This window comes from Azospirillum thiophilum (genome assembly GCF_001305595.1).
Lineage (GTDB): Bacteria > Pseudomonadota > Alphaproteobacteria > Azospirillales > Azospirillaceae > Azospirillum > Azospirillum thiophilum.
Genome location: NZ_CP012403.1, coordinates 194,120 through 309,462 on the forward strand (window position 1 = coordinate 194,120; position 115,343 = coordinate 309,462).

Consider the following 115,343-nt stretch of genomic DNA (forward strand, 5'->3'; position numbering starts at 1 on the left):
GTGGCGATGAAGGCCGCCACGACACGGCGCCCGCTCTTGCCGGCATGGGCAAGCGCGGTCCTGGAGAAATGCACCCGGCACCTTTGCCGTAAGCGGGTCGTAATCGCACCGGATCAGGAGTTGACGGCCGGCTTCCAATTCCACGGGAGCAGGTTGGCGACGCGGCTGGCGGGATATCCGTCCACCATGCGCTCCAGGATGTCGCGCAAGTAGGCGAAAGGCTCGACAGCGTTGAGCTTGCAGGTTTCCACCAGCGAGGCGATCACCGCCCAGCGGTGGTCGCCGCCTTCAGAGCCGGCGAACAGGCTGTTCTTCCGGCTCAAAGCCACAGGCCTGATGCAGCGCTCCACCGTGTTGGTATCCATCTCCACCCGGCCGCCTCCAGGTAGACGCACAACGCCTTCCAGCGGCCGAGCGCATAGCGGATCGCCTCGGCCAGCTTGGAGTGGCCCGGCAGGCGCGGGAGTTCCCGATCCAGCCACAGCTTCAGGTCGGCCACCTGCACAGCGGCCTCGGCTTGCCGGACCTGCCGACGCTCGTCGGCCGTGCGGCCGCGGATGCGCTTCTCGATCGCGTAGAGCCGGGCGATGCGACGCAGCGCCTCCGCCGCGATCGGCAAGCCGTTTTCAGCCAGATCGTAGAAGCGGCGACGGGCATGGCTCCGGCACGCCGCCAGAACGACCCGGTTGCCGGCGGCCAGCCGCTCGAACCCGGCATAGCCGTCCACCTGCAGCACCCCGTGGAAATCCCGGAGATGGCCGGCCGGGCGCTCGCCTTTGCGGTCGCTGGTGTAGGCGTAGACCACGGCCGGCGGGTCCTCTCCCTGCCAGGGCCGGTCGTCGCGGGCATAGGCCCAGAAGCGGCCGGTCTTCACCCGGCCCGTTCCCGGCGCCAGCGTCGGCATCGGCGTGTCGTCGGCGAACAGCTTGGTCGAGGCGAACACCGCCTTGGCGAGTTCCTCCTGCACCGTCTCCAGCCACCAGCACGCCTGGCCTGCCCACCCAGTCAGAACGGGGCGATCCACGGGAAAGCCGTTGCGGGCCAGGATCTGCGCCTGGCGGTAGAAGGGCAGATGATCGCAGTAGCGGCTGGTGATGATGTGGGCCAGCATCGCCGGCGTCACCATGCCCTTGGCGACCGGCTTGTCCGGTGCCGGCGCCTGGTGCAGCGTGCCGCAGCCGCGGCAGGCGTATTTGGGCCGGCGGATGCGCAGCACCCTGACCTGGGCCGGAACATAGTCCACCATCCGGGCGATGGTTCGCCGGCGGCGTGCAGGGCGCCGCCGCAGCAGGGGCAGACACCGGCCCCGGCGTCCACCCCTTGCGGTTCCACGATGACGTCGTGATGCGGCAGGTGATCGGGCCAGTCGCGGCCGCGCCCCTCCCGTCCTCAGCCGCGTCCGCCGGTTCCGGTGCCGTGTCCGGGCTGTCGGCGGCAAGCTTGGCATCGACCCGGGCGATGTCCGCCTCCAGGTCGTCCAGCCCAAGGTCGAGTTGATCGGGATCGAGCCGTTCGGAGCGCCGCCCGAAGATGGAGCGCTGCATCTGCCGGAGCTGCTGGCGCAGCGCCTCCAACGCCGCCAAATCAGCCTTCTGGCGCTCCACAACTTCGGCCAGATCGCGCACCAGCTGCTGGAGCAGGGCCGGATCAGCGGGTAGGTTGTCGAGGTCGAAGCGCATGGCCGATTGCACCTCGGATCACCGCTCCAGGCCAGTCAAACCCCCGGATTTCCTCACCTTTTCTCCCTCTCATCCCGCCACCGTCGGGCGCGAGGCCGGAATGGCGTGGCGCCACTCCAACCCCTCCAGGAGCAGGGAGAGTTCCGCCGGCGTCAGCACCACCGTGCCGCCCGGCGTCCGCGTCGTTGGCCAGACAAAGCGCCCCTAGAGGGGTGGCGGCTCGGCCGGGGCGAGCATCGTAAGCGGGGCGTGATCGCACCGGATCAGGCGTTGACAGCTGGGCTCCAGTTCCAGGGGAGGAGATCGGCGAGGTGGCTGGCAGGATAGCCGTTCACCATGCGCTCCAGGACGTCGCGCAGGTAGGCGAAGGGTTCGACGCCGTTGAGCTTACAGGTCTCAACCAGCGAGGCGATCACCGCCCAGCGATGGCCGCCGCCCTCCGAGCCGGCGAAGAGGCTATTCTTCCGGCCGAGGGCTACCGGTCTGATGCAGCGCTCCACCGTGTTGGTATCCATCTCCACCCGGCCGTCATCCAGGTAGACGCACAACGCCTTCCAGCGGCCAAGCGCATAGCGGATCGCCTCGGCCAGCTTGGAGCGGCCCGGCAGGCGGGGAAGTTCGTGCTCCAGCCACGCCTTCAGCTCCGCCACCTGGGAAGCGGCCTCGGCTTGCCGAAGCTGCCGGCGCTCGTCTGCCGTGCGGCCGCGGATGCGCTCTTCGATCGCGTAGAGCCGGGCGATGCGGCGCAGCGCCTCGGCGGCGATCGGCGAGCCGTTTTCGGCCAAGTCGTAGAAACGTCGACGCGCATGGCTCCAGCACGCCGCCAGCACGACCCGGTTGCCGGCAGCCAGCCGTTCGAACCCGGCATAACCGTCCACCTGCAGCACACCGCAGAACTCCCGCAGGTGGGCGGCTGGGCGTTCGCCTTTGCGATCGCTGGTGTAGGCGTAAATCACCGCCGGCGGGTCCAGCCCCTGCCAGGGCCGATCATCGCGGGCATAGGCCCAAAGCCGTCCGGTCTTCACCCGGCCGGTTCCCGGCGCCAGCGTCGGCATCGGCGTGTCGTCGGCGAACAGCTTGGCCGAGGCGAACAGGGCCTTGGCCAACTCCTCATGCAGCGCCTCCAGCCACCAACACGCCTGTCCCGCCCAGCCCGCCAGAACCGAGCGGTCGACGGGAAAGCCGTTGCGGGCCAGGATCTGCGCCTGGCGGTAGAAGGGCAGATGATCGCAGTAGCGACTGGTGATGACGTGCGCCAGCATCGCCGGCGTCGCCATGCCCTTGGCGATCGGCTTCTCCGGGGCCGGCGCCTGATGCAGCGTGCCGCACAGCCGCGGCAGGCGTATTTGGGCCGGCGGATGCGCAGCACCCGCACCTGGGCCGGCACGTAGTCGATCATCCGGGCCACCGTCTCGCCGGCCTCATGCAAAGCCCCGCCGCAGCAGGGGCAAACCCCGGCGCCGGACTCCAGCCCAGGCGGCTCGAGTGTGAGATCGTGATGCGGCAGATCATCGGGCAAGTCGCGGCCACGGCTGGGTGGTTCCGCAGGGGCTGACGGTTCCAGTTCAGGGGCTGCGAGTTTGGCCTCGACCCGGGCGATGTCCGCCTCCAGCTCCTCCAACCCGAGATCGAGCTGATCGGGATCGAGCCGTTCGGAGCGGCGCCCGAAGACGGTGCGCTGCATCTGTCGGAGCTGCTGACGCAGAGCCTCCAGCTCCGCCAGATCGGCTTTCTGGCGCTCAACGACCTCGGCCAAATCGCGCACCATCTGCTGCAGCAGGGCTGGATCAGCGGGCAGGTTGTCGAGGTCGAAGCGCATGGCCGATTGTACCTTGGATCACGGCCCCAAGCCAGCCAAGCCTGTGGTTTTCCTCACCTTTTCTCCCATTCATCCCGCTGCAGTCGGCCGCGACACCGGCACGGTGTGACGCCAGTCCAGCCCCTCCAGAAGCAGGGACAGTTCCACCGGCGTCAGTACCACTGTGCCGCCCGGCGTCCGCGTCGTTGGCCAAACGAAACGGCCACGTTCCAGCCTCTTGGCGAACAGGCACATGCCGTTCTGATCGGCGTAGAGAATTTTCACGCGTCCAGCACCTTTCCCTCGGAAGATGTAGAGGTGGCCGCAGAACGGATCCTTGCCCAGCGCCTGCTGCACCAGCAGGGCCAGTCCGTCGAAGCCGCGGCGCATGTCGCAGGGCTCCAGCGCCAGGTAAATGCGTACACCGGCCGGGATCGACAGCATCATGACCGCTCCAGCACGCTGATCACCCGGCGCAGTGCTTCGGCATCGACATCCCGACCGACCCGCAGCCGCCGTCCGCCGGCCAACTCGATTTCGATCATGCTGGCACCGCATGGAGTTGGCGGCGTGAGGGGAAGAGCGGACGTGGTGTCTGCCACCTCCACCGGCGCGAAGATGGGCGGCGGCTCGGCCGGAGTGAGCATCTGGCGGCGCCAGCGGAACAGCAGGCTGGGATCGACCCCGCGCCGCCGGGCGACCAGCGACACGCTCACGCCGGGCTCGCAGGTTTCCGCCACCAGCTGCTCTTTCTCCGCCTGCGACCAATACCGCCGGCGGGGTGCCGCCTCGACGATCTCCATCACCAAGGGAGCGCTCGCCGTCATAGGGACAGCACCAGGACTATCCCTATGACAGCGAGCGCTCACCCCCTTCGCAGCGGCAAAGCGGCGCGACCACCGTCCCAGAGCCCAGCGTCCAATTCCATGGGCTTCAGCATAGGCTTTCAGCGTCAGCCCGCTGCCCTTCCAGGCCTCGACATGACCGCGCCAATAGCTCTCCAGATCCTGACCCGACATCCCCTTACCCCGCTGAGCTGCGATCAGCGGAATATTTCATGAACCACGATCACGTCGGATGTGTCGTCACGCAACGCTTACCGAGCATCTGGCGGCGCCAGCGGAACAGCAGGCTGGGATCGCCCCCGCGCCGGCGAGCGACCAGCGACACGCTCATGCCCGGCTCGCAGGTCTCCGCCACCAGTTGCTCTTTCGCCGTCTGCGACCAGCGCCGGCGACGCGGAGCCACCTCGACGATCTCCATCACCAAGGGAGCGCTCGCCGTCATAGGGACAGCACCAGGACTATCCCTATGACCGGGAGCGCTCATCTCCTCCACAGCGGCAAAGCGGCGCGACCACCGCGCCAAGGCCCACCGTCCGATCCCATGGACCTCGGCATAGCCCTTCAACGTCAGCCCGCTGTCCTTCCAGGCATCAACTTGACCGTGCCAATAGCTCTCCAACTCCCGACCCGACATGCTCTTCCTCCGCCGATCTGCGACCAGCGGAATATTTCATGAACTGGAATCACGTCGGATGTGTCGTCACGCAACGCTTACGGTCACGGTAGCCGTTGCGCTGGACCAGCCGCTCGGACGAGCGTTCGCCACAGCCGGCGCCGGTCAGCCCTTGGACCTCCAACTCCATCAAGCGCTCGGCAGCAAAGCCGATCATCTCACGCAGAACATCGGCATCCGCGCCCTTCTCAAGCATCGCGCGAAGCGCCATCATCTCGTCGGTCATCGTGGTCACCTTCGGTGGAGGTTGTGTTGTGGTGACCAGACTTTACCGAAGAGCCACGATGACCGCCCGCTGTGGAAAACCGGCCCGCCTACGCCAGCCAGGAGAGGGCGCTGCGGCGGGCCGGTTCCCCACAGCTCCTACACCACCTCGTGAGACACGACCCGGCGCGCTCCAATCTGTATCCGCCTCCGGTACGGCGCACTCCGCCTCTTGCTTTCAAATTTCCGTAGGCTCATCCGTCCGTCTGCGCTGCTTCGCCTTGTTGACGGTGGCTTCTATGGAGTCCAGTACGCGCACGGCATTGGCGAGCCGCGCATCGGCATCGAACGCCTCAAGCGCTGCTGTCGCGCGGTCATCCTGCGCATGCAACAGACCCCTGGAACGTTTCGCCAGCGTCGCCGCCCGGGCAACGGCGCGATTGCCGCGCAGGGTGGCCGCCACGCCGGCGGGACCGCAGCCGAGCGACGCGATCCCGAGCGCCCGGCAACGGCAACGCAGCGCCGCAATGGCCAGCAGCCGCTGGACCGGGTCCGGCAGCGGACCGAAGCGGTCCTCCATCTCCTCGCGCAGGGCGTCCAACTCGCTGGCATCACCGGTGCGGGCGATACGGCGATGGAGGCCGATGCGCAACTCCTCCTCGGGGATATAGGCGGCGGGGATGAAGTGCGGCACGGCGACCGTTACCTCCGGGTCCCAGCGCTCGTCGGACCGGTGGCGGAGGATGCGGAGCGCGTCGGCCAGGATGCGCTGGTACAGTTCGGTCCCTACCGCGCGCAGATGACCGCTCTGGTCCTTGCCCAGCAGGTCGCCGGCCCCGCGCTGGTCCAGGTCCAGCATGCTCAGCACGAAGCCGCCCCCCAGGCTCTCGATAACCTCCAGCGAGCCGAGGCGGCGAGCCGCCCGCTCCTCCAGCGGCTGCTCGGGGTCGGTCAGCAGATAGGCGTAGCCCTGCACCGTGCTACGCCCGACCCGCCCACGCAGCTGGTGCAATTGACCCAACCCGAACAGGTGGGGGCGGAACAACAGCAGCGTATTGGCGCGCGGAATATCGATGCCGGATTCGATGATCGGCGTCGCCACCAAGATGTCGCTCTTACCGTCGACGAAGCCCATAACCGCATCGTCCAACGCCGCTGCCGCCATACGGCCATGCGCCACCGCGACGCGGGCATCCGGCACCAACCCGCGGACCCACTCTTCCAATTCACACAGATCGGCGATGCGCGGTGTGACGCAGAAGGCCTGCCCGCCGCGCCCCAGCTCGCGCAACAGCGCCGCGCGGACGGTCGCCGCGTCGCGAGGCGTGACAGCGGTGCGCACCGGCCGGCGCTGGGCCGGCGGCGTGTCGATAATACTAAGGCCGCGCAGGCCCGCCAGCGCGCCCTGAAGCGTCCGCGGGATCGGCGTGGCGCTGAGCGCCAAGCTGTGGGCGCCCCTGGTCCGCCGCTTCAAGGCCTGTTTCTGCTCGGCGCCGAAACGCTGCTCCTCGTCCACCACCATCAGGCCAAGCCGCTTAAACCGCAGACGTTTGGACAGCAGTGCGTGGGTTCCGACGACGACGTCAACCTCCCCGTCGGCCAACCCTGCCTGCACCTGTTCCACTTCCGCCTTCGGCATGGCGCCGATCAACGGCTCGACCCGGATGCCGAAGCCGGCGAAGCGGCGGCGAAACACCTCGAAATGCTGGCGGGCGAGAACGGTGGTCGGAGCCATCACCGCCACCTGATGCCCGGCGAAGGCCACCGCAGCTGTAGCCCGCAACGCCACCTCCGTCTTGCCGTAACCAACGTCGGCACAGACCAAATGGTCCATCGGATGGCCGCTGCGCATGGCCTCGAGAACGGCATGGATGGCTCTGCGCTGCCCCTCCGTCGGGTCGAACCCGAAGCGGGCGCCGAAACGGCGCATGCGGTCGGCCGGCGGGTCGATCACCGGCGCGGTCTCCCGCGCACTGCGACGGGCGGCGCGCAGGATGCCCCGGGCGGTCTCGACGATCTCCGCCTCTAGCACGGCACGGCGATCCAGCCAATGGGCATTCTTCAGGCTGTCGAGCCGCGCGCCGGTATCAGCCGAACCATGACGCCACAGTCGGTCGAAATCGGCGGTCGGCACCAGCAACCGGTCGTCATGGGCATATTCCAGCACTAGGAAATCGGCGGTCGACTCGTTCCGCTCGATAGTCTCCAGCCCGACCAGCCGGCCGATGCCGTAATCGAGATGGACCACGAAATCGCCGGTCGCAAGGTCCGAGGGTGCCAACGGCGTACGGGCCGGCGCACCCCTACCGCCTTCCTCCGCATGCCGCGGCGCCACCAGCACGGTCATCCCGTCGCAGTCGAAGCCGTCGGCCGCATGCAGGTTCAGAACGGCGCAGTCCCCTCCTTCCAACGGTGGGTCGGGCCAGCGACCGAGCCGGGTCACCGGGCGCCCCAGACCCGCCCCCAAAAAAGCCGACGCCCGTTCCGCCAGCCGTTCCGCCTCGCAGGAACCGGCGGCAGCCAGCAACACCGGCCTGCCTTCCCTTATCAGCGCACCGGCACGGCGCAACAGCATGCGCTCCGTCCCCACCGGCTCCATCGCGGGGCTGGGAATGAAGTCCACCTGAACAACCTCGCGGGCGGCCAGCATGCTCTCCAGCCCATCAACGCCGATCAGCCGGCGCTCTAGAGCCGGAACCGGCAGGATGCAGGCATCGTCACGGCGGATGCGACGGTCGAGGGCGACATCCGCCAGATCGTCGGCCCGTGCCTCGATTCGGTCGCGAGCGCCAGCATCCAGCACCAACATGGCCTCGGGCAGCAGATCGAGCAGAAGCGGGCAGTCGTCGAAGACATTTGGAAGCTGGAAGTCGAAGCCATAAGGCCGATGCCCCTGCTCCAACGCCTCGCGCAGACCCTCCGGCATCTCATAGCCCAGTCCGGCGAGGCTCGTCGTCAACCGATCGAGTGTCTCCGGCCCGAGGAACAGATCGGTGACGGGACAAAGCGTGATGCCGTCGATGGGGGCGATAGAGCGCTGGGAAGCCGGATCGAACAGGCGCAATTCACGCACCACCCCAGCGGCGATGTCGCAACGGACCGGACGTTCGCCATCGCCGGGAAACACCTCGACCACTGCGCCGCGGATCGCCGCCTCGCCGGGCTCGTCCACCCGCTCGTCCAGCACATAGCCGGCACGGACGAACCAGCCACGCCACGTCGGCTCATCATAGGCCATGCCGCGGGATAGAGGAAATCGCGTGCCCCGCCAAGCTTGCGGAGGTGGCAGTCTCTGCAGGGCGAGGTCGGCCGACGCCACGATCAGCCGTCCGCGGGCCGCGCCTGCCCCCTCGACCAGTTGCATCAGCCCTGCGGCCCGCCGGCCGAGCACGGCGCGCGAGGGAGCCGTACGGTAGCCCGCCGCCGTCTCCTCGATCGGCAGCAAAACGATATCCAGATCGGGAGCAAGATCGCCGGTCAGCCGGGCCAGCCGGTGGGCACGGCCATCGCTGCGAGCCAGCAGCAGGACATCGCCCTGCCTGTTACTGGCGCTTCCACCGACGAACCGGCGGGTGAGCGCCGCCAGCCGGACGGCCAGTTCGCCTTCGCTCCGTACGGTCAGGCTGCTCATCGCGGATCCCGGATCAGAGGACACCGGGGACGGATCGGCGATGGGGGCTCCGTCGAGCATGATGGGAAGCTCCGGTCGGTGGGGCAGTGCGGCCGATGGGGCCGATGGGCTTCAACACCGCAGGCTCCCTCCGGTTGCCTACCCTTCAGTCTAACGGAACCTTCCCCCTCAATGAAGCATCAGCCAACCGGCCAGAACCGCAAGGAAGGCGCCTGCCGTCGATCCCAGCACGGTCAGCAGCGGAAACGTCCCGCTGCCCCCGCCCTTTTCCGCCGATCCATTGTCCATCCCGCGCAGGGTCTGGTCCATCCGCATCAGAAACACTTCCAACCCGCCGACGCGCTCGGTCAGGTCGCGCAGCGCTTCGGCCAGTGCGTCAGTGCGTTCCCCCGATGCCGTCTCGGCCCGAGCGGCGTCAGTGCGCAGCGCCGCCACGCCATCGCCCGCATCGCGCAAAAGGCGGCCAACGGTCTGCTGGGCAGCCGCAATCTGTCGCTGGTCACGGCGCAGCGCGTCGATCCGCTCGTCGATCCGTCGCAGATGCGGCCCCAGCAGCCGGTCGAGACGCTGGTCCAGTCGCTGGTCCTCCGGGTTCGGCTGGACGAAGGTGGCAGTCTCGCCGGTGGCGGGCGCGCAGACCACCGCCACCACCCGCGACGGATCGCTCCCCTCCGGAAAGATCAGTTCCGCTTCGAAGGCGTGGGCGCCGTCGCCGATGCCGCCACCTGCCAGATCAGCCCGCATCCGGTCGGCCAGCACCCGCGCCAAGGTCTGCGGCGGCCCGCCGTCCCGCTCCAGCCGCAGTTCCACCTCCAGCCGGTCGGTCGGATGGTTGCCGTCCCAGGCCCAGCCGAAGATGCGGTCGCCCTGGACGGCATCGATATGGCCGACGATGGCGGCAGCTTGCAGCGCATCGGGTGGATCGGCTGCGGGCGAGGACTCACGAAGCTCGACGATCCTGGCAGTGGTGGACATATGCGCCGTCTCCAGTCGTTGGGGAGAGGGGGGCGAGGTGCTCACGCCGCCTTGCGGTCCACGGTCTTGCGGATGGCGTGGCTCGGCATGCGGTGGGGAACGTAGTTCTCGTCGAGGAACTCCCGCATGTCGCGGTAACGCTGGTAGTAGGTGCGGTTGAATTTCTCGAACAGGCCTTGATCCCAATATTCCTCGAGGACGAAGGGCTTGTCGGAATAGACGTTGTAGCAGGGGATCGCGAAGGTCTCCGCAAACTCCGCCGTGCGGCTGTCATAGCTGAAATAGACCGACGGCGTGGCGTTCGACAACGCCATCAGGTTGCCGTGCAAGCGGTATCCCAGCACCAGATCCTTCGAGCGCACAAGGGCCTCGTAGTCCGCGACAACGTCCGAATACCACAGGCGGTTGCGGTACAACGCATCCATCTCGTCGTCGAAGTACCACTGCTTCAGCCAGGCGCTGTCATGCAACTGACTCCATGCCTCGGCCTTCTGCTCATCGGTGCCCCACAGCAGCTTCTTCTCCTCCACCTCGCCCTGCATCATCAGGACGGTGTCGAAGCGGCAGGAGATGTCCTTTACGAAATCGCGGTGACGTTCCAGATACTTGCGCACGTCGGGCGAGTAATGCTTGGATACCTCTCGGCGCATGGTGATGCCGACCTTGCGCACGCTGTCCAGTGACGGCAGGTCGATGCGCAGTTCCGGGTCACGGTTGCGGAATGCAGTCGGACAGCCGACGATGCGGGTATTCTTGATGCCCAGATCCCACAGCACCTCTGCCGTGTAGGTGCCCCGCACGCCCAGCGTGGCCGACTTATCCGCGATCATCCGCCAGATGCGCTTGCTTTCCTCGGTCAGCGTCAGCTTGCCGGTGGCTGGTGCCTGGGCACCGACGCCGAATGCGATGACGGGAATGCGCAACTTGGCCAGGACCTGCAGGGTTGCCGCCGGCCACTCCATTGAATCATGGATGTAGTTGCTGCCGCGCAGGAAGACATAGTCGTATTCGGCGTTGATGCGGTCGACGGCATCCTGCCGGAACTCGCGGATTTCCAGCACATCCAGCTTGTCGTAGGTCAGCAGCTTCAGCGAGGAGTCGAAGACGAATGCGTCGCCGATATTGTGATAATGGCTGATGCTGCGCTGAATGTCCTGATAGCTGTACCAGCGCACGCAATCATGATCATAGACTTCGCCCGACGGAATCATGACGAGGATGTTGGCCACGGCGGTTCTCCCTGAGTGGTCTTCAGTAAAAAAATGGAATTGTTTCGGCATAAGACCGGTTGAAGTCGAATCGGCTCGCAGTCCGGGTTGCAAGGTGATGGCGGGCTTCGATCCAGCATTACCAAACGCATCGTGATAAAATGGAACCGAGTTCCCGGTGTCTTCCGAAGGCTACGGGTTGAAGCTCCAGACACACGATCATGGCCGCTGCGCCACCGCGCGTTCGGGCATGGACGGCGCGCTGCCGCCAGCAGCCAGCAAGGCGTCATAGAGCTCGGCGTGCTGGCGGGCGCATTCGGCACGATCGATGGGGCGGCGGATGCGCAGGCGCAGACGGTCCCACAATTCCGGTGTGATCAGAGCCTCCGTCATTCGGTCCACCAGATCTTCGACACTGCCGTTGCGGAAATGCAGACCGTCAACACCGTGCGTCACCTTTTCCGCCATGCCGCCGATGTTGCTGGCGATGATCGGGCGGCCGTGCAGGAAGGCTTCCTGGATCACGACGGGGGAATTCTCCCACCAGATCGACGGGATGATCATCCAGTCGACGTCCTTCATCAGCCCAGGCAGTTCTGCCGAGCGGTAGCTGCCATAGAAGCGCACCCGATTGCCGGCCTTTTCAACCGCATCGTTGAAGCGCTTCTGATAGGCTTCCGGCTGGCGTTCCAGGTTGCCTCCGAAGATCATCAGCGCGCCGTCCTCGCCCCACGCCTTTTCGGAGAGCCGGGACACTGCCTCAACCAGCAGATGCGCGCCCTTGAACTCGGTGAGTTGACCGAAGAAGGCGAAGCGGTTGCGCTTGCCGCCGCGGACTACCGGACGTGGCGGCGCGATACCTTCGATGGTCAGGCCGTTCTCGATCCTGCGGAACTTCTCGCGCGGCAGCCCCCAGTCGACATAGCGGTCGATCAAGAAATTCGACGGGCTGACGTAGAAATCCGCCTGCTCCAGGAAGGTCTTCAGGAACAATTCGCGCTTGAAGAATTCGGCCTCGCCGATATGGGGGAAGCAGCCGGCGCAATCGGCCGGACTAGCACGGTAGCACAGCGCGTTGCGGCTGGTCTTCACCATCTGGCCGTGATGGTGGCAGATCGACAGATACTCGTGCAGCGTCACCACGATGGGTACCCGCGGTAATGCCTGCCGTACCGCCTGGATCGTCTCGATCCCAAGCCCGAGGAAATGGTGGAAGTTCACCACATCCGGCTGAAGGTCGCGGACATAGCGCACGAAATCCTTCTCCAACCCCGGCAGATTGCGGTTCGACAATCGGAAATGGTCGTAGTCATTTGCGTAATACAGCACTTCCCGCTCCTTCTGGCGCAGTGCCATCAAGGCGGAGCCACGGTGTTGCGCAATGGGTGGCGCGACGCGGGCGAGATAATGGCTTTCCCAACCCGGGAGGTCGTGCAGACCGTTGTGCAGGTTGTAGGAGGCGACCTCACCCCCGCCCAACGAGAAAGAGGGATGGCCATGGCTGATGATCAGCGCGCGCTTGGTCTTGCTCATCGTGTGACCGCTCGTTCAATCCGAAGGGGGAGTTACTGACGGAAGCTCTTGAAGCGCTTGCCCCACCCCGACCCTCCTCCGCTCCCAGCGGACCTGCGGTCAGTTGGGAGCGGAGGAGGATCAGGTGGAAGCAGAGCGCTCTAGGCCGCAATCGACGCCTTCCAGCGCTCGGCGAAGCTCCACTGGTCGACCAGGGCGCTCATGCGCTCGAGCCGTGGGTCACTAACGGTGCGGGTCTGCTCATCCACGGCCACCAGCCGCAGCTTCGGCAGCCACAGGCAGGTGCCGCCCACCGCCCGCACCCGCAGGCACAGATCCAGCCCCTTCGGCTCCGACCCAAGATAGCGCCCCCCGTCGGCCATCGCCCGCACCAGCAGTTCGCGCGGTAGCATGGCGCAGTCGGCCGAGGCGGCATCCACCGCCGACGCCTCCTGCTCCTTCAGCCAGTCGCGCGGATATCCCGCAAAGCGGCGTTCATAGGTGACCGCGCCGCCCGGCCCCTCCACCGCAACGATGCCGGCGAAACGGATCGAATGGTCCTCGTACAGCAAGGTCGGGCTCGCCATCACGGGCGCCAGCGCTACGGAGCCCACTGCGTTCGGCTTGCGGATGGCGCGCTCCAGTGCCGACAGCCAGCCGCGCTCGGTCGGAAGCACCGACGGGGAAAGCAGCAGCACTCGATCGGCGTTGGCATGCGGCAGCGCCGCGGTGACCGCCTCGAACGGGTCGACGGCCCCCGGTGCCGCGACGAAGGCGACCGCCAGCCGGTAGAATCCAGCTGCCTGCCGCACCATGCCGGCCAGTCGCTCATGGGTTCCAGCCCCGGCCACCACCAGGATTTCTGCTTCCGCGAAGTCTGGGTCGTTGGCCATGCGGGCGAGGTTCAGATCGATATCCTCGCGCCCGTCGCATACCGGCAGCATCACCGACACGCGCGGGCATTTCAGCGCACGGCCCATCTGGTGCAGCACCGATTGCGGAGCGGCTCGGTCAGCCGCGGCGATGCGCAGCATCGGTCCCAGGTGGGCCTCGACGACGCGGTCAATGGCCGGACTGTCCGGATTGACTGCTCCAAGCATCCGGCGCAGCGACTCGGCCGAAGGCGGCTGGCAGGGCAGCGGCAGGAAGGCAACGCCGTCGGCCAGCGCAAGCTCCAGATGGAACTCGGCATCTCCGGCGACGCCGGCCGCCTCACGGGCGAAGGCGGTAAAGCCGTGGGCGTAGTCGCCAGGGGATAACCGGCCGACGAATAGTGGGTCGTGGGCGAAGGCGTCCGACACATCTTTGCGACCCAGCCGCGACCAGTCCTCATCCAGCCGTATCGCCATTCCGGCGCCCTTCAGCGTCACCGCCCGCACCGCCTGGGTGGGATCGAGCAGCCAGCCGCAGACGAACAGCCCGGCGCCCGGCACTCTCAATGCCATGTCCAACCCGATGCGGACCGGCAGGTCGAGCTGCGAAACCGTCTCGACCCCGTTGTAGCGGGCAGCAACGGCGGCTGCCACACCATGGTGGGCTGCATCGGGCTGCAACTGGCCCAGCATGTCGCGGGCATGGGCGGAGGCGACGCCGTCCGCCAGTACCTGCCGGTGCTCGAAGATCGCCAGATGGCGCCAGCCGTCTGCAGTACGGAAATGGATGCGACGTATGCTCTCCGGCATCGCCGCCGGCCCTTCCAGAATCGCCAGCAGACCGGCGGCATCGTCCGGCAGGTCGGGACGGTGGAATGGGGCCGCAACGGCATCATGCAGGCTCATGCCGACGGCCTCGACCAACACCCGATGGCCGCCGGACGGGAATCCGTGCGACCAGCCCTGCACCATCAGCGCGCCGTCGTGGAAGCGGCCCAGCACCTCGGCGAAGCCATCGGGGCGCGATACCGCCTGTGCAAGTCCCGTCAACAAACGCGTATGGCGGTCGGAATCCCCCTCCCCCTGCTGCCCGGCCAGCATCGCCACGGCGATGTCCAGCGCGCCGGTCAGCGCCTGCGGCTGCACCTCTCGCAATGCTGCGACCAGATGAGACGGATTGGTGCGGACGTTGGACAGGCGCGGCAGCAGCAGGCGCTTACCATTGGCATCCAGGATCTCGATGCGCGATGGGCGCATATGGGCCAATCCGGCAACCCGCATGGCGCCTAGAAACCAGCGCTCCCCCTCCGCGTCGATCCAGCAGTGACCATTGAAGCGGCCGTCGGCGGTGCCGTCCAGCAGGACCACGCCATCGGTCGGCAGCGGCAGGTCGATGGCGCCGAACAGGATCAGCGTGTCCTCATCCAGCAGGACGGCGGCGGTGATGTCGGCCTTGGTACTGCGGTCCTTCATCGGGTGCGGATCCCCTGGCTGGTCGTGGTGGATGCGGATGTCAGAAGCTCGCCATAGAGGGCGAGGTGAAGTGAAGTGGCTTCCTCGGTCGGGCGGACAGCGGGGATGCCAGCAGACAGCCGCTCCCACAGCCCGGGTTCGGTCATGGCGCGGATCATGACGCGGGCGAGATCGGCAGGGTCGTTGGGGCGGACATGCAGGCCGTCGACTCCGTCACGCACCGCCTCCGCCATGCCGCCGATGCCGCTGACGATCACCGGGCGGTGATGCTGGAAGGCCTCCTGGATCACCAGAGGCGCATTCTCCCACCAGATGGACGGCATCACCACCCAGTCGGCGGCGGCCATCAGTGCCGGCATCTCCTCGCGCCGGTAGGGACCGTGGGCGGTGGCGAGGCCGCGCGCCGCCTCGAAGCCTTCCGTCACCTGCCGACGGAATTCCGGCGCCTGATAGAGGCTGCCGCCATGTACGGCCAGCGAAGGCGTCAGCCCGCTGTGCGCCATGCGGGCGACGGCGTCGAGCGCGACAGTGACGCCCTTGAACGGATTCAGGTTGCCGAAATAGGCAAAGGCGTCACGCGCCACTCCAGGGCCGATGTCGCGTACGACGGCCGGCTCAACCGCCGGGCGGCTGTTCGCCATCACCTCGATATGCTCGGAATTCAGCCCCCAGTCGACATACCGGTCGCGGAGAAAACGGCTGGGCGCCAGAAAGCGGTCGACCAGACCGAACATCGCCTTGATGTGCTTCTCGCGCAGCAGGAACTGGTCCGCCGGCCGAGCGGGGAAACAGCGGTGACAGGCATCGGGCGAGGCCTGCATGCACAGCGAACGACCTCCGCCTTCGCCCTGCGGCGGCGTCACCATCTGCCCGTCGTTGGCGCAGATCGGGTAATAGTCATGCAGGGTATAGACGATCTTCGCATCCGGGCAGACGCGGCGGATCAGGAACAGCATCTCCACGCCAAGCAGCAGCGTGTGATGGACATGCACGATGTCCGGCCGGAAGGCACGCAACAGGTTCGACAAGTCGGGAACCAACCCGTGCAGGTCGATCTGGCTCTGGTGGAAATGGTCGAAATGCCCCGCCCACAGCAACACTTCGTCCGCACTGCGTCCCAGCGTCTGAAAACCAGTGCCGGGACGGGGCGCGCGGTGAGTGTCGTTGGTGCAGGCCAGGAACAGGCATTCCGCCCCCGCCGCCTTCAGGCCGCCGAACAGCTCGTACGCAAAGATCTCGGTGCCGCCCGGATGCAGGCTCGGGTGGTTGTGCGCGATCAGCAGCACCCGAGGTGGACGGACGGTCACCAGCGGACGGGCTGGGGGCCGCGCGGCGGGCCGGGACATGGTTTGGCCGGCGGGGACCAGCGGCAAGCGGCGGCGGCTCATCGCCCGATCCCCTTTTCTAGCACCAGCAGATCCTGGAAATTCTCCGCCTCGCGCTGGCCGCTCCAATGACCGTGCGCAATGGCGCGGGCGGGGCGTAGGCCGCGGGCTGCGAAGCGGTCGATCAGGAATGCCTCGTCATAGGCGATCGCGGCGTTCGGATGCTCGGGATCGGCCAGCAACTCCACCTCCGGCCCATCGCGAAAGGCGGGACGGGCAGTGCCCTTGGCGATGCCTGTCCGAGCCGTGGCGTCAGCCAGGAACAGGCTGAGGAAGCAACGCCCGCCCGGCTTAAGCACCCGAGCGATTTCAGCCGCATAGCGTTCGGTATCTGCGGTGCGCAGATGGGTGATGACCGAGGTCAGGATGACGAAGTCGTAGACCCCTGCCTTGAAGGGCAGCGTCGCTGTCTCCCCCTCGATCCGACCGTCGGGATTGTACAACCCGTTGGCGATGTCGAGATGGTGGAAGCGGAATTCCGGATAGGCCGGTGTGATGGTCGCCGCACACCAGCGGATGCCGTCGAGCACGATGTCGATGCCGTCGTAGGACGCTTCCAGATACTGGGTCAGCGGCATCGCCATGCGGCCAACGCCGCAGCCGATCTCCAGCACCCTGTGGTAGGGCCGCAGGCCGCCCAGCCGGACGAAATGGCGTAGGAATTCCGCCCCGATAGCACGGAAATCGCCGTCGCCGATGAAATGCAGTTCGGACGGCGGCACCGGCAGAAAGCAGTTGCGAGCGATCTGCGCACACAGCCATTCCAGCCGCGGATCGGTCTGGCGGCGCAGAACGGCAAGCTGCGGACTCGGCAGAAGCGCGTTCATCGTGTCACCTGTGCTGCTGTCTTGCCGGCCCGTTTGCGCGCCGGAGGAGGCGCCTCGTCGTGGGCGCACCAGTCGCGCGCCATCAGTTCGGCCATGCGGTCGGCCCAGCGGCGACCATGGAGCCAGCGGTTGTATTCGGAAGCGACTCCGCGGGTGTAACCCTGGTGCCGGCCGATGGAGCGGCGTTCCAGATGGTACAGTTCCACCGACGGCGCGTATCGGATGTCGAGCCCCTGGCCGCGCATGCGCAGGCAGAGGTCCGAATCCTCGAAATCGCCGATGACATAGTCCTCGCAGAAGCCGTTGGCCGCCGCGAAAACGGAGCGGGTGGTCAGCAAACAGGCGCCGGTGACGCCTGGTACGGACCGGGGCCGGCAAGCAGGCGCGAAGTCGCGCGGCAGCCCTTTGAAGTAATGATGATTATACCAAGCGCCTTGCAGATCTCGGTCGAAGTAGAGCCCGGCATGCTGGAGACTATCGTCGTCGAACAGCAGCTTCGGCCCGACCGCGCCGACGCCCGGACACTCCTCCAGCGCCGCGACCAGTTGCGGCAGCCAGCCGGCGCGGTCGGGCACCACGTCGGAATTCAGGAACAGCAGCCGGTTGCCACGCGCTACTGCAACGCCGGCATTGTTGGCGGCCGAATAGCCGTAATTGGCACTCTGCACCAGCAACACCATCGGCAGGCCGTAGAGCCCGTGGAAGCCGTGCAGCAGATGCACCACCTCGTCGCGTTGTTCCGGGCTGTCGAGCACGAAGACCAGTTCGACATCGGCCATCGCCGAGTCGGTGGCGAAGCTGGATATCTGGAAGCGCAGGAACTCAAGAGTGCGGTAGAGCGGAATGATCACCGACACCGGGGGCTTTGCCTTCCGCTCGCCATAAACGACCAGTTCCGGCTCACCGCGGGTGGCGAGGTGGGCCGCGTGAAGCGGGGCAACGGCCGGGAACATGACGTGCTCCAACAGGTCCGGCGTGGCGAAGCGTGGCGGCAGGCTACCCAGCACCGCGGCACGGGCATCGGCATGCGCGTGCGGGCGCGGCGGTGGCACAAGGCGCAGGGCACCGCCCGACGCCAACCGCAGTTCCGCAGTCACCTGGAGCGCCTCCGCCGGCTCCGGGGGGCCCGGCAAGTGCAGGACGAAGCCGCTGCGGTCGATGCCGGTGCTTCCGTACAGCGTCGCGACGTCCTCGCGCGGAAAGCGCTTCGCGAAGCGCTCCACCCGTCGCTCGCCGCCGAAGGGAGTACGCACCACCAGTTCGGCCGCCAACCTATGCGGATCGTGCAGCCAGCCGGCGAGGAACAGTCCACCATCGGGCGCCGGAATGGCGAGGTCGAGCGAGGCACCGATCGGGCGCTTGGCGTCGGCCACCTGCCGGCGCGGCAGCGGTGCCAGCGCCTGCAGTTCGCCGACAGCCGCCGCGGCGGAGGCGTCGCTGCGCCCCCGCTTGGCCAGGCAGACAAGCAGATAATGACGCAGTGTTGCCGCCGTGCCGGGACGGGCATTCAGTCGGTCGGTCAGGGTCGGCAGCGCGGCCGGCTCGTCGGGAAAGCGTCGGCAGGCGACGCCATTGGCACCCAGCACCACCAGCAGGTTGCCGGGTGCGCACAGGCCCCGGTCGACCAGCAGATCAAAGGCGATGCGACCCTTGCCCGTCGGGTCTGCGCCAATGCAGACATCGAAGGGCGCCCGCACCACCGCTCCTGGCGACAGAATCACCAGACCGCTTATGGCGCCGAACCGGCCCGACAGCGCCCCGGCACACAACAGCATGTCACCGCCTGCGATGGCTCGGATCGTCAATGCGGGCGGCTCCGCCGCGTAATCCAGCACCAGCCGGCGGCACAGTGCGACGAAAACCGCGTCGCGGCGCAGCAGTGGGGTGGAGCAGGCGAAATCGAAGAGGAAGCGCAACACCCGCAGCCGGGCCGCACCATCCAGACTGCCCAACAAGCCCGCGGTATCGATGTCGGCGCCGCCGGTTTCGGTTCGCAGTTCGGCAATGACCCGGTTGTTGGCGATGAAATGGATTGGCGCCCGCGGGTCGCGGGGCGCCGGCAGGATCGACAACATACGCCGGCCGCCCCAGCCGGTGTCGACGCTCAGCGTGGTGAAGGGCGGGCGTACCGCTTCGCCATTGACGCTCGGCGTGATCGGACCGGCCTGTTCGGCCGAACGCCCCATCGGACCGTCCATGGTCCAGGAAACCAGCAGAAAACTGCGGCCCAGCACCAGACGTTGGGCGGGAGCGATCGACACTGAATTCGGCAAAACGGCGATGACGGTCATGGATGGGTTTCCCGGCAGCGTCGAAAAATGGCGGAGTAGGACAGGTTTGGATGGAAGCGATCCGGACGGAATTCGGGCAAAGAGGGACCGGCGGCGACTTCGAAGCCACCGGTCCATCCTTTTCACGCCTCAAATCAGGACGCGTCGTTCAGTCAGTGGATGACGAAGAAGTCGTTCGGGTGGTTGTGGACTTCGTCGGCCGATACACCCTTCAGAGTGATGCTGTCGCCATGGCCGAGGTCGATCACGGCATCACCGTTGTGGTCGGTAACGCGAGCAGCCAGATCCACGGCGTCCGTCACCTTCAGGCCGTTAATGTTGCGGGAGATCTGCAGCATGTCTTCGCCCGCCTTGAAGTCCAGGACCACGTCCTGGCCACCGCCGCCGGAGAAGATGAAGACGTCGTGGCCAGCGCCCCCGGACAGCAGGTCATCTCCCTTGCCACCTTCAAGTCGGTCGTTGCCTTCGTCGCCGAACAGCGTGTCGTCACCGTCGCCACCGCTCAGCATGTCGTTGCCAGTACCGCCGCGCAGGATGTCGTCTCCCTTGCCGCCGTCCAATACGTCGTCGTGACCGCCGCCGAACAGGATGTCGTCGCCCTTGCCGCCAGTCAGGATGTCGGCGCCGTCGCCCCCCGACAACACATCGTCGCCATTGCCGCCGTCCAGCACGTCGCGGCCGGCACCACCGATCAGAACGTCGTCACCATTCCCCCCCAGGATGATGTCGTCGCCCGAACCACCGTCGATGATATCGTTGCCGTTACCCCCCAGCAACACATCCGCCGACGCCCCGCCATGCAGCACATCCTGTCCGTTCCCCCCGAACAGGGCATCGTGCCCATCGCCGCCGAGCAGGGTGTCGTTTCCGTTGCCCCCCAGCAACAGATCGTCGCCCTGCCCGCCGTCGAGCAGATCGGCATGATTGGTGCCGATCTTCACGTCGTCGTAGCTGCCCCCAGGAACCGTAGCCATCGTAGGTGTCTCCTTGCGATGTGATTGGATTTTTGGGCCGTCATTTGCGGCCTCGCTCGAAAGGGTGAGCTTGCCCGTTCGATGTAACCAAAACTATAGGGGGGATAGTGTGATAAAACGCGGACCATGGAAAGAGGAAGTTGAGTCAAAACAGCAGATTCTCACAGAAAAATACGTTACTATTATTTTAAAAAAGACAGTTATTATGATTTGCTTCGAATTTCTAAGCAGTTTAAATTTTAAATAATAATTGCCTCGCAAACGTTTTTCCTACAAATCCGCTGACATGGCTTGGACCTCAGGCTCTAGTTTTATTTATAAAAAAGAGAGTCTTGAAACCATCCCGCCGGAAAGGGCCTCGGGGGCCGTATGGCGCGCGCCTCCACTCCAAAACCCACGCGCCGGACAAGCGAAAGGGCCGACGTGGGGGCGCCGGCCCTTTCCCGGAGCCGCTGCGGAGAGTGGAAGACCGCAAGGACCCCGGCCCGCACCGGCCCAAACGGGAGAGGCCGGTGGGACGGGTGATTCCGCTACTTCTCTCGGAACGCTCTCTGGAGGCCGTCAGTCAATGGCGTCAGGAAATACTCGATGGCGCGGCGGGCATGGCCATGAATCATCACCTCCGCCGGCATGCCGGGATGCAGCTCGACTCCCGGAAGCGCCTTAAGCTCGGTGGCATCCATGCTGATCCGCACAGCAAAATAGAAGGTACCGGTGCGCTCGTCCTCCAACTGGTCGGCGGACAACGCCACCACTTGGCCAGCCACCGGCGGGACGGCACGCTGGCGGTAACCGGTCAGCTTCACCATCGCCTTGCTACCGACCTCGACATTCTGCACATCGTGGGGCGAGACGCGGGCCTCGACTATCATGGCGTCATCCTGCGGCACGATGTCGAGAATACCGGCGCCGGCCGGAACGACGCCGCCCGGCGTGAAGAACTTCAGGCCGGTGATCCGCCCCGCCTGCGGTGCGGTGACCGCTTGACGCAGCAGCACGTCGTCGGCACTGCGCAGCCGTTCCGACAGGTCGGAAACGGCTGCCTGGGCGGTTTGGAGATCGGTCGACACCCCCGACCGCCGCGTGTTGCCAATGTTGATCATCTCCAGCTCGGCGGCGGCGATTGCCTGTTCCGCCTTGGACTTGTTCGCCATCAGTTCCCCCAGCCGGCCTTGCGAATCCGCGACGTTGCGCTGGAGTTCCAGCAGGCGCGGCCGGCGCTCGTATCCCTTGGCCAGCAGGCCCTGAACCACCCGCTGCTCGTCCTCGGTGTAACGCAACCGGTCGGCCGTGGCGACGCGCTGCGCTTCCAGCGCCACGATCTGGTCGCGCAGTTGCGAAATCTGCCGGCGCTGAATGCCCAACTGCGCCTCGTAGCTGTCGCGGCGAGACCTGAACAGCCGCTCTTCGACCGCCAGTGCCTCGGCCGCCACAGGGTTGTCGTGCGCCGCCTTGACGAGATCGGCGGCGAACAGCGGGGCCGGCGAGTCGGACTGCTCTGCCCGCAGGCGGCCGAGCCGGGCCAGCGCAGTCCAGTGCTGCCCCTGCAACTGAGCCACCACCGCCTGGCTCTGCGTCGAATCCATCCGCAGCAATACCTGTCCCGCCTGCACGAGGTCGCCGTCCTTGACCAGCAAGTCGCGCAGGATGCCGCCTTCGAGATGCGAGATGGTCTTGCGATGGCTTTCCACCATCACCGTCCCAGCAGCCAGTGCTGCGCTGTCCAAATCGGCGGTGCAGGCCCAGCCCAGGAAACCACCGAAGCCGACCAGCACGGCCAACGCTCCGGCAAGAGCGGTGTTGCGCAGCGACGGCTCGGCCGGCATCACATCTATCGTTGCCGTCCAAATGGCAGGGCTATCACTCATCTCTGCTCTCCACTGCGGACCAGGCGGGCGACACCAGTGGGCGTGCCCCCCGGCTGCACCAGTTTCAGGACATCCCCGCGCGCGCCGAAATGCTCGACGGCACCGTCCTTCATCACCACGAGCTTGTCGGCCACCGCAACGATGGATGGGCGGTGGGCGATCATGACCACCGTCGTACCCTCCGCCTTCACCTTATGGACGGCGGCCAGCAGGGCTTGTTCGCCCTCGTGGTCGAGGTTGGAATTCGGCTCGTCCAACACCAGCAGGCGCGGCCGGCCGAACAGGGCGCGGGCCAACGCGATGCGCTGCCGCTGCCCACCCGACAGCGAAAAGGCGCTCTCGCCGACGGGCGTATCGTAGCCGAAGGGCAGCCGGCCGATCATCTCATGCACCCCGGCCAGGCGGGCGGCGCGCACGATCTCGGCCGGGTCGGCATTGGCCATGCGGGCGATGTTCTCGCCTATGGTGCCGTCCAGCAGCGCCACCGATTGCGGCACATAACCGACATATTTCCCGAAGCTCTCGCGCTCCCACAGATAGGTGCTGGCGCCGTCCAGATAGATGCCGCCGGCCGTCGGTTGCCAGACGCCGACCAAAAGGCGGGCCAACGTCGACTTCCCAGCACCGGACGGACCGATGATTCCCAGCACTTCACCCGCTTCCGCCGCGAAGGACACGTTGCGCAACACCGGGCGGCTCAACCCGGCCGGCACATGGCTGACACGGTCGACCGCCAGCGTCCCGTGCGGTGCCGGCAGGGGCATGGTTGAGCGGGCGGACGCGCCGTTGTTCAGCAGGTCGCGGATGCGGCGATGGGCCTCCAGCGCCTTCACCCACTGTCGCCAGCCGTCCACCATCTGCTCGAACGGGTGCAGCAGCCGCCCGGTGATGAGGCCGGCTGCCATCATGCTGCCGGGCGTCACCAGATTGTCGATCACCAGGGTGGCGCCAGCGGCGATCACCCCGACCTGCAGCATCAGCCGCAGCGAACGCGAGGCTGCGGCCAGCCCGCGCGACATGGTGGCGCCGCGGTCGATCATCCCAGCCGACCCGCTCTGCGCCGATTGCCAGCGCCGGGCCAGCGCCGGCAGCATACCCATCGCCTCGATGGCCTCGGCATGGCGAACTGTGCCGGCAATGTCGGCGAAGACACGGGCCGACGCTTCGTTGGCCTGGGCCATCGGCCGTCTGGTCAGCGCGTCGGTCAGCACGCCCATCACCAGCAGGATCAGGGCGGAGCCGATGGCGAGAAAGCCGTAGACCGGGTGCAGCAGGAACAGGATAGCCAGAAAGATCGGCGCCCAGGCCAGTTCCAGCGGAGCGGTCACCGCGCTGCTGGTCATGAAGCCGCGCAGGTCGTTCAAGTCGCGCATGGTCTGCGCCGCATTGCGCGGCCCCCCCGACAGCGCGTCGACGATGGAGGCCTCCAGGGCCGGCACGTTGAAGCGGTGCGCGATCACCGCGCTGGTCACCAGGAAGGCGCGGGCCCGGATGAAGTCCAGGACGCCGTACAGCGCCAGTGCCCCGACCGCGATGATCGCAAGCATCGTCAACGTTTCCAAGCTGCGGCTGCTCATCACCCGGTCATAGACCTGCATCGTGAACAGCGGCACCACCAGCATCAGGATGTTCACGAACAGGCTGAGGATGCCGGCCAACAACAGGCCCTGTCCGATCTTCCGGTAAGCTTGGGTCAGCAGAGGCCGATCCACGGAACTCATCATCGATCCTTCCTGATGGAGGACAGGCCGCTTCGATACGGCGCGGGAAAGCGGGGAGATTGGGAAGAAACGCCAAAAGCTGCCGGCGGCGACGGTGCGCAGGACAGGAAGCCGGCTGGGGGGCATGCCGGGCACGACCGTTTCACGAAGAATGGTCGCCTATGGGGACGGGTCCTGGCGCGGGGGGAGCGCCGACGGACTGCGTATGCTTAAGCTTTACTCCGGAGACATTTTAGAGACGTGTGACAAGTTTTGGCTGATACCCCTTTCCAGTTTTCGAAAAAGGGGTGACGAGGCACTGATAAGCCACTGTTTCGCTGCGATAAAACTGCAATTCACCGAAGGATCTATGCCATTGGGGGCGGTTATAGAGGCCATCTGGTCAGACGCCGCGCCGATCGTGCATGCTGCGTCGCGATGAATTTGCGCAAGGACACCGTACTCCCCCCCGTCCGGTCCCTGCCCCGCCCCAACCCCCCGCTCTCCTTTCCTTCCACCATGCCGGTCGCCCGATTCCGGCTGCGGCCAGAAAACCGGTTCAAGGAAGCCCTTTCATGACGATCCCGAAGACCATCCTCGTCACCGGAGGCGCCGGCTATGTCGGCAGCCATTGCGTGGCGGAACTTCTCGACCACGGCAACCGCGTCGTCGTGTTCGACAATCTGCGCCAGGGTCATGCCGCCGCCGTCCCGCCCGAGGCCGCCTTTGTGCAGGCCGACCTCGCGGACGAGGCGGCGCTGGCCCGTGTGTTCTCGCAATGGCGCTTCGACGCGGTGTTCCACTTCGCAGCCCTGTCGGTGGTCGGCGAATCGATGCGCGACCCCCATGCCTACCTGCACGGCAACAGCGTCACCTCGCTGAACCTGATCCGCGCCGCGGTGAAGGCCGGGGTGATGAAGCTGGTCTTCTCGTCGACAGCCAACCTGTTCGGATCGCCGAAGCGGATACCCATCGACGAGGACGAGGCGGTCGATCCCGGCAGCCCCTATGGCGAATCGAAGTACATGATCGAGCGCGCCCTGCATTGGGCCGACCGCTGCCATGGGCTGCGTTCCGCATGCCTGCGCTACTTCAACGCGGCCGGCGCACACCCCAGCGGCCGGCTCGGCGAGGATCACAGCCCGGAAACACACCTGATCCCGCTGGTGATGGACGCCGCCACCGGCACGCGTCCGCACATCGAAATCTTCGGCGACGACTATGAAACCCGCGACGGCACCTGCATCCGCGACTACATCCATGTCTGCGATCTGGCCGATGCCCATCTGCGGGTGCTGGACGTGCTGGACGAGCGGTCGGTCCGCTACAATCTCGGTAATGGCACCGGCTACAGCGTCCGCGAGGTGATAGGATCGGTGGAGCGCATCACCGGCAGGACCGTGCCAGTCAAGATCGGCCCGCGCCGCCCCGGCGACCTGCCGGTGCTGATCGCCTCGTCGGAGCGCATCCGCCGCGACCTCGGCTGGCAGCCGCGCTTCCCCGATCTGGACAGCATCGTCGGCAGCGCCTGGGCATGGCGCAACGCCAATCCTCAGGGCTTCCGCGGCATCGCCGCCGCCGCGGAGTGAGCATGGCCAAGGAAATGGGCAAGGGAATGTCAGCAATCGCAGCGCCGGGATCAAGGACGCGATGAGCAACCTGAACTGGGACGACGACACGCCGGAACCGGCTCCCGGGGAGAAGGCTTCCGCCCAAGCGTCGGGCAAGCCCGCCGATGTGCTCGACCTCGCCGACTTCCACGGCATGGCCCGGCTGATCGAGCGCATGCACCGCCGTTACCTCGATGTCGTGCGCGTCGGTCTGTCCAGGCAGGGCGTCGAGGACATCGGCCCGGTGCAGGCACTGATGGTCATGCTGATCGGCGAGGACGAGCTGTCGGTCCGCGACCTGATGGAGCGCGGTTACTATCTCGGTTCCAACGCGTCCTACAGCCTGAAGATCCTGGTCGATGCCGGCTACATCAACCGGGCGGCCAACCAGCGCGACCGCCGGACCGCCCGCCTGCAGCTGACCGACAAGGGCCGCGAGCTGTGGGAGTGCCTGCGGCGGATGGAGCAGGCGCAGGCCGAGGCGCTGGTGCGCAACGAGACCGAAGTCCGCGACCTGAAGGCCAGCTATCGCACGCTCCGCCGGCTCGACCGGCTGTGGGGCGACATGATCCGTTATTCGTGCCTCGATTTCGACTGACTGGATTTCGACCGATGCCGCAGCCGGATGCCCCCATGCCAGACGCTCCCATACCCGACGCCCTCCCTCCCAATTCCCTGTCGTCGAAGGATGTCGAACGGCTGCTCGCCTCGCCCACCGCGCAGACTCGGATCGAGACGATGAGCAAGCTGTTCCAAGACCTGGAGGCCGGCACCCTCAGCCCGGCCGAACGGTCGCTGGCGATCGAGGTGGTCCATTGCTTCGCCGGGGATGCCCAAGTCGCGGTGCGCGAGGCGGTCGCCTGGCAGCTTCGCAACAGCCCGCTGCTGACCGGGGATCTGGCCGAACGGCTGGTCCGCGACGTCGGCCGGGTGGCCTTTCCCATCCTGCGCGACGCGGCGGGGCTGACCGACGACCTGCTGCTCGACGTGCTGTCCGATCCCGATTCAGGCAAGCATGTCGCGGTGGCCAGCCGGTCCAGGGTCTCCGCCCGCGTCTCCGGCGCGATCGCCGAGCGCGGCAACGTCGTCGCCGTGACCGCGCTCCTGCGCAACGACGGCGCCGAACTGCCGGACAGCGCGATGAGCCGCGCGCTCGACCGCTTCGGCCGCGTCCGCATGGTCAGCGAGGCGGCGGCGACCCGTCCCGGCCTGTCGCTGGCGATGGTGGAGCGGGTGGTCGCCTTCGTCTCCGACAGCATGCGCACCACCCTGATGCAGGCGCACGGCCTGTCGCGCGAGCTGGTCGAGCGGCTGGTCGAGCGCGGGCGGGAGGCGGCGACCATGCGCCTGCTGCGCCCGGTGCTGCGCGGCGCCGAGGATATCGAGGCCGTGATCCAGTGGCTGCATGCCAACCGCCGCCTGACGCCGGTCCTGCTGTTCCGCGCGCTGTGCGCCGGCGACGTGTCGCTGTTCGTCTCCGGCATGGCGCTGCGCGCTGCCATCCCGCCGGACAATGCCCGCCGGCTCGCCTGGGACGACGGCGAGCTCGGCATGGCGGCGCTGCTGAAGAAGGCAGTCGTCGCCCCCGGCCTGCTCCAGCCCTTCCAGGTCGCGGTCGGCGTCGCCAAGCGGCTGGGCTATGAGGGCGCCGAGGCGTCGCGCGAGGATTTCCAGGCCGAGGTGATCAGCGAGCTGTTCACCGCCTGCACCCCGACCAACGACTGGATGGTCGACGACCTGCTGCTGCAGCTGTTCGACCAGAAATCCGACGAGGTGATCGACCGCGCGCTCGACCAGGCTGGCCTGCCCTTCTCGCCGCTGCGGACGATGCAATAGCAGCTGGAGTCAGCCCTCGTCCGGCCGCTCCAGCAGGGTCATGAAGCGTTCGAGCACGAGGTTCGGCGGCACCCCCTTCTTGGTCACCGCGCTGAAGCCCACCCGGTAATGGTGGCTGTCCGGCAGCAGCGCCCGCATGGTGCCGCGCTCCACCCATTGGGCGGCGTAATGCACCGGCAGGAAGCCGATGTAGCAGCCGGTCAGCAGCAGGAAGGCCACGCCCTCGCGGTCGGTGGCGGTCGCGGTGGCGGTCAGCGCGTGGGGCGGCTGGGCCTGGGTCGGGGCGACGGCATCGGCCGCCTCCACCGCCTCGCGGGTGACGGTCCCGGTGGGCGCGTCGAACAGCGGATGGCCCCGGCCGCAGTAGAGCCGCGACTCCTCCTCGTAGAGCGTCACCCGCTCCAGACCGGGCAGGGCGCGGCGGTCGGGCACCACGCCGACATGCAGCCGGCCGTCCAGCACGCCGCGCTCGATCTCGTTGGGCGGGATCATGCGGATGTTGACCCGCACCTCCGGCGCCTCGCGCTTCAGGCCGCGCAGAGCGTTGGTCACCCGCATGCGCGGCATGGTGACGAGGTTGTCGGTGATGCCGATGTTGAGTTCGCCGCGCAGCCGCCCATGCGCCGCGTTGATCTCGCTGCGGAAGCTCTCCAGCCCGGCCAGCAGGCGCAGCGCGGCCTCGTGGGCCAACTGCCCTTCCTCGGTCAGCCGGAAGCCGCCCCGGCCGCGCCGGCACAGCGTCAGCCCGAGCCGGCGCTCCAGGTCGGCCATGTGCTGGCTGATGGCGGCGCGGCTGATGTTCAGCTCGACCTCCGCCGCGGAGAAGCCGCCGCACTCGACCACGGTCAGGAAGACGCGCAGCAGGCGGATGTCGGCATCGGCGACGGCGGGCAGCGTGTGGCTCGGCTTGCTCATGTCCGGTCTCTGTCAGGTAAGCCGGCGCTTACGTGAGGTTCGCATGGTTTGGATTTAACCACAGCGACCGCCCCGGCACACTCCTGCACACCACCCCATCAGCAGGAGACCGGCGGCATGGCCCCCCTGGACAACGACTTCGAGCACGGCAATCCCGGCTTCGGCACCGACCGGGCGGCCGGCGTGACCCGCGAGGAACTCGACGCCCACTGGATGCCCTTCACCGCCAACCGCGAGTTCAAGAAGAACCCGCGGATGATGATGAAGGCCGAAGGCGCCTGGTACTGGGACGCGCAGGGCCGCAAGATCTATGACAGCCTGTCCGGCCTGTGGTGCAGCGGTGCCGGCCATTGCCGCAGCGAGATCGCCGAGGCGGTTGCCCGCCAGATCGGCACGCTCGACTACAGCCCGGCCTTCCAGTACGGCCACCCCGCCGCCTTCAAGCTGGCGCACAAGCTGGCCTCGATGACGCCGGCCGGGCTCGACCATGTCTTCTTCGTCAATTCCGGCTCGGAGGCCGCCGACACCTCGCTGAAGCTGGCGCGGGCCTATTGGCGGATGAAGGGGCAGCCGGCCAAGACCAAGCTGATCGGCCGGGTCAAGGGCTATCACGGCGTCAATTTCGGCGGCACCAGCCTGGGCGGCATCGTCGGCAACCGCAAGCTGTTCGGCACCGGCGTCGATGCCGACCACCTGCCCCACACCCTGCTGCCGCAGAACGTCTTCACCAAGGGCATGCCGGACGAGGGTGCCCACCTCGCCGACGCGCTGGAGGATCTTGTCGCCCTGCATGACGCCTCCAACATCGCCGCGGTGGTGGTGGAGCCGATGGCCGGATCGGCCGGCGTGCTGCCGCCGCCCAAGGGCTATCTCCAGCGCCTGCGCGAGATCTGCACCAAGCACGGCATCCTGCTGATCTTCGATGAGGTCATCACCGGCTTCGGCCGTATGGGCACCGCCTTCGGCGCCGATTACTTCGGCGTCGTGCCGGACATCATGAACGTCGCCAAGGGCCTGACCAACGGCGCCGTGCCGATGGGCGCGGTGGTCGCCAGCCACGAGATCTACCAGACCTTCATGGACAATGGCGGACCCGAGTATCTGGTCGAGTTCCCGCACGGCTACACCTACTCCGCCCACCCCGTCGCCTGCGCCGCCGGCCTCGCCGCACTGGAGCTGTTCGAGCGCGAGAAGCTGGCCGACAAGGCCGCGGCGCTGATGCCGCATTTCGAAGACCTGATCCACGGGCTGAAGGGCCTGAAGAACGTCGCCGACATCCGCAACTGCGGCCTTGCCGGCGCGGTGCAGATCGCCCCCCTGCCCGGCGAGCCGGCCCGGCGCCCCTACGAGATCGCCATGAAGTGTTGGGACGCCGGCTATTACGTGCGCTACGGCGGCGACACCCTGCAGTTTGGCCCGCACTTCATCAGCGAGCGCGAGGATCTCGACCGGCTGTTCAACGTCGTCGCCGACGCCATCCAGGCGACCGCGTAAGGGCACTCGCTCCGCACTCCCCCCACCCCGACCCTCCCCCGCTGGGCGGGGGAGGGAGAAAGTCCATAGCATCCCCAATTCCCTCCCCTGCGCAGCGGGGGAGGGTCAGGGTGGGGGCAAAACCTCGCACACCGAACACCCCTCCAGGAACCGTCCCATGCCCATCGTCCCGCACCTGATCGGCGGCAAGACCGATGCCCCCGCCGGCAGCCGCACCGCCGACATCGTCAACCCGGCAACCGGCGAGGTGACCGGTCAGGTCGCACTCGCCGGCCGCAAGACGGTCGAGGAGGCGATCGCCGCCGCCGAGGCCGCCTTTCCGGGCTGGCGCGCCACGCCGCCGGCCAAGCGCGCCCGCGTCATGTTCCGCTTCAAGCAGCTGCTGGAGGAGAATGCCGAGCGCGTCTGCGCGCTGATCACCCAGGAACATGGCAAGGTGCTGGACGATGCCCTCGGCGAGCTGACCCGCGGCATCGAGAATGTCGAATATGCCTGCGGCGTCCCGGAGCTGCTGAAAGGCGAGTTCTCCAAGAATGTCGGCCCGGCCATCGACAGCTGGTCGGAGTTCCAACCGCTGGGAGTCGTTGCAGGGATCACGCCCTTCAACTTCCCGGCGATGGTGCCGCTGTGGATGTATCCCATCGCCATCGCCTGCGGCAACACTTTCATTCTAAAACCGTCGGAGCGCGACCCGAGCGCCGCCCTCCTCGTCGCCCAGCTGGCCGAGCAGGCCGGGCTGCCGCCGGGGGTGCTGAACGTCGTCAACGGCGACAAGGAGGCGGTCGACACGCTGCTGACCGACCCGCGGGTGCAGGGCGTCAGCTTCGTCGGATCCACCCCGATCGCCGAATATGTCTATGCCACCGCCAGCGCCCACGGCAAACGGGTGCAGGCGCTGGGCGGGGCCAAGAACCACGCCATCGTCATGCCCGACGCCGACCTCGACAACGCGGTCAGCGCGCTGATGGGGGCGGCCTACGGCTCCTGCGGCGAGCGCTGCATGGCGATCTCCGTCGTCGTCGCGGTGGGCGACGAGGTCGCCGACCGGCTGGTGGAGAAGCTGTCCGTCGCACTCCGCGCCCTGAAGGTCGGCGCCGGCACCTCGGCCGGCTGCGAGATGGGGCCGCTGGTCACCCGCGCCCACCATGACAAGGTCAGGGCCTATGTCGACCAGGGCGTCTCCGAGGGGGCCGAGCTGGTGGTGGACGGCCGCGGGCTGGTGGTGCCGGGCCACGAGAACGGCAACTTCCTGGGCGGCTGCCTGTTCGACCGCGTCACCCCGGAGATGACCATCTACCGGGAGGAGATCTTCGGCCCGGTCCTCTGCCTCGTCCGGGTGAAGACGATGCAGGAGGGCATGGACCTGATCGACGGCCACGAATACGGCAACGGCACCTGCCTGTTCACCCGCGACGGCGAGGCCGCCCGCTATTTCAGCGACATGATCAAGGTCGGCATGGTCGGCATCAACGTGCCGCTGCCGGTCCCGGTCGCCTATCACAGCTTCGGCGGCTGGAAGCGGTCACTGTTCGGCGACCTGTCGGCCTATGGTCCGGACGGGGTGCGCTTCTACACCCGGCGCAAGACCATCACCCAGCGCTGGCCGACCGGCGGCCTGCGCGAGGGCGCCCAATTCGCCTTCCCCTCGATGAAGTAGAGCCGGTTCCGGCAGCCCCTCTCCTCCGGCGGGAGAGGGGCTGCCGCGGTTCAGCCTCCCCCCGTGGTCACGCCGCGCAGGATGTCCGACATGCTGAGGATCGCCTCGGCCACCTCGATGATGCGCTTGTTCTGGTTCATCGCGGTCTTGCGGATCAGCTTGTAGGCCTCCTCCTCCGACAGGTTGCGGGTCGACATCAGCAGGCCCTTGGCGCGGTCGATCACCTTGCGCTCGTTCAGGGCCGCCTTCGCCGTCTCCAGCTCCAGGCTGACGTCGCGCAGCCGCTGTGACTGCGCCTGCACCACGTCGAGGACCGAGCGCATCAGCCTGGGCGGCAGCCCGTCCGGCGCGAACAGCCCGGCGTCCTCCTGCCCCGGCAGCGACGGCCCTCCAGGCAGCGGCGAACCGGCATCGACCAGCATCATGGCGACCGGCATCGCGGCATCGGGACTATGCAGGGCGGCCTGCTCCAGGTCGGTCTGCTCCAGGTCGGCGCGCGCCTGGGCCAGCTTCGCCTCGCACAGCAGGCGCAGATCCCCGGTCAGCCGGTCCTCGACCGTCTTCATCCGGTCCATCCGGCGGGTGGCCTGCTCGAACCAGGCTTCCGGCGCGATGCCGGACAGCTCGCCATGGCGGGCGCCGTCGGCGAGCGCAACCGCCCGCATCCGCTCCACCTCCGTCACCGCCGGGTCGGACAGGGCGGCGCGGAAGGCGGCAGTGTGGGCCGGGTCGGCAAACTCGGAGAAGATGCGGAAGGCACGGTTCTGCGCGTCGATCAGCTGAATGAGCCGGGCATGGTCCGCCCCGTCGAACCGCCCGCGCGAGAAGCCGGCGCCGGCCGTCGCCCGCTCCTGCCCGGCGAACTCCTTGCCCTGGACGATGTTGAACAGCGCGACCAGCGCCCGCGAGATCGCCGGATCGGCGGCGATGTCCGCCGCCTCGACCAGCACGGCCAGCAGATGGCCGATCACGTCGGTGAAGGCCTTGACCGAATCCTGCGGCACCAGCGCCAGCGAGGCCACCTGATCCCGCAGCGCCGGCAGCCGGTCCAGCGCCTGCAGTGCGCCGGCGACCCGGCCGTAGAAGCGGGCGCCCGAGCTCATGCGGTCGAGCTGCTCGTCGAGATGGTCCAGCCGGTCGCGCAGCACCGCCTCCAGCGCCAGCGCCTCGGCGACCCGGCCGGCGCGGTCGGTGGCGAAGCGCTTGCCGCAGGATCCGAGATAGATCGAGGAGGCGCCGCGTTCGGCCTGCAGCACGTGGATCAGGCCGCCGATGTCGCGGACCAGCGCGCCGACCGCCAGCAGCCGCTCGACGTCGCGGATGCGGCACAGCCGGGCGACACGCAGGAAGCGCAAGGCCATGGCGCCCGTCCCGCCGTCGCCGGTCCCGCGCTCATTCTCCATATGCCCCGCCCCCGCCGTCACGCTGCCCGTCCGGCAGTCAAGCAACCGACATGCCAGCAAAGGCCCCGCCCGGCCGACGGTCATGGCGGCGGGGAAGGCCGTCGGAAAGAGCGGCACTTGCTTAAAAAGCCGGCTGCCCTGCCGAAAAACCGGGCGATGCGGACATGGCCTTTTGTGCAGTGCGACATTCGCGGCCCGGCGCTGTTGGTCCCGCATCACCCTCAACTCCGGAGTCGCCCTGTGATGACCAAGAACCCCTTCATGAGCGCGTGGCTGTCCTGGGCAAACCGCGCCACCAGCCACGCCACCGGCATGTGGACCGCGGCGGCCGTCTCGGCGGCGAAGCGCAACCAGTCGGCGGCGCTGAAGGCCATGATGACGCCGCCCAACTCCGCCAGCACCGGAGGCGGTGCGAAGAACGGCGCCAAGCCCAAGCGCAGGAGCGGTCCGGCGCGCTGACCGGCCCGGACAGCCAGCCAAACGGCGCGCAAATCGTCGCCTGCGCCGCGGGCATGCTTGACGATGTGCGGAGGGGATGGCCAAATCCTACCCCCTTCCGTTTCATGCGCAACCGTCGAGACACGTCCCATGACCTCCGTTCGCATGCCCTCCGCGCGGCCGCCGTCGCGCTGGGCGACCCTGTTCACCGACCGGCCCGTCACCTGCATCGAGGATCTGCGGCAGCTGGCGGAATGGCGCGTGCCGCGGATGTTCTACGATTACGCGGATTCCGGCTCCTACACCGAGCAGACCTACCGCGCCAACGAGTCCGACTTCGCCCGGATCAAGCTGCGCCAGCGCGTGGCGGTGGACATGACCAACCGGACGCTGGCCAGCACGATGGCCGGCCAGCCGGTGGCGATGCCGGTGGCGCTGGCGCCGACCGGGCTGACCGGGATGCAGCATGCCGACGGCGAGATCCTGGCCGCCCGCGCCGCAGCCAAGGCCGGCGTCCCCTTCACCCTGTCGACCATGAGCATCTGCTCGATCGAGGACGTGGCCGAGAACACCGACAAGCCCTTCTGGTTCCAGCTCTACGTCATGCGCGACCGCGCCTTCATCGACAAGCTGATCGACCGCGCCAAGGCGGCCGGCTGCTCGGCCCTGGTGCTGACGCTGGACCTCCAGATCCTCGGCCAGCGCCACAAGGACATCAGGAACGGCCTGTCCACCCCGCCGAAGCTGACGCCGCGCAACATCCTCAACATGGCGACCAAGCCGCGCTGGTGCCTGAACATGCTGCGCACCGAGCGCCGCACCTTCCGCAACATCGTCGGCCACGCCTCCGGCGTCAGCAACCTGTCCTCGCTGTCCTCCTGGACGGCGGAGCAGTTCGACCCGGCGCTGAACTGGGACGACGTGCGCCGCATCCGCGACCGCTGGGGCGGCAAGCTGATCCTCAAGGGCATCCTCGATCCGGAAGACGCGGTGATGGCGGCGGAGACCGGGGCCGACGCGCTGATCGTCTCCAACCATGGCGGGCGCCAGCTCGACGGCGCGATCTCCTCCATCGCCGCATTGCCGGCCATCGTCGAGGCGGTCGGCGACCGCATCGAGGTGCTGATGGACGGCGGCATCCGCTCCGGCCAGGACGTGGTCAAGGCGCTGGCGCTGGGGGCCAAGGGCACCTTCATCGGCCGCGCCTTCCTCTACGGGCTGGGGGCCGGCGGCGAGGCCGGCGTGTCCCAGTGCCTGGAGATCATCCGCAAGGAGATGGACGTCACCATGGCGATGTGCGGCCTGCGCGACATCAGGACCGTCACCGGCAACATCCTGGCCGGCAAGCCCGATTTCGCGGGCTGAGCGGTCCGGCGGCGGCGGGGGGCCAGGGCGGCGACCTGGAACGGCGTGGAACGGTTTTCCGCCGGTGTTCCATCCTTCTGCCGGCCTTACAGGCGGCGGGAGAAGGCCGCGCCCCGGCGGCTCCCCCGGCGCGCCTCGGGCACCGGCGCGAGATTCGGGAAGGGCTCGTCCGGGTTGAGGGTCCAGGGATAGACGCCCTTCGGCCCCTCGGCCTCCGGACAGGCGAGGATGGCGGCGATGGTCGCCGCATCGGGCGGCAGGCGTTCGCGCAGTTCCCCGGGCAGATCGTCGTCGAGTTCCGGAACCGTGACGGCGAACGGGGTGGGGCCGAACGGATCGGGGGCGGGTGAATTGCCGGCGGGCGGCGCGGCGGAGGCTGCCGCGGCCGGTGCCGGAGAATGGGGACGGTCGGCGCCGGCCATGGCGTCGAGGCCGGTGAACAGGCCGAGCCGCTCGGCCAGCCAGCGCACCGTCGAGGGGTCGCCGGACGTGACCAGCCGTTCGATCTGCTCGGCCACCAGGGCGCGCAGCGAGGAGAGCCGCAACTCGGCCTCCCGGCTCAGCGCCTGCCGCTCCCACCACACCCGGACGCGGAAATCCTTGGAGCCGTAATAGGCCCGCCACAGGGTGGTGCGGCTGCATCCCATGGCACGGGCGACCTGCTGGAAGCTGTTGCCGCGCGCCAGCATGCCGGCGGCCATGATCCATTGCTCTTCATGGAACTGGGATCCGGGGACCAGCGACCCGTCGGGCGGAACCGGCGGCTCGGCGGCCCAGCAGGGAAGGCTGTCCTGATTGAGGGTGCGGGCGTCGATCGGCATGGCTGTCCTCCACGGGTGAAGATTGGAACCTGCCTATTATAGGAATATTTTCTGAGAGTTGGGGGAACTTTTATCGACGCGCGCGTGACGCCACCCTGGATGCAGGCCGGGTGGATGCAGGCCGGGTGCCGCAGCTTCTAGTTCACCCGGCCTCCATCCAGGAGCAGCACGCGATCGGCCATGCGCAGGGTCGCCGGCCGGTGCGCCACCATCAGCACGGTCGTCCCGCGCTCGGCACGGATGCGGGCGATGGCATCGCGCAGAGCCATTTCGCCGATGGCGTCCAGATTGGCGGTCGCCTCGTCCAGCAGCAGGATGGGAGCCTCCATGAGCAGGGCGCGGGCCAGGGCGAGGCGCTGCCGCTGGCCGCCCGACAGCCGGGTTCCCTGCTTGCCGCAACGGGCGTCGTAGCCGCCCGGCAGGGTGGCGATCGCATCATGGATGCCGGCCAGCCGGGCCGCCCGTTCGATCATGTCCCGGCCGGCGTCGGGGCGGCCCAGCGCGATGTTGTCGGCAACACTGGCGTCGAACAGATGGATGTCCTGGAGGACCGGCGCGATCAGGCGCCGCAGGTCGGCCTCGCGCAGCAGGCGGATGTCCCGCCCGCCGATCAGGATCCGCCCCCCCTGCGCCTCGCGCAGGCGAAGGAGAAGGTCGAGGCAGGTGCTCTTGCCACCGCCGGACGGGCCGGACAGCGCGACGAACCCGCCCTGCCCGACGGTGAAGCTGACGTCCAGCAGGCAGGGCGGCCGTCCGGGATGGGCGAAGGTGACGGCGTCGAAGCGGATGTCGTGCCGCTCCGGCGGCTTCGCGCCTCCTGCATCGGGTATAGCGGGCGGCAGACGCAGGATGGCCAGGATGCGCGTCGCCGCCGGACCGAGTTCGCCGAGCCGGCGGGTGGCCTGCGCGATCTCCGCCAGCGGTGCCGGCAGGGCGGCGGCCAGCGCGAGCAGCAGCGGCAGCGACGTCGCCTCCAGCCGTCCGGCCGCGACCAGACCGGCGCCCGACGCGACGGCGAGGAGGCCCGCCAGGGCCGGCAGCGCCTCGGTTGCCGTCGTTTCCAGCCCCGACCAGCGGCCCTGCCGCCGCCGCGCCGCGGCGACGGCGACGGTCAGCCGGGCGACGCGGCGGCGCCAGCGCTCCCCGGCGCCGAGGCCGACCAGATCGGCGAGCCCCCGCACGCCTTCGACGGTCACGGCGTTCAGCAGCCCCACCCAGTCGCGCAAGGCCAGCCCGGCCCCGCCGCCCCGGCGGGCGAGCCAGACCGGGAGCAGCAGCAGGACCGGCAGGACCGGCGCCACCGTGAGCGCCACCGCCGGGCCGATCCAGGCGAGCGCCGCCAGCGCTGCCAGCGGAACCAGCAGGGCGCCGACACTGTCGCCCAGCAGATGGGCGAAGGCCCATTCCATCAGTTCGGCATCGGCGGTCGCCGTGGCGGCGACATCCCCGCCCCGCCGCCCATCGGGTGCCGAACGCTCCAACCCGTCGTAGAGATCCAGTTGCAGGGTCTCGATCAGCGAAAAGGCGAGGTCGTGCGAGGCATGGCCCTGCCACCAGCGTCCGAGCGCCGTGGCCGGCACCAGCAGCCCGAGCAGGGCGATGCCGGGTTCCAGCATCTCCGGCCCGGCCCCGCCCAGCGCCCGCCCAGCCAGCCACGCCCCGGCGGCGGGCGTCGCCACCGCCGCAAGCTGGGCGACGGCACCGGCGAGGAGGGCGAGGGCGAAGCCGCGCGGGCGGCGGGCGACCATCGGCAGCAGAGCCGCCAAATCATGCCAGGACGGGTCGGACCAGAACGGATTGCACCGGAACAGGCTGCGCCGGGTCGCTCTCATCGGATCGTCTCCTGCGCCGCGACGAGCCGGGCGTAGAGCCCACCGGCTGCCATCAGCGTCTCATGGGTGCCCTGCTCGACGATCAGCCCGGCCTCCTGAACCAGGATGCGATCGGCGCGACGGACGGTGGACAGGCGGTGGGCGATGACCAGGACGGTCCGGCCGCGCCCGAAGGTGGCGAGGGCGTCGCGGATCGCCGCCTCCGCCGCCGGATCGACGGCGGAGGTCGCCTCGTCCAGCAGGAGGACCGGCGCATCCCGCAGCACCGCGCGCGCGATGGCGAGGCGTTGCCGCTGCCCGCCCGACAGCCCCGCGCCATGGTCGCCCAGCATCGTGCCGTAGCCCTGCGGCAGGGCGAGAATCTCGGCGTCGAGCTGCGCGACCCGCGCCGCCGCCCGCAGCGCCGCGACGCCGGCACCGGGCCGGGCGAGACGCAGGTTGGCGGCGATGGTGCCGGGGAACAGCACGGGATCCTGCGGAACCACGGCGATCAGCCGGCGCAGCGCCTCCGGCGCCAGGGCGGCGATGTCGGTGCCGCCAATCCGGATGCATCCGCGGTCCGGCGCGCGGAACCGGGTCAGGAGTTGGGCGATGGTGGATTTGCCCGCCCCGGACGGCCCCACGACCGCCACCATCGCACCCTGGGGCACGGCGAAGGTGACGTCGAACAGCGCGGGGTCCGCCTGACCGGGGTAGCGGTGGCCGACCCCCTCGAACCGGATGTCGAACCGCGTGGGCGCGGCGGCCACCATCGCCGGACGCGGCTCCGCTGCGGTGTCGAGGAATTCGCCGACCGGCCCGCCGGCCTCGGCCCAGCCCCAGGCGGCGTGGAACGCACGCTCCAGCCGCTCGATCGGCCGGAAGAGGTCGCGCGCCAGCAGCAGGCATAGAAGCAGCTCCAGCGGCGCCATCTCCCCCTGTGCCAGCCGCAGGCTGCCCCAGGCGGCGATGGCGGCGGTGCCGCCGAGGCTCAGCGCCCCGTTCAGGCCGCCGCGCAGCAGCGTGACGCGCAGCGTCCGCATCGACCCGGTCCGCAGGGCGGAGGCCAGCAGCGCCAGCTCCCGCCGCCGCCGGCCGGAGGCGCCGAACGCCTTCAGGGTCGGCAGGCCGCGCAGGCTGTCGAGCAGGAGGGCGGAAAAACCGGCCATCGCCGCGAAGACCCCGGCGGTGCGCGGCCGTTGCCAGCGCAGCCAGACCGGGTCGACCAGTACCGCCGCCGCGGCGACGCCGGCGAGCAGCAGCGCCGACCGTCCGTCCACCCAGGCGATGCCGGCGAGAAGCAGGGGGCAGCCGATCAAGACGGTGCCGAGCGCCGGCAGGTAACGGCCGGCGGCGGCCGCCGCCGCCTCGGCTCCGCCGGACAGCAGATGTGCCAGCGCGCCGTCCGGATGGTCGGCGGCATAGGCGGGGCCGAGCGCCAGCAGATGCCCGGCCAGCCAGTCGTGCAAGGCGGCGGCGGCCCGGCCGCCCAACCGCAGGGCAATGGCCTCGCCGCCCCAGGACAGCGATGCGCGCGCCACCAGCAGCAGGCCGGCGGCAGCAAGAGGCGGCATCGGATCGCCGCCCGCCAGGACGGCGGCGAGGGCGATCGCCAGCAGGACGCTCTGCGCGGCCTGCACCGCCAGCACCCCGAGCCCGGCCGCCGTCGCCAGCAGGGCAAGGCGCCAGTCCGGCCGCAGCAGCGCGAGGAGCCGCCTATCCATGGCGGGCGGCCTCCACCGCCGCCCGGCGGGTTCGGCCGGCCCGGCGGTTTCGCCGGCCGCGCAGCCAGACCCACAATCCTGTCACGTAGAACAGCGGCAGCGCCAGCCCGGCGGTGAACACCAGGGCCTGCCCGGCGGTCCCCAGCATCAGGTCGGCGTGCAGACCGCCGAGCAGACGGCGCATCGCCTGCGTCGGCGGTCCGTCCGCTGCCGTGGCGGCCCGCGCCATGCCGCAACGGCGGTCCACCAGGACCAGCCCGTCCACGAAGGCGATGAGGAAGGGGGCGTCCGGTCCAGGCCCGGCACCGGCGCTGCGGAACACCCGGCCGGGGTGGGCGGCGACGGCGGTCCGGATGGCCTGGGGCAAATCCGGCGGCCCGGCGCAGACGGACGGCTCCGGAGCCGTCGGTCCCGGGGTGGCGGCGGGGGCGGCGGGTTTTGAGACGGCGCGCAGCGGGAGCCAGTCCGGCCGCGCGAGCAGCGTTCCCGACAGGGCGAGGACGGCCAGCGGAGCCAGCAGCCACAGCCCGGCAGCACCGTGCAGGGCGCGCAGCCTCCCGGCCGGCGAGGGTCGCCGGGACGGCAGCAGCGCCTGCCGCCAGCCGGTTCTCCCTCCAGATCTCCCCGGGCCGCCGCGCGGCCACCACAGCAGGAGGCCGCTGCCGAGCGACAGGGCCAGCAGCAGGCCGCAGAGGGCGACCGCCGTTCCTCCGGGCGGCCCCGCCAGAAGCGAGCGGTGGAAGCCGAGCAGCAGGCTGAACCATGTGTCCTCGAAGATCACGGCGCCCAGCACCCGTGGCCGGTCGGGGCCGCCGCCGGGATCGACGGCGATCATCGGATGGCGCACCCCGCCTCCCGGCACCGGTTCGGAAAGGAACAGCAGGGCGCTGGCTGCCGGGATCGGCCCGGCATGGGGAGCCGTCACCGACATCACGGTTCCCGGCCCGCGATGGGCGGCAAGGGCGGCCGTCACCCAGGCGTCGGGCGGCGAGCGCCCGCCGGTCTCCGGCGCCTCCAGCATCGTCCCCAGTTCCCAGCGCAGCAGGGGGCCCTTGAGCACCAGCGCGGCGCCGGACAGCCCGAGCAGGGCCGCGAGCAGCCCGGCCGACAGCCCCAGCCAGCGGTGCAGCCACCCCCAAAGCCGGCGCAGGTTCATCCGGCGCGGGGCGATCCGGCGGCTCATGCGCGCAACTCCTCGCCGGCGCTGCGCAGAGGGGCGGTCCGGTGGGCGGCGGCGACGGCGGCGAGCGCCAGCAGCGCCGCGGCCCCCATGCCCGCGAAGGCGGTGCCGTAGCCGAGCCCCGCCGCCAGCCCGGTGACGGCGGCCGAGGTGCCGATCTCGCCGAGGTCGCGCGTGCTCTGGACCGCGGTCATGTCGGTGCCGGCCTGCCCGGCACGGGCGGCGAAGCCCATCGCCAGCGCCATCGCCGCCACCGACGCGGCCCCGGTTCCGGCCGCCCCCAGCCCGGCCGCCAGCCCGGCGACCCAGGTGGCGGAAGCCATGCCCAGGGCCTGCGCGCCCCAGCCGGCGGCGGCCGACAGGGAGGCCGCCAGCCCGAGCGCCAGCACCGGCCAGGCCCCCAGCCGCCCGACCAGCCAGGCGCCGCCGCCGCATCCCAGCGCCACCGTCACCGCGCCGCTGGCCAGCCCGAGACGCCCGACCTCCGCCAGCGACCAGCCGGAATCGAGCAGGAACAGCTTCCACAGCCCGAAACCGGCACTGGCCGTCACCGCCGACAGCAGCGCGACGGCCAGCAGCCGCAGGGAGCCCGGCCGGCGCAGGAAGCCGCCCAGGCTGGCGCCGCCGCGCGGGGCGGCTGCCGCCGCCGGTTCCCGCCACAGCAGGGCGAGCAGCAGCCCGGCCGCGACCACCGAGGCCACCGACAGCAGCGCCGCCCGAGTGCCGAACAGCCCGGCGATGGTCAGGCAGCCCGACCCGCCGAAGAAGAAGCCGGTCATCGTGCCCGCGACCTGGAGGCCGTTGGCCCGCGCCAGATCCGGGCCGGCGAAGCGTTCGGCGGCAAGGCCGTCCGTCGCGGTGTCCTGGGTGGCGCTGGCGAGGGAGGCGACGGCGAAGAGCGCGACGGCCATCCCGGCGGTATCAGCGGACAGGCCGAGCGCCGCTGCGGCCAGCAGGCAGAGCAGCACCAGCCCCTGCATCGGCAGCACCCAGCTCCGCCGCCGGCCGAGCCGCGGCGACCAGCGGTCGTCGACCAGCGGCGCCCACAGGAATTTCAGCACCCAGGGCAGCCCGACCAGGGGCAGGAAGGCCAGCCGGTCGAGCGGCGCGCCCTGCTGGCGCAGCAGGCCGGGCAGCGCCTCCATCGCCAGCCCGAGCGGGATTCCTTGCGTGAAATAGAGCGCGCCGATCAGCGCGAAGGCGAAAGCGCGGGTCTTCATGGCGGTCACCAGGAGTAACGCAGGCCGGCGGTGACGGTGCGCCCGTAGCCGATGCTGCAGTTGGCGAGCGACGAGCAGCTGGCGACGTAATAGCGGTCGAACAGGTTGCTGGCGTTCAGCGAGGCCCGCCATTTGCCGAAATCATAGCGGATGGCGGCATCGACCAGCGTCACCGACGGTACGGTCAGGCTGTTGTCGGCGCTGCCGGCGGTGGCGCCGACATGGCGCAGCCCGGCGCCGCCGCCCAGCCCGGCCAGCGGGCCGTCCGGCACCGTGTAGTCGGCCCAGCCCGACGCGATCCGGCGCGGCACCCCGGTCGGCCGCATGCCGCGGTCGATGCCGTTGCTCCTGGTGATTTCCGGATCCTGCCATGTATAGGCGCCGATCAGGCTGAGGCCGTCGCCGAGGCTGGCGACCGCCTGCAGTTCGATGCCGGTGGTCCGCACCTCGCCGGTCTGCACCTGGAAGCCGGTGTGGGCGGTGTCGGTGGTCTGCACGTTGGTCTGGGTCAGGTCGAACCACGCGGCGGTGAAGAAGCTGCTCATGCCGGCCGGCTGGAGCTTCACGCCGGCCTCGACCTGCCGCGCCTCCGACGGGCTGAAGGCGCGTCCGGCGAAATCGGTGCCGCTGACCGGGGCGAAGGAGGTGGCGTAGCTGGCGTAAGGGGTCAGGCCGCTGTCGAACAGCCAGGCGGCACCCGCCCGCCAGGTGAAGGCACCGTCGGACTGGGTCGTGGTCAGGCCGGTGCGGTTGTTGGTGCTGCGGTTGCGTGCCCAGTCCTGCCGGCCGCCGAGCGTCAGGACCAGCCGGTCGGCAACCTTCGCCTGCTGCTGGGTGTAGAGGCCGATCTGGTGGATCCGCGTCACGCTGTCCGCCGACAGGACGGACGGGTTGGCGACGGCCTGCCCGTAGACCGGCTGATAGAGATTCAGCGGCGGGGCGCTGCCGCTGTACTGGTAGAAGCTCTCACGGTTGTAGCGGTAGTCGACGCCGAACAGCGAGGTGACGGTCACCGGCCCGGCGCGCCAGTCGGCCTGGACCTGGCTGTCGCTGCCCAGCAGGTCGGCGTTCACGCCGAACCGGTAGGCCATGCGGTTGACCGTGGTTCCCGTCGCGGTCAGCGGCGTGTAGGCGTAGAGGTTGGACTGGTCGAACTCCAGCCGGTCGTAGCGCGTGGTCTGGCGCAGGCGCCAGACATCGTCGAGGCGCTGCTCGAACAGCCAGCCGGCGGAATATTGCTTGCGCTCGAAGCTGTCCAGCGCCGGGTCGCCGGAGAAACGGTTCATCGGGATGCGGCCGTTGGCGTTGGGCAGGATCGTGCCGACGGCGGGAAGCGGGCTCGGCGTCCCGCCCTCGTCCTTCTGGTAGCTGGCGAGCAGCGTCAGGCTGGTGGAGTCGGTCGGCCGCCAGGTCAGGGCCGGAGCGATGTAGACGCGGTCGTCCTTGGTGTGATCGACCTGGGCGTCGCTGTCGCGGACGAGGCCGGTCAGCCGGTAGAGCAGGGTGCCGTCCCCGCCGGCCACCGGTCCGCCGAGGTCGAAGGCCCCCTGGAAGCGGTCGTGGCTGCCGGCCTGGAGGTCCAGGACGTGCAGCGGCTGGTCGGTCGGCCGCTTGGTGATGGCGTTGACCAGCCCGCCCGGCGCACCCTGGCCGTAGAGAACCGAGGCCGGCCCGCGCAGCACCTCGACCCGCTCCAGCCCGAAGGGTTCGATCCGCGTCGTCATCTGGTTCGACATCTGGCGCAGCCCGTCGCGGAACAGCCCCAGCGTGGTGGCGTTGAAGCCGCGCAGCGTGATCTGGTCGTAGCGGTTGTCGGAATTGCCGAGCCCGGCGACGACGCCGGGGGTGTAGCGCAGCGCCTCCGACACCGACAGGGCGCCCTGGGCGTCCATCTGCTCGCGGGTGACGACCGACACCGATTGCGGGTTCTCGCGCAGCGGCGTGTCGGTCTTGGTGCCGGTGGCGCTGCTGGTGGCGACCAGCCCGTCCGCCGCGCCGCCGCCCGTTCCGGTCACCTGGAGTTCCGGCAGCAGGATGGCGGCCGGCGGCGGTCCGGCGGCCGGGCTTTCCGCCGTCTGGGCGTGCGGCGCAGCCGGCATCAGGACGGCGAGAAGGACGGTGGAGCCGAGCAGGCGGGATCGGATGGGATGCGGCATGAGTGGCCTCGCAGGTTGTTGCGAACCAATCGCATCTTGTCCGGCGCGGCGGAATGGCGGCGGCCTACGGCGGCCGGCCTCATGCCTATGATTTCCGGGCCAGCAATTTGCCGGCCGGGATTTACACGGCGGGAATCCCGGTGCCCACCCCGTCAGCGCAGCCGGCTGGGCGGCATGCCGAAGCGCTTGCGGAAGGCGCTGGTGAAATGGTTTGGGGTGTAGCCGACGCGGTAGGCAGCCTCCGCCACCCCGACCTCGCCGGATGAGAGCATCCGGAACGCCTCCTGCAGGCGATGCTCCGCGATGAAGTCGGCGACGCTGCAGCCGAAGCAGCGGCGGAAGCCGTCGGTCAGCTTGCGAACGTTCAGCCCGACCTGACGGGCCAGTGCCGCCAGGGACGGCGCCTGCCCCGGCGCCTGGAGGATGATCCGCCGGGCGTCGTGCAGCCTCTCCAGGTCCGCGCCGGCGAGCCGCCGGGCGCGGTCTTCGCCGCCGGCCAGCAGCCCGCCGGTGACGGTCGCGACCAGTTCCAGGGCCTTGGCCGCCAGATAGGTCTGCCGGACGCCACCCTTGAACGGACAGGCGCTGATCTGCATGCCCAGCGCGCAGACGGCGCGGTCGGCCCGTCCGACATGCACCCGCGCTCCGGTCCCGCCGGCACCCGCGCTCAGGCGTTCGGCGTCCTCCCCCAGCAGCCCGTGCAGCGTCGCGCTGTCGAGCGCCACGGTGACGTAGCGCAGGGCCTCCCCGGTGGGGAAATCATGGTGGGCGACGAAGGGCCGGTCCCCCAGCAACAGACACAGGGACGGGCCGGCGAGGGCGACCTCGTCCCGGCAATCGACGCGCAGGCCGAAACGGCCGCTGATCACCAGCCCGAGCTTCAGGCCGGGGGCAACCGTCTCGTCCAGCGCGGCCCCGGCGCCGACCTGCATCAGGCCGGCGGAAACCGCGATGTTGATCGAGGCTGTCGTCATGAAGCTCGCTACCCGACAAGGAGTCCGATGCCGGCGCACCGGCCGGCGGACCATAGCACCCATTGATAATGATTCGCAAACACCGCCCGGCCCTGGCTGCCCCGACCACCTGAACACGCCCAGCCGCTGGTATGGGCCGCAGCCCGACTGTCGGATCACGCGCCCGCGCAAGCGGCCATGACAATTTTGTTAACCAGAGCTGCGCCGATTTCCGGTGGGCGCCCGTTGCCGGCGCGGCGATGCGGGACTATGTGAGCGCTCCGCGGCGCCCACGCCGGTAAGGCATTGGAAATCAATACAATCCGTCACGCGGATCATTTTTCCGGCGCCTCCGGCGATGCCGAGGGAAGAAAAGTCCGGGCCCCGGCGTCGATAGCGCAGGGAACCGGCGAATAAAGGTCCGGCCGCCCCGATCGGGTGGCCGAATGAGGTTAGGGAAAGGGTCAGTCACCATGCTTTGCAACATCGTCACCGTGGCCTCGCTGGGCGTTCTCCTGCTGACGGGCATCGGCTTCAGCGTCACGAAGCCGCCGAAGCAGGATCGCGAACAGCGCGCGGACATGCCACGCCGCATCCTGGACGAGAACATCATGGGGTAAGCGGTTGCGGGGGCGGGGGCCACATGCCGCCGCCCCCGCCTTCCGCCGCCCCCTGCCCCCTGCCCCCTGCCCTTGGATAGCGGCGCAACGTCAGCCGGCAGAGCCGTCCTGACGAGGGTCGTCAGGTGGCTTCATCCGAAACGAGAGTGAAGCCTTCGTCCAGCCAGCCGGTCACACCCCCGGCCATGAGCTTGACCGGCCGCCCCAACCTGGCAAGTCGCAACGCACCACGCGCCGCACCATTGCAATGGGGACCGGCGCAGTAGGTCACGAAGATCGTATCTTCCGGCCAATCAGCCATCCTGGACCCCACGATCTTGCCGTGGGGGAGATTGATGGCTCCAGGAATGTGGCCCTTGGCGAACAGGGCGGGGCTGCGCACGTCCAGCAGGACGAAATCAGCCCCCTTTTCGAGGGCTTCGTGCGTGTCCCAGCAGTCAGTTTCAAATGTGAATTCGGCCGCGAAGTGCTCACAGGCCTCGGCGCTTGGAGCCGGCGGAACGGCGGTGACGGACGTTGCCATGTTCGATCTCCTTTCGCCGTCACTCTGTCCGAAGCGCCACCAGGCTTGCAATTGGCGGAAATGACAATATACGTGAACATCATGCCAAACCTCACCGGCCCCCTCGTCGTCGCCCTGCTTTACGATGGTCTTTGCACCTTCGAGTTCGGGATCGCGGCCGAAATCTTCGGCCTCTCCCGCCCGGAGATGGGGCCGGGGTGGTATCGCTTCGCAAGCTGCGCGGTGGATGAAGGGCCGATGCGTGCGCATGGCGGCTTCGTCATGATGGCCGACCATGGCCCGGAGCTGTTGCAACAGGCCGACATCGTGGTCGTTCCCGGCTGGAAGGGGGCCGACAGTCCCGTTGCCGATGCGCTTTGCCGGCAGCTTCGAGCCGCCCACGAACGGGGGGCGCGGCTCGTGTCCATCTGTTCGGGAGCTTTTGTCCTGGCGGCGACGGGGCTGCTTTCGGGCGGAGCTGTGACGACACACTGGCGATATGCGGACAAACTCCGTGCGCGCTATCCCGAGATCGCGGTTGACGACGCCTCGCTCTATCGCGAACACAATCGAATCTACACCTCGGCCGGAAGTGCTGCCGGCATCGACCTCATGATAGAGATCGTCCGGCAGGACTTCGGTGCGACGGCCGCAAATTCCGTGGCCAGGCGCCTGGTGATCCCCGCACATCGCACGGGAGGCCAAGCCCAGTTCCTCGAGCGCCCGGTCGCGCATCGGGAAGGCCTGGAGATCACCCCGCTTCTGGAGAATGTCCGCGCCAATCTGACGATGAACTGGAGTGTCGAACGCATGGCCGGGGAGTGTCGTATGAGCGTCCGCACGTTTCTGCGCCGGTTCTCCGAGGCCACCGGACAGACACCGGGGGATTGGCTCGTGGCCGAACGTGTCAGTGAAGCGCAACGGCTGTTGTGTCAGGGGAAGGCGAACATGGAGGACGTGGCGCTGGCGTCGGGATTTGGCAGTCCCCATACGCTGCGGCACCATTTTCGCAAAAGGCTCGGCATCAGTCCGAGCGAATATCGAACGCGCTTCATCAGGGAGCAACCTGGCGTGTCGTGCGTTTCATATTAAACGCACGACACGCCAGAATGGGCCTATGTCGGTTTCCTGTCCAATTGCTCCCGGAACCCAAATCCATGAAGCTCTCCGGTTCCTGTCGCTGCGGCGCGGTCCGCTTCACCCTGAACTCGCCGACGCCCGTCCCCTACATGCGCTGCTATTGCAGCATCTGCCGCAAGAGCGCCGGGGGCGGCGGCTATGCCATCAATCTGGGCGGCGACGCCGACACGCTGGAGGTCGAAGGGCGCGAGGCGGTGGCGACCTGGCGCGCCCCCATCGACGATCCCGGCCATCCCGGCCATACCCATCTTGGCCCGTCACGCCGCCATTTCTGCACGCATTGCGGCACGGCGCTGTGGGCGGAGGATCCGGCCTGGCCGGAGCTGGTCCATCCCTTCGCCTCCGCCATCGACACGCCGCTGCCGACGCCGCCGGAACGGGTGCATATCATGCTGGAATTCAAGGCACCCTGGGTCGAGGTGCCGGACGGCCCGAACGATGTGCAATTCACCGGCTATCCCGAGGAATCGCTGGAGGACTGGCATCGCCGCCACGGGCTGCTGGACCGCTGATGCCCGATAGACGGCCGGTACGGCGACCGGCAGCCCGACCGGCAGCCGCGGATGGCTAGGCTGCTGCGATGGCTGGCGCTTGTCCTCCTGCTGGCGGCGGCCGGGGCGGCGGCGGCGGTGTGGGGCGGGCTGGTCGCGGTGCCGGCGACATACGATCCATGGGCGCCGCTCGACCTGCGGGCGGAACCGGACTGGCTGACCGGCTTCAAGCTGGCGCGGCTGGAGCGTGATCCGGAGCAGTGCCGCGCCGCGCTGGGAGATACCGGCCTGCGCTTCACCGCCCTGCCCGATCGCGGGTCGCCCGATCGCGGGTCGGACGAGGACTGCGCGCTCCGCGGGGTGGTCCGGGTGTCGCGGTCGGAGGTCGCCTTCAGCAGCGGCTTCATCGCCACCTGCGGGCTCGCCGCCGCCTGGACCCTGTTCGAGACGCATGCGATGCAGCCGGCGGCCGAGCGGCATTTCGGCAGCAGGGTGGCCAGGGTCGAGCATCTCGGCACCTATGCCTGCCGCAACGTCTATGGCCGCGCCGAGGGCCGGCGCAGCGAGCATGCCAGCGCCAACGCCATCGACCTCGCCGCCTTCGTGCTGGCCGACGGCACCCGGATCGGCGTTCTGAACGATTGGGGCGCCGCCGGGGCCGGCGCGAAGGCCGCCTTCCTGCGCGACCTGCGCGACGGCGCCTGCCGATTCTTCGACGTGGTGCTGGGACCGGAGTACAACGACGCCCACCGCAACCATTTCCACCTGGACATGGGGGCGTTCCGCAGCTGCCGCTGAGGGGCATAGCCAAGGGAATCCCCAGAGGGGCATAGCCAAGGGAACCGCCGCGCCGCCGTCCTGTTGCTGGGCAAGAAGACGACAGACGCGGTACGGAGACAAAGCCCATGGCACGCACGGCAGCCGACATCCTGGTGGACGTCCTGGTCGATTGGGGGGTCGACACCATCTTCGGCATCCCCGGGGACGGCATCAACGGACTGGTCGAGGCCCTGCGCAAGCGCAAGGACGAGATCCGCTTCATCCAGGTCCGGCACGAGGAGGCGGCGGCGCTGGCCGCCTGCGGCTACGCCAAATTCACCGGCAGGCTCGGCGTCTGCCTCGCCACCTCCGGCCCCGGCGGCATCCATCTGCTGAACGGCCTCTACGACGCCAAGCTCGACCACCAGCCGGTGCTGGCGATCACCGGCCTGCAATATCACGACCTCGTCGGCACCCACACCCAGCAGGATGTCGAGCTGGACAAGGTTTTCCAGGACGTGTCGGTCTTCAACCAGCGCATCATGGGCGCGGCCCATGTCCGCAACATCGCGACGCTGGCCTGCCGCACCGCGCTGGCCCATCGCGGCGTCGCCCACGTCACCATCCCGGTCGACCTCCAGGACCAGGCGGCCGGCGACGACCTGCGGGCGCCGCGCAACGTCGCCGGCCACAACACCGCCCTGTTCGCGCCGGAACTGCCGGTCCCGTCGGAGGCGGAGATGCGGCGTGCGGTCGAGATCCTGGATGCCGGCAAGCGCATCGTCATCATGGCCGGACAGGGCGCGCTCCACGCCACCGACGAGCTGGAGCGGCTGGCGGAGAAGACCGGCGCGGTGATCGTCAAGGCGCTGCTGGGCAAGGCGGCGGTGCCGGACGACAGCCCCTATACCACCGGATCGGTCGGGCTGCTGGGAACCGAGCCGTCGCAGACGGCGCTGGAGGGCTGCGACACCCTGCTGATCGCCGGATCGACCTTTCCCTACATCGAATATTATCCGAAGCCCGACCAGGCCCGCGGCATCCAGATCGACATCGACGCCGCGCGCATCGGCCTGCGCTATCCGGTGGAGGCCGGGCTGGTCGGCGATTGCCGGCTGGCGCTCGACATCCTGACCGGGCGGATCAAGCGGCACGAGGACAGGTCCTTCCTGGAGGAGGCGCAGGCCGGCAAGGCGGAGTGGATGCGGCTGATGGAGGAGCGCGGCACCCGCCGGGACCTGCCGATGAAGCCGCAGGTCGCCGCCTGGGAGCTGGGCAAGCGCCTCTCCGACACCGCCATCGTCGCCTGCGACAGCGGCACCATCGCGACATGGTGGGCGCGGCAGATCCCGGTGAAGCGCGGGCAGATGCATTCGCTGTCCGGCAACCTCGCCACCATGGCGCCCGGCCTGCCCTATGCCATCGCGGCGCAGCTGGCCTTTCCCGACCGGCAGGTGGTCGCCTATGTCGGCGACGGCGGCTTCTCGATGCTGATGGCGGAGTTCGCGACGGCGGTGAAGTACAAGCTGCCGATCAAGGTGATCATCAACAACAACAGCTCGCTCGGACAGATCAAGTGGGAGCAGATCGCCATGCTCGGCAATCCCGAATATGTCTGCGACCTGCAGCCGATCGACTTCGCCAAGGTGGCGGAGGCCTGCGGCGGCACGGGCTTCACCATCCGCGACCCCAAGGAGTGCGGCGCCATCCTGGACGCCGCGCTGGCCCATCCCGGCCCGGTGGTGGTCGATTGTCTCGTCGACGGCAACGAACCGCCGATGCCGGCCAAGGTGAAGGCCGGGCAGGCCGCCCATTTCGTCGAGGCGCTGGCCAAGGGCACCCCGGATGCGCTGAAGATCGCCGCGACGGTGTTCAAGGACCGCGCCCGCGAGATCATCTGACGGGCCGCCGGCGGGCGCCGATGATGGGCGTTCGCCGCCAAACCCGATCGCCCCGACGGGAGGATGAATTGACCGCTTGACGGGACGAGGCGTGCTCGTGCCATCGTCGCCCCTCGCCCGGCCGCGGTGGCCGGGTGCCGAGGAGATCCCCTGTCCGATGAACGCCTTGCGGCGTCTGTCCGCCCCTTGCGCCGTCCTCGCCCTTCTCGCCGGGCTGGCGGCGGCCAAGCCCTGGCTGCATGCCCATCTGGAGCCCATCGCCGGTTCGTCGCTGAGCGGCGGGTTCGACATCGCCGTCGCGGCGGCGGCCTGGCTGGCCGCGGCCTGGGGCGGGGCACGGCTGATCGACCTGCTGGCGGCGGGCAACGGAAGCGGCGGGGCGAACGGGCAGCGGCCACCCCGCATCCCGCGGCTGCTCGCCGACCTGCTGCGCTTCTTCGTCTATGGCGTCGCGGTGCTGGCCATCCTGGCCTTCGTGCTGGAACAGCCGGTCACCGGCCTGCTGGCAACCTCGGGCGTCGCCATCGCCGTGCTTGGCTTCGCGCTGCGCAACATGATCGCCGACATCTTCGCCGGCATCGCGCTGAACATCGAGCATCCCTACCGGCTCGGCGACTGGCTGGAGCTGTCGCCCGGCGTGGCCGGCCGGGTCGACGAGATCAACTGGCGGGCCACCCGGCTGATCTCGTCGGACGGCACCGCCATCATCGTACCGAACGGCATCGTCGCCGGCAGCCGCTTCACCAACTACAGCCGCCCGGCCTCCGCCTTCCGCGCCACGGTGCCGATCCTGCTCGACCAGGAGGTGCCGGTCGAGCGCGCCAAGCGCATCCTGATGTCCGCCCTGCTGTGCGCCGACGGCGTGCTGCCCACCCCGCGGCCCGACGTGATCGTCGACGGCGTGACCCCCAACGGCGTCTCCTATCTGGCGCGCTTCTGGGCCGACGACGGCGCCCGCCTGTCGCTGGTGCGCGACGCCGTGCTGACCGCGGCGCTCGCCAACCTCGCCCGCGCCGGGATCGAGCCCGCCCGCCCGAAGCAGGAGATGCACCGCCGCCGCCCCGCCCCGCCCGACGGCGACGGCCTGCGGCACGGCCTGTTGCGGCGGCTCGACCTGTTCGACGCCTTCGACGACGAGGAAGTCGAGGCGCTGGCCCGGGCGATGCGCCCGCATCACCTCCCCGCCGGCGCCGCCGCCGTCCGCCAGGGCGACGCGGGGGAATCGCTGTTCGTCATCGCCGAAGGGGTGCTCGACGTCCAGGTCACAGCGCCCGCAAACGCCTCTCCGGCAGACGCGGAGGGCGGCCGGGGTCCCGGACCGCTCCACCTCATCCGCCTGCGGCCGGGCGACCTGTTCGGCGAGATGTCGCTGCTGACCGGCCAGCCGCGCAGCGCCTCGGTGGTCGCCTGCACCGACGCCCTGGTGTTCGAGCTGGAGCGCAGCCATCTCGACCCGCTGCTGCGCCGCCGCCCGGAACTGGCCGAACGGCTGGCCGAACTGATGGCCGAACGCCAGAGCCGGAACAGCGCCGAACGCGACCGCCGCCACGGCGCCGCCCCCTCGCCGCCGGTGGAATCGCAGGCGCTGCTGGCGCGGCTGCGCGGCTTCTTCAAGCTCTGATCCGCACCGCGACCGGCGACCGCCAAGCCTGACCCCGGCCATTTTGCCACCTTGGGTTGGTGGACGTTCCCGGACTCCATCCCTATCTAAACGGTCCCGATCGCAGAGCGGTCGGTTTGGAGCGACGGACTGCACGCCCGATGGAACGGCGGCAGCTCCATCATCGTGGAACCCCGGCCCGCCCGGGCCGTTATGCGGTGCGGGCGCAGGGTGCCCCCACCGGTGTTTCACGAGCGCTCGCGACGGGTGGCGGCCGCATTCCGCAGCCGGTGCCCCCGGTGTTTGGCCCTTCTTGCGGGTCGAGCGCCCCTTCGTCCTGAACCAACGAGGAGGCTCGACAGCCGATGTGCGGATTGAGCGGTGAAATCAGATTCAAGGCGGGAACCGCGGCGAGCAGCGCGGCGGTCCAGGCCATGTGCGACCGGATGGCGGCGCGCGGGCCGGACGGGCACGGCCTGTTCGCCCATGGGCGCGTCGCGCTCGGCCACCGCAGGCTGAAGATCATCGATCTCAGCGAAGCCTCGCAACAACCGATGGTGGACGCGGCGCTCGGCCTCGCCATCGTCTTCAACGGCTGCATCTACAACCACCGCGACCTGCGCGACGAGCTTGTCGGGCTCGGCTACCGCTTCTTCTCGGGCGGCGACACCGAAGTCCTGATCAAGGCCTATCACGCCTGGGGACCGGATTTCGTCAAGCGCCTCAACGGCATGTTCGCCTTCGCCATCCATGAGCGCGACAGCGGCCGGGTCGTGATGGGGCGCGACCGGCTGGGCATCAAGCCGCTCTACCTCGCCGACATTCCGGGCGGCCTGCGCTTCGCCTCCTCGCTGCCGGCCCTGGTGGCGTCTGGCGGCATCGACACCGACGTCGATCCGGTGGCGCTGCACCATTACATGAGCTTCCACGCCGTCGTCCCGGCGCCGCGCACCATCCTGAAGGGCGTGCGCAAGCTCCCCCCCGCCACCGTGCTGGTGGTGGAGCCGGACGGCACCCAGCGGGAGACCACCTATTGGTCGCTGACCTTCGGCCCGCAGCCGGGCGACGAGGGGCGCGGCTTCGAGGATTGGCGCGAGCTGGTGCTGGAGACGCTGACCCGCGCCGTGCGCCGCCGGCTGGTGGCGGACGTGCCGGTCGGCGTGCTGCTGTCGGGCGGGCTGGACAGCTCGCTGATCACCGCGCTGCTGGCAGAGAACGGCCAGAGCGGGCTGAAGACCTTCTCCATCGGCTTCGAGACGGTGGGCGACGAGCGCGGCGACGAGTTCCAGTATTCCGACATCGTCGCCAAGCATTTCGGCACCGACCACCGGCGCATCTTCGTCGACAGCGCCCGCGCCCTGCCCGAGCTGCGCGACTGCGTGCGCGCCATGTCGGAGCCGATGGTCAGCCACGACAACATCGGTTTCTTCCTGCTGTCGCAGGAGGTGGCCAAGCAGGTGAAGGTGGTGCAGTCCGGCCAGGGCGCCGACGAGGTGTTCGGCGGCTATCACTGGTATCCGCCGCTGCTGGAGAGCCGCGACGCGGTGGGCGATTATGCCCGCGTCTTCTTCGACCGCGACCAGGCCGGAATGGCCGAGGCGCTCGACCCGCGCTTCGTCGGCGAGGACCATTCCCGCCGCTGGCTGGAGGAGCGCTTCGCCATGCCCGGCGCCGAACGGCCGGTGGACAAGGCGCTGCGGCTCGACACCACGGTCATGCTGGTGGACGACCCGGTCAAGCGCGTCGACAACATGACGATGGCCGCCGGGCTGGAGGCGCGCGTGCCCTTCCTCGACCATGAGCTGGTCGAGCTGGCCGCCCGCATCCCGGCGGAGATGAAGCTGGCCGAGGGCGGCAAATACGTGCTGAAGGAGGCGGCGCGGCGCGTCGTCCCGGAGGCGGTGATCGACCGGCCGAAGGGCTATTTCCCGGTGCCGGCGCTGAAATACCTGCGCGGCCCCTTCCTGGAGCTGGTGCGCGACGTGCTGGACGCCCCGGCCGCGCGCGAACGCGGGCTGTTCCGCCGCGACTATCTCGACCGGCTGCTGGCCGATCCGGAACGCCACATCACGCCGCTGCGCGGGTCGAAGCTGTGGCAGGTGGCGCTGCTGGAATTCTGGTTCCAGGAACAGGGCTTCTGACCGGACGCCATTCGGCCGGACGCCGCAGGAAAACCAGAGCCGAACATCAGGGGGGGATCCCATGAGCTACGCCCGCGTGAAACCGCACAGGCTGGAACGCGCCGCCAGCGCCACCCTGCGCCACACCCGGCGCTATACCGGCCGCCCTCCGACCGAGGGCGAGGGGGAAGCCGAGGCGCCGCGCGCCGACGTGACGGTCGATTGCGGCTGGGGCCGGCTGATCTTCGCCCACACCTTCGACGATCAGGGCCGCATGATCGACACCCTGCGGCAGGAGGCGCCCGGCACCCGCGACATCGTGTTCTACCTGCAGGATCCGCATGTCGCCCTGTCGCGCGCCCCGCAGGAGCTGTTCCTCGACCCCTCCCACAGCTTCCGCCTGTGGCTGAGCGACTATCGCCCGTCCCGCCGCCGGCCCAAGGGCTATAGCGTCCGCCGCCTGCGCACGCGCGAGGATGCCGAGGGCGTGCAGCGCATCTATGCCCGGCGGCGGATGGTCCCGGTCTCCTCCTCCTTCCTGGTGGCGTCGCGCAACAGCCGGGTGCTGACCCATTTCGTCGCCTGCGACGACGCCACCGGCGAGGTGATCGGCGCGGTGACGGCGGTGGACCACGCCCACGCCTTCGGCGATCCGGAGAACGGCAGCTCGCTGTGGTGCCTGGCGGTCGACCCGCAGGCCGCCTTCCCCGGCATCGGCGAGACGCTGGTCCGCACCGTGGCCGAGCATGTGCAGGCGCGCGGCCGCGCCTTCCTCGACCTGTCGGTGCTGCACGACAACGGGAACGCCATCGCACTCTATGAGAAGCTGAACTTCCGCCGCATTCCGGTCTTCGCGCTGAAGACGAAGAACCCGATCAACGAGCGGCTGTTCACCGGCCCGCAGCCCGGCGAGGCGCTGAACCCCTACGCCACCATCATCGTCACCGAGGCGCGGCGGCGCGGCATCGGGGTGGATGTGCTGGACGCCGAGGCCGGCTATTTCTGCCTGAGCTGGGGCGGGCGCAGCGTGGTCTGCCGGGAGTCGCTCAGCGAGCTGACCACCGCCGTCGCCATGAGCCGCTGCGACGACAAGGCGGTGACCCGCCGCGTGCTGGAGCGCGCCGGGCTGGCCGTGCCCGCCCAGATGGTTGCCGGAGACGCGGAGGAGACTGCGCGTTTCCTGGCGGAGCATGGCCGCATCGTCGTCAAGCCGGCGCGCGGCGAGCAGGGGCGCGGCATCACGGTGGACGTCCGCGACGCCGCGACCATGGAGAGCGCCATCGCCGCGGCCCGCCAGCATTGCGACACGGTGCTGCTGGAGCAGTTCTGCGAGGGGCAGGATCTGCGGATCGTCGTCATCGACAAGAAGGTCGTGGCCGCCGCGGTGCGCCGTCCGGCCGAAGTGACCGGCGACGGCCATCACAGCGTGCGCGAGCTGATCGAGGCGCAGAGCCGCCGCCGCGCCGCCGCCACCGGCGGGGAAAGCCATATCCCGCTGGATGCGGAGACCGAGCGCTGCCTCGCCGCCGCCGGCCGGACGCTGGACGACGTGCTGCCGGCCGGCGAGCCGCTGCCGGTGCGCAAGACCGCCAACCTGCACACCGGCGGCACCATCCACGACGTGACCGACTGCCTGCATCCCGAACTGGTGGAGGTGGCGACGGTGGCCGCCCGCGCGCTCGACATCCCGGTGGTTGGGTTCGACCTGCTGGTCGAGGCGCCCGACCGGCCGGGCTATGTCTTCATCGAGGCGAACGAGCGGCCCGGCCTCGCCAACCACGAACCGCAGCCGACGGCGGAACGCTTCGTCGACCTGCTGTTCCCCCAGACGCGGGGGGTGTTCTGAGGGGGAGCTGTCGCGACGGTGCCCCCTCCCCATCCCTCCCCCGCCCTCGGCCGGCCGAAGGCCGGTCCGATCGCGGGAGAGGGGGTAGGAGACCTGGTGGCGCGACGTACCTGTCGAAGCGGCGGCAGTCCCCTCTCCCACCGCAGGTGGGGGAGGGTCAGGGAGGGGGCCGGCACCGCCGCATATTTTCCCCCAGCAGGAGGACAATCCGACCATGGCCGTGCCGCTGCCCGTCGATATGGGCTATGTCACCGACATTCTCTACCGGCTGCTGACCACGCCGAGCCCGACCGGGCACACCGGCGACGTGGTGCGGCTGTGCTGCGCCGAGCTGGAGCGGATGGGAATCCGCTACGAGCTGACCCGGCGCGGCGCCATCCGCGCCGACCTGAAGGGCGTGCGGGCCAGCCCGGACCGCGCGCTGGTCGCCCATGTCGACACGCTGGGCGCCCAGGTGAAGATGCTGAAGGACAATGGCCGGATGGAGCTGGTGCCCATCGGCCACTGGTCGTCGCGCTTCGCAGAGGGGGCGCGCTGCACCGTGCTGACCGACCGCGGCCCGTGGCGCGGCACCATCCTGCCGCTGAAGGCGTCGGGCCACACCTTCAACAAGGAGGTCGACAGCCAGCCGGTCAGCTGGCAGCAGGTGGAACTGCGCGTCGACGCCCCCTGCCGCAACCGGCGGGAGCTGGAGGAGCACGGCTTCAACATCGGCGACCTGATCGCCATCGATCCGCAGCCGGAGTTCCTGGAGAACGGCTTCATCGTCTCGCGCCACCTCGACGACAAGGCCGGCGTGGCGGTGATGCTGGGGGCGGCCAAGGCGGTGGTCGATGCCGGGGCATCCCTGCCGGTGGACTGCCACCTGCTGTTCACCATCTCGGAGGAGGTCGGGTCGGGCGCCTCGTCGATCCTGCACCAGGACGTGGCGGAGATGGTGACGATCGACAACGGCACCACCGCCCCCGGCCAGAACAGCAGCGAATACGGCGTCACCATCGCCATGGCCGACAGCACCGGCCCGTTCGACATGGCGCTGACCCATGCGCTGCTGGCGCTGTGCAAGGCGCAGAACATCCCGCACCAGCGCGACGTCTTCCGCTATTACCGCTGCGACAGCGCGTCGGCGATCGAGGCCGGCAACGACATCCGCACCGCGCTGGTCTGCTTCGGCATCGACGCCTCGCACGGCTACGAGCGCATCCACGCCAACGCGCTGGAAAGCCTGGTGCGGCTGCTGGTGCTGTACATGCAGAGCCCGCCCAGGGATTAGATCGGATCGCGTAAAATCGGCATCGATTTGAAGCGTGAATCCGATCGCCAAACATAAGGCTAGAGTTTCGTGCGTTTCATATTAAACGCACGAAACTCTAGCAGGCCGTCTTCCCGTTGCGCCGCACCTCCTCCAGCACCCGGCGCAGTTCGTCGGGATGGAGGGGCTTGTGCAGGAAGGCGCAGCCGCGGCGCTGGCCTTCCAGCAGGCTCTCGGGCGCGGTCTCGCCGGTCAGCACCACCGCCGGGATGTCGGCCCTGAACAGCTTGCGCACCCGGTCGATCACGTCGAAGCCGGACACCTTCCCCGGAAGGCGCAGGTCGGTCAGGATGGCGTCGGGCGGCCCCTCCAGCCCGTCGACCGCGGCGAACACCTCCCGCATGTTGGCGGCCGGGACGAAGGCGCAGCCCCAGCTCTCCAGCGCCAGTTGCAGGCCGGACAGCACCATGCTGTCGTCGTCGACCACCAGGATGCGCATGCCGTCCAGCGGAACGCCGGTTGCACCGCCGCCGTCGACCGGCGCCGCCGGGGCCAGGGCGTCGGCCGGGGCGTCGGCCAACCCCTCGCCGTCCGCCAGCGGCTCCACCGTCACCGCGAAGACCGAGCCGCGGCCGGAGCGCGACTGCACGTCGATGGGGGCGTTCAGCAGCACCGACAGCCGCCGGACGATCGCCAGCCCGAGCCCCAACCCCCGCGTCGGGTCGCGGCTGGGGTTGGTCAGCTGATGGAACTCGTCGAAGATGACGTCCTGCTTGTCCGGCGGGATGCCGAATCCGGTGTCCCACACCTCGATCCGCCAGCGGCCGTCGCGCTTGCGCAGGCCGAGCAGGATGCCGCCGCGCTGGGTGTAGCGGATGGCGTTGGCCAGCAGGTTGCGCACGATGCGGCCAAGCAGCACCGGGTCGCTGCGGGTGAAGGCCCGGCCGGCGGCATCGGCGGGGACATGGACTCGCAGCCGCAACCCCTTTTCCTCCGCCTGCGGCCGGAACTCCTCGGCCAGAGACTGCAGCAGCGCATCGAGCGACACCGTCTGCAGATCGGCCTCGACCGTTCCGGCATCCAGGGTCGATATGTCGAGCAGCGCGTTCAGCAGCCGCTCGCCCGCCGTCATCGCGTTGGCCAGCATGCCGGCGGTGCGCGTCGCCCGCGCATTGCCGTCCACCTGGGTCGTCAGCGCGTCGAGGAACAGCCGCATCGCCTGGAAGGGCTGGCGCAGATCGTGGCTGGCCGAGGCGAGGAAGCGCGAGCGCGCCGCGCTGGTGCGCTCCACCTCCGCCCGCATGGTCTCGGCCATCCGGGCAATGGCGTCGTCCAGCGTCGCCGTCGCCAGCACCCCGACGACCCGCCCACCGGCCAGCAGCGGCGCGGCGCGCAGGGTCACCGGCGGCTCGGTCGGCAGCCGCAGCAGCGCGACCTCCGGACGGGCGGGCGCGGCGGCCTCCCCCTTCGCATCTCCCTTCCCTTTTGTCTCCCCTTTTGTCCCATCGACATAGAGCGGGCGCAGCGCCTCGGCCACCGCGGGCCAGCCGCCCGGCAGCAGGCCGTGCCCGCTTTCGTCGCGGGTCGCGGCGTGCGGCCGGTTCAACAGGGCGGCCAGCGCCCCGTTGCAGCGCACGGCGGCGATGTCCGGCCCGCCGATGACGAGCATGGTCGGGACCGTGCCGGCCGCGCAGACCCGGCGTGCATTGTCGAGGCACTCGCGGTGGCGCTGATCGGTCGGTGGCAGCGGGGTGGCCGAAGATCGGGGCATCGCGTCGGCGTCTCTTGGGATCGGGGTCTCGAGGATGGGCTGGAGGCTGATCGCCATGGGCACCGGATCGACCATACGGTAGGTTTCGGAATGTCCACAGACAATAAACGGACCCGCCGACTTGCGAAATCACACGATGGCTCTACTCCCTCCTATGCGGAAGGTGTAGTTCGCGGAAGCCGCAACAGGTGGTCCTCGACGAAGTATTTACGGCGCAAAAGTGCCATCAGCCGGATCTTGAGGACATCCATCGTCTGCGACTTGCCGACGAAATCATCGGCCCCGGCGTTCAGGCTGATCATCAGCTGCTCCTCGTCGTCCTGGCTGGTCAGGATGACGATCTGGAAGAACAGGCCGCGCCGGCGCCGGAAGCGGTCGAAGCGCTGGCAGAGCTGGGTGCCGCTGGTGCCGGGCATCACCAGATCGAGGATGACGCAATCCAGCCCGCCGCCGGCCAGCGCCGCCACCGCCTCGTCGGCATTGCGGGCCGCGGTGACGCTGCAGCCCTCCTGTTCCAGCTCGCCGCGCAGGAATTCGCGGTAGGTGGCGCTGTCGTCGACGATCAGGATGCGGGCGCGGCGGAAGATCTCCGGCGCCGTCGGGGGTGCGCTGCGCCGCTCGATCGTCCGCCACGCCTCGGCCACCAGCGCCTGCGGGTCGGAGACATCGTACTCCCCCTCGCCGCGGCCGAGCACCATGACCGACGCGTCGCTGCGCGCGCGCAGTTCGGCCAGCCCGGCCGGACCGGCAAGCTCGCCCTCGACGATCAGCAGGTCGTGGGGGGCGCGCGCGAGTTCGGCCAGCGCCGGCTCGACGCCCTCGACGCAGACCGCCTCCACGCCGCGCTCCTCCAGCAGCAGTTTCAGCAGAAGCCCCTGCGTCTGGGAGCCCATGACAACGAGGGTGCGCAGTCCGTTCATGAGGCCATCTTATCGTCGGAGGTCAGTTGCAGCAGCCGTGCGGCCACCCGGTCGAGAGGCAGTTCCTCCACGGCGCCGCCCAGCCGGACGGCGGTGCCCGGCATGCTGTGGATGACGGCGGTGGAGGCGTGCTCGGCGATGGTGTAGGCGCCGGTCCGGTGCATCTCCGCCAGCCCGCGCGCGCCGTCCTCCCCCATGCCGGTCAGCAGCACGCCGATGCCGGTGGCGCCGTAGCCGCGCGCCATCGACTGGAACAGCACCTCGCCCGACGGGCGCTGCCCGCACACCATCGGGGCATCGGACAGGCGGATGGTGGCGTTCTCCACCTGCATGTGGCGGTCGCCGGGCGCCACATAGACGGTGCCGGGGCGCGGGGTCGTCCCCTGCTCGCCCAGCCGGACCGGCAGCGCGGAAACGGTGCCGAGCCAATTGGCGAAACCGGCCATGAAGGGCGCCCCCATATGCTGGACCACGAAGACCGGCAGCGGGAAGCCGGCCGGCAGCTCCCTCAGGATCCGCGACAGCGCCGCCGGCCCGCCGGTGGAGGCGACGAGGCCGAGCGCGCGGAAACGCCGGAGCTGCCCGTCCGCCGTCACCGCCTCGGCCGGCAGGGAGGGAGCCGGGGAGGAGCCGGCCGGAGAGGCGTTGGCCGGCCGCGCGGGGCGGGCGGTGATGCGGTGCCGGATCACCTTCACCTGGCTCATGATGACCAGCTGGGTGCAGAGATGGTGCGCCACCGTCTGGTAGTCGGCGCGCGCCATGCTGCCCGGCTTCTCCACCACCGCCAGCGCGCCGGCCTGCAGCGCCCGCATGGGGATGTCGAGGTCGCGCACGTCGGACGCCACCACCACGATCGGCAGCGGGGTCTGGCGCATGATGCGGCTGGTCACCTCGAAACCGTCGATGCCCGGCAGCCGGATGTCGAGCGACACGACGTCCGGCGCCTCCCGCTCGATCATGCGCAGCGCCTGTTCGCCGCTCGACGCGATGCCGGCCACCTCCAGCCGCGGATCGGAGCCGATGACGTGGCTGAGGAGCTGCTGGATGACCGGGCTGTCCTCGACCACCAGCACGCGGATGCGGCGGGGCGCGCCCTGCGCCCCCGCGGACGGCGCGGCCCCGTTCACAGCAGCCGCCGGATGCCGGCCAGAAGCTCGTTCTGGTCGAAGCGCGTCTTGACGATGTAGGCGTCGGCACCCAGCCGCAGGCCGCGCTCGCGGTCCTCGTCGCTGGCGCGCGAGGTGACCAGGATCACCGGGATCTCCGCCAGCCGCCTGTCCGCCTTGACCGCCTGCAACAGGGCGAAACCGTCCATCCGGGGCATCTCGACGTCGCTGATGATCAGGCCAACCTCCATCCCTTCGGACAGGCGCTCCAGGGCCTCGCGCCCGTCCACGCACAGCGTCACCCGATAACCATGGGCTTCGAGGATGCTCTTTTCCAGCGTGCGGGTGGTGATGCTGTCATCGACGACCAGGATATGCGCCCGGACGGGGGGCGCCTCCTCCGCGGGCCGGGCCGGCGGGGGCAGGATGCTGCCGGGCAGCGGCATCAGGCCGGAAATGTTCAGCACCAGCGCCGGACCGCCGTCGTCCATCAGCACGGTGCCGAGATAGCGGCCGGACTCGAGCCCGGTCTCGTCCGCCGCGGTCACCACCGTCTCGCGCGTTGCGACGAAGCGGTCGACCGCCAGGGCGAGCCGGCGGTCCGCCGCGCGCACCACCACCAGGGCCAGCGCCCGCTCGGCGGCGGGCACCACCGGCGCTTCCATGCCGAGCAGCGCCGCCAGCGAGGTGACGGGGATCTCCTCGTCGCCGATCCGGATCATCGGCGTGCCGACACCGGAGAACAGCGCCTCGGCCGGGGTGGTGCGCAGCCGGACCACGTCGGCCGACGGGATCGCCAGGATCTGGTCCTGCACGGCGACGAAGACCAGCCGCTGGCTCAGCAGGCTGAGCGGCACCTCGATGGTGACGGCGGTGCCGCCGCCCGGCCGGTCGGCGATGGTCAGGTTGCCCTGCAGCCGCTCCACCTCCCGCCGCGCGATGGCCAGCCCCATGCCGCGCCCGGCCAGCTCGGTGGTGTGGACGGCGGTGGAGAAGCCGGGATGGAACAGGAATTCGGTCAGCCGCTCCAGCGGCACCTCCTCCGCCTCGCCGGCCCCGTCGGAGGAGGTGGGGTCGAGAAGCCCGCGCTCCTCCGCCCGGCGCCGGATCGCCGCGCGGTCGAGCCCGCGCCCGTCATCCTCGATGCGCAGCCGCAGCCGCGCCCCCTCGACCGACGCGGCGATGGTGACGCGGGCGGCCGGCCGCTTGCCCAGCGCCAGCCGCTCGGCCGGCGTCTCGATGCCGTGGCTGATGGAATTGCGGGCGATGTGCAGGATGGGATCCTTCAGCCGCTGCAGGACGGCGCGGTCGGCCTCGACCTCCAGCCCGCGGACGTCGACCTCGACCTCCTTGCCCTCGGCCCGGCTGATGTCGCGGACCATGCGGCCGAGCCCGCTCAGCTGGTTCTCGGCCGGCAGCATGCGCAGGCGGCGCATGTCCTGCTGGAAGCCGCCGCCCCAGCGCCGCATCGACCACAGGAGCCGGTCATGGCTGCGGTGCGCGCTGTCGAGCGCGCCGCCGAGCGCGCGGAAGCGCCGCTCGAATGCCATCAGCGCCGGCAGCGCCCCGCGCCCGTCGGCCGCATCGGCCGGCACCCCGCGCCCGACCTGCACCCGCAGATGCCGCCAGGCCCGGTCCAGCGCGCGGAATTCCTGGCGCATCTGGCGCAGCTGCTCGCCGAGCCCGGCCTGCGCCTCCACCTCCGGCAGCAGGGCCGACGCCGTCTCCGACAGGCGCTCCAGCCCCTGGGAGGCGATGCGGACCAGCGCCGCGCTGTCGGCATCGGCCGTCCGCTCGCGCGCCGGCCCCTGCGCGGCCCCCCGCCCCCGGTGGCCCGCAGGTGCGGCGGAGGAGGAGACGGTCCCGCCGGACCCGCCGCCGGCCAGCCGGTCGAGATCGGCCAGCACCCCGGCCGTCTCCACCGCCTCGCCGCCCTGGAGCGACCAGGCGACCAGATCCTCGATGGCGTCGAGCGCCCGGCGCACCACGGCGGCGCTGGCGGCGTCCAGCGCCGTCTCGCCCTTCTGCACCGCGATGAAGGCGGCCTCCAGCCGGTGGGAGATCGCCTCCACCTCCGGCAGGTCGACGGCACGGGCGGCGCCCTTCAGGCTGTGGGCGCGGCGGTGGATGTCGACGAGGTCAGGCTCCTCCCCGGTGGCCTCGGCCTCGCGGAGCGCGCTGCGGATCGCCGACAGATGGTCCTTGTGCTCGATGTCGAAGGCGGCGAGCAGGCGCTGGCGGATGTCCATCAGGTGCCTCGGCAAAGCATCGTCACACCCGGTAGTTCCGCACCGCCTCGACCAGGCCCTGGCCGAGGTTGTTCAGGTTGGCGGCGGCGCCCTCCAGCTGGCGGGTGCCGGCGGCGGTCTGGCTGCTGGCCTCGCGGATGTTCTGCAATGCCTGGATCACCTGTTCCAGGCCGATCTGCTGCTGGTTGGTGCCGGCGACGATCTGCTGGAAGGCGAGCACGCTCTCCTGGATGTTCTCCGCCATGGTGCGGATGGTCGATTGGGTGGCGTCGGTCTGCCGCTTGCCGGCGGCGACGCGCTTGACCGCCTCCTCCGTCAGCATGACCGAGGCGTTGATGCCGTGCTGGATCTCCGACAGGTTGGAGCGGACCTGCGCGGTCGCCTCCTTCGACTGGTCGGCGAGGCTCTTGATCTCGCCGGCGACGATGGAGAAGGTCCGGCCATGCTCGCCGGCCGCCGCCGCCTCGATGGCGGCGTTCAGCGCCAGCAGGTGGCAGCGCTCGGCGATGTCGTTCACCGTCACGATGATCTCGCCGATCGCCTGGGTGCGCTCGGACAGCATGACGATGTTCTCGGCCACCGCCTCGGCCTGCTCGCGGATCGCGTCCATCGCCTGGATGGTGTCGTCCACCGCCTTCATGCCGGAATGGCTGGAGGCCGCCACCGTCTGGGCGCCGTGGGAAACATCCTGGGCGCGGCGGTTGATCTGCGCGCCCGATTCGGTGATCTCCGACAGGGTCGCGGTGGTCTGCTCCACCGCCGCCAGCTGCTCGGCGACGCTGGCCGACTGCTGCTGGGTGGAGGCGCGGATCTGCGCGGTGGCGGCGTGGACGCTCTCCGCGGTTTCGCGCGTCGTCCGCGCCATCGACTTCAGCCGGCCGGCCATCTCGTTCAGATGGTCGCCCAGGATGGCCAGCTCGTCCTTGCCGGATATCGCGATCTCCTGCGTCAGGTCGCCATGGCCGACCTTGGTGACGAAGTCGATGGCGCGGCCGAGCCGCCGCGTGATCGAGCTGCCGATCAGATAGGCGACGGCGACGGCGGTCAGGAAGACGACGACGAGGGCGATGACCGACGACTGGATCGCGGAGTCGTAGATCGCCCGGATGTCGTCACGCCCCGAGGAGGTCAGATGGTCGATGGCGGTCTGGGCAGCCGCGATGCGCTGCTCCATGGCCCTGCGCAGCTCGTCCACCCTCTGGCGGCGCTGGAGCGCCTCGGCGACCTGGTTGCGCTCCAGCATCGTGTAGATGGTGCGCGCCTCGTCGCCGACCGCCATGACGGCCCGGCCCATCTCGTTGACCGCGGTGTCCAGCTCGACCCAGCCGCGGCGGCGGTTGTCGGTCACGCTGTTGAGCGAGCGTTGCGCCACCATCGCGCGCAGGCTGCCCAGATCCTGGCGCAGCTTGGCTCCGACCTCGTCATAGTGGCGGCGCAGCGGCGCCAGGATCGCCGGGATTTCCGCCGCCCGCCCCTCGGCATTGGCGATGGATACGGCGTTCAGCGCCGTCTCGCGCGTGCTGCGCAGCTCCGCCTGGAGGTTGCCGACCGTCGTCACCAAGTCGGCCGCCTCGGTGTCGTAGCTGGACACCGCCATGATCACGCCCAGCGCATCGGAAAAGCGCGACATCTGGTACAGCGCCAGCAGCGCGGTCAGGATGCACACCGCGCCGAATCCCAGGACCAGCTTGTGCGCGACTTTGATGTTCATTCTTGGACTCCAGCCCCTGACGGCTTCTGCGAGTGGATCGGACGGGTCTCAGCTCTTCACGACGTCGAACAGCGCCGCCATGTCGAGGATCGCCATGCGGTCGGCGGCGATGGCCTTGACCAGCGGCCCGGCCTCCGCCGGGGCGGTGCGCTGGGGGGCGACGCTGGCCACCCGCTCCACCGCATGCAGGCGCAGCGCCGCCGGCCTGCCGGTGCCGGTGCGCAGCACCAGGGCATAGCCGGGCTCCGCCGCGCCGCCCGCCGCGCCGCCGTCCCCAGCCGGCAGGGCGGCGGGCCCGCCGCACAGCCGGTCGAGATCGAACAGCCGCATCACCCGGCCGCCGACGGCGATCACCCCGAGCATCGCCGGCGGCGCCCCCGGCACACGGGCCAGCCGCGGCATCGGCACGATATGGCCGAGATGACGCAGCTCCAGCCCGTACAGCGTCGCCGCCCCGCGCGCGACCAGCATCGGGATGCCGGTGTCCTCGCCGTCGAGGGCGGGCGGCGGTTCGGCCAGATGTTCGGTGCGGCGGTCCAGCAGGGCATCGGCCCAGGGGCCGCGGCCGGCAAAGGTCTCCTCCAGGATCGCCCTGCGCTGCGCCAGCCCCTCGCGCACATCCTCCCAGTCGATGGCGGAGCGGCGTGGAGCCGGGCGGGGCCGGGGATCGAGAGGGGAGTGGGGATCGGGCCGGAAATCGGGATCGGTCTCGTCCATCAGCCCTCCTCGCCCGACAGCCAGAGCGCGAGCATGCCGCGCAGTTCCTGCACGGTCAGTCCGCCGCCTTCCGTCACCGCCTCGTCGTCGGGACGGCTCTCCAGCGCCTCCCGCGCGTTGCGGAAGTGGCGCTGCGCCGGCACCAGCCGGCCGCGGCGCCAATAGGCCAGCGCCAGATGATAGTCGGCCAGCACGAAGCGCGGGTCGAGATAGAGCGCCCGCTTGAAGGCGGCGACCGGATCGCCGACGCCCAGCTCCTCCTCCACCAGCCCGAGCTGGTAATGGGCGCCCGGATCCATTCGGTTGGCCTCGATGCGGGCGATGCAGCCCTCCAGCACCGTGGAGCGGTCGTTGGCGTCGGCCGCAGGGGGCGGGCCGGGGACGGCGGGCGGCGCCGCACCGGACATGGGGGCAGGCGGTAGGGGGGCAGGCGCCGCCGGCCGGGCGGCAGGGGGGCGCCGCGGCTTGACCGGAGGAGCGGGCGGCGCAGCGGCGGGCGGCGGAACGGTTGGCGGAACGGATGGCGCAGCCGGGCGGTCGACCTGCTTGCGGTAGAGCGTGGCGCCGGGCACCGACACCGGGATGAACAGCTCGTTCAACTGCGGCCCGGCCTCGGCATGGCCTACCACCAGCCAGCCGCCGTCCGCCAGCGCCCTGTGCAGGTTCCCCAGCAGCCGGTGCCGGGTCGCCTCGTCGAAATAGATCATGACGTTGCGGCACAGGATGATGTCGAAATGCCCGATGCCGTGGGGATATGAGGGGATCGCCCCCTCCACCAGGTTGAAGGGCATGAAGCTGGTCCATTGCCGGTATTTCGGCTTGACCGACCACAGCCGGTCCTGCCGGTCGAAGCAGGCCTCCAGCGTGTCCGGCGACAGGCCGCGCACCGCCCAATCGCCATAGGCGCCGCGGCGGGCCTGGTCCAGGAAGGCGCCGTTGATGTCGGTGCCGACGATGTGGACCTGCCAGCCCTCCAGCTGCTCGGCGAAATGCTGCTTCAGCAGGATTTCCATCGTGTAGGCCTCCGGCCCGATGGAACAGCCGGCGCTCCAGATCCGCAGCAGCCGGCTGGTCTGGTTGCGGCGGATGCATTCCGGGATGGCGACGGCGCGCAGGGCGTCGAACTGTTCGATGTAGCGGAAGAAGAAGGTCTCCCCCACCGCCAGCTCGTTGATCAGCCCCTGATACTCGGCGCCGTTCGGCCCCTCCGCCTCCAGCGCGGCGAGATATCCGGACAGCGTCGCGATGCCGCCGAACGGCAGGCGGCGGTTGATGCGCTCGGCGAAGGCGGCGTCCTTGTCGGCGTAATAGGCCAGCCCGGTGGCGTCGATCACCATCGCCTTCAGGCGCGGGAAATGCGGGTCGCGGCGGATCGCCTCGATCGCGGCGGATGCGGCGGTGACGATCACGGCGCGTCCCCCCCGCCATCTTCCCATTGGGCGAGCCGGCGTTCCTCCGCCGCGCGGAAGGCGTCGAGCAGCCGCCCCTCGGCCTCGCTCAGCAGCCGGGCGGGATCCAGCAGCGTCACCGCGCCGCCGCGCCCGGTCACCCGGTCGGCGAAGGCGGCGGCGGCGCAGCCGTTGAAGGACAGGGACGGGTCGGAGGCCACGCGGTCCTCCGGCTCCACCGCCACGTCGCCATGCACCCGGTCGACCAGCAGCGCGGTCGGGCGTCCCCGCCATGTGATCAGGATCAGCGGCGCATACAGCCCGCCCGGCTCCGACCCGGCGCCGAGATCCAGAAGCGCGTCCAGGCGCAGGACCGGCACGATCTCCCCCTGGTAGCGGAACACGCCTTCGACCGGCCGCGGCGCCGTCGGCAGGCGGTCCAGCCGCGGCAACGGCAGAAAGCGCCGCACGGCTTCCACCGGCAGCGCCAGCGCTTGACCGGCAACCGAGAACACGACGCAGCGGGACGGCGATGGCGGGGAGAAGGTGTGCGCAGGGTTGGGTGACATCCGTCCGTCGATGGTCTGGAATCCGACCGGGAACATGCCTGATCGAGGGCGGAATGCGAATTACGCCAAAGGTTTACGCCATATGGCCTATGCCTTTGCGGCATGCCGGCCCTTTGGTGGCGTCCACCGGCTCAGGAACGCCTTCGCCATCCCGCTGCGGCGGGCTACTCTGCCGGGGCGATCAGGAAACCACCGGGGAGAGAAGGGACGATGCGAGGCCGCCATTTCGAGGATTTCCACATCGGCGACGTGATCCTGTCGGAAGGGGCGACCCTGACGGAGAGCCAGATCATCGATTTCGGCCTGCGGTTCGACCCGCAGCCCTTCCACATCGATGTGGCCGCCGCCGCGGACGGCCCGTTCCAGGGGCTGATCGCCAGCGGCTTCCACACCCTGTCGCTGACCTTCCGGCTGTTGCGCGACACCGGGATCGTCACCGGCACCAGCCTGGGCGGCTCCGGCATGGACGAACTGCGCTGGCTGAAGCCGGTCCGCCCCGGCGACAGCATCCGCGTCCGGGTGGAGGTGGTGGAGACCAGGGCGTCCCGCCGCGGCGACCGCGGCACGGTGCGGATGGCCTACACCACGCTGAACCAGCATGGCGAGCCGGTGATGACCTGCACCATGGCCCACATCGTGGCGACACGCACCGTTCCGGTCTGACCCGGCGAAGCTGGCCCGGGAGGGAGGCCGGCGGCGTCAGAACGGGTTGATGGTGCTGCCCAGCGTCGGCTTCTTGGCGCTGTTGAATGCGAAGCCGGCACCGGCCAGCCACAGGAACTGATAGGTGGTCGCGGTCTGGTGCTTGGCGAGGCCGACCACCTTCGCGAGGCCCGTCGGGTACTGGATCCAGAAGACCGTCGCCGTCTTCTCGGTGCCGGGCTTGCCGGCCGAATGGTGGAACACCTCGCAGGTCTTGCCGCCGGCCTGGACCGTCAGCGCGGTGACGCCCGATCCGCCGCCCACCGAGGTTCCGTCATGGCCCTCGACGTCGTTCAAGCATTGGCCGGCATTGGTTTCGGTACAATTGAGCACATCGACGATCCAGGAAACCATTTCCTTGCGCTTCCCCTGATACTCCGTCGAGATCACTTCGCCATGAAACAGCTTCATCATTTCCTCCGACCGTAATTCGAAGGAATACTTCACAGGCAATCGGGCCGATACAAGCGTCAAGTTGCCGGCGGCGGCGTCATGCCCGCACTGCGAGCGTCCGGATCGCCAGCGCCGCGGCCGAGGCGCGGTTCTCCACGCCCAGCTTGGTGAAGACCTGTTCCAGATGCTTGTTCACCGTGCGCGGGCTGATGCCCAGGATCTCGCCGATGTCGCGGTTCGGCTTGCCGTTGGCGATCCACAGCAGCACCTCCGCCTCGCGCGCGGTCAGGCCCAGCACGTCGCGCAGGATCGCCTCCTGCCGGCCGGCGGTCGGCTCGCTCAGGCGGAACAGATATTCGTCCGAGCCGGCCGGGCTGAGATAGGAGAAGTCCAACCGCCTTGCCGCGTCCCCGTCCGGCACCTCCAGCGCGAAGCTCTCGGTCGCTCCGGGGGGCGCCCGGCGCAGGCGGGTCAGCCCCTCCGCCAGGGTGGCGGCGACAGCCGGGCGCGACCCGTCCGGGCCGGGCATCAGGCAGCCGAGCAGCCGTTCGGCCTGCGGCGTACACCACAGCAGCCGCCCCTCGCCGTCGGCGGCCAGCAGGAATCGGCCGGTGGCGTCCAGCGCGGCACGGGCACCGTAGGCGACGCGGGCATTGGTCAGGTGGACCCGGATGCGGGCGATCAGCTGGTCGACCACGATCGGCTTGGTGACGTAATCGACGCCGCCGGCCTCCAGCCCCTTGACCACATGCTCGGTGTCGCTGAGGCCGGTCATGAAGATGACGGGGAGGTGCGACAGGTGGGGGATCTGCTTCAGCCGCCGGCAGGTCTCGAAGCCGTCGAGCCCCGGCATGATCGCGTCCATCAGGATCAGGTCCGGCGTGATCTGGCCGAGCAGCTCCAGCGCGCTTTCGCCGTCGATGGCGACCAGCACGGTCAGGTCGGCCTGTTCGATGGCCTCCGTCAGGAATCCCAGCGTGTCGGGGGTGTCGTCCACCACCAGGATCATGTCGCGGCGCTTCATCCCGTCACGGCCCCGTCCCCAACCCCATCGCGAATCCCATTCCCATCGCCATCCCCGTTTCCGCCACCATCTCCAGCAGCCGCCGGTTGGCGCGCCGCCGCGGCCGTCTCCACCGCATGCCTGTATCCTTTCAGGTCGAAGGCCCGCAACAGCGCACGCAGCCGCTCGACGAAGGCCGAGGCGCCGGCATCCTCCGCCTCGATCTCGCCCAGCTTGGCCTCGATCCCCCGAATGTAGCCGATCCGGCCGAGCCGGCGCAGGTCGTCGAGATGACGCAGAACCGATTCCGGCGGTTTTTCCGCAGGCTGGACGCTTTCCGCAGGCTGGACGGCGGACGGCATGGCGGCGGGGACCGGGGCTGGCTCCGGGGCAAGGGCGGAGACGGGGGCGGAGACGGGGGCGGAGACGGGGGCGGCTGGCTCCGCCGCATGGATCCATTCCAGCCCGGTCAGCGCCTGGACCCGGTCGAGCAGGGCGTGGATCTCGATCGGCTTGGCGACGAAGGCGTCGTGTGGCGCCCGGCCGTCGCCCGGCCCCTGCGCCTCGTAGGCGTTGGCCGAGACCATCAGGATGCGGATGCGGTCGCCGAACTGCCGCCGCAAGCCCTCGGCCACGTCCCAGCCGCTTTCCCCCGGCATCGAGATGTCGAGCATGGCGAGGTCGGGCTTGCATTGCGCCGCCAACTCCAGGCAGCCGGCGGCGTCCGACGCGGTGAACAGCACGAAGCCCAGCGGCCGCAGGATGTCGGTCATCAGCGCCAGATGGTCGCGGTCGTCGTCGGCCAGCAGGATGGTGATCGGCGGCCCGGCATAGCCGGAGACCGCCCGGCGCTCCGCCAGCTCGCCCGGCCGCTGCGCCGCCTCCGACAGCAGCAGCCGCACGGTGAAGACGCTGCCCTGCCCCGGCGTGCTGCGCACCGCGATGTCGCCGCCCATGATCCGGGTCAGCACCCGGGTGATGGTCAGCCCCAGGCCGGTCCCCGCCACCGCCCGCACCGCGGCGCCGCGCCCGCGCTCGAACGGTTCGAAGACGCGGTCGAGATCCTCCGCCCGGATGCCGATGCCGGTATCGACGATCTCGAACTCGGCGACCTGGCTGCGGTAGCGGACACTCAGGGCGACATGCCCGGCCTCGGTGTATTTGACCGCGTTGGACAGCAGGTTGATCAGGATCTGGCGCAGGATCTTGCTGTCGGTGTGGACCCAGGCCGGCAGGTGCGGCACCCGGCCATAGCGGAATTCCAGCCCCTTGGCCGAGGCCTGGATGCGGAACATGTCGGCCAGCTGGTCGAGGAAGTCGATCAGCTGCACCTTGTCGCGGCTGAGCCGGCGCAGCCCCGATTCGATCTTGGAGATGTCCAGCAGCCCGTCGATCAGGTTCGACAGATGCTCGGCGCTGCGGCGGATGACGCGGACGGCGTCCTGCGGGCGCTGGGTGCTGTTGCTCTCCAGCAGTTGGGCATAGCCGGAGATCGCGTTCAGCGGCGCCCGGATCTCGTGGCTGACGCCGATGATGTAGCGGCTCTTGGCGGCGTTGGCGGCCTCCGCCACCTCCTTGGCCTTCTGCAGCGCGGCGTCGGTGCGCTCATGCGCGGCGATCTCGTCCATCAGCATGGCGGTCTGGCGCCCGCTCTCCTCCTCCGCCTTGCGGCGGCTCTCATGGGCCAGCACCAGCAGCCAGGCGGCGACGCCGGACAGGATGAACAGGCAGACGAACACCGCGACCAGCGCGGTGTGGATCGCCGCCCGCTCCGCCGCGTCGGCATTGGCGTATTGGAAGTCGATGACGACCAGCACCCCGCCCAGCACCAGCGAGAACAGCGTCATCACCCCGATGAAATGGCCGGTCCGGGTGTGCACCCCGGCGGCGATCCGCCGGGGCAGCACCCGTTGCAGGCTGTGGGCGATCTGGTCGGCGAAGCGGCTGTCGGTCTTGCACAGATCGTGGCAGCGCGCCTCCAGCGTGCAGCAGAGCGAGCAGATCGGCGCGTCGTAGGCCGGGCAGAAGGCCATGTCCTGCCGCTCGAACCGGTTCTCGCAGATCGAGCAGCGCAGCTCCGCCTCGCCCGCCGGCAGCTCGGGCGAGCGGCGGGCGATGTAGTAGCGGCCCCCGGTCCGCCAGGCGATCAGCGGCGCCGCGGCGAAGGCGACCACCAGCCCGATGAAGGGCGCCAGCGCCTGCGCCACCGGCCCCAGCAGCCCGAAGAAGGCGGTGGTGGAGCACAGCACCGACAGCGCCATCGCCCCCGTCCCCACCGGGTTGATGTCGTAGAGATGGGCGCGCTTGAACTCGATCCCCGGCGGGCTGAAGCCCAGCGGCTTGTTGACGGCGAGGTCGGCGGCGACCGCCCCCAGCCATCCCACCGCGACGTTGGCGTAGAGGCCGAGGATGCTCTCGATCACGCCGAGGATGCCGATCTCCATCAGCAGCAGCGCCAGCAGCACGTTGAACACCAGCCAGACGACGCGGCCGGGGTGGCTGCGGGTCAGGCGGGAGAAGAAGTTGGACCAGGCGATGGAGCCGGCATAGGCGTTGGTGACGTTGATCTTCATCTGGCAGACCACGACGAAGATGCCGGTCAGCGCCAGCGCCGCGGCGGGCGAGCCGAAGACGTCGAGGAAGGCGACGTGGTACATGATGTTGGGCTGCACCGCGTCCGCCGCCGGCAGCCCGTGCCGGATGGCGAGGAAGGCCAGCAGCGAGCCCGCCGCCAGCTTCAGGCTGCCGATCAGCACCCAGCCCGGCCCGCCGGCCAGCATCGCCGCCCACCAGCGCAGCCGGCCGATGCGGGCCTGCGAGGGGAGGAAGCGCAGATAGTCGACCTGCTCGCCGATCTGCGGCAGCAGCGACAGCAGCACCGACGCCGCCATGCCGAAGGGCAGCAGCGCCAGCCCGCCGTCCGGCCCGTAGATGCCCGGCAGCGACATCCATTCCGCCAGCGTCTCGCGGTCGAGCAGGAAGAAATAGGCCAGCGGCACGCATTGCAGCAGGATCCACACCGGCTGCGTCAGCCATTGCATGCGGCTGATGACGCGGATGCCGTAGATGGCAATGGGAATCACCGCCAGCGAGCTGATGACATGGGCGACCGACGCCGGGATGCCGAGCACCATGGTCAGCCCGGCCGACATGATGCTGGCCTCGATCGAGAACAGCAGGAAGGTGAAGGAGGCGTAGACCAGCGAGGTGATGGTGGATCCGAGATAGCCGAAGCCGGCCCCGCGGGCCAGCAGGTCGATGTCCACCCCGGCCTTGGCCGCATGGTAGGTGATCGGCAGCCCGACCAGGATGCTGAGCAGGGCCACCGCCAGGATCGCCGCCATGGCGTTCTCGAAGCCGTAGGTCAGCGTCACCGCCGCCCCGATCGCCTCGCAGGCGAGGAAGGAGATGGCGCCGAGCGCGGTGTTGGCGACGCGCCAGGCGCTCCAGCGCCGCGCCCGCTCCGCGGTGTAGCGGAGCGCGTAATCCTCCATCGTCTGGTCGGCGGCGAGCTGGTTGTATTGCCGGCGCTCACGGACGATGCGTTGCCGCGCGGTCATGCCCGTCTGTTCCCGGCAATGCCGTTGGTGACGCCGCCGCTCCCGTCCATCCCCGCTCCCCGTCTTCCGCCCGGTCTGCCGCCATTCCCCGGCCGACCGCATCGTCGGGAGTTTGGCGGCCGTTGGCAAGCCGCAAGCGGCTGACCGGCAGAGCCGCAAGCGGCCGGTTGACAGCCCGCCGCCCCGCCTCTAGCTCTGCATGGCCCGGCTTGCCGGGAATCTGCCGCGCCTCCCGGCCCGCCTCATCGTTGCGAAAGCGAAATCATGACCGTCGAGCTTGTCGTCTGTGAGACCTGCCGCCGCCCCGACGACCCGCCCGAGGCGGTGCGGCCGGGGGCCGAGCTGCTGGCGCTGATGGAACGGGCGCTGGCCGGCGCTCCCGATCTCGCGGCGCAGGTCCGGCTGCGGCCGCTGCGCTGCCTGATGAGCTGCCGCCGGCCCTGCGCCGTCGCCGTGCGCTCGGCCAGCCGGATGAGCTATGTGCTGGGCGACATGGCCGCCGACGAGGAGGCGGTGGAAACGCTGACCGCCTATCTGCGCGCCTATGCCGCCACCCCGGACGGACTCGTTCCGTTCAAGCAATGGCCGCAGGGGGTCAAGGGCCGTTTCGTCGCCCGCCTGCCGCCGCTGGAGGATTGAACGGAGCGACAGGTGAAGTCTGACGGCACTTAGGTCTTCCCCTCACTGGCCAAGGATGCATTTGACAGACCAAGGTGGCATTCCGATTATTGTTGGCAAGACCAACGAATCTCGCCCTGCGGGCGGGGAGGAGCGCCCGATGAAGGTCGACCCCGAGGTTCTGAACTGCGCAACCGGTCTGTTGCAGATGGTCCGCGAGGCGGAGCGCGCCAACGGCTGGGAGGCCGGCGTCCTGATGCGCACCACCCTGCACCTGCTGGTGGTGGCCGGCGCCGACGGCCATGGCTGGAACGCGGACGACCTGACCGAAGAGGTGCGCGATCTGGTCGAGGCGGTGCGGAGGACGAATACCGGCGAGGCCGCGGCGTTCGGAGCGGCCGGCGCGGCGCGGGCGGCGTTGCATTGAGGGGAGCCGTTCGTATCTCCTCCCCGACGCTCCCTCAACCGATGCCCCCTCAACCGATGCCCCCTCCCTAACCCTCCCCCTCTTCGAGGGAGAGGGGACTGCCACCGCTTTGCGGAAGGCACCCTCTCCCTCGAAGAGGGGGAGAGCCGGGGAGGGGGCAATGGGCATTCGGGACCGGCTAACCCTCGGAAACCTCCGGGTTCAGCTGGATCAGCACCTTGTCGATGCGGCGGCCGTCCATGTCGACCACCTCGAAGCGGATGCCGTTCCAATGGAAATGTTCGGCCGGCGCCGGGATGTGGCCGAAATGGTCGAGCAGGAAGCCGGCGATGGTGTGGAAATCGCCCTCGCCCTTCAGGTTCTTGACGCCGACCAGCGCCTCGACCTCCTCCACCGGGGTCATGCCGTCGACCAGCCAGCTGCCGTCCTCGCGCTGGACGGCGCCGGCCTCGTTCTCGTGGCTGCTGTCGGGCATCTCGCCGGCGATGGCCTCCAGGATGTCGGTCATGGTGACCAGCCCCTCGACGCTGCCATATTCGTCGACCACGATCGCCATGTGGACGCTGGCCTGCTTGAACAGCTCCAGCAGGCGGAAGACCGGCGTGCCGTCATGGACGACCAGCGGCTGGACCATGGCGGTCCGCAGATCGAAGGCGATGCCCTTCAGCGACTGGTCGAGCAGCGCCTTGGCCGCCACGACGCCCTGAAGCTCGTCGACGTCGCCGCGGCAGACCGGGAAGCGGGAATAGCCGCTCTCGCGGATCTCGAGGCCGACCGTCTCCGGGCTGTCGTCGATGTCCAGCCAGATCAGGTCCGGGCGCGGGGTCATGATCGAGCGCACCGTCCGGTCGGACAGATGCATCACGCCCTCGATCATCTGGCGCTCGGCCGGCTCGAAGACGCCGCTCTGGGTGCCTTCGGCGATCAGGGTCTTGACCTCCTCCTCCGTCACCGTCTGCTCGCGCGAGGTCGGCAGCCGCAGCAGCTTCAGCACCGCGTCGCTCGACACGCCGAGCACCCAGACCACCGGGGCCGACAGGCGCGACACCGTGCGCATCGGCGCGGCGACCAGCACCGCGATCCGCTCCGATGAGATCAGCGCCACGCGCTTGGGCACCAGCTCGCCGATGATCAGCGAGAAATAGGTGATGGCGGCGACCACCAGCGCGAAGGCGACGGTGTGGCCGTAGGGGGCGATCCACGCGGCCTGCTCGTTCAGCACGCCGCCCAGCCGTTCCGCCAGGGTGGAGCCGCCATAGGCGCCGGCGATGATGCCGGTCAGGCTGATGCCGACCTGCACGGTCGACAGGAAGCGGCTCGGATTCTCCGTCAGCTCCAGCGCGATGCGGGCGCCGATCCCCCCCCTCTCCTCGGCCATCTGTTGCAGCCGGGCCCGGCGGGCCGACACCAGCGCCATCTCCGACATCGCGAAGAAGGCGTTGAGCAGGATCAGCAGGACGATGACCAAAAGTTCCCAGATCATGGCGGTATGCCCAAAGGGCGCTCCCTCAACCGATCAATTGTTGCGCCACCGCGACCGCAGCCTGCCCGATACCGAGCAGGATTGCGGCGATGATGGCGATGGACAGAAGGCCGGCGATAAGGCCGGCCGACACGAAGACGCCGTCGGATTCCATCAGCCCCAGCGCGATCAGGGCGATCGCCAGGGCCGGCGGCTGGTTTCCGAACATGATGGGAAGGGCCAGGATCCCGGCCAGCAGCATCACCGCCAGCCCGAGCAGCCGCTCGGCGGCGGGGCCGCTCAACGCCGGCAGGCGGGGGCGCAGGCGCCGCTCCAGCCGTTCGGCCCAGGGCCTGGCCCGGCGGATGACGCCGAGGAAGGCCTTGCGGTCGAGGGTGACCGCCAGCATGCGGCGCGGCAGCCAGGGCGCATGCCGCCCTGCCGCCATCTGCGCGCCGATCAGGATCATCGGAACGCCGGTCGCGGTCGACAGGCCGGGAACCGGCAGGATGTTGGGAATGGACAGGATCAGCAGCAGCGCGGCGAAGGCGCGCTCGCCCAGCGTGTCCATCACCTCGCCCAGGGAGACGCGGTCCGCCGATACGCCGGCGGCGGCGGTTCCTGCCACGGCGGCGTCGCCGCTTGCCAGGAACCCGTCCAGCAGGTCCGAAACGCGCGCGTCGGAAGGGCCGGAAGCAGGAGTGCCTGAAGGATCGCCGGATGCGCCGTCCGGGCCGCGAGCATAGGGAGGGGACGCACCGGGGGGACGGGCGTCGTACGACCTGGGGGACGACCCGGGAGGTCGGTCTTTGCTCACGGCTCTCCCCGATGCCGGAAACGGGATCGGAGCGGGCCGGGCGAAGGATGGCAGGAAACCATGGACCTTTCGCGTCGCGGCGGCATCGATCTCCCTTCTACAGCAAGGACCGGCCAAGCGCCAGCGCGGGTTGGGGCAGGACGGCGGGAGCACACGTCCGCCTTCCCCGTCCGTCCGCAAGGCCCGGTCGCCGATGCCTATTGCCGTTTCTGCATGGCGAAGGTCAGGCGCTTCATCAGGTCGGCCTTCGACACCGGCTTCACCAGATATCCGGAGATGCCGTACGCGATGGCGCGCTTGACCACATCGGCCTCGCGGTGGCCGGTGAGCACCAGCACCGGAAGGTCGGCGAGCGGATTGCCGGTGGCGGTGCGCAGCGCGTGCAGCAGGTCGAGCCCGCCCATGCGCGGCATTTCCAGGTCGCAGATCGCCAGGTCGACGTCCTCGCCGCTCTTGCGCAGGATGTCGAGCGCCTGCACACCGTCCGCCGCCTCGAACACGACGCGGACCCTGATGTCGTGCAGCAGGCGGGAGATCAGCTTCCGGGTGAAGTCGTCATCCTCGACCAACAGCACACCCAGGTCGTGAATCGTCCGGATCCGGCGGGTGCCGCCGCCTGTCTCCACCACCATGAGGCTCTCCGTTCCGTCCGGCTTCCCCCAGCCCATCCCGGGGACACCGGCCAATACAGTTTCTTTAACGCACCATTGAGCAGTCGTTAACGGTTTTCCGTATCCGCCCCTTCGGGGTGTCGCCGATCGTGCCGGGGAGGAATGGCATTCGGTTGGACAACGCCCTATCCTGCTTTCAAGTCCAACCATCCCCCGACCAGGATCGCCCGCAACCGTGTCCCCGCCGCCGCCCGCCGACCAAAGCCCGCCCCCCTTCGGCAGCCTGCCCCCCTTCGGCAGCCTGCCGGAGACGGCGATGCTCGCCGCCGTGGTCGAGGCCAGCGACGCCGGGATCGCGGTGATGGACGTGACCCGCCCCGGCTACCCCATCGTCTATTGCAACGCCGCCTTCCTGGGGATGGTGGGCTATGCGGCCGACGAGGTGATCGGCCGCAACAGCGCCTTCCTGCAAGGGCCGGAGACCGACCCCGGCACCGCGACCGCGATCCGGGCGGCGCTGGAGGAGGTGCGGCCGTTGTCGGTGGAGGTGCTGAACCACCGCAAGGACGGCAGCACCTTCTGGAACGCCCTGTCGCTGCGGCCGGTGCCGGGACCGGACGGGCGGGTCCGCTGGATCGCCGGCACCTGCGCCGACGTCACCCGCAGCCGCAAATCGGAGCAGGAGCTGCGCGCCGCCGAGGACAAGCTGACCCGGCTGGCGGCGGAGACCTTCGCGCTCGCCGAGGATCTCGACCGCGCGCGGGAGGAGGCGGACGCCGCCCGCGTCGCCGCGGAGAATGCCAGCAGCGCCAAGTCCCGCTTCCTGGCGATGATGAGCCACGAGCTGCGCACGCCGATGACCGCGGTGATCGGCATGGGCGACCTGCTGATGGGCACCGGGCTGAACGAGCAGCAGAAGGCCTTCGTGAAGACCCTGCGCTCGTCGGCCGGCACGCTGATGACCATCCTGAACGACGTGCTCGACTTCTCGAAGATCGAGGCGGGGCAGTTGACGCTGGAGGAGATCGACTTCTCGCTGCCCCGGCTGGTCGAGGATGTCGTGCAGTTGTTCCTGGTGCGCGCCGCGGCCAAGGGGCTGACCCTGTCCGCCTCGATCGCCGACGACACGCCGCGCCACATCCGCGGAGACCCGACACGGCTGCGGCAGGTGCTGTTCAACCTGGTGTCGAACGCCATCAAGTTCACCGACCGCGGCGCCATCGAGATCGCGGTGTGGTCGCCCGATCCGCCCGCCGCCTGGAGTCCGGAGGCTCCCGGCCCGCAGCCCATCACCCTGCGCTTCGAGGTGGAGGACAGCGGCATCGGCATGACGGCGGAGCAGCGGTCCCGCCTGTTCGACGCCTTCGTCCAGGCCGACGTCTCGACCAACCGCAAATATGGCGGCACCGGGCTGGGGCTGGCGATCTGCAAGCGGCTGGTCGAGGTGATGGGCGGCGAGATCGCAGTGTCCAGCGCGCCCGGCCGCGGCTCCGTCTTCCGGTTCTCGATCCGGACGCGCATGGCCGAGGCGCCGCCGATCGGGGAACTGGGCAACCGTCCCGCCTTGTCGCCGGTACAGGACGGGGATGGACGGAGCCCCGTCGCCCTGCGGCTGCTGCTGGCCGAGGACAACGACATCAACCGCATGCTGATCGTCGCGATGATGACCCGCCTGGGGCACCGGATCGACGCGGTGAGCGACGGGCGCGCGGCCCTGGATGCGATACAGGGGGACGCGGTCCAGGGGGACGGCTACGACGCGCTGATCCTCGACATGGAAATGCCGGTGCTGGACGGCCGCTCCACCGCCCGGGCGATCCGGCGGTTTGATGGGCCGGCCGCGCACATCCCCATCGTCGGCCTGTCCGCCGACGCGCTGCCCGAACACCGCGACGGCCACATGGCCGCCGGGCTGGACGCCTATCTGACCAAGCCCATCGACTGGGACCAGCTGAATGCGGTTCTCGTCGAACTGGCGACCCGTCCGCGCGAGGGGCGGACGGTGCCGGTCCCCAGCCCCCCGGAGGCCGACGGCAACCGCTTCTCCGCCCTGCCGCTGATCGACCGGGTGAAGCAGACGGAGCTTCGGCTGGCGCTGGGCGGCGAGGCGCTGGACGGCATGCTGGAGCTGCTTCCCGAAACCGCGCTGCGCGAACTGCACGCCATCCGCTCCGCGCTCCAGGCCGGACGCCCGCGAGAGTTGAAGCAGGCCGCCCATACGCTGGCGGGACTGGCGGCCAATTTCGGCACGCCGCGCATGGCCGCCATCGCCCGCGCCATCAACGACACCCCGTCCGACACCGACAAGGTGGCCGCCCTGCTGCCCCTGCTGGAGACCACCGTCACGGCGACCAGCCGCCTGGTGCAGGACCTCGCCGGCGGGGACGGCGGGGGATGACCGGCCGGCGGGCAATCCCCGCCGTCCCGATGCCCCCGCCCCCGCTCCGGCTTTGGATTTGGATAAGGTGACCGAAATGCAGCAGTTGGACCTGCTCAAGCGACCGAGCGGCCGGACCGCCATGCTGATGGCGTCGGGATTCACGTTCGATCTCGAACATCCCTGTGCCGACGGCATGCCGATCGCCGACGTGGCGCGGTCGCTGGCCTATCAGCCGCGATGGGCAGGCGCCACCCGCGAATTCTATTCGGTCGCCGAGCACAGCGTCATGGTTTCACGTCTGGTCCCGCCGGCCTTCGCGCTCGACGGCCTGTGCCACGACCTCGACGAGGCGATCAGCGGGGACATCGCCTCATGCGTCAAGCTGCTGATCGGGCGGGAGCATCTGAAGAAGAAGCTCGACCCGATCAAGCGGGCGCTCGCCCGGCGCTTCGGCTTCCGCCTCGACGGCGCCGACGTCAAGCACGCCGACCTCGTCTGCATGGCGACCGAGTTGCGCGACCTGCTGCCGCCGGCCTGGATGGATTTCGGCCACCTGCCGCCTCCCCATCCCGACAGGATCGTGCCGGTCGGTCCCGAGCGGGCATTCACCCTGTTCCTCGAACGCTACGAGGAGCTGAAGCATCTGGCCGCGCCGGCCGGCGACGGCCAGCGCAAGCGCAGGACGCCGGGCTGAGCCGTCGGAAGCAGTGGCCGGAAGCAGTGGCCGGAAGCAGTGGCCGGAAGCAGTGGCCGGAAGCAGTGGCCGGAAGCAGTGGTCAGGCGTGTCCGCCCTGCTCCGCCCGGCGGCCGCGGCCGCGCCGGACCTCCGCCGCCCCGGTCCCTGCCCCGGTCCCGGTCCCGGCATCCGACTGTTCGGCGCAGCGTTCGGCCAGTTCGCGGATGGCGGCACGCACCTGCGGATCGCGGATGCTCTGGAAATAGCGCGCCAGCATCAGCGCCTCGCGCGATTGCAGGGTGTTGTCCGGCTCCTCCCTGCCGGCGGCCGGCACCTCGCCCTCCGGCACCGCCTGACGGTTCTCCAGCCCTTCGAAGAAGACGGAGACCGGGACGCGGAAGAACTGGCCGAGCTTGAACAGCCGGCTGGAGGACACGCGGTTGAAGCCGCGCTCGTACTTCTGAAGCTGCTGGAAGGTCAGCCCCAGCGCCGAGGCGACGTCGCTCTGGCTGAGGCCGGCCAGCATGCGCAGTTCGCGCAGGCGTTGGCCGACAAACACGTCGACCTCGTTCAGGCCTTCCTTCTTCTCGCGGCCACGCCGTTTCATGGCTCTTTCCCTTCGATACTGTACTGGCCCCCGATGCCCGGTCCGCCCGCCATCGCCAGGGATGCCCGGAACCCCGTCGCTCCGGAAAACGCCGCCAGCGGCGCCGGTGCAGGGAAGGACGTCACCGGGACGGACGAATCGGCCGGATGCGGGTGTGGAATGCAACTCAGCTATGACCGCCATGGGTCGATGTCAACCGCCGCTCGACCGAATACCTCCTTTGGACAAGTCTTGCCTGACCCGACTCATCCGACGCTTCATACCGGCATACCCGTTTCGCGCATCGCGCGCCATGACCCCGCCCGCGGTCGCGTTCGGCGCACCGTTGCGCTCAAGCCGGGGGAATGCTGCGTCACTGTGACCCAGGGTTGCGCGCATGGCCTTTGCAGGGCTGCAATATTTGCGGGGCACTAGGCATATTTTGCCGGGCACTGGGCAAATTCTGCCGCCGATTAACCCTCTGTTCATCAAGACCACGCAGCATGCCCCAGAGTAGGCAAAGCCCGGCGCGGAACTTGCACAAACCGTCTCGCATTCGCGAAACAGGCCGTGTGGAGAGCATGCCGGACAGACTTCCGATCGGGGATCGCGCGTGAACAACCTGCTGCAGACCTTGCGCAATCTCGGACCCGCGCGCCTCGCCGCGATCGGCGGGGTCGGGCTGCTGCTGATCGGATTCTTCGTCTACCTGACCACCCGGCTGTCCACGCCGGAGATGGAGCTGCTCTACGCCGAACTCCAGCAGACGGAGGCGGCGGCCATCGCCAAGAAGCTGGACGAGGCGAAGGTTCCCTACAGCGTCGACAAGACGGGCACCAAGATCATGGTGCCGGCCGACCAGGTCGGGCCGATGCGCATGCGCATGGCGGCGCAGGGACTCCCCTCCGGCGGCTCGGTCGGCTACGAGCTGTTCGACAAGGGAGAAGGCTTCGGCGCCACCAGCTTCATGCAGAACATCAACCACCTGCGCGCGCTGGAAGGCGAGATGGCGCGCACGGTGCAGACGCTGAACGGCGTCCAGCAGGCCCGTGTCCATCTGGTGCTGCCCAAGCGCGAGCTGTTCGCCCGCCAGCAGAACCCGGCGACCGCCAGCGTCTTCCTGAAGCTGCGCCCCGGCGCCCAGCTGAGCCGCGAGAACATCCAGGCGATCCAGCAGCTGATCGCCGCCTCGGTGCCCAACCTCGACCCCAACCGCATCTCCATCGTCGACGACAAGGGCAAGCTGCTGGCGCGCGGCACCGGCAGCGACACGGCGGAAGCCATGATGGCGAGCGCCGAGGAGAAGAAGCAGGCCTACGAGGGCCGGCTGGCCCGCACCATCGAGGATCTGCTGGGCCGGACGCTCGGCTACGGCAAGGTGCGGGCGGAGGTGTCGGCCGACCTCGATTTCGACCGCATCACCACCCAGTCGGAAATCTTCGATCCGGAAAGCCAGGTCGTCCGCTCGACCCAGACGGTCGCCGAGTCGAACGAGAGCAGCGACCGCGACCCGCTGGCCCCGGTGACGGTGGACCAGAATCTGCCGACCTCCCAGGCCAGCAGCAGCGCCAGCCCGCTGTCCTCGAACAAGTCGAACCGCAACGAAGAGACGATCAACTACGAGATCACCAAGACCACCAAGTCGCATGTGCGCGAGAGCGGTCAGGTCCGCCGCCTGTCGGTCGCGGTGCTGGTCGACGGCACCTACCAGCTGTCCAAGGACGCGCCGCCGGCCTACCAGCCGCGCAGCGAGCAGGAAGTCGAGAGCATCAAGGCGCTGGTGCGCTCCGCCGTCGGGATGGACGCCGTGCGCGGCGACACGCTGGAGGTGGTCAACATGCGCTTCTGGTCGCCGGAAGACGACATCCAGAAGCCGGAAGAGCTGTTCATGGGCATGACCAAGGACGACCTGTTCCGCATCGCGGAGATGGTCGTCCTGGGCATCGTCGCCGTCCTGATCATCCTGCTGGTCATCCGCCCGCTGATCTCCCGCGCCTTCGAGAAGGCCGAGATGCAGGAGGAGGACGAGATGGACCGGCTGCTGACCGACCAGGCCGGCATGCCGGCGGCGCTGTCCGCCCCCACCGGCGCGCTGGCCCAGGATCTGGCGCTGGAAGCGGCCCAGGCCGACGAGGAGCTGGAGCAGATGATCGACATCAACCGGGTCGAGGGCCGCGTCCGCGCATCCTCCCTGCGCAAGGTCGGCGAGATCGTCGACAAGCATCCGGAAGAGGCGGTCTCGATCCTGCGCAACTGGCTGTATCAGGAGAGCTGAGCGATGCCGGCCTCCGCCATTCCCGCATTCGGCACCCATAAGGGAGCGCACCGGCCATGAGCGTGCGCAAATTCCTCTTCGACGAGTCCTTCGACGTGGACGCCGTGCCCCGCATGACCCATGTCGAGGAGGACGACCTGCTGCCGGAGGACGAGCCGCCGCAACCGGAGGAGCCGCCGCCCCCGCCGGCGCCGATCTTCGGCGAGGAGGAGCTGGCCGCCGCCCGTGCCCAGGGCTATGACGAGGGCCTCGCCGCCGGCAAGTCGGAGGGGACGGCCGCCGGCTACGGCAAGGGCTTCACCGATGGCATGGGCGCCGGCCAGAACACCGGCTACGAACGCGGCAAGGCGGAGATCGAGGCGACGGTGAACAACCGCATCGCCGGCGCGCTGTCGCAGATCGCCGACGGGGTCGCCCGCCTGCTGGCCGAGCACGAGGCGGGCAGCGCGGCGCGCTCCGAACAGCCGGTCCATCTGGCGCTGGCCATCGTCCGCAAGCTGATGCCCGAATGGGCGCGGCGCGGCGGCATGGTCGAGGTGGAGGGGATGGTCCGCGCCTGCCTGACCGACCTGATCGACGAGCCGCGGCTGGTCATCCGGGTGGCCGACGATACGATGGATCTGGTGCGCGAGCATCTGGACCGGACGGTCGGGTCGCGCGGCTTCGGCGCCAAGCTGATGGTGGTCGGCGATCCGTCGATCGCGCCCGGCGGCTGCCGCATCGAATGGGCCGAAGGCGGCATGGAGCGCGACACCGCCCAGCTGCTGGCCGAGATCGAGCGCCGCGCCGCGCACATGCTGGAGGCTCCGGCCCCCGTCTGAGGGGTGTCCGGAATGAAGGAGGTTCGAGACCGTCATGCCGAGCGACAATTTCTCGCTGAACGACCTGAACAGCAGCGGCGACGACTACGCCAGCCCCGGGATCGCCAAGGATCTGGAGGCGGTGTACGACATCCCGGTCCAGATCTCGGCCGTGCTGGGCAAATCGACCATGCAGGTGGCGCAGCTGCTGAAGCTCGGCCGCGGCGCCGTGGTCGAACTCGACCGCAAGGTCGGCGAGGCCATCGACATCTACGTGAACAACCGCCTGGTCGCCCGCGGCGAGGTGGTGGTGGTGGAGGACCGGCTGGGCGTGACCATGACGGAAATCATCAAGTCGGACCGGGGCTGATGGCGATCTCCTCCGACCCGGCCACTCCCCGCGCCAAGGCGGTAGTCCCCGGCGGTGCCCCCGGCGGCGCTGCCGGCGGCGCCCGTCAGGCGGCGGCGGCCGAGCCGCCGGCCTCGGCCGGGCGCGGCGTGCGGCTGCGCGGCGGGCTGGACGTGGCGACGCTGGTCGGGCTGGCCGCGGCGGCGGGGGTGATCCTGCTGGCGATCACCACCGGCGGCTCGGCCCGCGCCTTCCTCGACCCGCCGTCGCTGCTGATCGTGCTGGGCGGCACGCTGGCGGTCACCACCGCGTCCTTCTCGCTGGGCGACGTGGCGATCGCCTGGAGGAGTGCCGCGGCGGTGCTGGTCCACCAGACGCTCGACCCCAAGGGCGTGGCGCGGCAGGTGCTGCTGCTGGCCGAGGCGGCGCGGCGGGCCGGGCCGGAGACGCTGCGCAACGTCCTGCCGGAACTGCGCGCCGAGCCCTTCCTCCACCGCAGCGTCACCCTGATCACCGAAGGGCTGCCGCCCGACGCCATCGAGCGGATGCTGGTCGGCGAGGTCGAGGCCACCGCCGGCGGCCACGGCAAGAGCGCCGGCGTGCTGCGCCGCGCGTCGGAGGTGGCGCCGGCCATGGGGCTGATCGGCACGCTGGTCGGCCTGGTGCAGATGCTGGGCAGCCTGAGCGACCCGTCGGCCATCGGCCCGGCGATGGCGCTGGCGCTGCTGACGACCTTCTACGGGGCCGTGCTCGGCAACGTCGTCCTCGCCCCGCTCGCCGCCAAGGTCGAGCGGGCGGCGGAGGAGGACGCGCTGGTCAAGACCCTCTACACCATCGGCGCCGTATCCATCGCGCGCCAGGAGAATCCGCGGCGTCTGGAGATGCTCCTGAACGCCGTCCTGCCGCCTGGAAAGCGGATCCAGTATTTCGACCGGGAAGCCCCGAGAGTGGGAGCGTAAGGCTATGCGTCTGCTGATCGTTGGAACGTTGGAAGGCTACATCACCGCCGCCGGCAAGATCGCCATGAAGCGCGGGGCCAAGGTGTCGCACACCGACAGCATCGAAGGGGCGCTGAACGCGTTGCGTGCCGCCGCCGGCGCCGATCTGGTGATGATCGACGTCAAGCTGGACATCGCGACCTTCATCGACAGCCTGAAGGCGGAGCGGATCACCATCCCGGTGGTGGCCTGCGGCATCGGCACCGACGCGGCCGCCGCGGTGCGCGCCATCCGCGCCGGCGCCAAGGAGTATCTGCCGCTGCCCCCCAACGCCGAGCTGATCGCCGCGGTGCTGGAGGCGGTGGCGGAGGAGAGCCACTCCATCGTCTGCAGCGACCCGGCGATGCTGGCGACGCTGCGGCTGGCCGAGCAGGTGGCGCCGAGCGACGCCTCGGTGATGATCACCGGCGAGAGCGGCACCGGCAAGGAGCTGATGGCCCGCTTCATCCACCGCAAGAGCCGGCGGTCCAACGAGTCCTTCGTCGCGGTGAACTGCGCCGCCATCCCGGAGAATTTGCTGGAATCGGAGCTGTTCGGCCACGAGAAGGGCGCCTTCACCGGCGCCGTCGCCCGCCGGCTCGGCAAGTTCGAGGAGGCCAACAACGGCACCCTGCTGCTGGACGAGCTGTCGGAGATGCATCCCAGGCTGCAGGCCAAGCTGCTGCGCGCCATCCAGGAGAAGGAGATCGACCGCATCGGCTCCAGCCAGCCGGTGAAGATCAATGTCCGCCTGATCGCCACCTCCAACCGCAACCTGGAGGCGGAGGTCAGCGCCGGCAACTTCCGCGAGGATCTGTATTTCCGCCTGAACGTGTTCGCCGTGGCGATCCCGGCGCTGCGCGAGCGCCCGGCCGACATCCCGATGATCGCCGAGCATTTCCTGAGGAAATACGCGGAGGCCAACGGGCTGGGCGACAAGCGCCTGACCGACGACGCCATGCAGATGCTGCAGGCCCACCATTGGCGCGGCAACGTGCGCGAGCTGGAAAACACCATGCACCGCGCCGTCCTGCTGTCGCGCGGCGAGGAGGTCGGGCCGGAGGCGATCATGCTGACCAGCAAGATGCTGGCGCCGGAAGGCGGCGTCCAGGCCTCGATCCCCGCCAACTCACCGGTCGCCAACCCGTTCGCCGGCCCCGGCGGCACCGTCCCGGCCGCCCAGCCCCACTCTTCGGGCCAGCATCCCTCCGCTCCGATGTCCATGCAGCCGACGGGCCCGCTGCCGACCAGCTACGGCCCGCCCAAGGGCGGCAAGGCCGGACCCTACGGCATGGCGGCCAACAGCGGCGCCGCGGCGGCGGCCAATGCCGGCACGTCCGGCGCCGGGCTGGCGGCGCTGATCGGCCGCACGGTGGCCGATGTCGAGCGCGACCTGATCCTGGAGACGCTGACCCATTGCCTGGGCAACCGCACCCATGCCGCCAACATCCTGGGCATCTCGATCCGCACGCTGCGCAACAAGCTCAAGCAGTATGGCGACGAGGGCCGCAGCGTGACCGCCCCGGGCAACGAAGAACGGGCGACCGCCTGACGGCTTCGTCCGGGACCGGGCCCCTAAGCGGCGGGAGCAGACATGGCGCTGACCGAGCATAATGCGGGTGGAGGCGGGGGCGGCGGTCCCGGCAACATGGCCGCCTTCGGCGAGATGTGGGCGGTCGTCAAGGCGTCGCTGAAGCGCGGCGACGTGGCGATGGCGATTGGCATCCTGATCGTCGTGGTCGGGCTGATCATGCCGCTGCCCAGCGTCATGCTCGACATGATGCTGGGGCTGAGCATCACCGTCTCCATCCTGATCCTGATGGTGGTGCTGTTCATCGAGAAGCCGCTGGAGCTGTCCTCCTACCCGACGATCCTGCTGATCACCACGCTGCTGCGCCTGTCGCTGAACATGGCCTCGACCCGCCTGATCCTGACCCAGGGGCACGAGGGAACGTCGGCCGCCGGCCATGTCATCGAGGCCTTCGCCAATCTGGTGATGGGCGGCGACTTCGTCATCGGCGTGATCATCTACGCCATCCTGACCATCGTGAACTTCAAGGTCATCACCGCCGGTTCGGGCCGCATCGCCGAAGTGGCGGCGCGCTTCACGCTGGACGCCATGCCCGGCAAGCAGATGGCGATCGACGCCGACCTGTCGGCCGGCATGATCGACGAGGGCACCGCGCGGGCCCGGCGCAAGGAGCTGGAGGACGAAAGCGCCTTCTTCGGCTCGATGGACGGTGCGTCGAAGTTCGTGAAGGGCGACGCGGTCGCCGGCCTGATGATCATGTTCATCAACATCATCGGCGGCGTCACCATCGCGGTGCTGCGCCACGACATGCCGGTGATGCAGGCGCTCGACACCTTCACCAAGCTGACCATCGGCGACGGTCTGGTGTCGCAGATCCCGGCACTGGTGATCTCGATCTCCGCCGGCTTCCTGGTGTCCAAGGCCGGCATGGGCGGCTCGACCGACAAGGCGGTCGTCGGCCAGCTGACCGGCCACAGCCAGGCGCTGGCCCTGTCGGCCGGCGCCATCGGCGTGCTGGCCCTGCTGCCGGGCATGCCGATCCTGACGCTGGCCCCGGTCATCGCCATCGTCGGCGCCGCCGCCTGGTACATGCCTCGCCTGCGTGCCAAGAAGGATGCCGAGGAGGCCGCAGCCGCCGAGGAGGCCGCCGCGACCGGCGGCCCCGGCGGCATGCCCGGCGGCGGCCCGGCCCCGGACGAGCCGATCTCCACCGCGCTGTCCATCGACCTGATCCGGCTGGAGCTGGGCTACGGCCTCTTGTCGCTGATCAACCAGCCGCAGGCCGGCAGCCACCGGCTGACCGACCAGATCAAGGGGCTGCGCCGGCAGATCGCCGGCGAGGTCGGATTCGTCATGCCGGCGGTGCGCATCCAGGACAACCTGCAGCTTCCGCCCAACACCTACATCATCCGCGTCAAGGAGATCGAGGCCGGGCGCGGCGACATCCGGCCCAACATGCTGCTGGTGATGGACCCGCGCGGCGACGCCATGAGCCTGCCCGGCGAGCAGACGGTGGAGCCGACCTTCGGCCTGCCCGCCATCTGGATCGAGCCCGGCTATCGCGAGGAGGCGCTGTTCAAGGGCTACACCGTGGTCGACCCGTCGACCGTGGTGACCACCCACCTGACCGAGCTGATCAAGGACAACATGCCCGAGCTGCTGTCCTTCACCGAGACGCAGAAGCTGCTGGACGAGACCGACAAGGAACACCAGAAGCTGATCGCCGACGTGGTGCCCGGACAGATCACTGTGGGCGGTTTGCAACGGGTGTTGCAGAATCTCCTTGCCGAACGCGTCTCGATCCGGGATCTTCCCACGATATTGGAAGGGGTATCCGAAGCGACCAGCCAGACCCGCAGCATCACCCAGATCACCGAACATGTGCGCTCGCGCCTTGCCCGGCAGATTTGCGACGCGAACACCAACGAGATGGGCTTCATCCCGCTCGTCACCCTGTCGCCCGAATGGGAACAGGGGTTCGCCGAATCGCTGGTGGGCGACGGGGACGACCGGCAGCTGACGATGGCGCCCTCCCGTCTGCAGCAGTTCATCACCTCCGTCCGCCAAACCTTCGAGCGTCATGCCATGATGGGCGAGAGCCCCGTTCTGTTGACCAGCCCGCTGATCCGGCCCTTCGTCCGCTCCATCGTCGAGCGGTTCCGGCCGGCGACCGTGGTCATGTCGCAGAACGAGATCCACCCGAAGGCGCGCATCAAGACCCTGGGGCAGATCTGATGACGCGCGCCGTCCCTCCTCCTCCGGCTGACGGAAGGCTCCGCCGATGCGGCTGAAGTCCTTCCACGCCCGGACCATGTCCGACGCCATGCGGATGGTGCGCCAGTCGCTGGGCGACGACGCCATCATCGTCGCCACGCGCGAGGAGGAAGGCGGCGGCGTGCGCGTCACGGCGGCGGTGGAAGAGGATGATCTGCCGGCGGCCTCCGCCTCCGGCGACCGGGGCGGCGGCCGCGGCGGCCGGGCCAAGGCGCCGCCGCAGCCGGTCGAGCCCGAGATCGACGTCGGCGAGGTGGTGGCCGACGCGCTGCAGCGCCATGGCGTCCCCGCCGCGTTGGCCGAACAGCTGATCGACGCGGCATCCGGCCTCGACACCGAGGATCCGCGGCTGGCGCTGGGCTCGGCGCTCGATTCCATCTTCGCCTTCAAGCCGCTGCCGGACGGCCGCAGCCAGGTGAGGCCGCTGGTGCTGGTCGGCCCGCCGGGATCCGGCAAGACGCTGATCGCCGCCAAGCTGGCGGCCCGGGCCGTGTTCCGGAAATGCTCGGTCGGCGTCATCACCACCGACACCGTGCGGGCCGGCGGCATCGACCAGCTCGCCGCCTTCACCCGGCTGATGAAGCTGAAGCTGGCGACGGTGGAGGATCCCGACGCGCTGGCCGGCGCCTACGAGGTCCATCGCCGGACCGATCTGGTGCTGGTCGACACCGCCGGCCGCAACCCCTACGACAACCGGGACATGCAGGATCTCCGCGGCCTGCTGAGCGTCGGCGAGGTGGAGCCGGTGCTGGTGCTGCCCGCCGGGCTCGACGCGCTGGAGGCCGCCGACATGGCGCTGGCCTTCAAGGCGGTCGGCGTGCGGCGGATGCTGGTCACCCGGCTGGACATGGCCCGCCGGCTGGGCAGCCTGCTGGCGGTCGCCGCCCGCGCCCGGCTGTCCTTCTGCGACGCCAGCGTCTCGTCCAAGGTGGCGGAGGGGCTGACCGCGCTGAACCCGCTGGCGCTCGCCCGCATGATGATCCCGCCCGAGGAGAAGGCACCCGCCGTGAAGCAGCCCGCCACGCGCAGCGCGCCCAGGCGCGCCGCCTGGGACGAGGAACATGGCGGGGCTCATGACGAGGACCATCAGCAGGATCATGACGGCGGGCATGACGATCGTCATGACGACGATTACGGTCATGGCCGCCGTCAGGGCCGCCGTCATGGTCACGATCCGGAGATGGAGCCCGAGGAACTGGCGCCACCATCTCCGCCACCACCACCGCCACGCCGGGCCGCCGCAGCGGCCAAACCCGCAAAACCCGCAACCAAGGCCAAAAAAGCCGCCAGTTCCCCCTCGTCGAGGACCCTGCCATGACCGATCCGGTGTTCCCGGCCGCCCTCAAGAACGTTCGCCCGCTGCGCGGCGCCAACGTCATCGCCGTGGCCAGCGGAAAGGGCGGCGTCGGCAAGACGTGGTTCTCGATCACGCTCAGCCACGCCCTGACCAAGGCGGGGCTCAACACCCTGCTGTTCGACGGCGACCTCGGCCTCGCCAACGTCGACATCCAACTCGGATTCTCGCCCAGGAACGATTTGGGCGCCGTCATCAACGGCGAGGTGACGCTGGCCAAGGCGGCGCAGCGCTTCCCCGACACCGGATTCGACATCATCGCCGGCCGGTCGGGGTCGGGCACGCTGGCCCAGTTGCCGAGCCAGCGGCTGTCGTCTTTGCGCAACGACCTGCTGGAGCTGGCCCGGAGCTATGACCGGGTGGTGATGGACATGGGGGCCGGCGTCGACCGCACCGTGCGCACTTTGTCGGGACCGGCCGGGACGACGCTGGTGGTGACGACGGACGAGCCGACCTCGCTGACCGACGCCTACGCCTTCATCAAGCTGACCCACGCCACCAACCCGTCCGCCGACCTGCGGATCGTGGTCAACATGGCGCAGAGCGTGAAGGACGGCGAGCGGACCTACGGCACCATCCTGAAAGCCTGCCAGAATTTCCTGAAATACAAGCCGGCGCTGGCCGGCATCATCCGCCGCGACCTGAAGGTGCGCGACGCCATCCGCAACCAGACCCCGCTGCTGACCCGCTCGCCCTCCAGCGACGCGGCCCGCGACGTCGAGGCGATCGTGCAGCGGCTGCTGGCCAACGCCAAGTAACGGGGCACCGATGGGCGGGTCGATCCCACCGTCGGTCAGCCCCGCCGCCGCCACCGCCGCGGCGGCCCCGGCCGCGCCTGCCCCGGTGACGGCCGAGGCGACGGTCGTGCAGCTGCCCGACCGGCTGCCGGAGGTCACCCGCCCGGTGGTGCTGACCGGCACCGTCGCCGGCCAGACGCCCGAGGGGCTGACCCGCATCCGGACATCCGCCGGGGAACTGCTGCTCGACAGCGCGGCGGAGCTGCCGGCCGACAAGCCGGTGACGGTGCAGCTCACCCCCGCCACCTCCACCTCCCCCGCCGCCGGTCAGGCCAAGCCGCTGGCGCTGATCCTGCTCCAGGCACTGGCGACCCCGGCCGGCGCCGGCAGTGGTGCGGCGAGCGGGGCAACGCCCGGAGCGGCGCCCGGAGCGGCGACCGGGCCGACGCCTCCTGCCGTCCTGCTGCCGGCCGTCCCCCCCTCGCCCACGCCGTCCAGCCTGCCGCCGCTGCTGCCGGGGACGGTGGTGCCGGCGCTGGTGCTGGCCAGCGGATCGGGCGCCAAACCGCCGGCACCGATGCCGGCAGGAACACCCGCCGCCGGCAGCCAGGCCCAGCCGCCGACCGCGCCCTCTCCTGCCGGCACGGCTCCCGCCGGGGGCGCCCGGCCTGAGGCGCCGGCCGCAGCTCCGGCTGGTCCAATGGCCGGGGCGATGCCGGGACCGGGCAGCGCGACCTTCGGCACGCCGGTCGAGCTGGGCGGCGATGCGGCCCACCCCGGCGCCGAGACCCCGACCCGGCCCTCCGGCGAGCCGGCGGAACCGCCCGACCTGCCGCGCGGCGCCACGGTGGCGCTGAAGATCCTGACCGTGACCCTGCCGCCGCAACAGCCCCGTCCGCCCGGCGATCCGCAGGAAGCCGGCCGCGGCGGCCAGGGCGGCAACCAGACAGGCGGCGGCCAGCCGCCGGCCGCGGACGGGTCCGCTGCCCAACCCGATGCGGCGCCCGATGCGCCACCCGACGCGCGGGTGCTGCGCGGCACGGTGGCCGGCAGCACGCCGCAGGGCCAGCCCATTCTCGCGACCAAACAGGGCATGCTGGCGCTGAACGTGGCGGCCAGCCTGCCGCAGGGCGCCACCGTCACCGCGGCGCTGACCGACCGGGCGCAAGCAGCGACCCAGGCGGCGGCGACCACCTCGCCCGGCCCGCCGGGGCCGCTGGGCGAGCGCGACTGGCCGGCGATGCGGCAGCTGATGGCGACGCTGGCGGCGGCCGACCCGGCGCTGGCCAAATCGATGCAGGCGACCATGCCGCAGCCCAACCGCAAGCTGACGGCGGCGCTGGGCTTCTTCCTGGCGGCGATGCGCGGCGGCGATGCCCAGGGCTGGCTGGGCGACGAGGCGTCCTCGGCGCTGGACAAGGCGGGGCGGCGCGACCTGCTGGAGCGGCTGGAGAAGGATTTCGGCGAGCTGCGCCGCGAGGCCGCCGAGCCGCTGCCGGGCGACTGGCGCTCCTACACCATCCCGCTGATGGACGCCAACGGGCCGAGGCCGATCAAGCTGCACGTCCACCCGCTGAAGGAGGACGAGGAGAGCGGCGGCGGTGAGCGGTCGAAGCCGGGCAGCCGCTTCGTCATCGACCTGGATCTCAGCCGGTTCGGCCCGATGCAGCTGGACGGGCTGGTCCGCCCCAACCATTTCGACCTGATCCTGCGCAGCCACGCCGCCCTGCCGCCGGAGCTGCGGGTGGAGCTGATCCAGGTCTTCGCCGACAGCGTGCGCGCCGTCGGCTACACCGGCGGCCTGTCCTTCCAGTCCGGCGCCCGCAGCTGGGTGAAGCTGACCCGCGCCGGCAAGGCGGGGCTCGGGGTGTCGGCATGAGGCGCGAGCTGCTGGGCACCCTGCCGTCGCCCGACGCCCGCCATGACTATCTGGTGGAGCTGCGCGGCGAGCCGATGCCGGGCACCCGGCTGACCCTGCGGCTGGTGCCCGACCGGCTGGTGCTGGAGCCTGCGTCCTTCGCCGCCTATCTGGCTGGGTTCGCCGGCTTCGACGGCGGGCCGGAGGCGCTGGCGCTGGCCCTGCTGGACGACCTCAACAACGAGCTGGTGCCGCGCTGGGTCGAGCTGTCGGTGGAGCGGGACAGCCCGCTGCCGCACCGCGTGGTGATCGAGGACCGTCAACCGACCTGGGACAACCCGCAACTGCTGGGCCGGCTGCGGCGGGTTTGAGGGGAGATGGTCGGGTTTTGAGTGTCCTCGGTGCGGACCGGCCATCGAGGCCGGTCCTGGCGCCCCGCGTTGCGGCGGATGCGCTGACGGAGAGGATCAGGCGGCGACGGCCACCGCCCTCGTCCGCACGCCTCCCAGCACGACCATCGCCGCCAGCAGCAGCACGACGCCGCTGACGCCGAAGACCCCGCTGGCGCCGGTGATCCCGAAGATGGCGCCCCCCGCTGCCGCGCCGGTGGCAATGGCGAGCTGCACCGCCGCGACGAAGAGGCCGCCGGCGCTTTCCGCCTCGTCCGGTACGGTCCGGGTGATCCAGGTCGACCACGCCACGGGCACGGCGCCGAAGGCGACGCCCCACAGCGCGATCAGCGCCGACGCAACGACCGGCGAGCCGCCGAGCGCAGCCAGCCCGAGCCCGAGGAGCCCCATGGTCAGCGGCATGACGGCCAGGGTCAGCCGCATGCTGCGCTCCAGCAGCGCGCCGCCGAGATAGGTGCCGGCGAAGTTAGCCACGCCAAAACCCAACAGGATGCCCGACACGCCGCTGATGCCGACGCCGGTCACCGTCTCCAGGAAAGGCCGGACATAGGTGAAGAGTGCGAAATGCCCGGTGAAGACGAGGATGATCGACAGCATGCCGAATCCGACGCCCGGCCGCGCCAGCACCTCGCCCAGCGTCCGAAGGCTGGTGTGGCCGTTCGGCGCCATGCGCGGCAGCGTCAGGAACTGCGCCACCAGCGCCACGAACCCCAAACCGCCGGCCATCAGGAACACCGCGCGCCAGCCGAGCAGGTCGCCCAGATAGCTTCCGACCGGCGCCGCGAAGACCGTGGCCGCCGACACGCCGCTGAAGATCATCGACAATGCCCGCGGGATCATCGCCTCCGGCACCAACCGCATGGCGATCGCGGCCGACATGGCCCAGAAGCCACCGAGCGCCACCCCCAGCAGCACCCGCCCGACCAGCAGGGACAGCAGGTCGGGAGCAAAGGCTACCATCAGGTTGGACACCAGGAGCAACACTGAAAAGGCGAGCAGCACATGGCGCCGGTCGATCCGGCGGGTCGCGGCGGAGATGAGCAGGCTGGCGACCAGCGCCACCATGGCGGTCGCGGTGACGGCCTGGCCTGCCATCGCCTCGGTCATGTGCAGGTCGGCCGCCATCGGCGTCAGCAGGCTGGCCGGCAGAAACTCCGCCGTCACCAGCCCGAACACGCCGAGCGTCAGGGAGAAGACGGCGCCCCAGGCGGGCTCCATCGGCGCGGCACCGGCCGGCCTCGCAGATCCCATCATGTCTGTCCTCGTTGGAAGGTTATGCTGCGATGCAGAATAGGGTGGAGCGCCCGGACGAACCATGTCATAACGTCCGTATCTTTTGATCTTTCGTCCGGATATGCCTGACCCGACCCGCCACCATTCCGGCACCGACCTCGTCAGCGAGCTTCTGCTCGGGATGCGGCTCACCGGCGTGCAATACCGCCGCATGCAGGTCGCCCCGCCCTTCGGCATCGGCTTCGGCACGGTGGAGGGGCGGGCGCAATTCCATTTCATCGCCCGTGGACCGGTCATTCTGCGGATTCCGGCCAGCGGCACCTTTATGCTGAGCACCGGCGATGCGGTGCTGTTGCCACGCGGCGGCACCCACGAACTGCTGTCGGCGCCGGAGCTGCCGGCCCGCGATGTCTCCAGCTTCGCGACGGCGCCTCTGTGCGGCAACGTCAGCGCGCTCGAATCCTGCCCGGCCGAAAGCTGCCGCACGAAGGACGCGGTCATCTTCACCGGTTGCATGGAGTTCGATCTCGGCGCCATGCAGCCGCTGGTCGGCCTGATGCCCGAGGTGATGCAGGTCGGCACCCTGCTCGACCGCTACCCCGAGATGCTGCCGATGCTGGAGGCGATGGAGCGCGAGGCGCGGGCCGAACGCGCCGGCTACGCCGGTATCCTGGCCCGGCTGGCCGACGTGGTGTCCGCCTCCATCGTGCGCGGCTGGGTGGAGTGCGGCTGCGGTGATGCGCGCGGCTGGATCGACGCGCTGCGCGACCCGCGGCTCGGCCGCGTCATCTCCGCGCTGCATCGGAACCCTGGCCGCAACTGGACCGTGGCGGAACTGGCCGCGGAGATGGGCGCCTCGCGTTCCGTTTTCGCAGAGCGCTTCCTGGCGGTGACCGGCGTGACCCCGGTCCGCTATGTGACGGAACTCCGCATGCGGCTGGCCGCCCAGTGGATCGGGCAGGAACGGTTGACGATCGAAGCCGCCGCGCATCGGCTCGGCTACGGCTCTCAAGCCGCCTTCAGCCGCGCCTTCAAGCGGATCATGGGCCACTCGCCCGGTGCATCGCGCGACGCGGCATCATAACACCGGCATGAGCGGGACCGGGTGGCGGACCGCCACGTCGTCGCGGGCAATCGAGGGCAACCTGACCGACCGTCACCGCGCGGACTCCGGCAACGCTCTCGCCGACCAACGCGAGATCGCTTTGCGAGGCGCCGGACGCCCGGCTTCGGGTCGAAAGCGGTCGCGTGGAAGCGTGGTAGAAAGCAAGGGCCGGCTCCCCGGCCTTCGCCGCGAAAGGGACATCCGATGCCCAGCCACCCCCTCATCCCCGACCTCTCCACCGACAGGCTGCTCCTGCGCGGCGTCACCGAGGCGGATGTCGAGGCCTACGAGCGGCACTTCATCGACTATGAGGTCGTCCGGCACCTGGCGGCCGCCGTCCCCTGGCCCTATCCGGCGGGCGGCGTCCGTGCGTTCATCCGCGATCAGGTGATTCCAACCCAGGGGCGGGACCGCTGGGTGTGGGGGCTGCATCGCAAGGACGCGGGCGGGCTGATCGGCGCCATCGACCTCTGGCGGGAGGGGCGGCCGGAGAATCGGGGTTTCTGGCTCGGGCGGGACTTCTGGGGGCGCGGCTACATGACCGAAGCCGTCATCCGCGTCACCGATTTCGCCTTCCAGGACCTGGGCTTCGACCAGCTGATCTTCACCAACGCCGTCGGCAACCGGCGCTCACACGACATCAAGGCGCGCACCGGCGCGACCCTGGTCGGCGTGGCCCCGGCCTCCTTCGTCGATCCCGCCTACGACGAGCACGAGATCTGGCGGCTGACCAGGGAGGACTGGGCGCACTGGCGCGGCCGGGCCGGGCAACATTCGTCCGGACAATCCGAAACTGAAGCGTAACGGCGAGGCGGAGGCCGGCGCGCGGCGCGCGCCGCCAAGGGGCATACTGCCCCTTCGCCATCCCCTGGCACGGGCGTTCCGCCCGCGCTACCCCCCTCACCCAACCCTCTCCCCGGGGGGAGAGGGCTTGCAGCCGGTCTTGTCAACCTGACGTCGTTGCCCTGAGGAAGCCGGTCAGCGCATCGACCACCGCGCGCATCTCGGCCTCGGTGCCGATGGTCACGCGCAGGCAGCTCGGCAGGCCGTAGGAGGGCATCTGCCGCACCAGGATGCCGCGCGCCTTCAGGAACAGGCGGGCGGCCTCGGCGTCGTCCTTGCCGGCCGGCTGGCCCTTGAAGTCGATCAGCACGAAGTTGGTCACGCTGGGATGCACGGTCAGGCCGAGACCCTGGACCGCCTCGCAGAACCAGCCGCGCCACTGCTCGTTGTGGCGGCGCGAGCGGTCGAGGAACTCGGCATCCTCCACTGCGGCGATCCCGGCGACATGGGCGGCGGTCGACACGTTGAAGGGGCCGCGCACCCGGTTCAGCACGTCGACGATCCCGGCCGGGCCGTAGCACCAGCCGATGCGCAGCGAGCCCAGCGCGAAGATCTTCGAGAAGGTGCGGGTCATCACCACGTTGGGGAAGCGCTCCACCAGCTCCTCGCCGGCGGTGTAGTCGTCCTTGTTCATGTACTCGGCATAGGCCGCGTCGATGACCAGCACGACGTCCGGCGGCAGGCCGGCATGCAGCCGCGCCACCTCCGACGCCGGCAGATAGGTGCCGGTCGGGTTGTTCGGGTTGGCGAGGAAGACCAGGCGGGTGCGCGGGGTGACGCGGGCCAGCAGCTGGTCGACGCTGGCGGTCAAGCCGTCCTCCGGCGCGGTCACCGGGGTGGCACCGACCGACTTGGCGCCGATCGGATACATCAGGAAGCCGTGCTGCGAATACAGCACCTCGTCGCCCGGCCCGGCATAGGAGCGGATCAGCAGGCTGATGATCTCGTCCGACCCGGCGCCGCAGACGATGCGGTCGGCGTCCAGGTTGAAGCGCTTGGCGATCGCCCCGCGCAGGGCGGCCGAGCCGCCGTCCGGATAGCGGTGCAGGGTCGAGGCCGCCGCCGCATAGGCCTCCATCGCCTTCGGGCTCGGCCCCAGCGCGCCCTCGTTCGACGCCAAGCGGATATGACCCTGATGCTCGCCGCCGACATAGGCGGCGATGTCGAGAATCCCCGGACGCGGCTGCGGGCCGTTCGGTTGGGTCATGGCTTGCGGACCTTCTGGAAAAGGTTGGGCTGGAAAGGTTGGGCTTGGATAAGGTGGGGCGGAACAAGGCGGGGCGGAACCGCCCGGCGCGTCAGCCCAGATGCAGCGGCACGGCATAGCCGCCGACGACGTTGACCCGCACCGGGATGTCGCCCGACCGCTCGGCCAGCGCGGCCAGACGGGGGTCGCCATGGTCGACGAAATCGGCGATCTCGACCAGATGGACCGACGGCCCGCCGCCGCTCATGCCGGTGGCGTGGCCGGCGGGATGCCAGGTGCAGAAATTGACCGGCGGCAGGCGGCAGGCCTCCAGCATGTCCTTCAACCGGCCGCGGCTGAGGTCGCCGCCGATCTCGATGCTGAGCAGCGAACGGTCGTCGCCCGTCGGCTCGTGCGGGACGGCGGCGATGGCCAGCGCGTCGCGATTCTCGCCGCGGGCGTTGCCGCGGCCGCAAAAGGGAAGCCGCGCCACCACCTGCGGCCGGCCGGGGTCGGCCGACACCAGGAAGCGCCACCAGGGATCCGAATCGTCGTCGGCCGGATAGGGCACCACGGCGACGGTCGCCGTCCCCTCCGACACGGCGCGGAGCGCGGCGGCCGGGGTGTTGACGGCGGTCATCGGCACGAAGCCGCCGAAATGGTCGCGGGCGATGTCCCAGAAACCGCGGCGGTCCTCCGGCGCATAGACGGCGACGGCGAAGGGCCCCTGCATGCGGGTGAAGGCGGTGATCATCTCGCGCCAGATGCGGACGACGACCTGGGCGGGGAAGGAGCCGGCATGGCGGGCCATCAGGCGACGCAGGATCGTCGCCTCCCGCGCCGGGCGCAGGTAGACCGCCTGCCCGCCGTTGCCGTTTCCGGCGGCGCCATTGCCCTTCGCCGCCCCGATGCGCTCCACCACGGCGGCGCGGCGCATCAGCAGGTCATGGATCGCGTCGTCGATCTGGTCGATCTCGCGGCGCAAATCGTCGAGCGGGGTCCGGGCGGGAGACATCGATCACGAAACCATCGGAAGCAGAGCCGGTAAGTAGTAGTCCGCATGCGCCGGGAAATCAAAGAAAACATTGACACTCCGGAGGCCGGCTTCGTAGCTATACGCTCCCGTTCCGCCCCAGCTCGCGCGGGGGTGCCCAGCCAGGGGCTCCGGCGGCTGGAGTCCGAAGGCCAGCAACGCCCGAAGGCAAGAATCGAGATGTCCGCGCACCCAACCGCGCAACAGCCCACTCCGCAGGCGGAGGGGCAGGTTCCGGATGACGCCGCCGACCGGGTCCAGCCCGGCCGGCGCGTGCGGCTGGCCGTCGACCGGCCGATGCGGCTGGACAGCGGGATCGAGATCGGCGGCTTCCAGATCGCCTACCAGACCTACGGCACGCTGAACGCCGACCGCTCGAACGCCATCATGGTCTGCCACGCCCTGACCGGCGACCATTTCGTGGCCGAGACCCATCCCGTCACCGGCAAGCCCGGCTGGTGGGAGATGCTGGTCGGCCCCGGCAAGCCGGTCGACACCGACCGCTATTTCGTCATCTGCTCCAACGTGCTGGGCGGCTGCCTGGGCAGCAGCGGGCCGAAGGACACCGACCCGGCGACCGGCCTGCCCTATGGCCTGTCCTTCCCGGTGGTCACCATCGGCGACATGGTGCGGGCGCAGAAGCTGCTGGTCGAGCATCTCGGCATCGACAAGCTGTTCTGCGTCATCGGCGGCTCGATGGGCGGCATGCAGGTGCTGCAATGGGCGGTGGCATACCCCGAATCGGTGTTCGCCGCGGTGCCGATCGCCACCGCCGCCCGCCATTCGGCGCAGAACATCGCCTTTCACGAGGTCGGGCGCCAGGCGATCATGGCCGACCCGGAATGGCGCGGCGGCAGCTATCTGCTGGAGGGTACCCGGCCGGAAGCCGGGCTGGCGGTGGCGCGCATGGCCGCGCACATCACCTACCTGTCCGAGGCGGCGCTGCACCGCAAGTTCGGCCGCAACCTGCAGGACCGCAAGGCGATCACCTACGGCTTCGACGCCGACTTCCAGGTCGAGAGCTACCTGCGCTACCAGGGCGCCGCCTTCGTCGAGCGGTTCGACGCCAACTCCTACCTCTACATCACCCGGGCGATGGATTATTTCGACCTCGCCGCCGATGCGGGCGGGTCGCTGGCCAACGCCTTCCGGCCGGGGGGGAAGACGACGCCGGTGCGCTTCTGCCTCGCCAGCTTCTCCAGCGACTGGCTGTTCCCGACCTCCGAATCGCGGGCCATCGTGCATGCGCTGAACGCGGTCGCCGCCAATGTCAGCTTCGTGGAGATCGGGACCGACAAGGGCCACGACGCCTTCCTGCTGGACGAGCCGGAGTTCCATCAGGTGATCCATGGCTTCCTGGAGGGCTGCGCCGAGCATCGCGGCCTGTCCGTCCGCCGCCGCGCACGCTGACCGGGACCAAGGCCGACCATGCTGGACATTCGCGACGACCTGAAGCTGATCGCCGAGATGGTGGAGCCGAACAGCCGCGTGCTGGACGTCGGCTGCGGCGACGGCGCCCTGCTGGACCATCTGGCCCACACCAAGAACGTCGACGCGCGCGGCATCGAGCTCAGCATGGACGGCGTGCGGCAATGCGTGGCGCACGGCCTGTCGGTGATCCAGGGCGATGCCGAGACCGACCTGAAGGATTATCCGGCCGAGGCCTTCGACTATGTCATCCTGGGCCAGACGCTGCAGGCGATGCGGCAGCCGCGCGACGTGCTGGAGATGATGTGCCGCATCGGCCGCCGCGCCATCGTCTCGGTGCCCAATTTCGGCTACTGGCGGGTCCGCATGCAGCTGATGCTGACCGGCCGCATGCCGGTGACCGAGAAGCTGGGCTACCAGTGGTGGGAGACGCCCAACATCCATTTCTGCACGCTGCGCGACTTCGTCGTGCTGACCGAGGAGATGGGCATCACCATCGAGCAGACCCGGATCATCGACCGCGCCGGCCGGGTGACCAGCCGCGCCCATTCCGGCTTCGCCAACCTGCTGGGCGAACAGGGCGTCTTCCTGCTGCGGCGCAACGGGGCCTGAGGGAATAGAGGCCGCGTCGGCAACCTGCGGGCGGTTGGACTGTTGACAGGGCGATACCGAATCCGAACGGAAGGGTCGCCCGCCATGCTCCGCCCCATTCTTCGCCCGATGCTCCGCCCCCTGCTGACCGCCCTGCCGGCCGCGGCACTGCTGCTGTCCGGTGCCGCCATGGCCCAAACCCCCGCGCCGGCGCCCGAGGCGGCGGCACCGGGGGCCGCCCCGCCGCTGATGACGGCACCCCGCCCGGACGACCAATCGACCACCGACCCCGTCGTCTCGCCGCCGAGCATCAGCGGGGAGGCGCCGTCGCGCGAGGGGCAGCAGGGCACCGCTCCCACTGGCGCCGCTGCCGCCGGTTCCCCGCCGGCCGGGTCGCCGCCGGTCGCCGCCCTGCCGCCGGCCGCCCTCAACCCGGATCAGGCGCGGGCGATGGTGGGGACGGAGCTGCGCACCCGCGACGGCCAGCCGGGCGGCCGCATCCTCGACTTCACGCTGGCCGAACCCGCTGACCAGGGGGCGGATCCGGCGGGCGACCGGCTGAACCGGATCGTGGTGGCGCCGAACGATGTGCTCGGGCTGGGCGAGAAACTGGTGGTGGTGCCGCTCGGCGCGCTGACCAACGGGCCGGACGGGCCGGCGCTGGACATGGATCAGGCCGACCTCGCCCATGCGCCGACCTTCGCCTATGGCAGCGAGCGGACCCTGACCCGCCCGGACCGGCAGTAACAGACCGGCAATAGGGGCTCAGGCCGCCGCGGCGCGGCGGCGGAAGAGGCCGGTCAGGCAGCCGAGCACGCACAGCCCGGTCCCCAGCCACATCACCGCCACCGTGCCGTCCGCCTTGCCCATGGCGGTGAAGACCAGCCCGACCGCCGCGGCGCCCAGCGTCTGGCCCAGCAGCCGGCCGGTCGCCTGGATGCCGCTGGCGCCGCCGCTGCGCTCCTTCGGCGCGCTGCTGACCAGCACCTTGTTGTTCGGTGTCTGGAACAGGCCGAAGCCGAAGCCGGCCAGCGCCATCCGCCACGCCACGTCCAGCGTCGACGGATCGGCCGGCAGCAGCGCCATCAGGGCGAGGCCGGCGGCGAACAGCGCCAGCCCGGCCGCCGCCATCCGCGTCGGCTCGTAACGGTCGGCCAGCCGGCCGGAGATCGGGGCGATCAGCGCCACCATCAGCGGCCAGGGGGTCATCAGCAGCCCCGATTCGGCAAGCGAGCGGTGCAGCACATCCTCGAAATAGAAGGGCAGCGCCACGAAGGCGGCGTTCTGCGCCGCGAAGGAGCAGACCGAGGTCACCACCGTCAGGGCGAAGACCGGACGGCGCAGCAGGTCGACCGGCAGCAGCGGCGCCGCCTGCGCCAGCTCGCGCCGCACCAGCATCACGCCCAGCGCAAGCGCGCCCCCCAGCCCGGCGGCGACCAGCCAGGCCGGCTGACTGCCGTCCACCCCCTTGAAACCGACGATCAGCAGGCCGAGCATGCCGGCGTTCAATGCGGCGCTCAGCCAGTCGAAGCGGTGCCCGGCGGGGGTGGAGGCCGGCATCGCCCGCGCCGCCACCACCAGCGCCGCCAGCCCGAGCGGGACATTGACCGCGAACAGCCAGGGCCAGGAGGCGACGGACAGGATCAGCGCCGCCAGGGTCGGCCCGGCCGCCGAGGACACCGCGACGATCATCGCGTTGTAGCCGACGCCGCGCCCCAGATGGGTGGAGGGGTAGATGTGGCGGACCAGCGCCAGATTGACGCTCATGATCCCGGCGCCGCCGATGCCCTGGAGCACGCGGGCGACGGTCAGCGTCGCCAGGTTGGGCGACAGGGCGCAGGCGAGCGAGGCCGCCGTGAAGATCGCCAGCCCGAACCAGTAGACCTTGCGGTAGCCGACGATGTCGCCCAGCGAGGCCAGCGGGAACAGCGAGACGGTGACCGCCAGCTGATAGGCGTTGACCACCCAGATCGCACCGGCGGCATCGACCGCGAATTCACGCTGGATGGTCGGCAGGGCGATGTTGGCGACGACGCCGTCCAGAACCGCCATGATCAGCGCGACGGTCATCGCCGCCATCGCCCAGTAGCGTTGCGGAACGGGCAATCCGTCGGCGGCGGAAACGTCCCTGGCGGGGCCGGTGGCGGGATTGGCGGCGGGACCGGCGGCGGGCTGGGAGCCGAGAGTCGGAGTGGGAAGGTCGGGCATGGACCCGAGCATAGAGGCAGCCAAGCGTTGCGCGGGCGCAGCAATTTCGCATGAAAGCGTTGCGGCGGGAGGGCATGCCCTCCTTTAAGACGCCAGATCCTTCAGGATCGGGCATTCCGGACGCTCGTCGCCGTGGCAGGCGTCGGCCAGCTCGTGCAGCGTGTCGCGCATCGCCTGCAACTCGGCGATCTTCGCGTCCAGCTCGTCGATGTGCTGCTGGGCGATCCGCTTGACCTCCTTGCTGCAACGGGAGCGGTCCTGCCACAGCCCGACCAGCTTCTGGATGCGCTCGATCCCGAACCCCAGCGTCCGCGCCCGCTTGACGAAGCGCAGCACATTCACGTCCGCCGCACCGTATAGGCGATAGCCGGACGCCGTCCGCCCGGCCTCCGGGATCAGGCCGATCGATTCATAGTAGCGGATCAGCTTGGCGTTCACGCCCGACGCCTTCGCGGCGTCGCCGATGGTCATCGCGTCCTTCATCGCGCGTCCTCCCGCCCCTCCTCCCGCTTGGCCTGCGGCGGCGCCCAGCCGCGCAGGGTCAGGGCGTTCACCACGACGCTGACCGAGCTGAGCGCCATCGCCGCCCCGGCCAACACTGGGCTGAGATTGCCGGACGCCGCCAGCGGAATGCCGACCACATTGTAGGCGAAGGCCCAGAACAGCCCCTGCCGGATCTTGGAGTATGTGCGCCGCGACACGTCGATGGCGCCGGCCACCAGACGCGGGTCGCCGCGCATCAGGGTGACACCGGCACTGTGCATCGCCACGTCGGTTCCGGTCGCCATGGCGATGCCGACATCGGCCGCGGCCAGCGCCGGGGCGTCGTTGACGCCGTCGCCGACCATGCCGACCACCTTCCCCTCCGCCTTGAGCGTCGCGATCACCCCGGCCTTGTCGCCCGGCAGCACCTCCGCGAACACCCGCCCGATGCCCAGTGCCGCGGCGACCGAGCGGGCGGCGCCCCAGCCGTCGCCGGTCACCATCACCGGCTCGACCCCCTGCGCCTTCAGCGATGCGACCGCGGCGACCGCGCTGTCCTTCACCGTGTCGCCGAAGGCGACGAGGCCGAGCAGGCGCGGGGCGGCGCCAAGCTCCATCAGCCAGGACAGGGTCCGGCCGCTCGCCGCCAGCTCCTCCGCGCGGGCGGCCAGCGCTCCTTGCGACAGACCGGCCTCCTCCACCGCGCGGGCGTTGCCGAGCTGCAGGCGGCGGCCCGCCACCGTCCCGGCGACGCCGCGCCCGGCCAGCGCGCGGAACTCCGTCACCGGCTCAGGCACGATTCCGGCCTGCCCGGCCCGGTCGCGCAGCGCCTGGGCCAGCGGATGCTCGCTGCCGGACTGGAGCGCCGCGGCGAGGCGCAGCAGCGACGCGTCGTCGACACCCTCGGCGGGGATCAGGTCGGTGACGCGCGGCTTGCCCTCGGTCAGGGTGCCGGTCTTGTCGAAGGCGACGGCGGTCAGGGCGTGGGCGCGCTCCAGCGCTTCGGCGTCCTTGATCAGGATGCCGTGGCGGGCGGCGGCGCCGGTGCCGACCATGATCGCGGTCGGCGTCGCCAGACCCAGCGCGCAGGGGCAGGCGATCACCAGCACCGACACCGCGGTGACGATGGCCGTCTCCAGGTCGCCGCCGACGATCCACCAGCCGGCCAGCGTCAGCGCCGCGACCGCCAGCACCGCCGGCACGAACACCGCGCTGACCCGGTCGACCAGCCGCTGGATCGGCGCCTTCGACGCCTGGGCGCCCTCCACCATGCGGACGATCTGCGCCAGCATGGTCTCGGTGCCGACCGCCGTGGTCTCCACCACCAGCAGGCCGTCGCCGTTGATCGACCCGCCGGTGACGCGGGCGCCCGGCTCCTTGTCGACCGGCAGGCTCTCGCCGGTCAGCATCGACTCATCGACGCCGCCGGCCCCCTCGCGCACCCGGCCGTCGACCGGCATCCGCTCGCCCGGGCGGACGACCACGAGGTCGCCGACGCGCACACGCTCCACCGGCACTTCGGTCTCGACGCCGTCGCGGCGCAGCCGGGCGATGGCCGGGCGCAGATCCATCAGCGCGCGGATCGCCGCCGCGGTCTGGCCCTTGGCCCGCGCCTCCAGCCATTTGCCGAACAGGACGAAGGTGATCAGCACCGCGGAGGCTTCGAAATACAGATGCGGCTCATGTCCGGGATGCGCGGTCAGCATCAGGTAGAGGCTGAGCCCCCAGGCGGCGGAGGTGCCGAGCGCGACCAGCAGATCCATGTTGCCGGCGCCGGCCCGCAACGCGTTCCAGCCGGCCCGGTAGAAGCGGGCGCCGAGCCAGAACTGCACGACGCTGGCCAGCACCAGCTGCACCCAGCCCGGCAGCATCCAGTCGGCCCCGAACAGGTCGCCGGCCATGCCCGCCAGCAGCGGCAGCGACAGGGCGGCGGCGATCAGCACATGCTGCAGGTCGCGGCGGCCGCGGTCGGCCCGCGCCTGCTCCTCGGCAGTCTCACCGCCCTCGCGGAGGGGGGAGGCGCCGTAGCCGGCCTTCTCCACCGCCGCGATCAGGCCGGCGCCGTCGACGCTGCCGGCGAAGGCGACGATGTGGGCGCGTTCGGTCGCCAGGTTGACCGCCACCGTTTCCACGCCGGGCAGCCGGCCCAGCGCCTTCTCGACCCGGCCGGCGCAGGAGGCGCAGGTCATGCCGGTGACCGACAGGTCGAACTCCTGCCGGTCGGCATGGAAGCCGGCGGCCTCCACCGCCTCGGCCGCCGCCCTGACCGCCGCCTTGATGTCGGGTTGGCCGGCGAAGGTCAGCCGTGCCCGCTCGGTCGCCAGATTGACCGAGACGGCGGTGACGCCCGGCACCCGGCCCAGCGCCTTCTCCACCCGGCGGACGCAGGAGGCGCAGGTCATGCCCGACACGCCGAGGTCGAGATCGGTCGGCGGTGCCGCCGCCGCGGGCGCAGGTGCGGGCGCGTCGCTGTGCTGGGTCGTGGTCATGCCGGCTCTCCTTCGACTGGTCTCGGCATGGAGTGATATGGGGCTTCCAACGATTGGAAGGTCAAGGGGCCGATCGACGCAGATGTGCCGCCTCATGAACAAAAGACCGGACGGGGCGTTCGTGTCCTGACCGCAAGCCACCTGCCACCAGCGAGAAGGGACCAGCCCCGTGACCCGCCTGACCATCGCCGAGGCTCAGAGCCGCGTCTCGCACCTGCTGACCCATGACATCGTCGAGGATCTGCGCGCCGTGGAGTATGAGACGCCGCCGCTGGCCGACGCTCCCTCCACCACGCCGCTGGCCGAGCTGCGGCGCGCGGACGTCTGTTTCAGCCATGCCCCCGGCTCGCCCGACTGCCTCTATCGCATCGGCGCCTTCGGCGATTCCCTGCTGATGCGGTTGCAGCTGAATGTCCGGCGCTTCGTCGCGATCTATCAGGTGCCGGTCACGGATCCGATCGACAGCAACACCATCGCCCCGCATTTCGAACGCTGGGCCATCGGCGCCGGCCATGCCGGCTGGGCCATCGGCTGGCGCGACGGCGTCGATCCCTGGAAACCGGAGCTGCGGGTGGTGGAGACCTATTGCTACGCCATGCTGCCGGAAGAGTTCCTGGACGAGCCGCTGACCCAGCTCTATTGGCGCACCGACCTGTTGCAGATGACCCGTGCCTTCATGCTGGAGGCGCGGCGGATGGGCATCCGGTTGTCGGCTCCCGACACGATGTAGCGGAGGTTTCGCTTGGCCGGAGCGGGCGGGGTGTGCTCAATCGGCAGGCAGCCGAACAGCCCAGCGAGACCGCGATGCCACCGCTTCCCATCCCGATGCCGACCGACCTCTCCACCCTGCTGATGGCGATGGATCTGGTCGGCGTGTTCGTCTTCGGCCTCAGCGGCGGCACGCTGGCGGTGCGCAAGAAGCTGGATCTGGTCGGGGTGATGGTGCTGTCGCTGGCCGCGGCGCTGGCCGGCGGCGTGGTCCGCGACCTGCTGATCGGCGCGCTGCCGCCGGCCAGCCTGGGCGACGACCGCTATCTGCTGGCCGCGCTGGCCGCCGGGCTTGCCGCCTTCCTGTTCCACCGGCCGATCAACCGGCTGGGCAAGCCGGTGATGGTGCTGGACGCCGCCGGGCTGGGGCTGTTCACCGTGGCCGGTTGCAGCAAGGCGCTGGCCTACGGCCTCTCGCCGCTGCCGGCGGCCCTGCTCGGCGTGATGACCGCCTGCGGCGGCGGCGCGGTGCGCGACCTGCTGGTCGCCGAGGTGCCGCGGGTGCTGCGCGAGGAAATCTACGCGATGGCGGCGCTGCTGGGCGCCGTGGTGGTGATCGCCGGCCAGCGCCTGGAGCTGCCGCCGGTGCCGGTCGCGGTGGTCGGCGTGCTGGCGGTCTTCACGCTCCGCGTGGTGAGCGTGCTGCGCGGCTGGAGCGCGCCCAGGGCGCCGGGGAGTTGAGAAGCGCCCTCTCCCGCCTCGGGAGGGGGCGCTCCGGTGACTATCCTTACGCCCGCTTGCCCCAGCCCGGCATCGGGAAGACCGGGTCGGCTTCCGCCGAGCCCTTGGGCAGCACCACGGTCGGGCGCAGCTTGTGGTTCTGGATGCAGGCGGACACCAGGCTGGTGTTCTGGCCCTTGTCATCGAAGGTGATCGCCGGGCCGACCATCAGCTTGTCCGACAGGTTGGTCTGGCGCAGCGCCGCCAGCATGGCGGAGGATTCGGCGGTGCCGGCCCGCTTGAAGGCGTCGGCGGCGATCAGGATCGCCTCGAAGGTGAAGGCGACGTTGAAGGCGTAGCCCTCGAAACGGTCGTTCGGATACTGCTTCCTGAACGCCGCCTCGACCCGCTTGGTCATCGCCGCCTTGGGATCGTACCAGGGCAGGTTGGTGATGGCGAAGTCGGCGTATTTGCCGAGCACCTTGTAGAACTGCTCGTCATACAGGCCGGGCGAACCGGGGGAGACGATGCCCTTGGGCTCCCAGCGCTGCTTGACCATCTCGCGCACCATCATGATGGCGTCGTTGGCGCGGGTGGTGACGATGGCAAGCTCGGCGCCGGTGGCCTTGGCCTTCGCCACCTCCACCGCCAGATCCTGCGCCTTGGGATCGTAGGAGATCGATTCCAGGATCTGGAACGGCATGTCGAGCTTGGGGAACAGCGCGTCGATCGCCGCCTTGTTCGCCATGCCGAAGGTGTCGTTGGCGTGCAGGAACACCGCCGTCTTCGGCGTGGTGCCGGTGACGGCGAACAAATCCTTCATCAAGGACATCCCGTTCGACACCAGCATGGTCGAGGTCGGGAAGTTGCGGAAGACGGTCTTGAAGCCCTGCTCGGTCAGCTTGTCGGCGGCGGCGATGTTCATCACCAGCGGCACGCCGCGCTGCTCGCAGACCTGGGCGGCGGCGGCGGTCTGGCCGCTGTCGAAGGCGCCGACGATGACATGGGCGCCGTCGTTGATCAGCTTCTCCGTGCGCGAGCGGGCGACGTCGGCGTTCGATTCGGTGTCGGCCGACATCACCTCGACCTTGTAGCCGAGCTCGGACAGCACGGCCGGCGCGATCTCCGCGCCGCGCTGGCAGGCCTGGCCGGCCTGGGCCAGCAGGCCGGAGCGCGGCAGCAGCACGCCGACCTTCAGCGTCGTGTCCTGGGCGAACACCGGGGCGCGGCCGAAGCCGGCCAGCACCCCGCCGGCGACCGCCGCCTGGCCGAGCGCGCGGCGGGAAAGGGCGAATCCTCCGGTGGAACGGTTCTTATGATCGTTGGTCATGATGGAACTGGAGCCTTTTGCTGGACGCAAAACCAATCGGGTCGGCGGAAGAGTCCACCGGCGGCCCCCTCTGTGTCAAAGTGGAATCGTCGCAAGCCTTACAGAACGCAACGGATTTCCCAGTCATGCCCAGCAGCGTCCAGACCGTCACGCTCGACGAGGCGCTCGCCATCGCGCTCGACCATCTCAAGGCCGGCCGGCTGGAGGAGGGCGAGGCGCTGTATAGCCGCATCCTGGACGCCGACCCCGGCAACGCCGAGGCGCTGCACCGGCTGGGCTTCATCGCCGCCCGCAACGGCGATGCCGGCCGCGCGCTCGACCTCCTGACCCGCTCGGTGGAGAGGGTGCCGGACGCCGACGCCCTGTTCAACCTGGGCACCCTGCACCACCGCGCCCTGCGCACCGAGGAGGCCGTCGCCACCTACCGCCGCGCCGTCGCGGAGCGTCCCGACTTCCCCGACGCCGAATATCACCTGAGCGAGGCGCTGCAGGGCGCCGGCCGGCTGGACGAGGCGCTGGAGGTGCTGGGCGTGCTGCTGGGCCGCCACCCCCATTTCCCGGCCGGCTGGCGCCAGCGCGGCGACATCGAGGCGGAGCTGGGCCGACCCGGCGCCGCGGTCCATCACTATGAGATGGCACTGGCGCTCAATCCCGGCGACGCCCTGTCCCAGGCCCGGCTGGCGGAGCAGGATGCCGCCTACCGGGCGCGGCGCGCGGCGATGGACGCGCGGCTGGCGGACGGCCGCCACGACCTGCGCGACACCACCGTCATGATCCCCTTCCGCGCCGACAGCGAGGACCGCAAGCGCAACCTGCGCTGGATCGTCGCCTTCCTGCTGAAGCATGCCGACACCACCATCCTGATCGGCGAGGACAAGGACGGGCCGAGCGACGTTCCCGACGCCCTCGGTCCCGGGCTGGCATCCCGCTGCCGCCACCTGCATCTGCGCGGCAACGACACGCCCTTCACCCACAAGGCCCACCTGATCAACCGGATGGCCGAGGCGGCGGAGACGCCGATCGTCGCCCTGCACGACACCGACATCGTGGTCGACCCGGTGCAGTATGTGCTGGCGCGCGACGCGGCGCGGCGCGGCGACGGGATGGTCTTCCCCTACAACGGGCTGTTCTTCTGGATCATGGGGCGCGAAGTCCTGCGTTTCGGCCACACCCTGTCGGCGGCGCCGCTGGCCGGCGTCGCCCTGCGCTTCCCGCTGATGCACCGCAACTCGCCCGGCGGCGGCGCCTTCTTCGACCGCGACCTGCTGCTGGCCAGCGGCGGCTACAACGAGGCCTTCCTGTCCTGGGGCTATGAGGACGACGAGATCGCCGAGCGCTTCCGCGGGCTTGGGCTGCGGGTGGACCGGGTGCCGGGGCCGCTCTATCACCTGGAGCATGCGAGGCCGGAGAACTCGTCCGACCAGAATCCCTTCTTCGAGGCCAACCGGCTGGAGCTGGAGCGCATCCGCAACGCCGGTCCGGACCGGCTGCGCGCCGACATCGCCGCCGGACGGCTGAAGCGCCCGCTGCTGTCGTCACGCGATCTGCCGTGACCGGCGGCACGATCTGCCGTAACCGGCGGCGGCGCGCTCTTGCGGTGCAACAGAGGGGGGCCCTTGAAGCGGCGCCGGCCCGGACACAGGTGAGACTGGGCGTGACGGATTTTGGGCGTGACGGATTTGAGAACGGACTCGTGTTGAAGCTGGCGCGCAGATTGTGGTCTGAGGCCACATCCGGCAAGGCGGCGGGCAAGCTGGCGGGCAAACCGGCGGCAGGCCCGGCGGCGGTGCCGCGCGGCATCCGCGTCTATGCGGTCGGCGACATCCATGGCCGGCTCGACCTGCTCGACCAGCTGCTCGGCCAGATCGCCCGGGATGCCGGACAGGGCGCCGAGCGTCTGCATTATCTCGTGTTCCTCGGCGACTATGTCGACCGCGGCCCGGATTCGCGGCTGGTGATCGAGCGGCTGTCCTGCGGCCTGCCCCCGGCCTTCGGCGCCGTCTGCCTGCGCGGCAACCACGAGGACACGATGCAGGGCTTCCTGTCGGACCTGCGGATGGCGCCCGGCTGGCTGACCTACGGCGGCGACGCGACGCTGGAAAGCTACGGCATCACCGCCCCGGCGGCCGACGCGCCGATGGAGCATCTGCACCAGGCGCAATGCCGGCTGAACAACGTCCTGCCGCCCCACCACCGCGCCTTCCTGGCCGGGCTGCGCAACCACCTGACCATCGGCGACTATCATTTCGTCCATGCCGGCGTGCGCCCCGGCGTACCGCTGGACCGGCAGGAGGACAAGGACCGCCTGTGGATCCGCGACGTCTTCCTGGAGTCGCGGGCCGACCATGGCAAGGTGGTGGTCCACGGCCACACCATCGCTCCCGAGCCGGACCTGCTGCCCAACCGCATCGGCATCGACACCGGCGCCTACGCCACCAACCGCCTCACCGCCCTGGTGCTGGAAGGGACGGAGCGGCGGTTCCTCTGCACGGTGTGACGGACGCCCGCGGCGCCGGGCATGACAGCACGGACGGCCATACCAGTTGCATCGAATTGCGGCATGCGACGCCTCGGTGAAGAATGCTTCGCATTTTGTTAACATTTCTCGTGTTTGAAGCTTAAACATAGCTTTTCACGCTCTGCCTCCAGCGTCAGGACATGACCATGCCACGCGCCGATCAGGTCAGGGTCATCTGCGTCGACGACCAGGAAAGCATGCTGCGGCTGCACCGCTTCGCCTTCGCGCAGCTCGGCATCCGCGACGTCACCGAATGCACGTCGGCGGTCGCCGCCATCGACGCGGTGCTGACCGGCAAGTTCGACCTGATGACGCTCGACTGGAACATGCCGGGCACCGACGGCCTCACCCTGTTCAAGATGCTGCGCAAGGACGAGCGCACGGCCAAGCTGCCCATCATCATGGTCACCGGCAACGCCGAGGAAAGCTCGGTCAAGACCGCCATCGCCGCCGGGGTCCGGCTGTTCCTGCGCAAGCCGGTGGCGGTGAAGGATCTGAAGGTCCGGGTCGAGGCGGCCATCGGCAAGCTGGGCTGAGCCGAGTCGATCTGAGCTGAGCTGACGACGCGCCGGCCAGTGGAGCCTGCCGCCGGGCCGGCAACCGAAGCGCAAAGGGGATGCGGCGATGAAGAAGACCTTTTCCGTACCGATCGTCGGCAAGGTCGTGCTGATCCTCGCCATCCTGGCGGCCACGGTCTTCGCCGGCATCGCCCGCATCACCGCCATCCAGGCCGACAGCGAGACGGTGCTGACCGGGCTGGTGGAGCACGAGGCCGCCGGGCTGATCTGGCTGGCGCGCGCGCGGGCCACCGCGATGAACGTCACCCGCCTGACCTTCGAGATGACGAGCGAGCCGAGCGGCTTCCGCGCCCGCCAGATCGGCGGACGGCTGAAGGAGGAGACCATCAGCTTCGCCGTCCGCATGACCGACGCGGAGCGCAGCCTGCCCGCCGGCACGCTGGATCTGAAGATCGTCCGCGACGCCTTCGACCGGCTGGGCCAGCGCATCGACGTGGTGGCCGCCGCGAAGTTCGCCGGTCCGGACGGCCCGCCGGGCGAGGCGCTGCGCGACCTGACCCGCGCCGTGACCACCTCGGCCGAGGAGTTCGACGGCCTGATGACCAAGCTGATCGACCAGGGGCAGGAGCTGGCGGCGCGGCGCGCGCACGATGCGTCGGCCCGGGCCCATGCCGACAGCACGATGGTGATCCGGCTGGTGGCGCTGGCGCTGGTCGCGGTGCTGGTCTTCGCCTTCCTGCTGATGCGGATGACCGTGGTCCGGCCGCTGCACCGCCTGATCGCGCTGGCCAAGGAGCTGTTGGGCGGCCGGATCGACCTGACGGTGCCGGGGGTGGCGCGCGGCGACGAGGTGGGCGACATCGCCCGCATGGTCCAGCTGCTGAAGGACACCATGGCCTCGTCGGACGAGTTGGCGCGGCGCACCCACATCGCCGCCCAGCAGATGGCCGCCGCCACCGCCCAGGCCGCCGTCGCGGTGGAGCAGGTGTCCGACGGCTCGCAACGCCAGATGCAGGCGGTGGAGGCGATCACCGGGTCCGTCTCGCGCACCACGGCGATCATCGGCACCATCGCGTCGGTCAGCCTGTCGGCCAAGGACCGCTCGCGCGACGCCGCCACGCAACTGGCAAGCGGCCTGACCCAGATCGCGGCGATGACCGCCGCCGTGCAGGAAATCTCCGTCACCAGCGCCCGCATCAACGCCATCACCCAGAGCATCGGCGAGTTGGCGACCCGCTCCAACATCCTGTCGCTGAACGCCGCCATCGAGGCGGCGCGGGCGGGCGAGCATGGCCGCGGATTCTCGGTGGTGGCGGAGGAGGTCGGCAACCTCGCCCAGCAGACCGCCGATCTGGCCCAGGAGATCGCCCTGCTCGCCGCCGACAGCACCGACCGCATCCAGAAGGGCGTCAGCATGGCGACCCAGGTCGGCGGGGTGATGAATGCCGTGACCGCCGCCATCGACGAGACCGACAGCCTGTCGGAGGACATCGCCCAGTCGATGGAGGAACAGGGCGGCATGCTGCGGCAGATCGAACAGAGCCTGCAGCGGCTGACCGACATCTCCAACGCCAACGCCACCGCCGGCGAGGAGATCTCCACCACCATGATGGAACTGACCCGGCTGGCCGACGGCACCCGCCGGCAGGCGGAATCGGTGCGCCGGGGCGGCGGGGACGGCCCGGCGGCAACCGAGGCAGGGGCGGCATCGGCGACCGGGGCGGCCCGGGCGGAGGCGATGCCCGCATGACCGGCGCGGACGCCCCGTCCCCTTCCATGCTGCCCCCGTCCGTGTTGATCGTCGATGATTCGTCGATGATGCGGGTTCTGCTGTCCAAGCTGGTGGACGGCGACCGCGCAGGGGATGCGGTTGGGGAAGGCGGGGGGGCGGCGCGCTGGCGGCTGGCCGGCACCGCGGCCAACGGGCGGGAGGCCATCGAGCGGGCGCGGGCGCTGCAGCCCGACCTCTGCCTGCTCGACCTGGAAATGCCGGTGCTGGGCGGGCTGGACGCGCTGCCGGCGCTCCGCGCGGTCAGCCGGGCCGCGGTGGTCGTCGTCTCCTCCATCGCCGGGCCGGGATCGGCCGAACGCCGCGCCTGCCTGGCCGCCGGGGCCTCGGCCGTGGTGCCGAAGCCGTCCGGTGCGGTCAGCGCCGATCTGGTCGAGACCAGCGGCGAGGCCATCCTGGCCGCGATGCGCGCGGCGTTGCGCGCAGCAGCCCGGGGTGGCCCGCCATGACCCGCAAGCCGCCTCATCCGCAGGCACCGCCGGTGCCGGCACCGCCCGCCCTGGCGCCCCCTGCATTGGCGCCCCCTGCCCTGGCACTCGAGATCTGCCGCCGGATCGGCGCGAACCCGGCGGGGCCGGTCGGCCTGCGGCTGATCGGGGCCTGCGCCGCCCCGATGCCGGGCGATGCGCAGGAAGGCGGCCCGGACGGTTCAGGGGATGGCTCTGGAGATGCCCCAGGGGATGCGGCACGCGCCCGCGAGGCGCGGATCGCCCGCCTGATCGACGGCGCCACCAACCGCGAAACCTATTTCTTCCGCGACCGCCGCCAGCTGGCCGCGCTGTGCGCGCTGCTGGCCGGCGGCACCGCTGCCGCCAAGGGAGGACCGTCGGTCTGGTCGGCCGGCTGCGCCACCGGGGAGGAGGCCTATTCCATCGCCATCCTGCTGCGCGAGGCCGGGCTGGGCGGCAGCGTCACCGCCACCGACGTCTCGCGCGCCGCCCTGGCCGCGGCGGAGGCCGCGCTGTACCGCACCGGGCCGATGTCGCCCTGCCGCGAGGTCAAGCCGGCCGACCATGCCCATCTGCCGGCGCTGCCCGACGGGCGCCGCACCGTCGCCGCCGCGATCCGCGGCATGGTCCGCCTGCGCGAACACAACATCCTGTCCGGCCCGCCGTCCCCCTGCCCCTTCGACGCGGTGCTGTGCCGCAACGTCCTGATCTATATGGACGACGCCGCCCGGAGGACCGCCTTTTCCGTGGTGGCGGCGGCGGTGCGGCCGGGCGGGCTGCTGCTGCTCGGCCCGGGCGACCTGACGCCGACGCTCGACCCCGCGGCCCATGGCCTGCGGCCGTGCTTCCATGACGGCGCCGCCCTGTTCGTGAAGGACGGTCCCGCATGAGCCCCGACCGTCCCGCCCTGCAGCCCCCCGTGCCGCCCCCCGTGCCGCCCCCCGTGCCGGTGTTCGACCCGGTGCTGGTGTTCGAGCGCAACGGCCAGCCCTATTGCTGCCCGGCCGCCGACGTGGTGGAGATCGTCGAGGAGCCGGCGCTGGACGATCCCGGCTATGCCGCGCCGCTGGTGGCGGCGGTTCTGTCGCATGGCGGGCGCTTCATTCCGGCGATCGACCCGGCCGGCGTGTTCGACCGGCCGGCGGCACGCCGGGGGGATGCCATCCTGATCCAGGGACCTTTGGGCGTCGTCGCGCTGCTGGCCGACCGGGTGGTCGGGTTCCGCAAGCCGGACTCCGTGGCCCCGGCGCCCTGGATCCCGCCGGGGCGGCTGTGCCGGTCGGCGGCGACGATCGACGGCATCGGCCGCGCCTTCCTGTTCGGCGCGGACGGCATCGGCGACGTGCCCGCCGCAGCGCCGGTCGCGGCGCAAGTCCCAGTGCCGGCCCAATCGCCGGCCGGGGCCGTCGCCACGCCTGCCGACGCAGGCGCCATGCATCTGGTCTTCACCATCGGCGGCCGGCTGCACGCCGCCGCCTATGGCGAGGTGCGGCGCATCCTGCACCGGCAGCGCAGCTTCCGCATCCCCGGCGGCACCGCGCCGGTGCGCCATGCGGTGGAGGTGACCGGCGCGGTCGTGCCGGTGCTGGACCTCACCGGCGCACTGGACCGGGCGGATGCGGCAGGGAGTACAGGGGACCGGCGTTGCGACTTCGTGGTGCTGAGCTGCGCCGCCGGGCCGCTGGCCCTGCGGGTCGACCGCATCGAACGGCCGCTGGCCCTGGTGCGCGACGCGACGGAGCCGGGATGGTT

91 protein-coding genes and 6 pseudogenes (2 of these 97 running past the window's edge) are annotated in these 115,343 nt (G+C 69.9%); 45 read left to right on the forward strand and 52 right to left on the reverse strand.

Annotated elements, in window-relative coordinates; translation table 11 throughout:
- The 20 genes and pseudogenes from AL072_RS20135 to AL072_RS20225 all read right to left on the reverse strand — a co-directional run.
- Nucleotides 1-104: the start of a transposase gene (locus AL072_RS20135; RefSeq protein WP_425388609.1), read on the reverse strand. The gene continues 382 nt to the left of window position 1, outside the view; 104 of the gene's 486 nt are visible here — the first part of the coding sequence; the start codon lies at nucleotides 102-104; its stop codon lies off the left edge, out of view.
- 9 nt (nucleotides 105-113) lie between these two features.
- Nucleotides 114-1,679, reverse strand: a pseudogene (gene tnpC / locus AL072_RS33100) (IS66 family transposase).
- 263 nt (nucleotides 1,680-1,942) lie between these two features.
- Nucleotides 1,943-3,498, reverse strand: a pseudogene (locus tag AL072_RS20150) (IS66-like element ISAli15 family transposase).
- A 69-nt stretch (nucleotides 3,499-3,567) separates the two neighbouring features.
- Nucleotides 3,568-3,924: an IS66 family insertion sequence element accessory protein TnpB gene (tnpB, locus tag AL072_RS20155; RefSeq protein ID WP_082108895.1), complete on the reverse strand. Its 357-nt coding sequence runs from the start codon at nucleotides 3,922-3,924 to the stop codon at nucleotides 3,568-3,570.
- A complete protein-coding gene (gene tnpA, locus AL072_RS36305) occupies nucleotides 3,921-4,304 on the reverse strand; it encodes an IS66-like element accessory protein TnpA (protein ID WP_045581642.1) in 384 nt (127 codons plus the stop codon). Before tnpA (AL072_RS36305) ends, tnpB begins: the two co-directional genes overlap by 4 nt.
- Nucleotides 4,305-4,349: 45 nt before the next feature.
- Nucleotides 4,350-4,496, reverse strand: a pseudogene (gene tnpA, locus AL072_RS36310) (IS66 family insertion sequence element accessory protein TnpA); the annotation flags it as partial.
- Nucleotides 4,497-4,578: 82 nt separating this feature from the next.
- Nucleotides 4,579-4,740 (reverse strand): annotated as a pseudogene (locus tag AL072_RS33625) (transposase); the annotation flags it as partial.
- Between the two features lie 66 nt (nucleotides 4,741-4,806).
- Nucleotides 4,807-4,956, reverse strand: a pseudogene (gene tnpA / locus AL072_RS36315) (IS66 family insertion sequence element accessory protein TnpA); the annotation flags it as partial.
- Between the two features lie 79 nt (nucleotides 4,957-5,035).
- Nucleotides 5,036-5,221, reverse strand: a pseudogene (locus tag AL072_RS20170) (transposase); the annotation flags it as partial.
- Between the two features lie 216 nt (nucleotides 5,222-5,437).
- A complete protein-coding gene (locus AL072_RS20175; protein WP_052710211.1) occupies nucleotides 5,438-8,890 on the reverse strand; it encodes a DEAD/DEAH box helicase in 3,453 nt (1,150 codons plus the stop codon).
- A 108-nt stretch (nucleotides 8,891-8,998) separates the two neighbouring features.
- A complete protein-coding gene (locus tag AL072_RS20180; protein WP_045584048.1) occupies nucleotides 8,999-9,805 on the reverse strand; it encodes a hypothetical protein in 807 nt (268 codons plus the stop codon).
- 41 nt (nucleotides 9,806-9,846) lie between these two features.
- Nucleotides 9,847-11,034, reverse strand: a complete 1,188-nt coding sequence (locus tag AL072_RS20185) for a polysaccharide pyruvyl transferase family protein (RefSeq protein ID WP_045584049.1) — start codon at nucleotides 11,032-11,034, stop codon at nucleotides 9,847-9,849.
- Between the two features lie 198 nt (nucleotides 11,035-11,232).
- On the reverse strand, nucleotides 11,233-12,546 hold the full coding sequence (locus AL072_RS20190; protein ID WP_045584050.1) for a glycosyltransferase family 4 protein: 1,314 nt from the start codon (nucleotides 12,544-12,546) through the stop codon (nucleotides 11,233-11,235).
- Between the two features lie 140 nt (nucleotides 12,547-12,686).
- Nucleotides 12,687-14,870 (reverse strand): hypothetical protein, encoded by a 2,184-nt coding sequence (locus tag AL072_RS20195; RefSeq protein WP_045584051.1) that lies wholly within the window; start codon nucleotides 14,868-14,870, stop codon nucleotides 12,687-12,689.
- Nucleotides 14,867-16,258, reverse strand: coding sequence for a glycosyltransferase family 4 protein (locus AL072_RS20200; RefSeq protein ID WP_082109167.1), 1,392 nt, complete (start codon nucleotides 16,256-16,258; stop codon nucleotides 14,867-14,869). The genes AL072_RS20195 and AL072_RS20200 overlap by 4 nt, the downstream gene beginning before the upstream one ends.
- Nucleotides 16,255-17,082: a class I SAM-dependent methyltransferase gene (locus AL072_RS20205; protein WP_045584052.1), complete on the reverse strand. Its 828-nt coding sequence runs from the start codon at nucleotides 17,080-17,082 to the stop codon at nucleotides 16,255-16,257. The genes AL072_RS20200 and AL072_RS20205 overlap by 4 nt, the downstream gene beginning before the upstream one ends.
- Entirely contained in the window at nucleotides 17,079-19,373 is a 2,295-nt protein-coding gene (locus AL072_RS20210) for a glycosyltransferase (protein WP_045584053.1), read from the reverse strand. The genes AL072_RS20205 and AL072_RS20210 overlap by 4 nt, the downstream gene beginning before the upstream one ends.
- A 152-nt stretch (nucleotides 19,374-19,525) precedes the next feature.
- The gene (locus AL072_RS20215; RefSeq protein WP_245636943.1) at nucleotides 19,526-20,314 is read right to left on the reverse strand and encodes a calcium-binding protein; all 789 of its coding nucleotides are present in this window, start codon (nucleotides 20,312-20,314) and stop codon (nucleotides 19,526-19,528) included.
- 563 nt (nucleotides 20,315-20,877) lie between these two features.
- Nucleotides 20,878-22,173: an HlyD family type I secretion periplasmic adaptor subunit gene (locus AL072_RS20220; protein WP_245636944.1), complete on the reverse strand. Its 1,296-nt coding sequence runs from the start codon at nucleotides 22,171-22,173 to the stop codon at nucleotides 20,878-20,880.
- 38 nt (nucleotides 22,174-22,211) lie between these two features.
- Nucleotides 22,212-23,939: a type I secretion system permease/ATPase gene (locus tag AL072_RS20225; RefSeq protein WP_245636945.1), complete on the reverse strand. Its 1,728-nt coding sequence runs from the start codon at nucleotides 23,937-23,939 to the stop codon at nucleotides 22,212-22,214.
- A gap of 551 nt (nucleotides 23,940-24,490) precedes the next feature.
- Between AL072_RS20225 and galE the strand changes: the two genes are divergently transcribed.
- The 3 genes from galE (at nucleotide 24,491) to AL072_RS20240 (ending at nucleotide 27,361) form a co-directional block, all read left to right on the forward strand.
- Complete coding sequence (gene galE, locus AL072_RS20230) at nucleotides 24,491-25,504, forward strand: UDP-glucose 4-epimerase GalE (RefSeq protein WP_045584056.1); 1,014 nt, start codon at nucleotides 24,491-24,493, stop codon at nucleotides 25,502-25,504.
- Between the two features lie 61 nt (nucleotides 25,505-25,565).
- A complete protein-coding gene (locus AL072_RS20235; RefSeq protein WP_045584057.1) occupies nucleotides 25,566-26,123 on the forward strand; it encodes a winged helix DNA-binding protein in 558 nt (185 codons plus the stop codon).
- A 35-nt stretch (nucleotides 26,124-26,158) separates the two neighbouring features.
- Nucleotides 26,159-27,361 (forward strand): DUF2336 domain-containing protein, encoded by a 1,203-nt coding sequence (locus tag AL072_RS20240; RefSeq protein WP_245636946.1) that lies wholly within the window; start codon nucleotides 26,159-26,161, stop codon nucleotides 27,359-27,361.
- A 9-nt stretch (nucleotides 27,362-27,370) separates the two neighbouring features.
- On the opposite strand, the gene AL072_RS20245 is transcribed toward AL072_RS20240, so the two are convergent.
- The gene (locus AL072_RS20245; RefSeq protein ID WP_045584059.1) at nucleotides 27,371-28,276 is read right to left on the reverse strand and encodes a LysR family transcriptional regulator; all 906 of its coding nucleotides are present in this window, start codon (nucleotides 28,274-28,276) and stop codon (nucleotides 27,371-27,373) included.
- Nucleotides 28,277-28,393: 117 nt separating this feature from the next.
- Here AL072_RS20245 and aptA point away from each other — a divergent pair, with 117 nt between their 5' ends.
- Complete coding sequence (gene aptA / locus AL072_RS20250; RefSeq protein WP_045584060.1) at nucleotides 28,394-29,770, forward strand: omega-aminotransferase AptA; 1,377 nt, start codon at nucleotides 28,394-28,396, stop codon at nucleotides 29,768-29,770.
- A gap of 157 nt (nucleotides 29,771-29,927) precedes the next feature.
- Nucleotides 29,928-31,427 carry a CoA-acylating methylmalonate-semialdehyde dehydrogenase gene (locus tag AL072_RS20255; RefSeq protein WP_045584061.1) on the forward strand — a complete coding sequence of 500 codons (1,500 nt, stop codon included), beginning with the start codon at nucleotides 29,928-29,930 and terminating at the stop codon, nucleotides 31,425-31,427.
- 50 nt (nucleotides 31,428-31,477) lie between these two features.
- Here AL072_RS20255 and AL072_RS20260 read toward each other — a convergent pair whose 3' ends face one another.
- Nucleotides 31,478-32,788, reverse strand: coding sequence for a nitrate regulatory protein (locus AL072_RS20260; protein WP_045584580.1), 1,311 nt, complete (start codon nucleotides 32,786-32,788; stop codon nucleotides 31,478-31,480).
- A gap of 285 nt (nucleotides 32,789-33,073) precedes the next feature.
- Between AL072_RS20260 and AL072_RS34420 the strand changes: the two genes are divergently transcribed.
- The gene (locus AL072_RS34420) at nucleotides 33,074-33,289 is read left to right on the forward strand and encodes a hypothetical protein (RefSeq protein ID WP_144428316.1); all 216 of its coding nucleotides are present in this window, start codon (nucleotides 33,074-33,076) and stop codon (nucleotides 33,287-33,289) included.
- A gap of 129 nt (nucleotides 33,290-33,418) precedes the next feature.
- Complete coding sequence (locus AL072_RS20270; protein ID WP_281178689.1) at nucleotides 33,419-34,633, forward strand: alpha-hydroxy acid oxidase; 1,215 nt, start codon at nucleotides 33,419-33,421, stop codon at nucleotides 34,631-34,633.
- A gap of 86 nt (nucleotides 34,634-34,719) precedes the next feature.
- On the opposite strand, the gene AL072_RS20275 is transcribed toward AL072_RS20270, so the two are convergent.
- From AL072_RS20275 to AL072_RS20305, 7 genes are all read right to left on the reverse strand, one after another.
- Complete coding sequence (locus AL072_RS20275; protein WP_045584064.1) at nucleotides 34,720-35,454, reverse strand: hypothetical protein; 735 nt, start codon at nucleotides 35,452-35,454, stop codon at nucleotides 34,720-34,722.
- 137 nt (nucleotides 35,455-35,591) lie between these two features.
- Entirely contained in the window at nucleotides 35,592-37,286 is a 1,695-nt protein-coding gene (locus AL072_RS20280; protein ID WP_052710213.1) for an ABC transporter ATP-binding protein, read from the reverse strand.
- Nucleotides 37,283-38,989, reverse strand: a complete 1,707-nt coding sequence (locus AL072_RS20285; protein WP_052710214.1) for an ABC transporter ATP-binding protein — start codon at nucleotides 38,987-38,989, stop codon at nucleotides 37,283-37,285. Before AL072_RS20285 ends, AL072_RS20280 begins: the two co-directional genes overlap by 4 nt.
- Nucleotides 38,982-40,172: a PepSY domain-containing protein gene (locus AL072_RS20290; RefSeq protein WP_052710215.1), complete on the reverse strand. Its 1,191-nt coding sequence runs from the start codon at nucleotides 40,170-40,172 to the stop codon at nucleotides 38,982-38,984. Before AL072_RS20290 ends, AL072_RS20285 begins: the two co-directional genes overlap by 8 nt.
- Nucleotides 40,169-41,389, reverse strand: coding sequence for a RhtX/FptX family siderophore transporter (locus AL072_RS20295; RefSeq protein ID WP_045584065.1), 1,221 nt, complete (start codon nucleotides 41,387-41,389; stop codon nucleotides 40,169-40,171). Before AL072_RS20295 ends, AL072_RS20290 begins: the two co-directional genes overlap by 4 nt.
- 5 nt (nucleotides 41,390-41,394) lie before the next feature.
- The gene (locus AL072_RS20300; protein WP_052710216.1) at nucleotides 41,395-43,545 is read right to left on the reverse strand and encodes a TonB-dependent siderophore receptor; all 2,151 of its coding nucleotides are present in this window, start codon (nucleotides 43,543-43,545) and stop codon (nucleotides 41,395-41,397) included.
- Between the two features lie 152 nt (nucleotides 43,546-43,697).
- Nucleotides 43,698-44,519, reverse strand: coding sequence for a helix-turn-helix domain-containing protein (locus AL072_RS20305; protein WP_052710217.1), 822 nt, complete (start codon nucleotides 44,517-44,519; stop codon nucleotides 43,698-43,700).
- Nucleotides 44,520-44,971: 452 nt separating this feature from the next.
- Between AL072_RS20305 and AL072_RS35220 the strand changes: the two genes are divergently transcribed.
- A complete protein-coding gene (locus AL072_RS35220) occupies nucleotides 44,972-45,118 on the forward strand; it encodes a hypothetical protein (RefSeq protein ID WP_167543393.1) in 147 nt (48 codons plus the stop codon).
- A 121-nt stretch (nucleotides 45,119-45,239) separates the two neighbouring features.
- On the opposite strand, the gene AL072_RS20310 is transcribed toward AL072_RS35220, so the two are convergent.
- Nucleotides 45,240-45,641, reverse strand: coding sequence for a rhodanese-like domain-containing protein (locus AL072_RS20310; protein WP_045584066.1), 402 nt, complete (start codon nucleotides 45,639-45,641; stop codon nucleotides 45,240-45,242).
- 81 nt (nucleotides 45,642-45,722) lie between these two features.
- Between AL072_RS20310 and ftrA the strand changes: the two genes are divergently transcribed.
- The 8 genes from ftrA (at nucleotide 45,723) to AL072_RS20350 (ending at nucleotide 56,750) form a co-directional block, all read left to right on the forward strand.
- Complete coding sequence (ftrA, locus tag AL072_RS20315) at nucleotides 45,723-46,712, forward strand: transcriptional regulator FtrA (RefSeq protein WP_045584586.1); 990 nt, start codon at nucleotides 45,723-45,725, stop codon at nucleotides 46,710-46,712.
- Nucleotides 46,713-46,777: 65 nt separating this feature from the next.
- Entirely contained in the window at nucleotides 46,778-47,272 is a 495-nt protein-coding gene (locus tag AL072_RS20320; RefSeq protein WP_045584067.1) for a GFA family protein, read from the forward strand.
- Between the two features lie 51 nt (nucleotides 47,273-47,323).
- Nucleotides 47,324-48,049: an extensin-like domain-containing protein gene (locus AL072_RS20325; protein WP_144428318.1), complete on the forward strand. Its 726-nt coding sequence runs from the start codon at nucleotides 47,324-47,326 to the stop codon at nucleotides 48,047-48,049.
- Between the two features lie 107 nt (nucleotides 48,050-48,156).
- A complete protein-coding gene (locus AL072_RS20330) occupies nucleotides 48,157-49,911 on the forward strand; it encodes a thiamine pyrophosphate-dependent enzyme (RefSeq protein ID WP_045584068.1) in 1,755 nt (584 codons plus the stop codon).
- 157 nt (nucleotides 49,912-50,068) lie between these two features.
- Complete coding sequence (locus AL072_RS20335) at nucleotides 50,069-51,532, forward strand: mechanosensitive ion channel family protein (RefSeq protein WP_045584069.1); 1,464 nt, start codon at nucleotides 50,069-50,071, stop codon at nucleotides 51,530-51,532.
- Nucleotides 51,533-51,876: 344 nt separating this feature from the next.
- The gene (locus AL072_RS20340; RefSeq protein ID WP_045584070.1) at nucleotides 51,877-53,652 is read left to right on the forward strand and encodes an N-acetylglutaminylglutamine amidotransferase; all 1,776 of its coding nucleotides are present in this window, start codon (nucleotides 51,877-51,879) and stop codon (nucleotides 53,650-53,652) included.
- Between the two features lie 61 nt (nucleotides 53,653-53,713).
- Complete coding sequence (ngg, locus tag AL072_RS20345; protein ID WP_045584071.1) at nucleotides 53,714-55,477, forward strand: N-acetylglutaminylglutamine synthetase; 1,764 nt, start codon at nucleotides 53,714-53,716, stop codon at nucleotides 55,475-55,477.
- Between the two features lie 214 nt (nucleotides 55,478-55,691).
- Nucleotides 55,692-56,750 carry an osmoprotectant NAGGN system M42 family peptidase gene (locus AL072_RS20350; protein WP_060721735.1) on the forward strand — a complete coding sequence of 353 codons (1,059 nt, stop codon included), beginning with the start codon at nucleotides 55,692-55,694 and terminating at the stop codon, nucleotides 56,748-56,750.
- A gap of 97 nt (nucleotides 56,751-56,847) precedes the next feature.
- Here the strand turns inward: AL072_RS20350 and AL072_RS20355 are convergent, their stop codons facing one another.
- The 8 genes from AL072_RS20355 to AL072_RS20390 all read right to left on the reverse strand — a co-directional run bounded on the left by AL072_RS20355 (nucleotide 56,848) and on the right by AL072_RS20390 (nucleotide 67,196).
- Complete coding sequence (locus tag AL072_RS20355) at nucleotides 56,848-58,500, reverse strand: ATP-binding response regulator (protein WP_245636947.1); 1,653 nt, start codon at nucleotides 58,498-58,500, stop codon at nucleotides 56,848-56,850.
- Between the two features lie 152 nt (nucleotides 58,501-58,652).
- Nucleotides 58,653-59,420, reverse strand: coding sequence for a response regulator transcription factor (locus AL072_RS20360; RefSeq protein ID WP_045584072.1), 768 nt, complete (start codon nucleotides 59,418-59,420; stop codon nucleotides 58,653-58,655).
- On the reverse strand, nucleotides 59,417-60,547 hold the full coding sequence (gene cheB / locus AL072_RS20365) for a chemotaxis-specific protein-glutamate methyltransferase CheB (protein ID WP_245636948.1): 1,131 nt from the start codon (nucleotides 60,545-60,547) through the stop codon (nucleotides 59,417-59,419). Before cheB ends, AL072_RS20360 begins: the two co-directional genes overlap by 4 nt.
- Entirely contained in the window at nucleotides 60,544-62,775 is a 2,232-nt protein-coding gene (locus tag AL072_RS20370; RefSeq protein ID WP_045584073.1) for a hybrid sensor histidine kinase/response regulator, read from the reverse strand. The genes cheB and AL072_RS20370 overlap by 4 nt, the downstream gene beginning before the upstream one ends.
- A 22-nt stretch (nucleotides 62,776-62,797) precedes the next feature.
- On the reverse strand, nucleotides 62,798-64,486 hold the full coding sequence (locus tag AL072_RS20375; protein ID WP_045584074.1) for a methyl-accepting chemotaxis protein: 1,689 nt from the start codon (nucleotides 64,484-64,486) through the stop codon (nucleotides 62,798-62,800).
- Between the two features lie 48 nt (nucleotides 64,487-64,534).
- Nucleotides 64,535-65,203: a chemotaxis protein CheW gene (locus tag AL072_RS20380; protein ID WP_045584075.1), complete on the reverse strand. Its 669-nt coding sequence runs from the start codon at nucleotides 65,201-65,203 to the stop codon at nucleotides 64,535-64,537.
- On the reverse strand, nucleotides 65,203-66,612 hold the full coding sequence (locus tag AL072_RS20385) for a CheR family methyltransferase (protein WP_245636949.1): 1,410 nt from the start codon (nucleotides 66,610-66,612) through the stop codon (nucleotides 65,203-65,205). The genes AL072_RS20380 and AL072_RS20385 overlap by 1 nt, the downstream gene beginning before the upstream one ends.
- Entirely contained in the window at nucleotides 66,609-67,196 is a 588-nt protein-coding gene (locus tag AL072_RS20390; RefSeq protein ID WP_052710219.1) for a chemotaxis protein CheW, read from the reverse strand. The genes AL072_RS20385 and AL072_RS20390 overlap by 4 nt, the downstream gene beginning before the upstream one ends.
- A 174-nt stretch (nucleotides 67,197-67,370) precedes the next feature.
- Here AL072_RS20390 and AL072_RS20395 point away from each other — a divergent pair, with 174 nt between their 5' ends.
- Nucleotides 67,371-67,823 (forward strand): MaoC family dehydratase, encoded by a 453-nt coding sequence (locus AL072_RS20395; protein ID WP_045584077.1) that lies wholly within the window; start codon nucleotides 67,371-67,373, stop codon nucleotides 67,821-67,823.
- 36 nt (nucleotides 67,824-67,859) lie between these two features.
- Here the strand turns inward: AL072_RS20395 and AL072_RS20400 are convergent, their stop codons facing one another.
- The 3 genes from AL072_RS20400 to AL072_RS20410 all read right to left on the reverse strand — a co-directional run bounded on the left by AL072_RS20400 (nucleotide 67,860) and on the right by AL072_RS20410 (nucleotide 72,818).
- Nucleotides 67,860-68,276 carry a hypothetical protein gene (locus tag AL072_RS20400; protein ID WP_144428319.1) on the reverse strand — a complete coding sequence of 139 codons (417 nt, stop codon included), beginning with the start codon at nucleotides 68,274-68,276 and terminating at the stop codon, nucleotides 67,860-67,862.
- Between the two features lie 76 nt (nucleotides 68,277-68,352).
- A complete protein-coding gene (locus AL072_RS20405) occupies nucleotides 68,353-69,279 on the reverse strand; it encodes a response regulator transcription factor (protein ID WP_045584079.1) in 927 nt (308 codons plus the stop codon).
- Complete coding sequence (locus tag AL072_RS20410) at nucleotides 69,276-72,818, reverse strand: hybrid sensor histidine kinase/response regulator (protein ID WP_245636950.1); 3,543 nt, start codon at nucleotides 72,816-72,818, stop codon at nucleotides 69,276-69,278. The genes AL072_RS20405 and AL072_RS20410 overlap by 4 nt, the downstream gene beginning before the upstream one ends.
- Nucleotides 72,819-73,082: 264 nt before the next feature.
- On the opposite strand from AL072_RS20410, the gene AL072_RS20415 reads away from it, so the two are divergent.
- Both AL072_RS20415 and AL072_RS20420 read left to right on the forward strand, forming a co-directional pair.
- Complete coding sequence (locus AL072_RS20415) at nucleotides 73,083-73,457, forward strand: DUF1636 domain-containing protein (RefSeq protein ID WP_045584080.1); 375 nt, start codon at nucleotides 73,083-73,085, stop codon at nucleotides 73,455-73,457.
- A 139-nt stretch (nucleotides 73,458-73,596) separates the two neighbouring features.
- Nucleotides 73,597-73,863, forward strand: a complete 267-nt coding sequence (locus AL072_RS20420) for a hypothetical protein (RefSeq protein ID WP_045584081.1) — start codon at nucleotides 73,597-73,599, stop codon at nucleotides 73,861-73,863.
- Between the two features lie 178 nt (nucleotides 73,864-74,041).
- Here AL072_RS20420 and AL072_RS20425 read toward each other — a convergent pair whose 3' ends face one another.
- The 3 genes from AL072_RS20425 to AL072_RS20435 all read right to left on the reverse strand — a co-directional run bounded on the left by AL072_RS20425 (nucleotide 74,042) and on the right by AL072_RS20435 (nucleotide 76,774).
- A complete protein-coding gene (locus AL072_RS20425; protein WP_045584082.1) occupies nucleotides 74,042-75,346 on the reverse strand; it encodes a hemolysin family protein in 1,305 nt (434 codons plus the stop codon).
- A 25-nt stretch (nucleotides 75,347-75,371) separates the two neighbouring features.
- Nucleotides 75,372-75,953, reverse strand: coding sequence for an exopolysaccharide biosynthesis protein (locus tag AL072_RS20430; RefSeq protein ID WP_245636951.1), 582 nt, complete (start codon nucleotides 75,951-75,953; stop codon nucleotides 75,372-75,374).
- A gap of 386 nt (nucleotides 75,954-76,339) precedes the next feature.
- The gene (locus AL072_RS20435) at nucleotides 76,340-76,774 is read right to left on the reverse strand and encodes a response regulator (protein WP_045584083.1); all 435 of its coding nucleotides are present in this window, start codon (nucleotides 76,772-76,774) and stop codon (nucleotides 76,340-76,342) included.
- 214 nt (nucleotides 76,775-76,988) lie between these two features.
- Between AL072_RS20435 and AL072_RS20440 the strand changes: the two genes are divergently transcribed.
- Both AL072_RS20440 and AL072_RS20445 read left to right on the forward strand, forming a co-directional pair.
- The gene (locus AL072_RS20440) at nucleotides 76,989-79,151 is read left to right on the forward strand and encodes an ATP-binding protein (protein ID WP_245636952.1); all 2,163 of its coding nucleotides are present in this window, start codon (nucleotides 76,989-76,991) and stop codon (nucleotides 79,149-79,151) included.
- A 76-nt stretch (nucleotides 79,152-79,227) separates the two neighbouring features.
- The gene (locus AL072_RS20445; RefSeq protein ID WP_045584084.1) at nucleotides 79,228-79,827 is read left to right on the forward strand and encodes a hydrolase; all 600 of its coding nucleotides are present in this window, start codon (nucleotides 79,228-79,230) and stop codon (nucleotides 79,825-79,827) included.
- Between the two features lie 82 nt (nucleotides 79,828-79,909).
- On the opposite strand, the gene AL072_RS20450 is transcribed toward AL072_RS20445, so the two are convergent.
- Nucleotides 79,910-80,416: a helix-turn-helix domain-containing protein gene (locus tag AL072_RS20450; RefSeq protein WP_045584085.1), complete on the reverse strand. Its 507-nt coding sequence runs from the start codon at nucleotides 80,414-80,416 to the stop codon at nucleotides 79,910-79,912.
- A gap of 592 nt (nucleotides 80,417-81,008) precedes the next feature.
- Between AL072_RS20450 and fliF the strand changes: the two genes are divergently transcribed.
- Genes fliF through AL072_RS20500 form a run of 10 tightly spaced genes read left to right on the forward strand, consistent with a single transcriptional unit; the run spans nucleotide 81,009 to nucleotide 92,921 of the window.
- The gene (fliF, locus tag AL072_RS20455; protein ID WP_045584086.1) at nucleotides 81,009-82,670 is read left to right on the forward strand and encodes a flagellar basal-body MS-ring/collar protein FliF; all 1,662 of its coding nucleotides are present in this window, start codon (nucleotides 81,009-81,011) and stop codon (nucleotides 82,668-82,670) included.
- Nucleotides 82,671-82,726: 56 nt separating this feature from the next.
- A complete protein-coding gene (locus AL072_RS20460) occupies nucleotides 82,727-83,491 on the forward strand; it encodes a FliH/SctL family protein (protein WP_045584087.1) in 765 nt (254 codons plus the stop codon).
- 34 nt (nucleotides 83,492-83,525) lie between these two features.
- A complete protein-coding gene (gene fliN / locus AL072_RS20465) occupies nucleotides 83,526-83,840 on the forward strand; it encodes a flagellar motor switch protein FliN (protein WP_045584088.1) in 315 nt (104 codons plus the stop codon).
- On the forward strand, nucleotides 83,840-84,778 hold the full coding sequence (locus tag AL072_RS20470; protein WP_082109170.1) for a motility protein A: 939 nt from the start codon (nucleotides 83,840-83,842) through the stop codon (nucleotides 84,776-84,778). Before fliN ends, AL072_RS20470 begins: the two co-directional genes overlap by 1 nt.
- 4 nt (nucleotides 84,779-84,782) lie before the next feature.
- Nucleotides 84,783-86,348 (forward strand): sigma-54-dependent transcriptional regulator, encoded by a 1,566-nt coding sequence (locus AL072_RS20475; RefSeq protein ID WP_045584089.1) that lies wholly within the window; start codon nucleotides 84,783-84,785, stop codon nucleotides 86,346-86,348.
- 42 nt (nucleotides 86,349-86,390) lie between these two features.
- Nucleotides 86,391-88,562, forward strand: coding sequence for a flagellar biosynthesis protein FlhA (flhA, locus tag AL072_RS20480; protein ID WP_144428320.1), 2,172 nt, complete (start codon nucleotides 86,391-86,393; stop codon nucleotides 88,560-88,562).
- A gap of 46 nt (nucleotides 88,563-88,608) precedes the next feature.
- The gene (locus AL072_RS20485; RefSeq protein ID WP_045584090.1) at nucleotides 88,609-89,919 is read left to right on the forward strand and encodes a flagellar biosynthesis protein FlhF; all 1,311 of its coding nucleotides are present in this window, start codon (nucleotides 88,609-88,611) and stop codon (nucleotides 89,917-89,919) included.
- Nucleotides 89,916-90,713, forward strand: coding sequence for a MinD/ParA family protein (locus tag AL072_RS20490; RefSeq protein WP_045584091.1), 798 nt, complete (start codon nucleotides 89,916-89,918; stop codon nucleotides 90,711-90,713). The genes AL072_RS20485 and AL072_RS20490 overlap by 4 nt, the downstream gene beginning before the upstream one ends.
- A gap of 10 nt (nucleotides 90,714-90,723) precedes the next feature.
- The gene (locus AL072_RS20495; protein WP_045584092.1) at nucleotides 90,724-92,571 is read left to right on the forward strand and encodes a hypothetical protein; all 1,848 of its coding nucleotides are present in this window, start codon (nucleotides 90,724-90,726) and stop codon (nucleotides 92,569-92,571) included.
- Complete coding sequence (locus tag AL072_RS20500; protein ID WP_045584093.1) at nucleotides 92,568-92,921, forward strand: hypothetical protein; 354 nt, start codon at nucleotides 92,568-92,570, stop codon at nucleotides 92,919-92,921. Before AL072_RS20495 ends, AL072_RS20500 begins: the two co-directional genes overlap by 4 nt.
- Nucleotides 92,922-93,017: 96 nt before the next feature.
- Here AL072_RS20500 and AL072_RS20505 read toward each other — a convergent pair whose 3' ends face one another.
- Nucleotides 93,018-94,214 carry an MFS transporter gene (locus AL072_RS20505; RefSeq protein WP_200909898.1) on the reverse strand — a complete coding sequence of 399 codons (1,197 nt, stop codon included), beginning with the start codon at nucleotides 94,212-94,214 and terminating at the stop codon, nucleotides 93,018-93,020.
- A gap of 100 nt (nucleotides 94,215-94,314) precedes the next feature.
- Here AL072_RS20505 and AL072_RS20510 point away from each other — a divergent pair, with 100 nt between their 5' ends.
- Both AL072_RS20510 and AL072_RS20515 read left to right on the forward strand, forming a co-directional pair.
- Nucleotides 94,315-95,277, forward strand: coding sequence for an AraC family transcriptional regulator (locus AL072_RS20510; protein WP_045584094.1), 963 nt, complete (start codon nucleotides 94,315-94,317; stop codon nucleotides 95,275-95,277).
- Between the two features lie 225 nt (nucleotides 95,278-95,502).
- Nucleotides 95,503-96,102, forward strand: coding sequence for a GNAT family N-acetyltransferase (locus tag AL072_RS20515; RefSeq protein ID WP_045584095.1), 600 nt, complete (start codon nucleotides 95,503-95,505; stop codon nucleotides 96,100-96,102).
- Nucleotides 96,103-96,244: 142 nt separating this feature from the next.
- Here AL072_RS20515 and hisC read toward each other — a convergent pair whose 3' ends face one another.
- Together hisC and AL072_RS20525 are read right to left on the reverse strand one after the other, a co-directional pair.
- Nucleotides 96,245-97,348, reverse strand: coding sequence for a histidinol-phosphate transaminase (hisC, locus tag AL072_RS20520; protein ID WP_045584096.1), 1,104 nt, complete (start codon nucleotides 97,346-97,348; stop codon nucleotides 96,245-96,247).
- 91 nt (nucleotides 97,349-97,439) lie between these two features.
- Nucleotides 97,440-98,342, reverse strand: a complete 903-nt coding sequence (locus AL072_RS20525; protein WP_045584097.1) for a chorismate mutase — start codon at nucleotides 98,340-98,342, stop codon at nucleotides 97,440-97,442.
- Nucleotides 98,343-98,540: 198 nt separating this feature from the next.
- Here AL072_RS20525 and metX point away from each other — a divergent pair, with 198 nt between their 5' ends.
- The 3 genes from metX (at nucleotide 98,541) to AL072_RS20540 (ending at nucleotide 101,126) form a co-directional block, all read left to right on the forward strand.
- On the forward strand, nucleotides 98,541-99,770 hold the full coding sequence (gene metX / locus AL072_RS20530; protein ID WP_045584098.1) for a homoserine O-acetyltransferase MetX: 1,230 nt from the start codon (nucleotides 98,541-98,543) through the stop codon (nucleotides 99,768-99,770).
- 18 nt (nucleotides 99,771-99,788) lie between these two features.
- Nucleotides 99,789-100,400 carry a methionine biosynthesis protein MetW gene (gene metW, locus AL072_RS20535; protein ID WP_045584099.1) on the forward strand — a complete coding sequence of 204 codons (612 nt, stop codon included), beginning with the start codon at nucleotides 99,789-99,791 and terminating at the stop codon, nucleotides 100,398-100,400.
- Nucleotides 100,401-100,484: 84 nt separating this feature from the next.
- The gene (locus AL072_RS20540) at nucleotides 100,485-101,126 is read left to right on the forward strand and encodes a PRC-barrel domain containing protein (protein ID WP_245636953.1); all 642 of its coding nucleotides are present in this window, start codon (nucleotides 100,485-100,487) and stop codon (nucleotides 101,124-101,126) included.
- 18 nt (nucleotides 101,127-101,144) lie between these two features.
- Here AL072_RS20540 and AL072_RS20545 read toward each other — a convergent pair whose 3' ends face one another.
- The 3 genes from AL072_RS20545 to AL072_RS20555 form a co-directional block, all read right to left on the reverse strand.
- Nucleotides 101,145-102,587 (reverse strand): MFS transporter, encoded by a 1,443-nt coding sequence (locus AL072_RS20545; protein WP_245636954.1) that lies wholly within the window; start codon nucleotides 102,585-102,587, stop codon nucleotides 101,145-101,147.
- Between the two features lie 84 nt (nucleotides 102,588-102,671).
- Nucleotides 102,672-103,070, reverse strand: coding sequence for a Cu(I)-responsive transcriptional regulator (gene cueR / locus AL072_RS20550; protein WP_425388608.1), 399 nt, complete (start codon nucleotides 103,068-103,070; stop codon nucleotides 102,672-102,674).
- Nucleotides 103,067-105,559: a heavy metal translocating P-type ATPase gene (locus AL072_RS20555; protein ID WP_045584101.1), complete on the reverse strand. Its 2,493-nt coding sequence runs from the start codon at nucleotides 105,557-105,559 to the stop codon at nucleotides 103,067-103,069. The genes cueR and AL072_RS20555 overlap by 4 nt, the downstream gene beginning before the upstream one ends.
- A 169-nt stretch (nucleotides 105,560-105,728) precedes the next feature.
- On the opposite strand from AL072_RS20555, the gene AL072_RS20560 reads away from it, so the two are divergent.
- The gene (locus tag AL072_RS20560; RefSeq protein ID WP_045584102.1) at nucleotides 105,729-106,289 is read left to right on the forward strand and encodes a hypothetical protein; all 561 of its coding nucleotides are present in this window, start codon (nucleotides 105,729-105,731) and stop codon (nucleotides 106,287-106,289) included.
- Nucleotides 106,290-106,363: 74 nt separating this feature from the next.
- Nucleotides 106,364-107,008 carry a trimeric intracellular cation channel family protein gene (locus AL072_RS20565; RefSeq protein ID WP_045584600.1) on the forward strand — a complete coding sequence of 215 codons (645 nt, stop codon included), beginning with the start codon at nucleotides 106,364-106,366 and terminating at the stop codon, nucleotides 107,006-107,008.
- 46 nt (nucleotides 107,009-107,054) lie between these two features.
- On the opposite strand, the gene AL072_RS20570 is transcribed toward AL072_RS20565, so the two are convergent.
- Nucleotides 107,055-108,317 (reverse strand): ABC transporter substrate-binding protein, encoded by a 1,263-nt coding sequence (locus AL072_RS20570; protein WP_045584103.1) that lies wholly within the window; start codon nucleotides 108,315-108,317, stop codon nucleotides 107,055-107,057.
- A gap of 125 nt (nucleotides 108,318-108,442) precedes the next feature.
- On the opposite strand from AL072_RS20570, the gene AL072_RS20575 reads away from it, so the two are divergent.
- The 7 genes from AL072_RS20575 to AL072_RS20605 form a co-directional block, all read left to right on the forward strand.
- Nucleotides 108,443-109,870, forward strand: coding sequence for a tetratricopeptide repeat protein (locus AL072_RS20575; RefSeq protein WP_045584104.1), 1,428 nt, complete (start codon nucleotides 108,443-108,445; stop codon nucleotides 109,868-109,870).
- Between the two features lie 140 nt (nucleotides 109,871-110,010).
- A complete protein-coding gene (locus AL072_RS20580) occupies nucleotides 110,011-110,814 on the forward strand; it encodes a metallophosphoesterase (RefSeq protein ID WP_082109172.1) in 804 nt (267 codons plus the stop codon).
- A gap of 167 nt (nucleotides 110,815-110,981) precedes the next feature.
- Nucleotides 110,982-111,371: a response regulator gene (locus tag AL072_RS20585; RefSeq protein ID WP_045584602.1), complete on the forward strand. Its 390-nt coding sequence runs from the start codon at nucleotides 110,982-110,984 to the stop codon at nucleotides 111,369-111,371.
- A gap of 88 nt (nucleotides 111,372-111,459) precedes the next feature.
- Complete coding sequence (locus AL072_RS20590; RefSeq protein WP_045584105.1) at nucleotides 111,460-113,103, forward strand: methyl-accepting chemotaxis protein; 1,644 nt, start codon at nucleotides 111,460-111,462, stop codon at nucleotides 113,101-113,103.
- Nucleotides 113,100-113,591, forward strand: coding sequence for a response regulator (locus AL072_RS20595; protein WP_052710222.1), 492 nt, complete (start codon nucleotides 113,100-113,102; stop codon nucleotides 113,589-113,591). Before AL072_RS20590 ends, AL072_RS20595 begins: the two co-directional genes overlap by 4 nt.
- On the forward strand, nucleotides 113,588-114,481 hold the full coding sequence (locus AL072_RS20600) for a CheR family methyltransferase (RefSeq protein ID WP_052710223.1): 894 nt from the start codon (nucleotides 113,588-113,590) through the stop codon (nucleotides 114,479-114,481). Before AL072_RS20595 ends, AL072_RS20600 begins: the two co-directional genes overlap by 4 nt.
- On the forward strand, nucleotides 114,478-115,343 hold the 5' portion of the coding sequence (locus tag AL072_RS20605) for a chemotaxis protein CheW (protein WP_045584106.1). 121 nt of this gene lie beyond the right edge of the window; the window shows 866 of its 987 coding nt (coding positions 1-866); the start codon lies at nucleotides 114,478-114,480; the stop codon falls past the right edge of the window. The genes AL072_RS20600 and AL072_RS20605 overlap by 4 nt, the downstream gene beginning before the upstream one ends.

Bases quoted from the DNA above. Each gene is read 5' to 3' on its own strand.
- AL072_RS20210 (WP_045584053.1), bottom strand. From the start codon at position 19,373: ATGACCGTCATCGCCGTTTTGCCGAATTCAGTGTCGATCGCTCCCGCC.
- AL072_RS20200 (WP_082109167.1), bottom strand. From the start codon at position 16,258: ATGAGCCGCCGCCGCTTGCCGCTGGTCCCCGCCGGCCAAACCATGTCC.
- AL072_RS20460 (WP_045584087.1), top strand. From the start codon at position 82,727: ATGAGCGTGCGCAAATTCCTCTTCGACGAGTCCTTCGACGTGGACGCC.
- AL072_RS20340 (WP_045584070.1), top strand. From the start codon at position 51,877: ATGTGCGGATTGAGCGGTGAAATCAGATTCAAGGCGGGAACCGCGGCG.
- AL072_RS20545 (WP_245636954.1), bottom strand. From the start codon at position 102,587: ATGCCCGACCTTCCCACTCCGACTCTCGGCTCCCAGCCCGCCGCCGGT.
- AL072_RS20360 (WP_045584072.1), bottom strand. From the start codon at position 59,420: ATGAACGGACTGCGCACCCTCGTTGTCATGGGCTCCCAGACGCAGGGG.
- AL072_RS20270 (WP_281178689.1), top strand. From the start codon at position 33,419: ATGACCTCCGTTCGCATGCCCTCCGCGCGGCCGCCGTCGCGCTGGGCG.
- AL072_RS20500 (WP_045584093.1), top strand. From the start codon at position 92,568: ATGAGGCGCGAGCTGCTGGGCACCCTGCCGTCGCCCGACGCCCGCCAT.
- AL072_RS20555 (WP_045584101.1), bottom strand. From the start codon at position 105,559: ATGACCACGACCCAGCACAGCGACGCGCCCGCACCTGCGCCCGCGGCG.
- AL072_RS20495 (WP_045584092.1), top strand. From the start codon at position 90,724: ATGGGCGGGTCGATCCCACCGTCGGTCAGCCCCGCCGCCGCCACCGCC.
- AL072_RS20445 (WP_045584084.1), top strand. From the start codon at position 79,228: ATGCAGCAGTTGGACCTGCTCAAGCGACCGAGCGGCCGGACCGCCATG.
- metX (WP_045584098.1), top strand. From the start codon at position 98,541: ATGTCCGCGCACCCAACCGCGCAACAGCCCACTCCGCAGGCGGAGGGG.
- AL072_RS20260 (WP_045584580.1), bottom strand. From the start codon at position 32,788: ATGGCCTTGCGCTTCCTGCGTGTCGCCCGGCTGTGCCGCATCCGCGAC.
- AL072_RS20255 (WP_045584061.1), top strand. From the start codon at position 29,928: ATGCCCATCGTCCCGCACCTGATCGGCGGCAAGACCGATGCCCCCGCC.
- AL072_RS20190 (WP_045584050.1), bottom strand. From the start codon at position 12,546: ATGAGCAAGACCAAGCGCGCGCTGATCATCAGCCATGGCCATCCCTCT.
- AL072_RS35220 (WP_167543393.1), top strand. From the start codon at position 44,972: ATGCTTTGCAACATCGTCACCGTGGCCTCGCTGGGCGTTCTCCTGCTG.
- AL072_RS20295 (WP_045584065.1), bottom strand. From the start codon at position 41,389: ATGAAGACCCGCGCTTTCGCCTTCGCGCTGATCGGCGCGCTCTATTTC.
- AL072_RS20475 (WP_045584089.1), top strand. From the start codon at position 84,783: ATGCGTCTGCTGATCGTTGGAACGTTGGAAGGCTACATCACCGCCGCC.
- AL072_RS20220 (WP_245636944.1), bottom strand. From the start codon at position 22,173: ATGCCGGCCGAGCCGTCGCTGCGCAACACCGCTCTTGCCGGAGCGTTG.
- AL072_RS20245 (WP_045584059.1), bottom strand. From the start codon at position 28,276: ATGAGCAAGCCGAGCCACACGCTGCCCGCCGTCGCCGATGCCGACATC.
- cueR (WP_425388608.1), bottom strand. From the start codon at position 103,070: ATGAAGGACGCGATGACCATCGGCGACGCCGCGAAGGCGTCGGGCGTG.
- metW (WP_045584099.1), top strand. From the start codon at position 99,789: ATGCTGGACATTCGCGACGACCTGAAGCTGATCGCCGAGATGGTGGAG.
- AL072_RS20325 (WP_144428318.1), top strand. From the start codon at position 47,324: ATGGCTAGGCTGCTGCGATGGCTGGCGCTTGTCCTCCTGCTGGCGGCG.
- AL072_RS20355 (WP_245636947.1), bottom strand. From the start codon at position 58,500: ATGCCCCGATCTTCGGCCACCCCGCTGCCACCGACCGATCAGCGCCAC.
- AL072_RS20505 (WP_200909898.1), bottom strand. From the start codon at position 94,214: ATGATGGGATCTGCGAGGCCGGCCGGTGCCGCGCCGATGGAGCCCGCC.
- AL072_RS20180 (WP_045584048.1), bottom strand. From the start codon at position 9,805: ATGTCCACCACTGCCAGGATCGTCGAGCTTCGTGAGTCCTCGCCCGCA.
- AL072_RS20375 (WP_045584074.1), bottom strand. From the start codon at position 64,486: ATGAACATCAAAGTCGCGCACAAGCTGGTCCTGGGATTCGGCGCGGTG.
- AL072_RS20370 (WP_045584073.1), bottom strand. From the start codon at position 62,775: ATGGACATCCGCCAGCGCCTGCTCGCCGCCTTCGACATCGAGCACAAG.
- AL072_RS20540 (WP_245636953.1), top strand. From the start codon at position 100,485: ATGCTCCGCCCCATTCTTCGCCCGATGCTCCGCCCCCTGCTGACCGCC.
- ngg (WP_045584071.1), top strand. From the start codon at position 53,714: ATGAGCTACGCCCGCGTGAAACCGCACAGGCTGGAACGCGCCGCCAGC.
- AL072_RS20490 (WP_045584091.1), top strand. From the start codon at position 89,916: ATGACCGATCCGGTGTTCCCGGCCGCCCTCAAGAACGTTCGCCCGCTG.
- AL072_RS20405 (WP_045584079.1), bottom strand. From the start codon at position 69,279: ATGAAGCGCCGCGACATGATCCTGGTGGTGGACGACACCCCCGACACG.
- AL072_RS20205 (WP_045584052.1), bottom strand. From the start codon at position 17,082: ATGAACGCGCTTCTGCCGAGTCCGCAGCTTGCCGTTCTGCGCCGCCAG.
- AL072_RS20285 (WP_052710214.1), bottom strand. From the start codon at position 38,989: ATGGATAGGCGGCTCCTCGCGCTGCTGCGGCCGGACTGGCGCCTTGCC.
- hisC (WP_045584096.1), bottom strand. From the start codon at position 97,348: ATGACCCAACCGAACGGCCCGCAGCCGCGTCCGGGGATTCTCGACATC.
- AL072_RS20595 (WP_052710222.1), top strand. From the start codon at position 113,100: ATGACCGGCGCGGACGCCCCGTCCCCTTCCATGCTGCCCCCGTCCGTG.
- AL072_RS20350 (WP_060721735.1), top strand. From the start codon at position 55,692: ATGGCCGTGCCGCTGCCCGTCGATATGGGCTATGTCACCGACATTCTC.
- AL072_RS20515 (WP_045584095.1), top strand. From the start codon at position 95,503: ATGCCCAGCCACCCCCTCATCCCCGACCTCTCCACCGACAGGCTGCTC.
- AL072_RS34420 (WP_144428316.1), top strand. From the start codon at position 33,074: ATGACCAAGAACCCCTTCATGAGCGCGTGGCTGTCCTGGGCAAACCGC.
- ftrA (WP_045584586.1), top strand. From the start codon at position 45,723: ATGCCAAACCTCACCGGCCCCCTCGTCGTCGCCCTGCTTTACGATGGT.
- AL072_RS20420 (WP_045584081.1), top strand. From the start codon at position 73,597: ATGAAGGTCGACCCCGAGGTTCTGAACTGCGCAACCGGTCTGTTGCAG.
- AL072_RS20195 (WP_045584051.1), bottom strand. From the start codon at position 14,870: ATGAAGGACCGCAGTACCAAGGCCGACATCACCGCCGCCGTCCTGCTG.
- galE (WP_045584056.1), top strand. From the start codon at position 24,491: ATGACGATCCCGAAGACCATCCTCGTCACCGGAGGCGCCGGCTATGTC.
- AL072_RS20395 (WP_045584077.1), top strand. From the start codon at position 67,371: ATGCGAGGCCGCCATTTCGAGGATTTCCACATCGGCGACGTGATCCTG.
- tnpA (WP_045581642.1), bottom strand. From the start codon at position 4,304: ATGACGGCGAGCGCTCCCTTGGTGATGGAGATCGTCGAGGCGGCACCC.
- AL072_RS20235 (WP_045584057.1), top strand. From the start codon at position 25,566: ATGAGCAACCTGAACTGGGACGACGACACGCCGGAACCGGCTCCCGGG.
- AL072_RS20575 (WP_045584104.1), top strand. From the start codon at position 108,443: ATGCCCAGCAGCGTCCAGACCGTCACGCTCGACGAGGCGCTCGCCATC.
- AL072_RS20290 (WP_052710215.1), bottom strand. From the start codon at position 40,172: ATGAGCCGCCGGATCGCCCCGCGCCGGATGAACCTGCGCCGGCTTTGG.
- AL072_RS20425 (WP_045584082.1), bottom strand. From the start codon at position 75,346: ATGATCTGGGAACTTTTGGTCATCGTCCTGCTGATCCTGCTCAACGCC.
- AL072_RS20380 (WP_045584075.1), bottom strand. From the start codon at position 65,203: ATGGACGAGACCGATCCCGATTTCCGGCCCGATCCCCACTCCCCTCTC.
- AL072_RS20450 (WP_045584085.1), bottom strand. From the start codon at position 80,416: ATGAAACGGCGTGGCCGCGAGAAGAAGGAAGGCCTGAACGAGGTCGAC.
- fliN (WP_045584088.1), top strand. From the start codon at position 83,526: ATGCCGAGCGACAATTTCTCGCTGAACGACCTGAACAGCAGCGGCGAC.
- AL072_RS20240 (WP_245636946.1), top strand. From the start codon at position 26,159: ATGCCAGACGCTCCCATACCCGACGCCCTCCCTCCCAATTCCCTGTCG.
- AL072_RS20435 (WP_045584083.1), bottom strand. From the start codon at position 76,774: ATGGTGGTGGAGACAGGCGGCGGCACCCGCCGGATCCGGACGATTCAC.
- AL072_RS20330 (WP_045584068.1), top strand. From the start codon at position 48,157: ATGGCACGCACGGCAGCCGACATCCTGGTGGACGTCCTGGTCGATTGG.
- AL072_RS20390 (WP_052710219.1), bottom strand. From the start codon at position 67,196: ATGTTCCCGGTCGGATTCCAGACCATCGACGGACGGATGTCACCCAAC.
- AL072_RS20485 (WP_045584090.1), top strand. From the start codon at position 88,609: ATGCGGCTGAAGTCCTTCCACGCCCGGACCATGTCCGACGCCATGCGG.
- AL072_RS20275 (WP_045584064.1), bottom strand. From the start codon at position 35,454: ATGCCGATCGACGCCCGCACCCTCAATCAGGACAGCCTTCCCTGCTGG.
- AL072_RS20225 (WP_245636945.1), bottom strand. From the start codon at position 23,939: ATGATGAGTTCCGTGGATCGGCCTCTGCTGACCCAAGCTTACCGGAAG.
- AL072_RS20600 (WP_052710223.1), top strand. From the start codon at position 113,588: ATGACCCGCAAGCCGCCTCATCCGCAGGCACCGCCGGTGCCGGCACCG.
- flhA (WP_144428320.1), top strand. From the start codon at position 86,391: ATGGCGCTGACCGAGCATAATGCGGGTGGAGGCGGGGGCGGCGGTCCC.
- AL072_RS20590 (WP_045584105.1), top strand. From the start codon at position 111,460: ATGAAGAAGACCTTTTCCGTACCGATCGTCGGCAAGGTCGTGCTGATC.
- AL072_RS20525 (WP_045584097.1), bottom strand. From the start codon at position 98,342: ATGTCTCCCGCCCGGACCCCGCTCGACGATTTGCGCCGCGAGATCGAC.
- AL072_RS20310 (WP_045584066.1), bottom strand. From the start codon at position 45,641: ATGGCAACGTCCGTCACCGCCGTTCCGCCGGCTCCAAGCGCCGAGGCC.
- tnpB (WP_082108895.1), bottom strand. From the start codon at position 3,924: ATGATGCTGTCGATCCCGGCCGGTGTACGCATTTACCTGGCGCTGGAG.
- AL072_RS20510 (WP_045584094.1), top strand. From the start codon at position 94,315: ATGCCTGACCCGACCCGCCACCATTCCGGCACCGACCTCGTCAGCGAG.
- AL072_RS20175 (WP_052710211.1), bottom strand. From the start codon at position 8,890: ATGCTCGACGGAGCCCCCATCGCCGATCCGTCCCCGGTGTCCTCTGAT.
- AL072_RS20410 (WP_245636950.1), bottom strand. From the start codon at position 72,818: ATGACCGCGCGGCAACGCATCGTCCGTGAGCGCCGGCAATACAACCAG.
- AL072_RS20415 (WP_045584080.1), top strand. From the start codon at position 73,083: ATGACCGTCGAGCTTGTCGTCTGTGAGACCTGCCGCCGCCCCGACGAC.
- aptA (WP_045584060.1), top strand. From the start codon at position 28,394: ATGGCCCCCCTGGACAACGACTTCGAGCACGGCAATCCCGGCTTCGGC.
- AL072_RS20300 (WP_052710216.1), bottom strand. From the start codon at position 43,545: ATGCCGCATCCCATCCGATCCCGCCTGCTCGGCTCCACCGTCCTTCTC.
- AL072_RS20570 (WP_045584103.1), bottom strand. From the start codon at position 108,317: ATGACCAACGATCATAAGAACCGTTCCACCGGAGGATTCGCCCTTTCC.
- AL072_RS20320 (WP_045584067.1), top strand. From the start codon at position 46,778: ATGAAGCTCTCCGGTTCCTGTCGCTGCGGCGCGGTCCGCTTCACCCTG.
- AL072_RS20305 (WP_052710217.1), bottom strand. From the start codon at position 44,519: ATGACGACAGCCTCGATCAACATCGCGGTTTCCGCCGGCCTGATGCAG.
- AL072_RS20280 (WP_052710213.1), bottom strand. From the start codon at position 37,286: ATGAGAGCGACCCGGCGCAGCCTGTTCCGGTGCAATCCGTTCTGGTCC.
- AL072_RS20400 (WP_144428319.1), bottom strand. From the start codon at position 68,276: ATGATGAAGCTGTTTCATGGCGAAGTGATCTCGACGGAGTATCAGGGG.
- AL072_RS20585 (WP_045584602.1), top strand. From the start codon at position 110,982: ATGCCACGCGCCGATCAGGTCAGGGTCATCTGCGTCGACGACCAGGAA.
- AL072_RS20335 (WP_045584069.1), top strand. From the start codon at position 50,069: ATGAACGCCTTGCGGCGTCTGTCCGCCCCTTGCGCCGTCCTCGCCCTT.
- AL072_RS20565 (WP_045584600.1), top strand. From the start codon at position 106,364: ATGCCACCGCTTCCCATCCCGATGCCGACCGACCTCTCCACCCTGCTG.
- AL072_RS20470 (WP_082109170.1), top strand. From the start codon at position 83,840: ATGGCGATCTCCTCCGACCCGGCCACTCCCCGCGCCAAGGCGGTAGTC.